At 43.6% G+C, this 115,343-nt stretch carries 102 protein-coding genes, 2 tRNA genes and 1 pseudogene (1 of these 105 running past the window's edge); 39 read left to right on the top strand and 66 right to left on the bottom strand.

Annotation, left to right across the window (positions count from 1 at the left end; all coding sequences use genetic code 11):
• The 14 genes from KUA49_RS02320 to KUA49_RS02255 form a co-directional block, all read left to right on the top strand.
• A protein-coding gene (locus tag KUA49_RS02320) for a fimbrillin family protein (RefSeq protein WP_218411985.1) crosses the window boundary here: on the top strand, positions 1-309 show its 3' end. The gene continues 603 nt to the left of window position 1, outside the view; the window shows 309 of its 912 coding nt (coding positions 604-912); its start codon lies beyond the left edge, outside the window; it ends in the stop codon at positions 307-309.
• Positions 310-336: 27 nt separating this feature from the next.
• The gene (locus tag KUA49_RS02315; protein WP_218411984.1) at positions 337-3,873 is read left to right on the top strand and encodes a fimbrillin family protein; all 3,537 of its coding nucleotides are present in this window, start codon (positions 337-339) and stop codon (positions 3,871-3,873) included.
• 51 nt (positions 3,874-3,924) lie between these two features.
• Positions 3,925-4,821: a fimbrillin family protein gene (locus tag KUA49_RS02310; RefSeq protein ID WP_218411983.1), complete on the top strand. Its 897-nt coding sequence runs from the start codon at positions 3,925-3,927 to the stop codon at positions 4,819-4,821.
• Positions 4,822-4,833: 12 nt separating this feature from the next.
• Complete coding sequence (locus KUA49_RS02305) at positions 4,834-5,919, top strand: hypothetical protein (protein WP_218411982.1); 1,086 nt, start codon at positions 4,834-4,836, stop codon at positions 5,917-5,919.
• Positions 5,920-5,928: 9 nt separating this feature from the next.
• Positions 5,929-6,957, top strand: coding sequence for a hypothetical protein (locus KUA49_RS02300; protein ID WP_218411981.1), 1,029 nt, complete (start codon positions 5,929-5,931; stop codon positions 6,955-6,957).
• A 15-nt stretch (positions 6,958-6,972) separates the two neighbouring features.
• On the top strand, positions 6,973-8,688 hold the full coding sequence (locus KUA49_RS02295; RefSeq protein WP_218411980.1) for a leucine-rich repeat domain-containing protein: 1,716 nt from the start codon (positions 6,973-6,975) through the stop codon (positions 8,686-8,688).
• Between the two features lie 22 nt (positions 8,689-8,710).
• A complete protein-coding gene (locus tag KUA49_RS02290) occupies positions 8,711-9,280 on the top strand; it encodes a hypothetical protein (RefSeq protein ID WP_203051565.1) in 570 nt (189 codons plus the stop codon).
• Between the two features lie 44 nt (positions 9,281-9,324).
• On the top strand, positions 9,325-10,281 hold the full coding sequence (locus KUA49_RS02285; RefSeq protein ID WP_218411979.1) for a serine/threonine protein kinase: 957 nt from the start codon (positions 9,325-9,327) through the stop codon (positions 10,279-10,281).
• An 82-nt stretch (positions 10,282-10,363) separates the two neighbouring features.
• The gene (locus KUA49_RS02280) at positions 10,364-12,274 is read left to right on the top strand and encodes an AAA domain-containing protein (protein WP_218411978.1); all 1,911 of its coding nucleotides are present in this window, start codon (positions 10,364-10,366) and stop codon (positions 12,272-12,274) included.
• A 15-nt stretch (positions 12,275-12,289) separates the two neighbouring features.
• Entirely contained in the window at positions 12,290-12,691 is a 402-nt protein-coding gene (locus KUA49_RS02275; protein ID WP_218411977.1) for a hypothetical protein, read from the top strand.
• 60 nt (positions 12,692-12,751) lie between these two features.
• Positions 12,752-14,116 carry an MATE family efflux transporter gene (locus KUA49_RS02270; RefSeq protein ID WP_256624772.1) on the top strand — a complete coding sequence of 455 codons (1,365 nt, stop codon included), beginning with the start codon at positions 12,752-12,754 and terminating at the stop codon, positions 14,114-14,116.
• Between the two features lie 103 nt (positions 14,117-14,219).
• Entirely contained in the window at positions 14,220-14,786 is a 567-nt protein-coding gene (locus tag KUA49_RS02265) for a sigma-70 family RNA polymerase sigma factor (protein WP_218411976.1), read from the top strand.
• Between the two features lie 10 nt (positions 14,787-14,796).
• Complete coding sequence (locus tag KUA49_RS02260; protein ID WP_218411975.1) at positions 14,797-15,447, top strand: DUF4974 domain-containing protein; 651 nt, start codon at positions 14,797-14,799, stop codon at positions 15,445-15,447.
• Between the two features lie 96 nt (positions 15,448-15,543).
• Positions 15,544-18,114 carry a TonB-dependent receptor gene (locus KUA49_RS02255; protein ID WP_218411974.1) on the top strand — a complete coding sequence of 857 codons (2,571 nt, stop codon included), beginning with the start codon at positions 15,544-15,546 and terminating at the stop codon, positions 18,112-18,114.
• A gap of 81 nt (positions 18,115-18,195) precedes the next feature.
• Here KUA49_RS02255 and KUA49_RS02250 read toward each other — a convergent pair whose 3' ends face one another.
• Positions 18,196-19,452 carry an ATP-binding protein gene (locus tag KUA49_RS02250; protein WP_218411973.1) on the bottom strand — a complete coding sequence of 419 codons (1,257 nt, stop codon included), beginning with the start codon at positions 19,450-19,452 and terminating at the stop codon, positions 18,196-18,198.
• A 298-nt stretch (positions 19,453-19,750) separates the two neighbouring features.
• Positions 19,751-20,623, bottom strand: a complete 873-nt coding sequence (locus KUA49_RS02245) for a tetratricopeptide repeat protein (protein ID WP_218411972.1) — start codon at positions 20,621-20,623, stop codon at positions 19,751-19,753.
• 490 nt (positions 20,624-21,113) lie between these two features.
• On the opposite strand from KUA49_RS02245, the gene KUA49_RS02240 reads away from it, so the two are divergent.
• The 3 genes from KUA49_RS02240 (at position 21,114) to KUA49_RS02230 (ending at position 25,154) form a co-directional block, all read left to right on the top strand.
• Entirely contained in the window at positions 21,114-22,439 is a 1,326-nt protein-coding gene (locus tag KUA49_RS02240; RefSeq protein WP_218411971.1) for an ATP-binding protein, read from the top strand.
• Between the two features lie 84 nt (positions 22,440-22,523).
• The gene (locus tag KUA49_RS02235; protein ID WP_218411970.1) at positions 22,524-22,889 is read left to right on the top strand and encodes a hypothetical protein; all 366 of its coding nucleotides are present in this window, start codon (positions 22,524-22,526) and stop codon (positions 22,887-22,889) included.
• Between the two features lie 39 nt (positions 22,890-22,928).
• Entirely contained in the window at positions 22,929-25,154 is a 2,226-nt protein-coding gene (locus KUA49_RS02230) for a TonB-dependent receptor (protein ID WP_218411969.1), read from the top strand.
• Positions 25,155-25,200: 46 nt separating this feature from the next.
• Here the strand turns inward: KUA49_RS02230 and KUA49_RS02225 are convergent, their stop codons facing one another.
• Genes KUA49_RS02225 through KUA49_RS02215 form a run of 3 tightly spaced genes read right to left on the bottom strand, consistent with a single transcriptional unit; the run spans position 25,201 to position 29,184 of the window.
• On the bottom strand, positions 25,201-26,250 hold the full coding sequence (locus KUA49_RS02225) for a FecR family protein (protein WP_218411968.1): 1,050 nt from the start codon (positions 26,248-26,250) through the stop codon (positions 25,201-25,203).
• Positions 26,251-26,261: 11 nt separating this feature from the next.
• Entirely contained in the window at positions 26,262-26,804 is a 543-nt protein-coding gene (locus KUA49_RS02220) for an RNA polymerase sigma-70 factor (protein WP_218411967.1), read from the bottom strand.
• Positions 26,743-29,184, bottom strand: a complete 2,442-nt coding sequence (locus KUA49_RS02215) for an outer membrane beta-barrel family protein (RefSeq protein ID WP_256624775.1) — start codon at positions 29,182-29,184, stop codon at positions 26,743-26,745. Before KUA49_RS02215 ends, KUA49_RS02220 begins: the two co-directional genes overlap by 62 nt.
• 308 nt (positions 29,185-29,492) lie before the next feature.
• On the opposite strand from KUA49_RS02215, the gene KUA49_RS02210 reads away from it, so the two are divergent.
• Positions 29,493-30,857 carry a sigma-54-dependent transcriptional regulator gene (locus tag KUA49_RS02210; protein WP_218411965.1) on the top strand — a complete coding sequence of 455 codons (1,365 nt, stop codon included), beginning with the start codon at positions 29,493-29,495 and terminating at the stop codon, positions 30,855-30,857.
• Positions 30,858-30,926: 69 nt separating this feature from the next.
• Positions 30,927-32,090 carry a sensor histidine kinase gene (locus tag KUA49_RS02205; protein ID WP_318331688.1) on the top strand — a complete coding sequence of 388 codons (1,164 nt, stop codon included), beginning with the start codon at positions 30,927-30,929 and terminating at the stop codon, positions 32,088-32,090.
• An 8-nt stretch (positions 32,091-32,098) separates the two neighbouring features.
• On the opposite strand, the gene KUA49_RS02200 is transcribed toward KUA49_RS02205, so the two are convergent.
• From KUA49_RS02200 to KUA49_RS02185, 4 genes are all read right to left on the bottom strand, one after another.
• Complete coding sequence (locus tag KUA49_RS02200) at positions 32,099-32,779, bottom strand: ABC transporter ATP-binding protein (RefSeq protein WP_218411963.1); 681 nt, start codon at positions 32,777-32,779, stop codon at positions 32,099-32,101.
• 88 nt (positions 32,780-32,867) lie between these two features.
• Positions 32,868-35,267: an ABC transporter permease gene (locus KUA49_RS02195; RefSeq protein ID WP_218411962.1), complete on the bottom strand. Its 2,400-nt coding sequence runs from the start codon at positions 35,265-35,267 to the stop codon at positions 32,868-32,870.
• A gap of 78 nt (positions 35,268-35,345) precedes the next feature.
• A complete protein-coding gene (locus KUA49_RS02190) occupies positions 35,346-36,599 on the bottom strand; it encodes an efflux RND transporter periplasmic adaptor subunit (protein ID WP_218411961.1) in 1,254 nt (417 codons plus the stop codon).
• A gap of 258 nt (positions 36,600-36,857) precedes the next feature.
• Positions 36,858-38,201, bottom strand: a complete 1,344-nt coding sequence (locus tag KUA49_RS02185; protein WP_256624770.1) for a TolC family protein — start codon at positions 38,199-38,201, stop codon at positions 36,858-36,860.
• 238 nt (positions 38,202-38,439) lie between these two features.
• On the opposite strand from KUA49_RS02185, the gene KUA49_RS02180 reads away from it, so the two are divergent.
• Positions 38,440-38,631, top strand: a complete 192-nt coding sequence (locus tag KUA49_RS02180; RefSeq protein ID WP_217763131.1) for a hypothetical protein — start codon at positions 38,440-38,442, stop codon at positions 38,629-38,631.
• Between the two features lie 203 nt (positions 38,632-38,834).
• Here the strand turns inward: KUA49_RS02180 and KUA49_RS02175 are convergent, their stop codons facing one another.
• Complete coding sequence (locus tag KUA49_RS02175) at positions 38,835-41,453, bottom strand: rhamnogalacturonan lyase (RefSeq protein WP_218411959.1); 2,619 nt, start codon at positions 41,451-41,453, stop codon at positions 38,835-38,837.
• A 350-nt stretch (positions 41,454-41,803) separates the two neighbouring features.
• Between KUA49_RS02175 and argS the strand changes: the two genes are divergently transcribed.
• Both argS and KUA49_RS02165 read left to right on the top strand, forming a co-directional pair.
• Complete coding sequence (gene argS / locus KUA49_RS02170; protein ID WP_218411958.1) at positions 41,804-43,624, top strand: arginine--tRNA ligase; 1,821 nt, start codon at positions 41,804-41,806, stop codon at positions 43,622-43,624.
• A gap of 152 nt (positions 43,625-43,776) precedes the next feature.
• Positions 43,777-44,250, top strand: coding sequence for an RNase H family protein (locus KUA49_RS02165; RefSeq protein ID WP_218411957.1), 474 nt, complete (start codon positions 43,777-43,779; stop codon positions 44,248-44,250).
• Between the two features lie 235 nt (positions 44,251-44,485).
• On the opposite strand, the gene KUA49_RS02160 is transcribed toward KUA49_RS02165, so the two are convergent.
• The 34 genes from KUA49_RS02160 to KUA49_RS01995 all read right to left on the bottom strand — a co-directional run bounded on the left by KUA49_RS02160 (position 44,486) and on the right by KUA49_RS01995 (position 76,911).
• Positions 44,486-44,647: a hypothetical protein gene (locus tag KUA49_RS02160; RefSeq protein ID WP_218411956.1), complete on the bottom strand. Its 162-nt coding sequence runs from the start codon at positions 44,645-44,647 to the stop codon at positions 44,486-44,488.
• Between the two features lie 769 nt (positions 44,648-45,416).
• On the bottom strand, positions 45,417-45,641 hold the full coding sequence (locus KUA49_RS02155) for a hypothetical protein (protein WP_218411954.1): 225 nt from the start codon (positions 45,639-45,641) through the stop codon (positions 45,417-45,419).
• A gap of 712 nt (positions 45,642-46,353) precedes the next feature.
• The gene (locus KUA49_RS02150) at positions 46,354-47,070 is read right to left on the bottom strand and encodes a hypothetical protein (RefSeq protein WP_218411953.1); all 717 of its coding nucleotides are present in this window, start codon (positions 47,068-47,070) and stop codon (positions 46,354-46,356) included.
• 12 nt (positions 47,071-47,082) lie between these two features.
• Complete coding sequence (locus tag KUA49_RS02145) at positions 47,083-47,889, bottom strand: hypothetical protein (RefSeq protein ID WP_218411952.1); 807 nt, start codon at positions 47,887-47,889, stop codon at positions 47,083-47,085.
• 174 nt (positions 47,890-48,063) lie between these two features.
• Complete coding sequence (locus KUA49_RS02140) at positions 48,064-48,297, bottom strand: hypothetical protein (RefSeq protein ID WP_153112956.1); 234 nt, start codon at positions 48,295-48,297, stop codon at positions 48,064-48,066.
• An 18-nt stretch (positions 48,298-48,315) separates the two neighbouring features.
• Positions 48,316-49,431 (bottom strand): DGQHR domain-containing protein, encoded by a 1,116-nt coding sequence (locus tag KUA49_RS02135; RefSeq protein WP_218411951.1) that lies wholly within the window; start codon positions 49,429-49,431, stop codon positions 48,316-48,318.
• A gap of 13 nt (positions 49,432-49,444) precedes the next feature.
• Entirely contained in the window at positions 49,445-50,035 is a 591-nt protein-coding gene (locus tag KUA49_RS02130) for a hypothetical protein (RefSeq protein WP_153112958.1), read from the bottom strand.
• Positions 50,036-50,628: 593 nt separating this feature from the next.
• Positions 50,629-51,165 (bottom strand): UpxY family transcription antiterminator, encoded by a 537-nt coding sequence (locus KUA49_RS02125; RefSeq protein WP_218411950.1) that lies wholly within the window; start codon positions 51,163-51,165, stop codon positions 50,629-50,631.
• Between the two features lie 123 nt (positions 51,166-51,288).
• The gene (locus KUA49_RS02120) at positions 51,289-54,555 is read right to left on the bottom strand and encodes a hypothetical protein (protein ID WP_218411949.1); all 3,267 of its coding nucleotides are present in this window, start codon (positions 54,553-54,555) and stop codon (positions 51,289-51,291) included.
• Between the two features lie 102 nt (positions 54,556-54,657).
• Positions 54,658-54,930, bottom strand: coding sequence for a glycosyltransferase (locus KUA49_RS02115; protein WP_218411948.1), 273 nt, complete (start codon positions 54,928-54,930; stop codon positions 54,658-54,660).
• 54 nt (positions 54,931-54,984) lie between these two features.
• A complete protein-coding gene (locus KUA49_RS02110) occupies positions 54,985-55,962 on the bottom strand; it encodes a leucine-rich repeat domain-containing protein (protein WP_218411947.1) in 978 nt (325 codons plus the stop codon).
• Between the two features lie 579 nt (positions 55,963-56,541).
• Positions 56,542-56,760 carry a hypothetical protein gene (locus KUA49_RS02105; RefSeq protein ID WP_218411946.1) on the bottom strand — a complete coding sequence of 73 codons (219 nt, stop codon included), beginning with the start codon at positions 56,758-56,760 and terminating at the stop codon, positions 56,542-56,544.
• 342 nt (positions 56,761-57,102) lie between these two features.
• The gene (locus tag KUA49_RS02100) at positions 57,103-57,801 is read right to left on the bottom strand and encodes an MFS transporter (RefSeq protein ID WP_318331661.1); all 699 of its coding nucleotides are present in this window, start codon (positions 57,799-57,801) and stop codon (positions 57,103-57,105) included.
• Positions 57,780-58,118: an MFS transporter gene (locus tag KUA49_RS02095; RefSeq protein WP_318331660.1), complete on the bottom strand. Its 339-nt coding sequence runs from the start codon at positions 58,116-58,118 to the stop codon at positions 57,780-57,782. Before KUA49_RS02095 ends, KUA49_RS02100 begins: the two co-directional genes overlap by 22 nt.
• Positions 58,119-58,478: 360 nt before the next feature.
• The gene (locus KUA49_RS17600) at positions 58,479-58,805 is read right to left on the bottom strand and encodes a P-loop NTPase fold protein (protein WP_218411945.1); all 327 of its coding nucleotides are present in this window, start codon (positions 58,803-58,805) and stop codon (positions 58,479-58,481) included.
• Positions 58,806-58,843: 38 nt separating this feature from the next.
• Positions 58,844-59,560 carry a DUF2290 domain-containing protein gene (locus KUA49_RS02085; RefSeq protein WP_218411944.1) on the bottom strand — a complete coding sequence of 239 codons (717 nt, stop codon included), beginning with the start codon at positions 59,558-59,560 and terminating at the stop codon, positions 58,844-58,846.
• Positions 59,544-61,616, bottom strand: coding sequence for a DEAD/DEAH box helicase (locus tag KUA49_RS02080; protein WP_218411943.1), 2,073 nt, complete (start codon positions 61,614-61,616; stop codon positions 59,544-59,546). Before KUA49_RS02080 ends, KUA49_RS02085 begins: the two co-directional genes overlap by 17 nt.
• 178 nt (positions 61,617-61,794) lie before the next feature.
• Entirely contained in the window at positions 61,795-62,637 is an 843-nt protein-coding gene (locus tag KUA49_RS02075; RefSeq protein ID WP_218412012.1) for an Rpn family recombination-promoting nuclease/putative transposase, read from the bottom strand.
• Between the two features lie 260 nt (positions 62,638-62,897).
• On the bottom strand, positions 62,898-63,470 hold the full coding sequence (locus tag KUA49_RS02070; protein ID WP_218412011.1) for an IS66 family transposase: 573 nt from the start codon (positions 63,468-63,470) through the stop codon (positions 62,898-62,900).
• Positions 63,471-63,588: 118 nt separating this feature from the next.
• Positions 63,589-63,978, bottom strand: coding sequence for a hypothetical protein (locus KUA49_RS02065; protein WP_218411942.1), 390 nt, complete (start codon positions 63,976-63,978; stop codon positions 63,589-63,591).
• 39 nt (positions 63,979-64,017) lie between these two features.
• A complete protein-coding gene (locus KUA49_RS02060) occupies positions 64,018-64,275 on the bottom strand; it encodes a hypothetical protein (RefSeq protein ID WP_218411941.1) in 258 nt (85 codons plus the stop codon).
• 399 nt (positions 64,276-64,674) lie between these two features.
• A complete protein-coding gene (locus tag KUA49_RS02055; RefSeq protein ID WP_218411940.1) occupies positions 64,675-65,409 on the bottom strand; it encodes a nucleotidyltransferase family protein in 735 nt (244 codons plus the stop codon).
• Between the two features lie 50 nt (positions 65,410-65,459).
• On the bottom strand, positions 65,460-66,599 hold the full coding sequence (locus tag KUA49_RS02050) for a galactokinase family protein (RefSeq protein WP_218411939.1): 1,140 nt from the start codon (positions 66,597-66,599) through the stop codon (positions 65,460-65,462).
• A gap of 58 nt (positions 66,600-66,657) precedes the next feature.
• Complete coding sequence (locus tag KUA49_RS02045) at positions 66,658-67,881, bottom strand: transposase (protein ID WP_153093847.1); 1,224 nt, start codon at positions 67,879-67,881, stop codon at positions 66,658-66,660.
• A gap of 122 nt (positions 67,882-68,003) precedes the next feature.
• Positions 68,004-70,454 (bottom strand): NACHT domain-containing protein, encoded by a 2,451-nt coding sequence (locus KUA49_RS02040; RefSeq protein WP_218413347.1) that lies wholly within the window; start codon positions 70,452-70,454, stop codon positions 68,004-68,006.
• Positions 70,455-70,478: 24 nt separating this feature from the next.
• Entirely contained in the window at positions 70,479-70,901 is a 423-nt protein-coding gene (locus tag KUA49_RS02035) for a DUF4231 domain-containing protein (RefSeq protein ID WP_218413346.1), read from the bottom strand.
• Between the two features lie 4 nt (positions 70,902-70,905).
• Positions 70,906-72,129 (bottom strand): tetratricopeptide repeat-containing protein, encoded by a 1,224-nt coding sequence (locus tag KUA49_RS02030; RefSeq protein ID WP_218413345.1) that lies wholly within the window; start codon positions 72,127-72,129, stop codon positions 70,906-70,908.
• A gap of 6 nt (positions 72,130-72,135) precedes the next feature.
• Positions 72,136-72,735 carry a TIR domain-containing protein gene (locus tag KUA49_RS02025; RefSeq protein WP_218413344.1) on the bottom strand — a complete coding sequence of 200 codons (600 nt, stop codon included), beginning with the start codon at positions 72,733-72,735 and terminating at the stop codon, positions 72,136-72,138.
• A gap of 345 nt (positions 72,736-73,080) precedes the next feature.
• The gene (locus tag KUA49_RS02020; RefSeq protein ID WP_218413343.1) at positions 73,081-73,239 is read right to left on the bottom strand and encodes a hypothetical protein; all 159 of its coding nucleotides are present in this window, start codon (positions 73,237-73,239) and stop codon (positions 73,081-73,083) included.
• A gap of 80 nt (positions 73,240-73,319) precedes the next feature.
• Positions 73,320-73,907 (bottom strand): dTDP-4-dehydrorhamnose 3,5-epimerase, encoded by a 588-nt coding sequence (rfbC, locus tag KUA49_RS02015; RefSeq protein ID WP_218413342.1) that lies wholly within the window; start codon positions 73,905-73,907, stop codon positions 73,320-73,322.
• Positions 73,908-74,189: 282 nt separating this feature from the next.
• Positions 74,190-74,999 carry a hypothetical protein gene (locus KUA49_RS02010; RefSeq protein WP_218413341.1) on the bottom strand — a complete coding sequence of 270 codons (810 nt, stop codon included), beginning with the start codon at positions 74,997-74,999 and terminating at the stop codon, positions 74,190-74,192.
• Between the two features lie 265 nt (positions 75,000-75,264).
• The gene (locus tag KUA49_RS02005; RefSeq protein ID WP_218413340.1) at positions 75,265-75,858 is read right to left on the bottom strand and encodes a Panacea domain-containing protein; all 594 of its coding nucleotides are present in this window, start codon (positions 75,856-75,858) and stop codon (positions 75,265-75,267) included.
• A gap of 568 nt (positions 75,859-76,426) precedes the next feature.
• Positions 76,427-76,708 (bottom strand): type II toxin-antitoxin system YafQ family toxin, encoded by a 282-nt coding sequence (locus KUA49_RS02000; RefSeq protein ID WP_117695740.1) that lies wholly within the window; start codon positions 76,706-76,708, stop codon positions 76,427-76,429.
• Positions 76,708-76,911, bottom strand: a complete 204-nt coding sequence (locus KUA49_RS01995) for a hypothetical protein (RefSeq protein ID WP_117695734.1) — start codon at positions 76,909-76,911, stop codon at positions 76,708-76,710. The genes KUA49_RS02000 and KUA49_RS01995 overlap by 1 nt, the downstream gene beginning before the upstream one ends.
• Positions 76,912-77,963: 1,052 nt before the next feature.
• Between KUA49_RS01995 and KUA49_RS01990 the strand changes: the two genes are divergently transcribed.
• From KUA49_RS01990 to KUA49_RS01980, 3 genes are all read left to right on the top strand, one after another.
• Positions 77,964-78,203 (top strand): hypothetical protein, encoded by a 240-nt coding sequence (locus KUA49_RS01990; protein WP_256624911.1) that lies wholly within the window; start codon positions 77,964-77,966, stop codon positions 78,201-78,203.
• A gap of 110 nt (positions 78,204-78,313) precedes the next feature.
• A complete protein-coding gene (locus tag KUA49_RS01985) occupies positions 78,314-78,436 on the top strand; it encodes a smalltalk protein (protein ID WP_218413349.1) in 123 nt (40 codons plus the stop codon).
• A 32-nt stretch (positions 78,437-78,468) separates the two neighbouring features.
• On the top strand, positions 78,469-78,993 hold the full coding sequence (locus tag KUA49_RS01980; RefSeq protein ID WP_218413339.1) for an N-acetylmuramoyl-L-alanine amidase: 525 nt from the start codon (positions 78,469-78,471) through the stop codon (positions 78,991-78,993).
• Between the two features lie 529 nt (positions 78,994-79,522).
• Here the strand turns inward: KUA49_RS01980 and KUA49_RS01975 are convergent.
• The 16 genes and pseudogenes from KUA49_RS01975 to KUA49_RS01900 all read right to left on the bottom strand — a co-directional run bounded on the left by KUA49_RS01975 (position 79,523) and on the right by KUA49_RS01900 (position 96,291).
• On the bottom strand, positions 79,523-79,999 hold the full coding sequence (locus KUA49_RS01975) for a hypothetical protein (protein WP_256624910.1): 477 nt from the start codon (positions 79,997-79,999) through the stop codon (positions 79,523-79,525).
• A gap of 12 nt (positions 80,000-80,011) precedes the next feature.
• Entirely contained in the window at positions 80,012-82,150 is a 2,139-nt protein-coding gene (locus KUA49_RS01970; RefSeq protein WP_412178592.1) for a peptidase domain-containing ABC transporter, read from the bottom strand.
• Positions 82,151-82,225: 75 nt separating this feature from the next.
• Positions 82,226-84,553 carry an outer membrane beta-barrel protein gene (locus KUA49_RS01965; protein ID WP_218413337.1) on the bottom strand — a complete coding sequence of 776 codons (2,328 nt, stop codon included), beginning with the start codon at positions 84,551-84,553 and terminating at the stop codon, positions 82,226-82,228.
• A 98-nt stretch (positions 84,554-84,651) separates the two neighbouring features.
• Entirely contained in the window at positions 84,652-84,822 is a 171-nt protein-coding gene (locus KUA49_RS01960; RefSeq protein WP_218413336.1) for a hypothetical protein, read from the bottom strand.
• 728 nt (positions 84,823-85,550) lie between these two features.
• Complete coding sequence (locus tag KUA49_RS01955; protein ID WP_218413335.1) at positions 85,551-87,860, bottom strand: outer membrane beta-barrel family protein; 2,310 nt, start codon at positions 87,858-87,860, stop codon at positions 85,551-85,553.
• Positions 87,861-87,862: 2 nt separating this feature from the next.
• On the bottom strand, positions 87,863-88,693 hold the full coding sequence (locus tag KUA49_RS01950; protein ID WP_218413334.1) for a hypothetical protein: 831 nt from the start codon (positions 88,691-88,693) through the stop codon (positions 87,863-87,865).
• Positions 88,680-88,892, bottom strand: a complete 213-nt coding sequence (locus KUA49_RS01945; RefSeq protein WP_218413333.1) for a hypothetical protein — start codon at positions 88,890-88,892, stop codon at positions 88,680-88,682. The genes KUA49_RS01950 and KUA49_RS01945 overlap by 14 nt, the downstream gene beginning before the upstream one ends.
• A 4-nt stretch (positions 88,893-88,896) precedes the next feature.
• Positions 88,897-89,823, bottom strand: coding sequence for a grasp-with-spasm system ATP-grasp peptide maturase (gwsG, locus tag KUA49_RS01940; RefSeq protein ID WP_218413332.1), 927 nt, complete (start codon positions 89,821-89,823; stop codon positions 88,897-88,899).
• Positions 89,824-90,083: 260 nt separating this feature from the next.
• Entirely contained in the window at positions 90,084-91,991 is a 1,908-nt protein-coding gene (gene tnpC, locus KUA49_RS01935; RefSeq protein WP_318331659.1) for an IS66 family transposase, read from the bottom strand.
• A 64-nt stretch (positions 91,992-92,055) separates the two neighbouring features.
• Positions 92,056-92,391 carry a hypothetical protein gene (locus KUA49_RS01930; RefSeq protein WP_203041573.1) on the bottom strand — a complete coding sequence of 112 codons (336 nt, stop codon included), beginning with the start codon at positions 92,389-92,391 and terminating at the stop codon, positions 92,056-92,058.
• Positions 92,388-92,720: an IS66 family insertion sequence element accessory protein TnpB gene (tnpB, locus tag KUA49_RS01925; protein ID WP_218413610.1), complete on the bottom strand. Its 333-nt coding sequence runs from the start codon at positions 92,718-92,720 to the stop codon at positions 92,388-92,390. The genes KUA49_RS01930 and tnpB overlap by 4 nt, the downstream gene beginning before the upstream one ends.
• A 2-nt stretch (positions 92,721-92,722) precedes the next feature.
• Positions 92,723-93,067 (bottom strand): hypothetical protein, encoded by a 345-nt coding sequence (locus KUA49_RS01920; RefSeq protein ID WP_218413609.1) that lies wholly within the window; start codon positions 93,065-93,067, stop codon positions 92,723-92,725.
• Positions 93,068-93,466: 399 nt separating this feature from the next.
• Positions 93,467-94,231, bottom strand: a pseudogene (locus KUA49_RS01915) (hypothetical protein).
• Positions 94,232-94,263: 32 nt separating this feature from the next.
• The gene (locus tag KUA49_RS01910) at positions 94,264-95,214 is read right to left on the bottom strand and encodes a relaxase/mobilization nuclease domain-containing protein (protein ID WP_218413630.1); all 951 of its coding nucleotides are present in this window, start codon (positions 95,212-95,214) and stop codon (positions 94,264-94,266) included.
• Positions 95,211-95,624 (bottom strand): plasmid mobilization protein, encoded by a 414-nt coding sequence (locus KUA49_RS01905; RefSeq protein WP_218413631.1) that lies wholly within the window; start codon positions 95,622-95,624, stop codon positions 95,211-95,213. Before KUA49_RS01905 ends, KUA49_RS01910 begins: the two co-directional genes overlap by 4 nt.
• Before the next feature lie 184 nt (positions 95,625-95,808).
• Positions 95,809-96,291 (bottom strand): DUF3408 domain-containing protein, encoded by a 483-nt coding sequence (locus KUA49_RS01900; RefSeq protein WP_117829707.1) that lies wholly within the window; start codon positions 96,289-96,291, stop codon positions 95,809-95,811.
• A gap of 397 nt (positions 96,292-96,688) precedes the next feature.
• Here KUA49_RS01900 and KUA49_RS01895 point away from each other — a divergent pair, with 397 nt between their 5' ends.
• Together KUA49_RS01895 and KUA49_RS01890 are read left to right on the top strand one after the other, a co-directional pair.
• Positions 96,689-97,000, top strand: coding sequence for a helix-turn-helix domain-containing protein (locus KUA49_RS01895; protein WP_008656559.1), 312 nt, complete (start codon positions 96,689-96,691; stop codon positions 96,998-97,000).
• 85 nt (positions 97,001-97,085) lie between these two features.
• Entirely contained in the window at positions 97,086-97,394 is a 309-nt protein-coding gene (locus KUA49_RS01890) for a helix-turn-helix domain-containing protein (protein ID WP_318331658.1), read from the top strand.
• Between the two features lie 239 nt (positions 97,395-97,633).
• Here the strand turns inward: KUA49_RS01890 and KUA49_RS01885 are convergent, their stop codons facing one another.
• From KUA49_RS01885 to KUA49_RS01870, 4 genes are all read right to left on the bottom strand, one after another.
• A complete protein-coding gene (locus tag KUA49_RS01885; protein ID WP_005942354.1) occupies positions 97,634-97,996 on the bottom strand; it encodes a hypothetical protein in 363 nt (120 codons plus the stop codon).
• Positions 97,993-99,204 carry a site-specific integrase gene (locus tag KUA49_RS01880; protein WP_318331657.1) on the bottom strand — a complete coding sequence of 404 codons (1,212 nt, stop codon included), beginning with the start codon at positions 99,202-99,204 and terminating at the stop codon, positions 97,993-97,995. The genes KUA49_RS01885 and KUA49_RS01880 overlap by 4 nt, the downstream gene beginning before the upstream one ends.
• A gap of 64 nt (positions 99,205-99,268) precedes the next feature.
• Positions 99,269-100,501: a site-specific integrase gene (locus KUA49_RS01875; protein WP_318331656.1), complete on the bottom strand. Its 1,233-nt coding sequence runs from the start codon at positions 100,499-100,501 to the stop codon at positions 99,269-99,271.
• Positions 100,502-100,838: 337 nt separating this feature from the next.
• A complete protein-coding gene (locus KUA49_RS01870; protein WP_218412663.1) occupies positions 100,839-101,510 on the bottom strand; it encodes a transcription termination/antitermination NusG family protein in 672 nt (223 codons plus the stop codon).
• 600 nt (positions 101,511-102,110) lie between these two features.
• Between KUA49_RS01870 and KUA49_RS01865 the strand changes: the two genes are divergently transcribed.
• Positions 102,111-105,404: a glycoside hydrolase family 2 TIM barrel-domain containing protein gene (locus KUA49_RS01865; RefSeq protein ID WP_218412664.1), complete on the top strand. Its 3,294-nt coding sequence runs from the start codon at positions 102,111-102,113 to the stop codon at positions 105,402-105,404.
• Positions 105,405-105,495: 91 nt separating this feature from the next.
• Here the strand turns inward: KUA49_RS01865 and KUA49_RS01860 are convergent, their stop codons facing one another.
• Positions 105,496-105,654 carry a hypothetical protein gene (locus tag KUA49_RS01860; RefSeq protein ID WP_187360455.1) on the bottom strand — a complete coding sequence of 53 codons (159 nt, stop codon included), beginning with the start codon at positions 105,652-105,654 and terminating at the stop codon, positions 105,496-105,498.
• Positions 105,651-106,688 (bottom strand): bifunctional diaminohydroxyphosphoribosylaminopyrimidine deaminase/5-amino-6-(5-phosphoribosylamino)uracil reductase RibD, encoded by a 1,038-nt coding sequence (gene ribD, locus KUA49_RS01855; protein ID WP_218412665.1) that lies wholly within the window; start codon positions 106,686-106,688, stop codon positions 105,651-105,653. The genes KUA49_RS01860 and ribD overlap by 4 nt, the downstream gene beginning before the upstream one ends.
• 87 nt (positions 106,689-106,775) lie before the next feature.
• On the opposite strand from ribD, the gene prmC reads away from it, so the two are divergent.
• From prmC to KUA49_RS01800, 11 genes are all read left to right on the top strand, one after another.
• Positions 106,776-107,624: a peptide chain release factor N(5)-glutamine methyltransferase gene (gene prmC / locus KUA49_RS01850; protein ID WP_218412666.1), complete on the top strand. Its 849-nt coding sequence runs from the start codon at positions 106,776-106,778 to the stop codon at positions 107,622-107,624.
• 18 nt (positions 107,625-107,642) lie between these two features.
• Positions 107,643-108,170, top strand: coding sequence for a regulatory protein RecX (locus KUA49_RS01845; protein WP_238405139.1), 528 nt, complete (start codon positions 107,643-107,645; stop codon positions 108,168-108,170).
• Positions 108,152-108,880, top strand: coding sequence for a ComF family protein (locus tag KUA49_RS01840; RefSeq protein ID WP_218412667.1), 729 nt, complete (start codon positions 108,152-108,154; stop codon positions 108,878-108,880). The genes KUA49_RS01845 and KUA49_RS01840 overlap by 19 nt, the downstream gene beginning before the upstream one ends.
• A 94-nt stretch (positions 108,881-108,974) precedes the next feature.
• Positions 108,975-109,607, top strand: coding sequence for an orotate phosphoribosyltransferase (pyrE, locus tag KUA49_RS01835; RefSeq protein WP_218412668.1), 633 nt, complete (start codon positions 108,975-108,977; stop codon positions 109,605-109,607).
• 17 nt (positions 109,608-109,624) lie between these two features.
• Positions 109,625-110,086 carry a polyketide cyclase gene (locus KUA49_RS01830; RefSeq protein ID WP_089543321.1) on the top strand — a complete coding sequence of 154 codons (462 nt, stop codon included), beginning with the start codon at positions 109,625-109,627 and terminating at the stop codon, positions 110,084-110,086.
• Positions 110,087-110,101: 15 nt separating this feature from the next.
• Positions 110,102-111,439, top strand: coding sequence for an argininosuccinate lyase (gene argH / locus KUA49_RS01825; protein WP_218412669.1), 1,338 nt, complete (start codon positions 110,102-110,104; stop codon positions 111,437-111,439).
• A gap of 49 nt (positions 111,440-111,488) precedes the next feature.
• A complete protein-coding gene (locus tag KUA49_RS01820) occupies positions 111,489-112,160 on the top strand; it encodes a hypothetical protein (RefSeq protein WP_218412670.1) in 672 nt (223 codons plus the stop codon).
• Positions 112,161-112,291: 131 nt separating this feature from the next.
• A tRNA-Gly gene (locus KUA49_RS01815) sits at positions 112,292-112,364 on the top strand.
• Positions 112,365-112,384: 20 nt separating this feature from the next.
• Positions 112,385-112,470 (top strand) — tRNA-Leu (locus KUA49_RS01810).
• A gap of 26 nt (positions 112,471-112,496) precedes the next feature.
• Positions 112,497-113,504 carry a DUF4369 domain-containing protein gene (locus KUA49_RS01805; RefSeq protein ID WP_218412671.1) on the top strand — a complete coding sequence of 336 codons (1,008 nt, stop codon included), beginning with the start codon at positions 112,497-112,499 and terminating at the stop codon, positions 113,502-113,504.
• A 42-nt stretch (positions 113,505-113,546) separates the two neighbouring features.
• Positions 113,547-115,097 carry a YifB family Mg chelatase-like AAA ATPase gene (locus KUA49_RS01800; RefSeq protein WP_218412672.1) on the top strand — a complete coding sequence of 517 codons (1,551 nt, stop codon included), beginning with the start codon at positions 113,547-113,549 and terminating at the stop codon, positions 115,095-115,097.
• Positions 115,098-115,343: the final 246 nt, after the last annotated feature.

Genomic DNA, 115,343 nt, shown 5'->3' with positions numbered 1-115,343 from the left:
GCTACCGCCAATCTCGTAACTGGCGAATTGACTGCCAAGGGCGATGCTGCCGACCTTACTCCGCTGAAGGAAGAGGGCAACAACTATAAGGCTCTCATCATTCCGCAAGCTGCAGGCGAAGGCGTACTCATCACCGTGAACGTGGATGGCAGAAACTACCAACTGAAGAAGGCTGCCAACTTCACCGCCTTCGAAGCAGGAAAGAAGCATAAGTTTACCGTAACCCTGAGCAAGACCAGCAATGGTGTGAATGTGAACATCACCAAGTGGGAAGACGACGGAATCGACTACGGAGGCACAGCAGAATAAAAAGATTCACTCTTAAACAAAGACGATATGAGAACAATTCATATTTCCAAGCACACCTTATTATATTATATGGTGGCTTTGGTAGCCATGCTCTTCACAGGCTGTAGCGATGATTTCTTCGGCAGCAGCGAACAGCATGACAGCAACCGCATCCAGCTATCGGGCGACATCGACCAGATTGCCGTGACCCGCGTCAACGACAACGGTTTCTGCAATGGCGACGTGATGGGTGTTTACATCGTAGATTACGATGGCAATACTCCTGGAACCCTGAAGGTTAGCGGCAACCGTGGCGATAATGTGCGCCACACCTTTGATGAGCCTAACTATAAATGGAGTTCTGCCTACGATCTTTTTTGGAAAGACAAGCATACTCATATTGATGTGTATGGCTACTATCCTTTTGCCAACCCTGAGAGCATCGAGGACTATCAGTTTGAAGTGCAGAAGGACCAGAGCACCACAACGTCAGAGGGTGAGATGGGTGGTTACGAAGCGAGCGATTTCCTCTGGGGGAAGGTGTCCGATGTGGCTCCTACCACCAGCGTTATCCGTTTGCCTCTGGCTCATCGCATGTCTAATGCCCGTGTTACCCTGATTCAGGGTTCCGGTTTTGCCGAGGGCGAATGGGCGAATACCAAGAAGATAGTCCTGACAGCCAATGTGGCTCGCAAGGCAAGCATCAACCTTTCTACCGGCGAAATCAAGACAGCCGGAAGTGCAGAGAGCACTATGACCATTCCATCTCGTGTCAACGACGAGTGGCGCACCATCGTGGTTCCTCAAACCGTGGCAGCCGGCACTACCCTCTTCAGCATCACCATCGGTGGTGTGCCTTATAAGTTCACTAAGAACGAGGCACTTACCTACGTGGCAGGCAAGATGATGAACTTCGGTATCAAGGTGGATAAGCAGGCAGGAAGCGGCACTTATAAGCTTACTTTGGTTAGCGAAAGCATCACTCCTTGGGAGAATGATCTGGTAAGCCATGATGCTACGGCGAAGGAGTATATTGTCATCAACTCTACTCCTGGAGGTTTGAAGAATGCCATTACTGCGGCTAATAAGGACTATACTCAGGTTCGAAATCTCAAGATTACAGGACAGATTAATGCAAAGGATTTCTACTTCATGAGAGATTCTATGCTCCGTTTGTCAGCATTGAATTTGAAAGAAGTTCGAATCAAAGGATGGGGAAAGAACGAAGAGAATGAAGAGAATATGGATGATCAAATTCCAAATAGTGCTTTCTATTTCATTCAGACTGTGGGAGGAAGTAATAGTCTCAATAGAATAGTTCTTCCTGACACTTTAAAATCTATTGGTTCAAATGCGTTCTACGGCTGCAAATATCTGTCAGGTTCTCTTATAATCCCTGAAGGTGTGACAGAAATTAAACGTGGAGCTTTCAACGGATGCATCGGTCTAAATGGAATCTTATCTCTCCCATCTACTCTAAAAAAATTAGGAAATAGAGGCGAAGATGACATGGGTGATGAAGGAACTGACTATTATGGAGGCGTATTTCAAAATTGTAGAAATCTTACAGGAAATTTAATTTTGCCAGATAATTTGGAATTAATTAGAGGATATTGCTTCTCTGGGTGTAGTGGATTATATGGTGAATTAAGATTACCTGCAAAACTTAAGAGAATGGGTAATTGTGCGTTTAGTTACTGTTCTGGATTCTCAGGCTCATTATCAATACCACAAGGTATTACAGCCCTACCATCTGAAGCATTTCATAACTGTGGTTTTAACGGAACATTAACTTTACATGATGGTATAACAAATATTGCAAACGATGCTTTTGCTGACTGTCATTTCAAAGGCGAATTACACTTGCCCAAAAGTCTAAAAGTCATTTCGGAAAACGTCTTCTGTAATAATGATTTTTCTGGAACCTTAACATTACCATCTACCCTTACCCATATCGGTAGCAATGCTTTTGCCAACAATTGGCGATTGATGGGAGTTCTTGATATTCCTAATGAAGTAGAAAGTATCGGTGAAAGTGCATTTTCAAACTGTAAAATGTTGGAAGGTATTATCTTCCCAGAATCTATGGAGACAATACGTCAAGGCGCATTCTCGGATTGTTTCGGGATTACATCTATACGATGCAAAGGAACGATGCCTGCCCATATTGAGAGCGGAGCTTTCAATGGCGTAGCCAAGGACAACTTCACCCTTGAAGTCCCAGAATCAGCCATCGCTCAGTATCAAGCAGCCAGCGGCTGGTGCGACTTCAAGCGCATCGCTGCCCACCACGAGCTCGTTTGCCGACCATCTGTTGCCTGCGCCTTGAGCACGGAGCATAAGCAGAAACTGGTGGTTAACGCCGAAGGCGAATGGGAAGTAGCCAGCAAGCCAGACTGGTGCGAGGTTTCTCCAACCAGCGGAAACAAGAAGACAGAAGTAACCTTGACCATCAAGGGAATGTCTAAAAATGCCGACAGCCGTGATGGAAAGGTGGTGTTCCGACTGAAAGACAAAGACTATACCCACGAATGCAGCGTTTCTCAGTATGGCTATGAATATGGCGAGGACGAATGGATTACCCTGCAGAAGGCTACCAAGGGCAACAAGGGTGGAATCAACATCGTTCTGCTCGGCGATGGCTTTAACGCAAAGGATATTGCCAGCGGCGAATATCTGAAGAATATCAAGCAGGAAGTAGAGTATTTCTTCGGTATTGAACCTTACAAGACTTACCGTGATTACTTCAACGTCTATACAGCCATTCCGCTTTCTACAGAATCGGGCGTGGGAACCGTGAATACCATCCGCTACAACAGATTCAACACCACCTTTACCGGTGGCGTAGGATTGAAGGCTGACTATGACGAAGTATTCAGTTATGCTTTGGGTGCTCCAACCGTGAACAAGGGCAATCTGAATCAGACGCTGATCATCATCGTTCCTAATTCTACCGATTACGGCGGCATCTGCCAGATGTGGGAAGACGGTTCGGCAATAGCCTTCTGTCCTCAGAGTACCTACGGTTATCCGCTCGATACCCGTGGTGTCATCCAGCATGAGGCAGGCGGTCACGGATTCGGAAAGTTGGGCGATGAGTACATTTATCACAATGCCTTCATTGATTTCTGCGATTGTACCTGCTGTGGTCACGTTCTTGAATTCAACGGAGCCAAGTCGCTCGGCTGGTACGACAATCTTGAACTTACCGGCAAGATGCACAGCGTGGGCTGGAGCCATCTGATCTTCGACGACCGCTATAGCGACATCGTGGATATTTACGAGGGAGGCTACATGCACAACCGAGGCGTCTTCCGTTCGGAGCCGAACTCCTGCATGAACAATGATATTCCTTATTACAGCACCATCAGCCGTGAGAGTATCGTGAAGCGCATCAAGGCGTATGCAGGAGAAACCTACAGTTTCGAAGACTTCGTGAAGAACGACAAGCGAGATGCAGGAATCGTGGAGAGCCGTACCTTCGGCGGAAATGGCGACCAGCGCACCGCTGGAACCTATCAGCATGCTCCTATGATTCACAAGAGCAGTCCGCTGAAGATGGCAAAGGTGAGAAGGCATCGCTAATGGCGAGTGCCAGGTTCATCATAGTACAGACCATTAAAATATAGAAAAAATATGAAGAAACATATAATAAGATACGCAGGTTTTGCGTTGGCTATATTAGGAATGGTATCTTGCAGCGAAGAGCAGGAAACGGCTCTTCGCTCGCAAGATGCGAAATCCACACCGATGACCTTCCTGGTGAGCCATCCGGGACAAGCAACCCGTGCCACAGAGACCAGCTTTGAGCAAAACGACAAGATTGGACTTTACGTGGCAGATGCAAAGGCACAACTGGAAATAGGAGGCAACCTGGTGAACAACGAAGCGCTGACCTACGATGGAAGCAAATGGGCGGCAGCCCGAACCCTCTACTGGGACAAGGGCACCTATACTGCCTATGCTTACTATCCCTACATGGAAGATGTAAGCAGCATTACAGACCAGCCCTTCAGCGTAGTCCTGGATCAAAGCACCGCCAAAAGCAAGGAAGCCCTGGGCGGCTATGAGGCAAGCGACCTGCTCTTTGCCAGCAGCAAGAACATTTCGGCATCAGCCTCACCCATCCCTCTCAACTTCAAGCACATCATGAGCAAGCTCAAGATTCGCCTGATAAAAGGAGAGGATTTCGAGGGCGATATGCCTACTACGGCTCAGGTAACCATCCACAACACGGTGCCCACTGCCACCATCGACCTGCAAGCAGGTGTGGCAACCCGCTATGTAAAGGGAACCCGAAAGAGTATCATCGCACATCAGGACGATGCAACCAGCTATTCGGCCATCATCGTGCCTCAGCGCATCGAAAACCGAATGCCGCTCATCGAGGTGGTGATGAAAGGCGTGAGCTATCTCTTCGAGAGCAAGTTCCAGTTTAAACCTGGAACTGAACATCTCGTCAACCTCATCATCTCCGACAATCCAGACCAGGTGAAGATTGAAGTCGGTGGAGAAATTAAAAACTGGCAATAAGAATAAAAAATAATGAAGAAGACGGTAAGTATTTTATCCCTTCTGGTTCTCCTTCTTGGAGGTTGGGCGGCAGCATTATGGCTGTCGCCCTTCGCTGATTATAAAGAAAACAGCAAGGAAACCCGATACGGAGTACACGAAGGACTGGAACTGGTAGAACAAGACAACGGTAAAGAAGGCAAGCAATACGTGGTGGAGAATGAAGACGGCAAAGAACTGTTTGCCATCCCCTTACGTGATTGTCTGCTTGATACCCGCTATCGAAACGGGCAACTCCGATTCCGAGAAAAGAACACGAAAAGAGAAGGATACATAGACCGTCAAGGCAGTATTTTCCTGAATGAAGATGCTGCTGAATACAAATCGGCTGAAGCACAGAAAGGCATCGCTAATCTGACAGAAAAAACGAAAGGAGAAACGATTTCAGAAGATTATTCCGGAGATTATTCCGGGAGAAATCCTGGGGATCATTCCAGAGAAAAGAAGGGCTCTGTCGATGGACAATCAGGCAGAAAGACGAGTGCCCTCTCGCAGATAGATCTCAAGACGATGGCGCAGAGCAATCCTTTCTATAAGGAAGCCTCAAAAATCATGCAGGGCAAACTGGCTGAAACCGATGCCAAGCGCCGCCACACCATTCTGAACTACTGTGAGCACTTCCGCACAGCCTACACCACCAAGGACATCGATTTCCTGCGGCAGGTGTTCAGCGACAAGGCGCTCATCATCGTGGGAAATGTGGTAAAGCCCATCGCCAACGATGGCAAATGCCAGGCAGAAAACCGGGTAACCTTTGCCATCCATTCCAAGCGCGACTACCTGAACCGTCTTACCAAGGTATTTGCTGCCAATCAGAAAATCGATGTCAGATTCTCGGGATTCCGCATCATGCGCCATCCTACGATGGACGGCATCTACGGTGTAACGCTCAGACAACAATACAAGAGCGACAGGTATAGTGACGACGGCTATCTCTTCCTGCTCTGGGATTTCAGAGACAAGTCGATGCCACTCATCCATGTTCGCACCTGGCAGCCAGCCGGAACCGTCCATACAGGCGATGATGTGATTAATATTCAAGACTTTAATTTAGAATAAAAGAAAATTATGATGGGAGAAGTTAGAGAAGCTTTCGCTTCGCAGAAAATGAAAGAGCAACTTCTGAAGGTGCTGCAACTAGCCATGATTCTCTGGCTAGCCATTCCTTCTGTCCTCCGGGCACAGGAGTTTTCGGTGGCAAGTTTCCGCCAGCTGCCTAACGACGTGAGCGCCTTTATCAACAATGTGCGTGACCTGAACGATGAAGCCTGCGCCCTGATCAAGGTGGTGGCTCCAGCCGACTTTGCCTTCTCCTCCCCGCTCGGCATCGTGAAGAGGAAGGACGAAGTGGGGGAAATATGGCTTTATCTGCCGAAAGGCACCAAGACCCTCACCCTGAAACATCCTGAATGGGGCGTACTGCGTGATTACCGACTGGGTAAACCGCTGGAGAGCAGAATGACTTACGAGATGAAGCTCAACCTGCCGAAACCAGCCATCACGGAACTCCACGATACGATAGTAGAGATAAAGACCATCACCGACACCATCGCCATCGAGAAGGTGCGCCCTAAGATGCCGCTTGCCTTCTATAGTCTGGCCACGGTTTCCCTGCACAAAGACGGTCCGTCGTATGGTATCTTCCTTGCCCTGATGCGCCGCCATGGTTTCTTTCTCCATGCCAGCAGTAACCTGAAGAGCATAGGAAACACGGAGGGCAACTGCGACAAGGAAGGCTTTACTGGCAGCAGTAATATCAAACCCTACTATTCGGGCGAAACCCGCCACACCAACTATACGCTCACGGCAGGAGCCATCCATCACATCACGCATGGCGTCTGCCTTTTCGAAGGCGTAGGATACGGTAAGTCGGCCACAGCCTGGCAACTGAGCGAGAGCGAAGGAAAAGGTTATCTGATCAACGACGGACTTTCTGATAAAGGAGTAACCGCAGAACTGGGAGCCCTGGCTTCCTTCGGAAAACTCAGTATTTCAGCCTCAGCCATTACTATCGCCGGAAAGCAATGGCAGGGCAGCATCGGAATAGGAATCAAACTGGGAAAATCAAAATCCGGGAAATCAAGCCGAGAAAAATAATCCAGGAAAATAAGAATGAACATCAAGATGAAAAGTAAACTGATTATATATTTAGGAATAATGCTGGCTATTCTCACGGCATGCAGCAGCGAGAAACCCACCCATCTGGAGCCACATCTTGCCACTCTCCCTGCTTCCGGCATTACCCGAAACGAGGCCACTCTGCACGGTTCGGTTTCGCTGGAGGGAGAGACCACCCTGCCTACCCTTTCCTTCAGATACGGAGAGACGGCTGAAATGGCGCTCACTTCAAATCCTATCAGCCTTTCAGATGAAGACAGCAACCCTTCGGGGAATGGCCAGTCCACCAAGGAAGTGGCACTCTGCATGATGGGTCTGAAGGCAGGTACCACCTATTATTATATGCTGCAAGGAAGCAACGGCAGAACCACGCTCAGCAGTAACCCGATGAGCTTCACCACCCTGCCCAACGAAAAGCCAGCCCTTAACAATCCGCAGGTTCTGAGCTATGGTCCCTGTAGCATCATCGTGGGCTTCGACATTACGGCAAATGGCGGTGAAGAGATTACGGAAGCTGGATGTTATTATACAGAGGATGCAGTAGATGGAGAAAATGCAGAGGAAAGCGGAGAAGGCGATGCAACCCCTACGCAGCAAAAGGCGAAGATAGAAAACTACCAGGGAGCCATCGGAGCGCAGCAGGTGAAACTCAACGACCTGAAATTCAACACCACCTACAGAATCTGGGCTTACGCCCAAAACCGGGTAGGCGAAACCAAGAGCCAAGCCATCACCTTCAGAACTTCAGACGCCGTAAAGCTGCAGGAAGCAGGAAAACTGAGTGAACTGATGGGCAATCATCTCAACGAATACACCCAGCTCACGATAGCCGGCGACCTGAATGGAGACGACCTGAGATGCCTGAGAACGATGGCAGGAAGAGACATCAACAATGAAACCACGGAAGGAAAACTTGCCGACATCAACCTGGCTGATGCCCACATCGTAGCAGGAGGAGGCGACTTCGGACCTTATCATCGCCACACCGAAAATCAGGTGGTGGGTCAGGGATTCCTTGCCCAATGCAATCAGCTCAGCCACATCCTCCTTCCATCGGATGTCACCAAGATAGAGAAAGATGCGTTTGCCGGCTGCACATCGCTGAAGGAAATAGAGATTCCAGCCTCTGTAAGCCAGCTGCTTCCATCAGCCGGTTGCACCGCACTGGAAAGCATCCAGGTTTCGAAAGCCAACACCCACTACAGCAGTCTGGATGGAGTACTGTTTAATGCAGCCGGAACCGAAATTCTCTGGTTCCCGATGGGTAAACAGGGCGACTACACCCTGCCTTCCTCTCTTTCTGGCATCGGCGATTATGCTTTCAAGGAATGCAGCATCACCCGCTTCATCTTTCCGGATAGTTTTTCGGAAATAGGACAGGGAGCGCTGATGAACAGCCTGGTGGAAGAGGTTTCTCTGCCAGCCCAACTCAAGCTGATTCCTACGGGCACCTTCCAGGGATGCACCCGCCTGAAGGTGGTAAGATTGGGCGAGAAGACAGAGCTCGTCTCTGATTACGTGTTCGACGGCTGTCCGCTCACCGACCTCTACGTCGATGCCCCCTATCCACCCGTATGCAATACGAATGCCTTCACCACCAAGGGCACCCCATTCCTCCCAACCTGCGTGCTTCACGTACCGGCAGGCAAGAAGAAGCTCTATCAGAACAACAAAAGCTGGAGCAAGTTTGAACACATTGTTGAGCAATAAAAACAAAAAAAACACTTAGAATATGACAACACCTGAAATAGAAGAATTAAAGTCTCTCGTGGAGCAGGAATACGGCAAAATACTAGCCACCACCACCGACTTTGAGGAATTCTCGTTCTTCCTCGAAAAGCATACAGGCGGCAAGGTTTCACCCTCAACCCTGAAGCGACTCTACGGTTATGTGAGCGACAACCACAAGCCACGCATGGTGACGCTCGATATTCTTGCGCAATATATTGGGCACAAGAACTACATGGAGTTCAAGCAATGGCTGAAGACCAGTACCCGCTACAACTCCTCGTTCTTCAAGGCAAGCCAGCTGGTAAGTAGCGACCTGAAGAAGGGTACGGAGATAGCCATCGGATGGAGCCCCAACCGCATTCTACGCCTACGCTATCTGGGCGAGAGTACCTACGAAATACTTGCCTCAGAAAACAGCAAGCTTGAAGCAGGCGATCATTTCGTTACCGGATGCTTCATCAAGGAGCAGCCGCTCTATCTGCCTTACATCGAGCGAAACGGCGAGCGTACCGCATCGTTCGTAGCAGGAAGAAACGGAGGTCTCACCCTTATCAGCATCATCAGCCAATGAAAACAACGTCAGATAAGTCAATAAACACAGCATCAGATAAGCCGATGAAGACAACATCAGGATTCACGGAAGATATCAACAAGGAGATGAACGTTGCCGAACCCCAGCCGGTGGAGTCTAAGTTCAGCAACCTCAGCCAATGCTACGTCTCCATCTCTGGGCACACCCGCATCTTCACAGCCACAAGATACGGCAAGCGCTACATGCTGAAATGCCTGAAGAACGACTTCCTCTATACGCCCATCTACCGACAGGCTTTGACCAAGGAATTCGAGATAGGTCTGCAGTTGGAGCACCCCAACATCTGCCATACCATAGGCATGGAAGAAGTGGAGAACCTGGGTACCACCATCGTGATGGAATACATAGATGGCGACACGCTGCAATATCTGATAGACCAGCAACTGCTCACGGCGGAAATGGCGCACAAGATAGCCCACGAACTGATGGACGCCCTGGAATACATGCACAACAAGCAGATGATTCATCGCGACCTGAAACCCGCCAACATCATGGTAACCCACAATGGCAAGAACGTGAAGCTCATCGATTTCGGACTTTCCGACAGCGATTCCTTCACCATTCTTAAACTGCCGGCAGGAACCTCGGGCTACATCGCCCCGGAACAACTCCTGCAGGGAGCCAAATCAGACCCTCAGGCAGACATTTATTCGCTGGGCATGGTGCTTCTCGACATGGCGAAGGCCACCCACGACAGGCACCTCAGGAAGACGGCAGAAGTATGCATAAACCGCGACCTGAGCATCCGTCCCAAGAGCATCCGCGAGGTAAGAGAACACAAACATGAATCGCCCCTGCTGAAGGCAGGCGGCATCGTTCTCGGCATCATCGCCCTGCTGCTCATCAGCCTCATCGCCTTCACCTATTATCATAGGGCGCAGTCAAAAGAGAAGCAGAATGTGCCGACAGAAAACGGCAAGAATGCTTCGCCGGATGATAACGCCAACGAGATTCAGGACTATCAACTCTGGCAGAGATGATGAGAAAAGTGATAGTTTTTAAACATAATTATCCTATTATCTTCTTATTTTTGCCTGAATTGGTGTAACTTTGCAACCAATTATGGAACAGATTTCACCAATTCAGGCATTGTTGCAGCAACGCACCCTGCTCCAGCTGGAGTATTACACCGAGAAGGAAGCCTTCCGCAAGCTCACCGAACAGATGGGCATGAAGCGAAAGGTGAAACGAGGTGATGCCTGGTTCCCGCTACAGGTGGGAAAGAGCTTTTATAATTCGCTGAACCAAACAGCCATCGAGGTATTCCGTACCTCGGATCAGGATATCGAGCACAATTTTGAGTTCGGTCGCCCCGTCATGTTCTTCAGAAGTGAAGAACAGATCAAATATTTCTCCTTTACAGGCACCGTGAGCTATGTGGATGGTGACAGAATGGTGATTACCGTTCCCGATTCTGCCCCACTGCTCGATTTGCAGCAGTCTACGGAGCCTATCGGCGTACAGTTGTCCTTCGACGAAACCAGCTACAAGCTGATGTTCGAGGCTTTGGATAGAGTGATGAAGGCGAAGAACAACCGTCTGGCTTATCTCCGCGATTTATTCTATTCGCATCAGAAGGCGGGCAGATTCTCGTTTGCCCCGATGAAGTTTCCTTGGCTCAATCCTACCCAGGAAAGAGCTGTAAATGAGGTGCTTTGGGCGAAGGATGTTGCCATCGTTCACGGACCTCCGGGAACCGGAAAGACCACTACCCTGGTGGAAGCCATCAACGAAACCCTGATGAGGGAGAGCCAGGTGCTGGTGTGTGCACAGAGCAACATGGCGGTGGATTGGATTTCAGAAAAACTGGTAGATAGAGGCATCAACGTGCTCAGAATAGGAAACCCTACCCGTGTGAACGACAAGATGCTGGGCTTCACCTACGAGCGCCGCTTCGAGAGTCATCCCGACTATCCGCAACTCTGGGCTATCCGCAAGGCAATCAGAGAATTAAGAAAGAACAGGAAGAAGGGTAGCGAGAACTATCATCAGAAGATGGATAGGCTGAAGAGCCGTGCTGCCGAAATAGAACTCCGCATCAACGCAGAACTCTTTGGCGAGGCGCGTGTCATCGCCTGTACCCTGGTAGGCTCAGCCCATCATCTGCTGGAAGGCATGAAGTTTGGCACCCTCTTTATCGACGAGGCTGCCCAGGCTCTGGAAGCCGCCTGCTGGATTCCGATGCGAAGAGCCAGCCGGGTGATTCTGGCAGGCGACCATTGTCAGCTGCCACCTACCGTGAAGAGTATCGCAGCCCTGAGAGCCGGACTGGGCAAGACGCTGATGGAGCGCATCGCCGAAAACAAGCCCGAGGTAGTGACCCTGCTGAAAATCCAATACCGCATGAACGATGAAATCATGCGATTCTCCAGCGACTGGTTCTACGGGGGCAAGGTGGAGAGTGCGCCACAGATCAAATACCGCAGCGTATTGGATTACGACCATCCGATTACGTGGATTGACACTTCCGACAAGGAACCGGCAGATACGATAGAAGAAGGCGAAGATCTGAACTTCAAGGAGCAGTTTGTAGGCGAGAGTTTCGGAAGAATCAACAAGGCAGAAGCCGAGCTTACCCTGCTCACCCTGGCGGAATACTTCACCAAGATAGGCAAGCAGCGGGTATTGAGCGAGAGCATCGACGTAGGCATCATTTCGCCTTACCGTGCCCAGGTGCAGTATCTGAAGAAGCTCATCAAGAAGTATGAGTTCTTTAAGCCTTACCGCCGCCTCATCAGCGTCAACACGGTGGATGGTTTCCAGGGGCAGGAAAGAGACGTGATCCTCATCTCCCTGGTACGTTCCAACGATGAAGGCCAGATAGGATTCCTGAAAGACCTCCGCCGCATGAACGTGGCGATGACGAGAGCCCGCATGAAGCTCATCATCCTGGGCAACAAGGACACGATGACGAAGCATCCTTTCTACAAGAAACTGTGGGAGTATGTGGAGGCAATCAATAACAACGAATAAAATAAAGACTATTTTATGCTACAACGAGACTACATACAGCGACTGATTCGCGAGTTTATGGCGGCACTCGAAAGAATGCTCGAAAAGAAAGAGGTGGAGGTGAGACGTGAGAAGATTAAGGAACTCTACGACCAATACGTGGGCCCTTATGCCTTCTACAGCATCGCCACCATTGAGGATGTGATGAAAGCAATGGCAGGTATCGACGACGAGGAGAAGCGACTCTCCAAGATGGATATGCTTGCCGAACTCTACTATCACGAGGCTGACATGGTGGGGCAGCCCGCAAGAGATGAACTGCTGAACAAGGCGTTCATGCTCTTCGATTACGTGGAAGCACACGGAGATACGTTCTCCATCGAGCGCCGCAACAAAATGGCACAAATCAAACAGAAGATAGGAGATGCGCTCAAATAAAGAGTGCATCCTCCTCCTTTTTTATATTTCTAGGATAACAAAAACTAATCATAAAGTTCAATGTTCAAAGCTCAAAGTTCAAAGTCAACAAACGACATGACTGTAGGTTCGCCCTTGCGAGCCATCATCAAATTTGCGATTCCACTAATCCTAGGTTACATCCTTCAGCAGATGTATCTCATCATCGATGCCGCCATCGTGGGAAGATGGATTGGCGTGGGAGCTCTTGCGGCTGTTGGCGCATCCAGCTCCATCATGTTCCTCATCATGGGCTTCTGCAACGGTTCCTGTGCCGGTTTTGCCATCCCTATCGCCCAGGCTTTCGGCGCCAGGGATTACGCCAAGATGCGGACTTACGTGAGCAACAGCATCCGCATTGCCGTGGTATTTGCCGTGGTCATCACCTTTCTTTCCTGCATCTTCTGCGGAAAGATTCTGCACCTGGTGAATACGCCGAAGGAGGTGTTCGATGATGCCTACATCTTCCTGATGCTGCAGTTTGCGGCGATTCCTTTCACCATTGGCTACAATCTGCTCTCCGGTCAGATCCGTGCCCTGGGCAACTCGAAACAGCCTTTCTATTTCCTCATCACAGCTTCCGTTATCAACATCATTCTCGATGGCATTCTGATCCTCGGCATGGGACTGGGCGTAGAGGGTGCAGGCATTGCCACCTGGCTCTCGCAGGGCATTTCCGTGCTGCTCTGTATCTGGTTTATCAAAAAGAAGATGCAGATTCTGATTCCGAAGGGTGAGGAAAGGAAATTCGACAACAAGAAGGTAAGCATTCTGCTGAACAACGGCGTTCCGATGGGTCTGCAGTTCTCCATTACCGCCATCGGCCTCATCATGCTCCAGAGTGCGAACAACGCTCTGGGAACGGTTTATGTGGCGGCATTTACTGCCTCTATGCGCATCAAATATCTCTTTACCTGCGTTTTCGAGAACCTCGGCGTGGCGATGGCTACCTATTGCGGTCAGAACCTGGGTGCCCGGAAACTGGAGCGTATCGGTCAGGGCGTAAGGGCTTCCATCAGGATGATGCTGGTTTATTTCGTCTTCACCTTCTTGCTCATCTATCCGTTTGCCGACGAGATGATGATGCTCTTCGTGGATAAGGGCGAGGCGGAGGTGGTGACTTATGCTGCCCAGTTTATGCGCATAGCCAACTATTTCTATCCTTGTCTGGGCTTGCTCACCATCCTGCGCTACAGCATCCAGGGCTTGGGTTACAGCAATCTCTCGATGCTGAGTGGCGTGATGGAAATGATAGCGAGATGCGGTGTGAGTCTCTGGCTGGTACCTGCCCTGGCGTGGACGGGTGTCTGCTTCGGCGACCCTGTGGCGTGGGTCATGGCAGATCTCTTCCTCATTCCCGCCTTCCTGTGGCTTTACAAGCATCTGAAGAAGGAGCAAGTCCGATAGGGTATTTTTGACGTTTTAATAATTTGCATTAAAAAATATTCTGCTAAGGGTTAGGAAAATGAAAATTCGATTGTAATATAGGCAAAAGAAAAGAAATAAAGTAATGCAAATAAACAAAGAAACGATAGAACAGCTCTTCCGGCAGCATTATCTGAGGATGTACCAATTGGCCAGGGTACTTCTGAAGGATGATGCAGCCAGCAAGGATGTGGTGAGCGAAGTCTTTGCCGATGTGCTCGACGGAAAGACTCAACTGGGTCTTGATAACGAGACGGCTAACGACAAGACAATAGCCAGCGAACCGCCCCTGCCTTCCGCCAACGCCGGGAGCTACCTTCTGGTGTGTGTGCGCCATAAATGCCTCAACCTGTTGAGCCGACAGAAGATGAAAGACCGGGTTCATCATCTCCTGAAAGCCGATACTTCGCCTTCGATAGCTCCCCTGGAAGCGACGATTGCCGAAATAGACAGGGAGACCGAAAAGTACGAGGCAATTCTGGCTTATATGAATGCTGAACTCACGCCACAAACCCGCAAGGTACTCGATCTCCGTTTTCGGCAGAAACTGAAATATCGGGAGATTGCTACGGAATTGGGCATCAGCGAAGTGGCAGTTTATAAGCATCTGGCGCAAGGCATCAGAAAATTAAAGCAAAAGTTTAACCCTTAGCAGATTTATTATGGACAAGTTTGAAAAAATACTGGATATCATCGACCATCAGGAGAAGTATTCTGATGAGGAGATTCGTGAAATATTGCAGGATGAGGAATGCCGAAAACTCTATCAGACGATGGTAGAAGTGGATTCTGCACTTGAAAGCCCCTCTCCTATTATTAATGTAGATGAGGAATGGGAGAAATTCAACCAGGAGCATCAACTTCAGGAAGAAGCAACTCATCCTATAACTTCCTGGCGTAAACTGGCAGCATCCATCGCCGGCTTTGTCTTGATTTCGGGTATTGCCTTTGCCGCAATCCATACTTACATCAAGCGCAGCCAGGAACCAACCCAGGTAACCGCAGACACTCATCCGGAAGCCATAAAATCAGATTCCGCAAAGCAGGTAGCAGCAAAGGATTCCCTGACTCATCCGAAACCAGAAAAGCCAGCCATTCACAAGACTTTCGAGAATGTGGCTTTCGAGCAGATGATTTCAGAGATTGCTTCTTATTATGATTTACAAGTGAAGTTTGAGAATAACGAGGACAAGACCCTCCGCCTCTATTACGAATGGAACAGTCATTCGAGCATCGAGAACATCGTAAAAGAACTGAACCAATTCGAGAACGTAAACATCGAATTGCAACAAAACAAGCTGATTGTAAAATAACAAGCTTATCAAAAGTAAGCATAATATTATCGACTCTCAAAGTAATCATAAAGTTCAATGTTCAAAGCTCAAAGTTCAAAGTTAAAAAGTATCATTATGAGAAGATTTTCAGCCATCATATTCCTGCTGTGCACGTTCGCCCTGGCGATGAGCGCACAGCACATCCAGCGCAACTATCACAACCGCAGCATGTCGGACGTCCTCATCGACCTCGACAAGGCTTCCAAGCGCTACAAAATCAGCTTCATCTACAACGAACTGGAGGATTTCACGGTTACCCAGAACGTGAAGACAGCCAATATTCCCGATGCCATCCACAAGGTAATCGGTTTCTATCCGATGCAGATGACCGTGGGCGACAGCCTCATCACCGTGGAGTGCATACGCAAGAGCGAGCGCAAGCTGATAGGCAGACTGATAGACAATCACAATCTTCCTGTAGAATTCGCCAACATCCAGCTGCTCAACCCGAAGGATTCCTCCTTTCTCTGTGGAGGCGTGAGCAACGCCAATGGCGATTTCGTCATCCCCTGCCAGCAGAAGCAGGTCCTCATGAAGGTTTCTTTTGTAGGCTATAAGACCATTTGCAAGCTGGTACCTATTGCCCGTATCGGAAATGTGAGGATGCAGGCGAATTCATACCTGTTGAAAGGTGTGACCGTTGAAGCCGCAAGGGTTGTAGAAAAAGTAGATAGACAAATCATCTTCCCTACAAAAGAGCAGGTGAAAACGGCTTCCAATGGTTATGATCTGTTGGACAACTTGTCTTTGCCTACCATTATCGTAAATCGAGCAGAACGCAAAGTTCTGTCATTAAAGGGCGGAGATGTGCAAATACGCATCAACGATGTCAAGGCTAGCATGCAAGATGTATTGGCTTTACAGCCGGATGAAGTTACAAAGGTGGAATTCATCAATGTTCCAGGACTCAAATATGGAGACAGCAATCTGGATGCAGTCATCAACTACCAGGTCCGCCGACGCTATGCCGGTTATGTGGGTGGAGTTTCTACGATGCAAGGCACCAAGGCAGGTTTCAATAATAGCGACGGTTATTTCAAATACAATGTGAAGAAATCGGAATTCAGCATCAACTACAGTTTCTCCTATCGCTCGGTAGAGGAACGAAGCTATGAGAGTCTCGGTACTTATCATCTGCCCACAGGAGAAACTCTACATCGCAATTATTTAGGTTATGATTCTCCGTTCCTATACACCACTAATAATGTACAATTGGGTTATAATCTTAGTGAGCCAGACAAATATACATTGAATGTACGGTTGAATTTCTACAATCACAACAGTCCTGTGAGAGGCATGAACCAGCTTTATCAGGAAAGCGGCAAGGCAAATCAATATCTGCAAAACAACAGAAAAATGCTGGAGCAGATTCCATCTCTGGACATTTATTATTCGCTCAACATGCCCCATGACCAGAACCTGGCTCTGAACCTGGTGGGTACTTACATCGGCACAGATTACCAATATCGTATGAGGGAATATACGTTCAACAAATCGCCGGATGAATCTGTAAAGAACGCTCCGCTGACCGATTACAGTTATGATGCAACTGGTAGAAAGCGCTCTCTTATTGGTGAAGGAACATACAGCAAGAACTGGAAACAGATGGCTTTATCGGTAGGTGGACAATATAATATCAGCCACACAGATAACATCTATGTGGGAAGCAGTAATGCTGATACGGAATTGAAGTACAGCAATCTCTATCTTTTCACCCAGCTACAGGGACAGCAGAAGTGGTTCAGTTATCAGGTGGGAGTTGGCGCAACCAGGTCTTCCATCCATCAGGGGGAGAACGGATACAGCAAATGGCTGTTTCGACCACAGGTAACATTACAGGCAAAGGCTAGCGACCATCTGAGTTTTAAATGGAGCAGCAAAATCACGTCAGACATCCCAAGCCTTTCCGACTTGAGCGAGTTGCGCCAATATTCCAACAGCTTTGAGGCGCGTGACGGCAATAGCGGTCTGAAGCCATTTACCGGCTACAACAATACCTTGTCGGCTTCCTGGAACATTCCGCTGATGTCTGTGTACCTGGAGGGAAACTGGACGTATTACGACAAGCCTATAGCCACTTCTATCTTGCCCGAAAAGCGGGAGGATGGCTCTTATCTCTTTGTGAGCAAACCGGAGAATCAGAAGAGTCATGATTACAAGCACCTGCTGTTGACTCCAGAAGTTCACCTCATCAAGGATCATCTGGATTTGAACCTTATGTGCGAGTATCAGAATGTCAAGACAAAGGGTTTGGATTATTCCCACGAGTTCAAATACTTCAGTTATGGAGCAGAAATTCGGTACATGACGGGCAATTGGAACATTGGCTATGGTGCCTATAAGGTGGAAAAGAGTTTTTGGGGAGAAAAGACAAATGGCGGAGAGCCTACCTCCAATCTTGCCGTAACCTACAGTTATAAGAACTGGCAGTTTGGCATTCTCGGATTATTCGTATTCTATCCTCATGGCTGCGTGTATAAGGATGAACTTTTCAACAAGTATGTGCAGCAGAAGAACAAGGTACGCCTTGCTGACCAGGGCAACATGCTTGTCTTTACTGCCAGCTTCAACTTCAGCCATGGCCGCAGATACCATACAGGCAGCCGTAAGCTGAACAATAGCGATAGAGATAATGGTATCAGATAGAATAGTTTTATATTTTCCTGAAATCACAAATAAGCAAAAGGCTGAACTTCCTAACCCGAAGTTCAGCCTTTTTGTCTGTTATCAGAATTCCAGCAGCCATTTCCATAGAGGGATTATCTCTATGCGGCAACCATCCTTCTCTACAATATCCTCCTCGTCCTTTGTCACAACAATCATCCGCTTGACATTCTGGACAGAAGAAAGCCTGATCAGCCCATCTGTCTCCCGCCGAAAAGTATCGGGATCTGACATAGAGTAGGAAACCTGTATGGCCAATTCTTCTTCCGGAATCACAAAATCCACCTCGGCATTCCTGCTGTTCCAGAAATAGCTGCCGTCACCATATTTCCGCCTGAGCATGACGGCAACTATGTTTTCCAGCAACGAAGTGTCTGCATCTACAAGAAAAAGATGAAGCAAACCATTGTCCGTAAAATAATACTTGCGGTTGGATTCCTTGTCCTGCAACTTTCCGAACAAATTCTCATACGGCAAAATGAGCCAGGTGTCAGCCATGTAGCCAACATAATCTATCGTGGCATCCGTACTGAGTTTTTTTCCTGTACTGCTCACGATACTGGCTATTCTGCTGTAAGATAATGGCTGCTTCACGCTTTCTGCCATCTTGCGAATCATTACCCGCAGGGCATAGTCGTTACGAATCTTATATCGAGCCACCAAATCACCGAAGAAGATTTTACTGAAGAGATTGCTCATCCACGACCTTGGTTCCTTCATCCCTACAGTCTCTGGCAAACCTCCATGCTGGAAATAGATATTAGAGAGTCTTACAATATCCTTAGCGTAAGTATAGAGGGCATTCTTTGCCTTTACATCAATACCGCTCGCCTTCAGATATTCGGCAAAGGAGTAGGGATACACCTCATGTATCATGTACCTGCCACCGAGTGTTGTCGCGATCTCGCTGCTCAACATCTTGGCATTACTACCCGTGATGTAAACCTGATATTTCTGATCTGCTAACCTGCGGGCAAACTTTTCCCATCTATCTACCAGCTGAACCTCGTCGAGAAAGAAGATAGGACGACTGTCATACATTTCTTCATAACAGGTTTTTATCAGGTCAAGGTCGGTCACATCCAAGGAGTCAATACGGTCATCCTCGAAGTTGAAGTACAGGATTTCCTCCCGCTTATGCCCCTGTTCCAGCAGCTGTGCTATGCGCTGATACATCAGATACGATTTTCCTGCGTGTCTCAATCCTACAAACACGTAATTCAGTCCATCCATGAGCTCTACGTCACGATGAACCAGTTCTACTTGAGTAACATAAGCCTGATACTCAATTATCAGTAATTTAATCAAATCCTTCGTCATAATTCCCTTTCTTTTTACTGAATCCGGTGCAAAGATACACATTTTATCGTTTATAGACGACAAAAACAACAACTTTTTATCGTTTATAGACGATAAAAACGCATCAATTCTATCGTTTATAGACGACAAGCATCATTTTTCAACGCAATCTACGTGTCTTATACGTGAAAAAGTTGCTTTGGGCTTTCCGTTTTGACCGATGACGATTGGTTCTGTCCGTTATAGAACTACTTGCAAAAAATAATCTTTCCAACTGGGAAAATATTTTTTTCCAGTTAGAAAGATGAAATTCTATTATTCAGTATTCGTTATGGAAAACCTTGTAGGGGTCCATCTGCTGCATTTTCTCCTTGATTTTCTGCTCTATTCCCTCTGATGGTTCCGGAATTTCGGCACCCATTTCCTTGGCAGCAGCCTCATCCTCGGCAGCACCGGCACTATCACCCAGACTTCTGCGAACCTCGCTGCGCTCGCGATACGCATCAATAGAGAAAGGATTTACCTCCATCACCTTACCGTAGGTCTGTTCAGCCTCCTCCATCTTTCCCTGCGCCTTCTCTACACGAGCCTTCAGTAACAGCACATCCTCGTTGCCCGGAATATGCTCATAGAGGAAAGTTGCATCGAGTTCTGCCTCGGAAAGCTGAGCCTGATCCAACAGGATGCTGCCACGAAGCAATCGGGCGGCATAGAAATCCTCACGCTTGCCTATCGCCTCAGTCAGCATCGACACGGCACGGATGGGTTCGCCCAATCCCCGGCAAGCCTTGGCATAACAGAGATAGGTCTGCAGATTCGATGTGTCCAGGTGAAGTGCCTTATCGCATACCTCCGACATAGCAGTATAGTTCTCCATCATATACGCCACATCCGCCATACGCAGCAACACCGCCACGTTGTCGGTCTGGGCTTCCGAGAGAATCTGCAACTGCTCGTAGGCTTTCTGCAGGTCGCCCATAGAGATGTAAGCCTGCGAGAGATAGTCGCGGCATTCCAAATCTTCGGCATTCAACTGCAGAGCGTGTTCCAAAGACTTGGCTGCAAGGTCAAATTGATGCATGCGGAGAGCACGAACACCATCATATTTCACCATGTCGAAGTCTTTTTCCTTCTCCTGTTTCACTTCCTCAGTAGTCTTTTGGCCACCAAATAGCTTTTTAAATATGTTCATAATCCCACTATTTTTTTAGGTTTTGAATTGTTTATTGTTGAAATCGTATCAAACGACAGGGCAAAGATACAAATAAAATCCAAAAAACGCCCCTTTTTTGGAAGAAATATTTTCTTTTTTTCTGATTTCGGAAAGTAGAAAACTTATTTAACTGTTTGATTATTAATATTTTAGACAGAAGCAAGCTAATTGGAACGCAGCCCCAGGGAAATCCCCCTTTTCTCTAGAAGGCAAGCCCAATCCATTTGCTTTTCACCTTAGGAACAGAAAATGATAGGAAAAACATTAATTTTCCTTAAATAAGCCGCTTTCTTGGATTATTTCAAAGTATAGTTAGAAATATTTTCGTATCTTTGCAACTGAAAGTCCCTTGAAAAAGTGGCAGAACAGAGCAAAAAGTCCCTTGAAAAACGTGCGTGAATTCAAGAAAAGTCCCTTGGAAAACGTGCACAGCATCAAGAGTAGCACATTATAAATCATTAGAAGACAGATGTTTAAACGAAAAATCGAGAAATATCTCAAAGAATGGAAAAGTGATGAGCATAAAATGCCTCTCATCATCAAAGGATGTCGCCAATGCGGAAAGACATTCTCTGTACTCGATTTTGCCCATAAGAATTATGAGCATGTTGTGTATATTGACTTTTTCCAGCACCCAGAATACAAGTCGGTATTTGATGGTGGCCTGGACATCGATATTCTCTGCATGACACTTTCTACCTTAATACCTGATGCCAATTTCGTATCGGGCAAAACCTGCATCATCTTTGACGAGATACAGGAATGCCCACGTGCTCGCACAGCCTTGAAATTCTTCAAGACTGATGGCAGATACGATGTCATCGGTACGGGTTCCCTGCTGGGAGTCAGCGGTTACCATACCAATGCTTCGTCAGAGGCTCCAATTCCTGTTGGTTACGAGACTATCATAGACATGTATCCAATGGATTTTGAGGAATGGCTTTGGGCAAATGGCATTAAGAAAATGACCATCGACTACCTGCATCGCTGCCTGGAAGAAAAGACTCCAGTACAAGAAGCCATCCACGAAAGAATGCGCCAACTGCTGCTGCAATATTGCATTGTTGGCGGAATGCCAAGAGCCGTGAGCGTATTTATGGAAACTCATAATATGCAAAACGTGCTACGGATGCAGCAAGCCATCATCGAAGAATACAAAGTAGATATGCTGAAATATGCTCCACAAGCAGACAAGTCGAGAATCAGAGAATGCTTCGAGTCAATTCCACGTCAACTGAGTAAGGAAAACAAGAAATTCGCATACGCCACAGTACGCCCCAACGGCAGAGGACGTGACTATCAAGGCAGTTTGCAATGGATAGAAGATGCTGGCATTATCCGCCGTTGCTACAACCTGTCTGCGCCCGAACTTCCACTTGATGGCAACTCCATTCCCGACCAGTTTAAAGTTTACATGGCAGATACAGGGCTTTTCATCAGTATGCTCGAACCAGGAACGGCAGCTGACATTCTGCAAGGCAATCTCTATGGATACAAGGGCGCCATCTTTGAAAATCTGGTGGCCGACATTTTTGGCAAGATGAATCGCAAGCTCTATTATTTCCGCAAGGATTCGGGTTTGGAAATCGATTTTGTTACAAGATACGAAGGCAAATGCATATTGGTAGAAGTAAAGGCAAGCAACGGAAACATTAAAAGTGCCAAGACCATCCTTTCGAACCCCGAAAAGTATCACGTATCTCAAGCCATCAAACTGGGAGATGTAAATGTGGGAACAGCCCCACAAACACTCATTCTTCCCCTCTACATGGCTTTTCTGCTGAAAAACAAATAATCTTCGTTAAAAGATCGGAATTCTAAGAATAATCCCGACAGAAATGATTAATTTTGCAAATAAAAACAGAATGACTGTAGATAAATGCAGAGGATAACGCATAAGAGAATCAGAATTTCCTGGCTGCTGCTATTGGTTTACCTGCCGATGCTGCTGGCCGTTACGTTTCACCATCATGGTGAAGCGCAGGGAACTCATGCTGATTTCTATTGTGCCGATTGTGCCCATCATGTTCATCACGACGGGCATCTGATAGCCCTGCAGAATACCATGCACGACTGTGTGCTTTGCCAATTGCAAAGCACTCCTTATCTGGCTCCAGCCCTCGTGGTTTGGGTTGCCATCGCCGTGCTCCATCTCTCCCCTCGCCGTGCCTTCTGCTCTCCTTGCTTGTGCAGGGCGAAGGGGGTAAAATCTACCCGTGCTCCACCTTATTCTCTGTTTTTATAAATAATTGAATATTAACAGAATAAGGTAACAAATAACATAATGAGAACAATATTGAAATCAATATTGCTGATGAGCCTATGCTCGTCGGCAACAGCCCCTGCTATGGCTATAAACGGAGCAAATCATGATAAGAAGGAAGCAAACATTCATGAAGAAGAGGCAAACATTCATGAAGAAGAGGCAAACGATTCTACCAGACACCAGCCACTGACGGAATCGAGCGTGAAACTGAACGAAGTGGTGGTAACAGGCTTGACGGGCAGCCAGAAACTCAAGCAGTCGCCTGCACCCATCTCTTTCGTTTCTGCCCGCCAACTCGAAATGCAGCCTTCTACCAACATCATCGACGCCATCGCCCACCAGCCAGGCGTTTCGCAGATTACCACGGGAAGCGGAATTTCAAAACCCGTGATCCGTGGCCTGGGCTATAACCGCGTGGTAGTAGTGAACGATGGAATCAGACAGGAAGGACAGCAATGGGGTGATGAACACGGAATAGAAATCGACCCCGCTTCGGTTCATTCCGTAGAGATTCTGAAAGGTCCGGCAAGTCTTATGTATGGCTCGGATGCGATGGCAGGCGTCCTCATCTTCCACTCCGCTCCTACCCTTGCCAAGGGCGACATGAGAGCGAATTTCTCTACAGGTTATCAAACCAACAACGGACTTTTTGATTATTCGCTCAACTTTGCCGGCAACCAGGGCGGATTCGTCTGGAACACCCGCTACAGCGGAAAGATGGCGCATGCCTACAAGAATAAATACGATGGTTACGTCTTCGGTTCTTCACTCCGAGAACAGGCCCTTTCGCAGCTCCTCGGCTGGAATTATCGCCAGGGGCATTCGCATCTCACACTCGATTATTATCATCTCACTCCGGGCATCGTAGAGGGAGAAAGAGATGAGAAAACGGGCGAACTAGAAATTCCGGAAGGCTACGATGCCAAGAGTTACGGCAAGCCGATGCCTTATCAGCAGATTCATCATTACAAGGCTGTACTTGATAATTCCTGGTTCCTGGGCGACGGCAATCTGAAGTTCCTCCTGGGTTATCAGCAGAACCGCCGTCAGGAGTTTGAGGAGGAAGAGAATCCAAAGGAATGCGGACTCGACTTCATGCTCCATACCGTGAATTACGACCTGCATTATCTTTCGCCGGAAATGAATGGATGGAAGTTCTCTACGGGCATCAACGGCATGTGGCAGCAGTCGATTAATAAAGGTTCTGAATTTCTGATTCCAGCCTATCATCTCTTCGATTATGGTGTATTTGCCACGGTGAGCAAAGAGATAGACAAACTGAACTTGAGCGGAGGCATCAGATACGATCATCGCCACCTGCACAGCGAGGCTTTGAGAGAAGAGGATGATGCTGAATCGAATGATTCATTCCGTTTTCAAGCCTTTAAGCGCAACTTTGAGGGAGTGACCGGAAGCATCGGATTGGCTTATGAAATCCTGCCCGATTTCAATCTGAAGCTGAACCTAGCAAGAGGATTCCGTGCTCCAAACATCAGCGAATTATCATCGAAAGGTGTGCACGAGGGAACCCAGCGATACGAATTGGGAAATACCAGTCTGAAGCCGGAAAACAGCTGGCAATTCGACCTTGGTCTGGATTATTCTTCGCCTATCATTTCGGCAGAGCTCTCGCTGTTTGCCAATCGCATCAACCATTACATCTATAGCGAGAAGTTGGCAGATGAGAACAATCAGCCTGTCCTCATCGACGACACGCCAGCCTATCAGTTTACTTCGGGCGACGCCCGCATTCTGGGTGGTGAGGCGAGTATCGACATCCACCCTGTGGAGCATCTGCATATCGGCAACACCTTCTCGTATGTCAACTCGATTCAGTTGCATCAGCCATCCGAATCAAAGTATCTGCCATTCACCCCAGCCCCTCGCTGGGTTTCGGATGTAAGGTATGAGTTTGTCTGCGACGGCAAGACTTTCGACCATCTCTTCGTAAAGCTACAGATGGATTGCAATCTCCGCCAGAACCATTATTTCGCATCCAACGATACGGAGACCGCTACGCCATCGTACACCTTATTAAATATGTATGCCGGTACCGACGTGAAGCTCCATGGCAAGCGCCTTCTCTCGCTCTATCTTTCGGGCGAGAACCTTACCAACCGTGCTTACCAGAACCACCTGAGCCGTCTGAAGTATCTTGACGTAAACCAGGTTACAGGCAGAAGAGGCGTTTACAATATGGGCCGCAACTTCAGCATAAAGATAGTGGTTCCGATAGAGCTGTAACTCCCCTTTTGGACTTTGATGGAATAGGAATAGGCAAGACCATGGCTTAAAGCACCATGATCTTGCCTTTTTCCATTCTGATTCTTGCCACACCCATCTCGTTCAATGCCGTGATGATTTCCTGCAGGCTTGCCCTGCGGGAGAAGCGGAAGTGGATGAGCTTATCCATATTCGCCTGGGACTGGAAGACTACGGTCTTGTTGTACCAGGCTCCGATGTCGCTCATCGCCTCTGCCAGCGTAACCTGATCCATATCGAAATCGCCTTCCAGCCAATCGGAGGCTGAAGGGGAAGCCTTAGACACTACTATCTTATCCGACTGGAGCGTAGCGGTCTGCCCCGGGCGCATTTCCACCTCAGTATCGGCATTGCTCACCTTCACCTTGCCCTGCATCAGGGTTACCTTAGGGGCATCCTTGCGATAGGCTTTCACGTCGAATATGGTACCTAATACCTGCGTCTGCATCTCTCCTGCCTTTACCACGAAAGGCCGATGAGGATTCTTGGTTACTTCGAAATGAGCCTCGCCCTTCAGACGGACTTCCCGGACTTCTGCATCATCGAAAGATGCAGGATATTCGAGCGTAGAATTGGCGTTGAGCATCACCTTGGTGCCATCGCTCAGCGTTACCAAGGTGGTGGTTGCTGCCGGGGTAGAAACCACGCAATAGCCATCGCTCAGGGTCTGCTCCACCTGCTTGGGAGAAGTGACCTCCGAGAAAAGCTCCATGGAGAACTCCGTAGGCTGAGAAATCTCCTGGGATGAACGGAAAATAAAAAGGAAGAGGCTTGCCGCTACTGCAACAGATGCCGTAATCCAAGTCAGGATTCGGGCTTTATCTATCCTTTTCTCAGACAATTCATTTTCTGCCTTCTGTAGATGTTCCTCCTCAGAAGAAATATGCTTCTTCTCGAAAGCTTCCCAAGCCGCCAGCGTTTCTTCCTTCGAAGGCTCATCGCCCAGGGCTTCCCCGAATATCTGGGAAAGCCGGGTATCAGAAACATTTTCTGAAGCTTTCTCAAAAACATTCTCAGAAACATTCTCTGATACAGAATCCATTCTATAATCCAGTTCTTGATCTTGATTCTTATTCATGATTTTTCCTCCTAATTCTCTAAGTTTGTATGCTTCATTCGCTCGCGCAAGATAGCGAGTGCCTTGGAAATATGCTTCTTCACGGTGTTGGGACTGATGCCCAGCCTGTCGGCTGCCTGCTGATAGGTGAGATGCTCGAAATAGCAGAGGCGGAGTATCGTGCAGGTGGGTTCCTTCAGCTCCCTCGCTATCTGCTCCGCCTGTTGCAGCAGGCGCTCGTGCTCCTCATACTGGGAACTCATATCATACCGGGTGGCCTCTATCAGCGCCTCTACGTTGGTCTGTTCCACCTGCTGGTGCTTGAGCCAGTTGAGACAGGAATTTCTCACCGATGCATAGAGCCAGCTCCTCCTTGTTTCCATCTGCAAGGAGGAGAATTGGTTCCACGCCTTCTCGAAAACATCTCCCACAACGTCACGGGCCTCGTTGCCGTCTCCCAAAAGGGACACGGCATAACGCACCAGTCGAGGATACATTTCCAGGAATAGCTGCTTAAAGTCGTTGTTTTTCGCTCTGTCCTGCGCCACTACCTTTATATTTATTTCTCGTTGCATTGAATGTGTATCTCACATTGATGGCAACTTTCTGATTATCTGCGTATCGGGTAAACGTGCGATGCGACTGCGTGCCGTTTGCCTCGAAATAATAATATCCTGTATGCAAGAGGTCTCGCAATACAAACATCACCTTGAGGGCATCATCCTTCATGAAGTTCTTGGAAACCCGGAACTGCATGTTGCCCATACATTTTTTGATTCCGATTCCCATCTCCGCCCTCGTGCTGACATTGCCCGAAAGATTCATGAACCACCGGTGGGGAAGCCTCAGATTGTTGTTCATGCTGAATGTAAACTGAGGTTGGCTGCCAAACTCGGGAATATTGAGATGATCTACATTCTGATGATTGTAGAAGACACTCGCCGTGAGGTCAGGATACCAGATTCCAAACGAAGGCGCCACACGGATGTTGGCTCCATAATAGCAGGAATGGGGCACCGTGGCCATCGTCTGCAAAAGCACACTCGGATGGTTCACCTCGTCGTAAGGCTTGTACCAGGTCATGTACATGTCGAGCACATAATTGTAGTAAGCCATGAACGACAGCCACTTGTAATTGCCCGACAGGTTGAAGCTGTGCTGCTTCTGAGGCTTGAGATGAGGGTCACCGGACTTGTACTCGTACTTGCTGTCGTAGTCGATGCTGCTCTGAAGCATGGAGTAGATAGGACTGTACTTGTTCAGACGATAGGAGAAGGCAAGATTCAGATTATCCTTGCTGTAGCCGATGGATAGGAAGGGAATCCAATCCCTGTAGCTGGGACTCTGTTCCGCCTGCAGCACATCCTTCTCGTAATAATCGGTCTTCTGATATTCGTATCGCAAACCGGCACCATAATTCATGCGCCCTATGTTCAGATAATACTGCAGGAATCCAGCATAGATAGACTGGCGGATGTGGTTGAAGGCATCGGCAGAAAAGCCGCTCTGGGTGAAGTCGTTGCGGCGGTTGGTAAACATCTCTTCCGTTCCGAAGGAAAGCCTACCCTTCCACAATGGTCCCGACACCACCAGCTTAGCAGCATAGAGATTACTCCTCACCTTGCTTTCTGATTCCGCATCCAGCTGTCCGTCGTTTATAGCCGTCTGGGTGCTCTGGCTCACCTTATTATAGAAATCACCATTGAAATTGATGTTCCATTTGCCGAAATCGCCATTATAATAGGCGTTCACGCTATGCGACCAATGGGGCTTTCTCTTCGAAAACAGATCTACGCTCATGCTTTCCGTCAGTTTGCCATCCTCCCACACATCGGTTGCTCCCCAGCTGTGGGTGTAGTTGTTGCCTATCATATTGGTTGTTTCATAGCGCATACCCAGCGATTGCTGCTCGGAAATCTCATAGTTGAAACCTGCGTTCAGGAGAATATCTCCACTATTGGCATTCGTGGTTCTGCGGCTGTTGAATTCCCACTCGCTGGTGGTATGGAGCTGGGTTTCTGAATGGGCGGTGGTGCGCGAGCGATCCAATCCCACTCCCACTTCGCCGAAGATATCGAGTCCGCCCGTGCGATAGTTCAACTGCACATCATCATAAGTATGAGGCGAATAACGGCCCTGGGAATATTCAGAATAAAGGCTTCCGCTCAAGCCCTGTCCGCGCTTGCGAACGGCACGCAGACGGATTACGGCATTGGTCTTGGAACTATACTGCGCTCCGGGAACGGTAACGATTTCTGCCTTCAGAATATCCTTGGCGCTCAATCGCTTGAGTTCGTTCAGATTCTCCAGTTTCCTGCCGTTGAGATAAATCTCGGGCGCTCCACGACCGATGATTTCCCAACTGCCCGCTTCGCCCGAGACAAAGGGCAACTGGCTGATCATATCTTCTGCGGAGCCCAGTTCGCCCAGGATGGTACCTGATACCAGGGTAGAGAAGGCTCCGTCCTTATACACCACATTGGGGCGGGTACTCTTGATGGTTACCGCCTTCAGCTGCTGGGTGTCGGGATGCAGACCGATGTGCATGGTAGGCTTGCAGGCCAAGGTCTGCGACTTATAGCCCACAAACGAAACCTTCAGCATCACATCCTTATCGGCATAAGGGAGCACGAAACTTCCATCCTCCGCCGTTACGCAACCTGCCACATAAGCCTTGCTGACGGAGGAAATCAACACCACGTTGGCAAAAGGCAGAGGCTGCTGGTGCTCATCCACTACCCTGCCTTTGATCTGTTCCACCCGGGTTGTTTTGCCCGTGTATTGAACGGCAAAATAGGTATTGTGTTCTACAAAGGAGAAAGGTTTCCCCTGCAGCACCATCTCCAGGGCTTCCTTCTGTCGCTTAGCCTGGATATTGGCAGTAACGCGATATTGGTCGGTAGCCTGATAGGCAAAGAGGATATTCTTCTCGCCCGCCTTTTCAATCTTCTTCAACACAGAAGTAAGCGTTTCGTTATGCACCTGAAAGGTCACACCTCTGCTTTGAGCAAATAGGGAAATGCTCAAGACAAGACACAGTATAAGGGAAGTCGTTCTTTTCATCATTTTTCTTGTTTTTATGATTCTACTTTGTTCATAATACAACATCCCCCTGGAATCGGGTACGCTTATTTTTAAAATAATGTTGCAAAAGTACAAAGAAAATTGCAGAAATGAAGAAAAATATCAAACTATTGTTCATTTTCCGTCTAATTATTAGACAATCATTACCCATTTCCGATGATATTTCGTAACTTTGCACCATGATAAAGAAACAAGGAACGATATTGATTGTTGATGACAACCGCAACATTCTTACTACGGTAAGGATGCTGCTGGAACCCATATTCGATGGCATCATCACCATCGCCAACCCTAACTCCATCCCAACCAAGCTGAGAGAGGAGCATCCCGACGTGGTGCTGCTCGACATGAACTTTTCCAGCGGAATCAATTCGGGAAACGAGGGATTGTACTGGCTCAGGGAAATCAAGAGCCTCAGCCCGAAAACCGAGGTGGTGCTCTTTACCGCCTATGCCGACATCCAACTTGCCGTAACAGGCATCAAGGAAGGTGCCGCCGACTTCATCGTGAAGCCTTTTGAAAACGAGAAGATGATCCGTACGCTGGTAGAGGCTAGGGATAAGAACAAGGCTGTGGATAACGCTATTGGCAAAAAAGGTGGAAAACTTTGTGGAAAAGATGCACAAAGTGCTATGTATTGGGGAGATAGCGATGTTATGAACAATTTGAGAAGCATTGTGAAAAAAGTTGCCGCAACCGATGCAAATATCCTCATTACGGGCGAAAACGGAACAGGTAAAGAGGTGTTAGCCAACGAAATACACCGTTTATCCACAAGATGTGGGAAAAAGATGCTGCCTGTGGATATGGGAGCCATTACGGAAACCCTTTTCGAGAGCGAACTCTTCGGTCATGTGAAAGGCGCTTTTACCGATGCCAAAGTGGATAAACCGGGCAAGTTTGAGCTTGCCGACGGCAGCACCATCTTCCTGGATGAGATAGGAAACCTATCCTATGGTCTTCAGGCAAAACTCCTTACCGCCCTGCAACGCAGAAGCATCGTAAGAGTGGGCGGAAGTACGCAGATTCCCATCAACGTACGACTGGTTTGCGCCACCAACCGCAATCTGCAGCAGATGGTAAACGATGGCGAATTCAGAGAGGATCTGCTCTATCGCATCAACACCATCCATCTGGAATTGCCTGCCCTGAGACAGAGAAAATCAGACATTGTTCCATTGGCAGAAAGATTTCTCCGTCAATATGGCGATTTATATAATAAGGTGAATCTCCGTCTTTCGGAAGAAGCAGAGAAAAAACTTACCAGTTTGCCTTGGTACGGAAACATCCGTGAACTTCAGCACGCCATCGAGAAAGCCGTGATTCTATCTGACGGCGGAATGATTTCTGCCGAAGATATTGACGGCGGAAACCAGCAGAAAAGAGAGAAGCCCCTGGAAGAGGTTCAGACGCTCGACGAGATGGAGAGTCGAATGATAGAGAAAACCATCAGGGAATGTGAAGGAAACCTGTCGGTGGTAGCCGCAAGACTGGGCATTTCCCGCCAGACGCTTTATAATAAGATTAAGCGATATGGGTTATGAATTTAGGCACGGATTACACGGATTTTTAGTTATCAGATGAATAATCAGTTAGCAATCATCGTTTTATTGGTGATTTTGGTAGTTCTAGTAGCAGTCAACATCTGGCTCTACCGCCACTATCGCCGGAACATCAAGAAGGTAACCTTCCTTTTTGATGCGATAGATAATGGGGATTTCTCCTTCAGTTTTCCTACGGAGAAGAGGTTTAAGGAAGATAAGATTCTGCATCAATCCCTCAACCGAATCAAGTTCTTCCTGCAACATACGAGAGAGGAGCAGATGGATCGGGAGAAATATTACGAGCAGATTCTGAATGCGGTGGATACGGGCATTCTGGTGGTGGATAGCCACGACAACATCCTGCAGCACAATCAGGCAGCCCTCAGGTTGCTCGATACGGATGTGCTTACCCACATGAACCAGGTAAAAGGGAAACTGAAGGATGAACACCTGGCAAAGCATGAGACGCAAGCCATGCTGAAAGACAAGCACGTGCGTATCATCGCCCTGAGCGACGTGAGCCACGAGCTGAGCAATCAGGAAGTGGATTCTTGGATCAAACTGATTCGTGTGCTGACCCATGAAATCATGAATACCATCACGCCGGTTACTTCCTTGAGCGAGACTCTGCTTACCCGAGTTACAGAGGATAAAGACTTGAAGCAAGGCTTGGAAACCATCCACAAAACAGGAACCGAGCTGTTGGCTTTCGTCAACAACTATCGCCGCTTCACCCATGTTCCCCAGCCTCAGCCTGCTCTCTTCTATGTGGAACCATTCCTGGAAAGAATGGCGTTGCTCTGCAACCACGAAGTAGAGATAGAAGTTTCTCCCAAGGATTTGCTGGCTTACGCCGATGAGAGTCTCCTCTCTCACGTTGTAACAAATCTTCTAAAGAATGCCGTAGAAGCTTTCAGGGAAAAGGAAAGAGAAGACAAGCAGGAATGCCGCTCCGCGGATTTGCAATCCGCGGCAAGCAAGAAGGCATTTATCCATCTCCATGCCTATGCCAACGTCCAGGAATCCATCATCATCGACGTGAGCAACAACGCCGGTCTCATCCCCGAAGATGTAGCCTCTCATATTTTCATCCCGTTCTTCACCACGAAGCCGGAAGGAAGCGGAATCGGTCTCTCCCTCTCCCGCCAAATCATGCGAGTAAGCGGCGGCAGCCTCTCGCTCCATCAGGACAAGGCACAGGGAATCACCACCTTCCGCATCATCATTCCATAACAGAAGCACTAAAGCTGATTGCCCTCCGTTTCCACAATCTGTCCATCAAACAGGCGGATGGTGCGATGGGCTATCTTGGCATCATGCTCATTATGCGTCACCATGACGATGGTGGTGCCCTCGTGGTTCAGCTCGGTAAGCAGATGCATCACCTCGGCTCCATTCTTGGAATCGAGGTTACCCGTAGGCTCATCGGCTAGGATGAGCTTCGGACCGAAGACCACGGCACGGGCGATGGCTACTCGCTGCTGCTGACCACCTGACAGTTGGTGAGGGAAATGCTTGGCACGATGACTGATGGCCATTCGCTTCATAATCGCCTGCACCTTTGCCTTGCGCTCCGCCTTCGGAATATTAAGGTAGGTAAGAGGAAGCTCGATGTTCTCCTCTACATTCAATTCATCTATCAGATTGAAGCTCTGGAACACAAAACCGATTTCTCCCTTTCTCACATCCGTACGCTCCTTTTCCTTCAGGTTTGCCACCTCATGATTACCCAGGAAATATTTTCCCGATGTAGGATTATCCAATAATCCAAGGATATTGAGCAAGGTGGATTTGCCGCAACCGGATGGTCCCATAATGGCGACAAACTCGCCGTCTTCTACTGTGAAAGATACGTTATTTAAAGCAATCGTCTCCACATCTTCTGTGCGGAATGACTTGCAAAGATTCTCTATTTTTATCATTTTGTTCAATGTTAAGTGTTAAATGTTGAATGTTAAATTAGGGTATACGCCCTTAAATCTGTGTCATCTGTGAAAATCTGTGGGAGACTTATTCATCCTTGAGATACTTCACAGGATTACTATTCGCCACCTTGTAGCAGTTGATGATGACGGAAAGCCCGATGATGACGAGCAAGATGATGGTAACGCCGATAAACAGCAAAGGCGTCATCGTAATCTTCTCGCTGAACGACATGAGCCATTGTCTGGCTATCAGCCAAGCCCCCAAATCTCCCACGATGATGCAAGGCAAGGCAATCTTCATAATGTCCTTCAGAAAGATGCGAAGAATATCCTTCACTTTCGCCCCGTTCACCTTTCTGATTGCAATCTCCTTGCGGCGGCGGTTCACCTCATCACTCGTATAACCCACCAATCCGAAGAGGGCGATGATCATCGTTACGATGCCGGCAACCAAGATTCCGTTGCGGAAATTGAGCTGGGAAGCATACTGTGCCTTGAACTCGGATTCATAGTCGAGTACCGTCACCTTGTTGTTAGGATACATCGACTGCACCTTATTTCTCAACTCAGTTAAGGCGTCTTCCGTCAGATTATTGAACTTGACAAGCATATAGGGAGCCGTCCAAGGAGCATAGAAGTAAACGAAAGACATATTCTTGAACTCCGCATCCTCAGAAGTAACTGCTCCGTATTTGATATTCTTGACAACACCACAAATCGTCATCGTTTCATCCTCATTACAATGTGAAGAAATGTAAACTCGCTTGCCTACAGCCCCATCTTTCCAATGTCCTAGTGTAGTTAATCTCTTAGCCAAAGCCTCATCAATAATCACTTGACGAGAACTGTCATTGCGTTCTGTAAAGAACGAACCTTGCACAAAGTCGATTCCCATCATTCTGAAATAGTTGTCATCCACTCCCCATGCATCATGGACAATCTGTAACGACTTTCTATCATCTGGCAACGACAAATTATTTCCATTTACCGCATAGCTTTCCAACGGAACAGAACAAGTAGAAGCAACCTCCTTTACATCCGGCATACGCTTGATTTCGGACAAACATCGACTGCGTTGATCGCCATTAATAGCATCCACATGTACGATAGCCACATTCTCATAATTGTAACCAGGATTCATATTCACCATCAAGCTATACTGACGATTGACAACAAACAACAAACTAAAGAGTAAGCCCGAAATAACGAACTGCACACCTAAAAGAGCTAACTTCCAACGGTTACGGTTTTCATTATATCCTCGGAATGCAATGGCAACGGGAATCTTATTGTAGAGCCAACCTGGAACCAATCCACCCACCAACAATACCAATAAACAGATGGAAACCAATATCCAACTGCCACGATTGAACACCAACGTACTTATTGGAGCAGAGAGGAAATTCTCGATGGTTCCCTTGCAAAGAAACACGAGAACTGCAGCAAGGATTACCGCCAACCCCACATGCACCAAAGCCTCGGAAAAGATGATGGCATGAATATTCTTTGGTTCTGCACCATAACATTTTCGGACAGCCATCTCACGAGAGCGAGTCACGAGATTTCCTACGATGATAAGCAGATAGTTCATCACGGAAGTGAAGAGCAACACGAAAGCTATAATGCCTAAAATCCATCCCATCATCTTGATATAAGAATTCTGGGTAAACACCTCGCTGAGTATAGTAAATTCATAGTCAAGGGTGAATCCTGGCGTTTGAGTCGCCTCTGCTGTAAAATGGTCTTTCTTCATTTTTTTGATGTAAGGACGAAGTTCACTTATCTCATGTCCTTTCGCCAAACGGATGTAAGAGAAATAGTTGTCATTTCCCACCCATTGATTTCTGCCATCATAGCCCCAAAGGTCTCCTATACTGCATAAAGACACCAGAATTTGTCTGTTATGTAGAGATGCGCCCCAAGGAAAGCTCTCGAAGATGCCACCTATAGTGAATGTTTTGCCTGGATATTCAGGAATAGTAAAATGCTTGCCTACCACATTTCCTCCTATTTGCTCTGCCAATTTGGAATCAATCATGCAATATAGCGGACGAGATAAAGTTTCCTTTGCCTTTCCCATCAATATCTTTTGCGGGAAAATATCAAAGAAACAACTGTCTGCCATCAAAACGTTAGCCTCCATGCTGTTTTGATTTTCCAACTTACATTGTTCTTTATCCATATCAACAAATCTTGTTGCAGCCTCTACCATTGAAGCATAATCTTTCACACCAGGGGCAATCGCTCCAGATGTTTGGTTAAAACTAAAAGGTTTACTACCATTGAAGCTTGGCATACTGCCCACTTCTGAAATCTGATACGTCCTCTCCCATCCTGGAAAGTACGTATCGTAAGTCTGCTCGAAATAAATCTCGGCAATAATTACCGAACTGATTGCCAAGCCGAGCGCCAGACACAATATCTTCACGAAATTGTGCTGGCCCCTTCGAGGCAGATTCTTGAATGCGTTAATAATATGATTCATATCAAATATCCTGTTTCAAGGGCGTTAGCCCAATTTATCACTAATCACTACTAATTAATCATTACTAACTAATTACTACTAATTAAAAACTAATACATCATTATCCTTATAGGCTTCATAGCCGCTAACGATAACCTGCTCACCCGGCTCCAAGCCCTCAATCACCTCATAATACTGAGGATTCTGGCGACCGATGGTGATCTTTCGGCGATAAGCCTTCTTGCCACTCTTGTCTAATACAAAGATCCATTGACCACCCGTTACACTATAGAACGTGCCTTTAGGGATAATTATTGCCTGCTTCGACTGACCGAGCTGCAAATCTACATAATAGGTCTGACCGGTTCGGATATTGCCAGGGCGAACACCTTTGAAGATGAAGTCGATGCGGAACCTGCCATCTCTTACCTCGGGATAAACCTTGCGAACCTGCAGGAGATAATGCTTGCCGTTCTGGTCAAAAGTGGCAGTAAGTCCCGGTTTTACCCGGTCGATGTAATGCTCGTCCACCTGCGCCTGCACCTTGAAATCGCTGAGGTCGTTGATGACGCCTATCTTCTGTCCGGCAGAAATGCTCTGTCCCAGTTCCACATCGAGCAAGCCGATTTCGCCCGAAATAGTGCTGCGGATGTTCAGCTTCTCCTTGCGCTGGCGAACCAGCTGCACATTCTTCTGCATGGCTTCCAGATTATCGCCCATCTGCTCCATCTGTGAACGGCGAAGCTGCGCATCCTTCTTCAATCGCTTGCTGATGAGCGCATGCTTCTTGACGGCAAGGTCGTAATCTTCCTTTGCCTTGAGATACTCCTCGCGCGAATTGAGCTCTTCCTTGTGCAGCGCCTCCTGATGCTGATAGGAACGGCGCTTGGTGATGACATCCTGCGAAAGCGACAGTTCCTCGTTGCTATTGTTCAGGCGGTCCTGCTCCATCGAAATCTGGGTATTGCGAAGCATGTCCTGCTTTTCGGCAAGTTCGCTTTCGGCATTCAGAATCTCCAGGTCGAGATTCGAATTGCTCAGTTTCACGATTACATCGCCCTTATTCACGTGGGCACCTTCATCCACCACTTTCTCCAGAACGATACCGCCTTCCTCAGAACTGATCTGTACCACGGAGATAGGAACCACCTGTCCATCCACCGAAACATAATCGTTGAACTGCGCCTTCTCCACGGTTCCGATGCTCAATCCCATCCTGTCCACCTTCAGGGTGGAAGAGAAATTGCTCAATCCCAACCAAATGAGGACTGCGATCAAAACCACTCCTCCGCCAATCCATGCCCAATACTTGCGAGGCACGAGATATTTTTTCTTTTCTATCTTTATATCCATAATTTTATGTATTCAAGTTTGCAAGAGCACTCCACACGCCCTGAAAGGGCAGAAGCTCCTAGCCCAGGGTAACACCCTGGGTTATCATGGCCGCAAGCCTGTCGCCCTGTAAGGGCAAAAGCTTTAAAATTCCAGGCAATATACAAAGCTTTTGCCCTTTCAGGGCGCCTTGCTGATTGCTATTATACCCAGGGTGTTACCCTGGGCTAGGAGCTTTTGGGCCTTCAGCCCGTACCTGAACCACTTGCGAAAGTTCTGTTATTTAATTAAATTTTCTCCCTGATAATAAGCAACTAACCTTTGTTTGATAATGAGCAGCATCTGCATCTGGAGTTCCTTGATCCTGCTTTCCAGAAGCGTCTGGGCTGCGGTATGAAGATCGAAGGTGGAAAGCATTCCTTCTTCAAACTTCCGGCTCGACATGTGATAGGCGAGCGAATCAGAGGCTACCTTCTTCTGCATCTGATGCAACTCCTTGGCATAACCCTCTGCATCCATTACCGCCTGGGCTATCTGGTCGTGAAGCTTGCGACGGATTTCTTCCAGGTTCACCTGTGCCAGTTGCCAGTCGTTGCGTGCCTTCTTCACGCTGTGCCAATGGTCGCTATTATAAATAGGTATGGAAAGGGTCAATGCGAGGTATTCGCCCTGGTTGTTGCGAAACTGCGAGGCAAACCCATCGTATTGCCCTTTCTGAGAGAGATTCTTATAATAGTTGGTAGAAATGCCGCCACCGAGAGAGAGTGATGGCAGCAATCTGCCTTTTGCTATCTTGTAATCATACCGTGCCCGCTCCACTTCGTATTCTGCCGACTTCAAATCGGGAGAAATATGCTGGAAGCCCTGGTAAACGGTTTCGTAGTTTACTCCAGATTCAGAAACCTCTTTATTATCAGACGTTAACTTCAAATTCTGTTCCTCTTTAATCTGGATTTTCAGCTCTTCATTCACCGGAAAATTCATCGCCGATTTCAAGGCAAGCAGACTCTGTTTTGCCACATTCTCCTGATGCGTAAGATTGTATTCATCTTCTGCCACCTGCGATTCCATCTGCACCACATCCGGGCGTCCCTTCTCACCCAGTTCATACAGACGCTTCATCTTAGCCAGCATCCGCTTGCTTTCGTTCAGTTTCTCGCTTGCTATCTGAATGCTTGCCTCAGCATAGGCAGCATCCACATATTTCTGCATCACGTCGATGGCACGGTCGTCCTGAATCTTCTGCATCGCCGTGGCTGAATAATCCCGGCTCAGCTTAGCCTGCTTCAAGGCGTTGATGGTGGCGAAACCGTCGAATACATTCAGTTCGGCATAAAGCTGATAGTAGTTGTTGAATGTCGTTACATTATTATAAGTATTGGTTTCCGGGTCGATATTTCGTCCCCAGGCGTACTGTCCCTGCACGCCGCCCGTAACGGTAGGCAGGAATCCTGCCACAGCATGCTGGTAATCCTGCTTGCGCTGGCGGGCGTTTACCACCTCCCGCTTCACCTCCGTGGCGTGCTCCACGGCGTATTTCATGCAGTCGTCAAGGCTCCAGCTCTGTGCCGAGACTCCAGCCGCCCAGACCAACCATCCTATCAATATTCCTATTCTTTTCATAATCTTCTTCATTTTGGCATAATAAGGACAAGAGCCGTGCCAAAACAGCATTTCTCCTGATAATCAAACCATTAAATAAAAACTCTCATTAAACAAACTGTCCAACAATTAGACACCGCCGTCTAATTGTTGGACAGAATTTCTATTTTCACAAGAAAAATGACAAAAAAGTTTGGTGCTTTCAAAAAAATGCAGTACCTTTGCCATCATAAAATAAACAACGTAACAACATTAATACATGATGAGAATCGAAGACTACAGAGCGGCTATCTTACAATGCCTGCTCGACGCAAAGAATGAGGACGGCACTCCTGCCATCACTCCTAAGGAAGCCCAAGAGGCACTCAACGGTTTTACCGATGACGAACTGCAGGATGGAATCCTTTGGAATTCACCAGAAGACGTGGCTGAAATCATACTCGAAGGATAAATTACATGCCAAGGATTGTAAATTACAAAAGTAATATCCATCTATAAACAAGGGTAATATCCATCTTTAAGTATAGAAAAAGGAGCAAAGACTTACCGGTTTTACCGATTCGTCTTTGCTCCTTTTTGTATAGAGAATCCTGCTTGGATATTGGATCATATTTCGATACTGGATCCTATTTATGCAGAATCCTTTTATCGTGTTTATCTGGCGATAAACTTCTTGCCATTACAGATATACATCTGACCTGCCTTCATCTGCTCCACCTGCTGACCCAGCATGTTGTAAATCTTGCCATCCTTCACCACGGCTGTGTGAACCACCCTGATTCCGTTGGTTATCTGCTCGTAGGTAAAGGTTACTCTGGCAAATATCTGCTTGTTCTTACCCTTGGCATCCACATCGCCGCTCGTGATGTTAGAGTTGTCGAACGCTAACTTGATGCTCTGGGTTGCAGCAAAATCCTTAAGGTCGATGGTTACAGGGCTCTGGCCGGCGGTACCACCAGGCAAAGTTACCTGATTTGCCAAGATAGAGCTTTCGCTTCCATCCACATAAACGCCCGTAAGATAGATAGAGCGGTCGGCTGTGGTAGAGGTATTGTTGCTGTAACCCTCCACATTGATGCCCGTGATGCGATAACCGGCATTTACGGAGAAGGTGATGGTTTCACCATTGTTGTTGGTTCTCATCTTGATGTAACCATTAGATGAAGAGGCAGTTATCTCACCCTTCTCGCCTGCCGTATAGCAGGTACCCTTGATGATTGCCTTGTCTTCGGCTGGAGCCTTCATCTCTTCCATACCATTGGTAGGCTTCTCTACAGCCACCTTTTCAGGAGCATGGCTCACGGTCTGGGTAACGTAGGTTTTTCCATCTACCCCCAGGTAATCCGGCAGATAAAAACCCAGATGAGGCGGCTGGTTGTAAGATGAGTTCTGCCATACTACGCCCATACGATAAACATGGTCTTCCATCAGGCAAGGCACCTTATATTTAGTAGGCTCCGGAGTAGAGAAAATCATGATCTTGCAAGTTGGCGAAGTATAATCGTCCTCATGCTGGAACATAATCAGCTCCTCGCGCCAGTCGCCCAGCAGGTCAGCCTGCAGGCATGGAGTAGCCTTGGTAGAATTGCATGCCGATGGATTTCCATATTCATAGAAGTTCTGGAAGGTGACGATGCTCTTTCTTGCCGTATTATAGTTTTGGATGCGTGGAGAATAACCACCCGTTGTGGTACTGTATCGGCCATCGAAAGTCTGGTCGTACGGATCGCCCGTCCAATAGATTCTGAAATTGGCATCAGGTTTTTTGCTGGCAATCACCGTATTGCCGGTGGCACAATCGCGCACATCAGCATCCGTGCTCGACCAGAACTCGAATCCTCTGTTGGCAGGCACGAAATCTGCCGCCAGTCCGCGTCCGTTGTCTCTATCGCCCGTAGCAACGCAAAGGAATTCTCCGGTGGTGGCATCGTGTACATCCCAGCCATAACCGCCCGCTTTTTCCTCGTGAGGCATCATCACCTCCAGACCAGGACGGTCGGGACAAAGATCGGTCAGATGGATGGCATCGCCATGACCCTTTCCCGTGGCACAGAGCAACTTACCATCATGCCCGATGGTAGCCGCACCAATACAGATATCATCAAAGCCATCGTTGTTCACATCGCCCACGGAAATGCCGTGTACCCCCTGTCCGAAACTGGAATTTCCCGTTCCCGAACTGAGCACCTGCCCCTTGGCATCCACCACTTCCCACTTATTGCTCAGGCCCTTATGAAGCCAGCGGGTAGAAAGTTCCTTTCCGTTCCAATCCACAGCCCACAGGAAGCAGTTCTTGTAATATCCACGCTGGAACACAGCCGATGGCAACTTGTCCATGCCGTCCAGATAAGCGGCACAGGCATTGAAACGCTCCGAACGATTGCAGTTGCTATCGCCGAAGAAACTGGAATTGTCTGTAGCCGAAGAAGGGAAGTCTTCTCCCGAACGGCTTGGCGAATACCAGATGGTGTGCATCGCCTCGCCCGTTTCACCCTTGAATACGGTAAGGAATTCCTCGCCGCCGGTTACTCTACCCTTGCTGTTAAGATAGGTCTTGGCATTATCCACCGCCTGGATATTGGCATCGCCAGCCTCGGTTACAAACCTGCCCTTGCCATCGGTAGAACCATTGGCCGTCTTGCAGATCAGCTCAGCCTTTCCGTCGCCATCGAAATCATAGACCACCATCTGCGTGGTATGGTTGCCCGAACGGACGTTGAGTCCCAGGTTGATGTTCTTCTCCCACAGCGGAGTGCCATCCATGCGATAGGCGCTGATGATGACCGGTGAAGCATAGCCGTCCTTTCCGCTGTCACGCTGGTTGTCAGGCATCCATTTCAGAATCAGTTCATAGTTGCCGTCGCCATCCAGGTCGCCCACCGCCATGTCGTCCGGGCGGTATCTTCCGGTGGTGTTTCCACTCTTGATGCTGGCAGGGCGCTTCACATCGAAGGTGGTAAACATGCTGTTCCAGGCAATGGCCTCGCTCGTTTCACCTGCCGAAGACACGATGCGATACGTATCGCCCGGCTTGCCGTTGGCATCCAGATAGCTGGTTACATCCGAAACGGCAGAAGCCACCTTCTTGCCATTGCGATACACATCGAAGGCCAGATTCTTGGCATCAGAGGTAAGCGAACGCCAGGAAACCAGAATACCCTGGCTGGTCTTGACAGCCACGGGTGCACGATTCAACTTTTCCTTTACCTGCTGAGCTGAAGCAGAGAAGGAATTTGCCACTAATAAAGCAGCCAACAAAAAATGCAATTTCATGTTCTTTAGTTTATTTGTTCCTAAGTTTATTGTTTCTGAGTTTAATTGTTCTTAAGATTATTCTCTCTTTGTTTAATTGAATCCGCCACAGATTTCTCTATTCTGGGTGGAAAACAAGATAAAAGAGGCTTTAGTCTTCATTTTTGTTGCAAAAGTAATAAAAAAAACAAGAATATGCAAACTTTTCTTTGCCTAATTCAATTTTTATTTGTAAATTTGCAACCGCAAAGAGGAGGAGGGAACTTGCAAATCCCTCTTTCGCAAAGCTTCAGCAGAATAAAAAGTTTGCAAAGCTTCAGCAAAATAGAGACAAAAAGGAATTTTTACCGGTAAAAATAGATATTTAAATAATGAAGATAGAAAACGAAATCATCAGCTCAGTCATCGCGGCGGTGAAGGAGCTTTATGGTCAGGACGTATCTGAAAAGATGGTAGCCCTGCAGAAGACCAAGAGTAATTTCGAAGGTAACCTTACCCTCGTCGTATTCCCATTCCTCAAGATGTCAAAGAAAAAGCCTGAGGATACTGCTCAGGAAATCGGTGAGTACTTGAAGAAGAACTGCGCCAACGTCATCGCAGACTTCAATGTGGTGAAGGGTTTCCTCAACCTTTCTATCGCTCCTGCCGCTTGGGTAGGACTCCTGAACACCATCAACGCTGACCCTAAGTTCGGTGAGAAGCCTGTTACTGAGAATAGTCCACTCGTCATGATCGAGTACTCTTCTCCTAACACCAACAAGCCTCTCCACCTCGGTCACGTGCGCAACAACCTGCTCGGTTGGTCATTGGCCCAGATTATGGAGGCCAACGGCAACAAGGTAATCAAGACAAACATCGTTAACGACCGTGGTATCCACATCTGTAAGTCAATGCTCGCTTGGCTCAAGTGGGGCAATGGTGAAACTCCTGAAACTTCCGGCAAGAAGGGCGACCACCTCATCGGCGACTACTATGTAGCCTTCGACAAGCACTATCGTGAGGAAATCGCAGAGCTCAAGGCGCAGTACATGAAGGAGGGCATGGAAGAAGAAGCTGCCACAGAGAAAGCAAAGGCAGAGGCTCCATTGATCAAGGAGGCTCACGAAATGCTCGTGAAGTGGGAGAACAACGACCCTGAGGTTCGTGCTCTCTGGCAGAAGATGAACAGCTGGGTTTACGCAGGCTTCGACGAGACCTACAAGATGATGGGTGTAGGTTTCGACAAGATATATTATGAGTCAAACACTTACCTCGAAGGTAAGAAGAAGGTAGAAGAAGGATTGGAAAAAGGTCTCTTCTTCCGCAAGGACGACAACTCTGTATGGGCAGACCTCACCAACGAGGGTCTCGACCAGAAGCTTCTGCTCCGTTCTGACGGCACCTCTGTCTATATGACTCAGGACATCGGTACTGCCGACCTCCGCTTCAAGGACTTCCCTATCGACAAGATGATTTACGTAGTAGGTAACGAGCAGAACTACCACTTCCAGGTGCTCTCTATCCTGCTCGACCGCCTCGGCTTCAAGTGGGGTAAGGACTTGGTTCACTTCTCTTACGGAATGGTAGAGCTGCCTAACGGTAAGATGAAGAGCCGCGAGGGAACCGTAGTAGATGCAGATGACCTGATGGCAGAGATGATCAAGGATGCCCGACAGACAAGCGATGAGCTTGGCAAGTTCAAGGACATGAGCGAGGAAGAGCGCCAGGAGATTTCACGCATCGTGGGTCTCGGAGCGTTGAAGTACTTCATCCTCAAGGTAGATGCCCGCAAGAATATGCTCTTCAACCCAGAGGAGAGTATCGACTTCAACGGCAACACAGGTCCTTTCATCCAATACACCTACGCTCGTATCCGCAGCATCATGCGCAAGGCAGCAGCCGAGGGCATCGAGATTCCTGCAGAGTTGGGCGCAGATGCTCCTATCAACGAGAAGGAGATCGACCTCATCCAGAAGATGAACGACTTCGCAGTAGCCGTAGCCGATGCCGGCAACAACTACAACCCAGGCGGCATTGCCAACTACTGCTACGAGCTGACCAAGGAGTTCAACCAGTTCTACCACGACTACAGCATTCTGAATGCTGAGAGCGAGGCAGAGAAGACCACCCGTCTGGTTCTGGCAGCCAATGTTGCCAAGATTCTGAAGAACGGTATGGCTCTGCTCGGCATCGAGGTTCCAGAAAGAATGTAATATTTACATAAGATATAATAACCTACAATTGAATATTGACTATTGACAAATAATGAGCACCCCCAGAGCCAGACTCTGGGGATTGCTCATTTCGTTTTTATAGAGGATAGGATTCTAAAACAATAATCAACAGGAAATAAAAGAATAAAAAAATGAATAAGATGCCCGTAAATCCTCCTTCATGGAGAAACGATACCGTGTTGCCTTTGCCCAACGAGGTAAAGGCGAATGCCTGGGCTGTGGATGCTGCTTGTTCCGGCAATCCGGGTCCGATGGAATACCAATGCATTGATCTCCAGACTGGTGAGCAGGTTTTCCACTATGGTCCCATTCACGGCACCAACAACATCGGCGAGTTCCTTGCCATCGTCCACGCCCTAGCCCTGATGGCCCAACGAGGCATCACCGACAAGGTAATCTATAGCGACAGCGTGAATGCCCAGCTCTGGGTAAACAAGAAGCAATGCAAGACCAAGCTGGAACGCACTCCTCAAACCGAGCAGCTCTATCAGGTCATCGCCCGTGCCGAGAATTGGCTCCGCACCCACCCCGTCACCGTGCCTATCTTTAAATGGGATACGAAGAAATGGGGCGAGATTCCAGCCGACTTCGGAAGAAAAGGATAGGCGAGGAAAACGCAAGAGACTGGATCCAACAGGTTTCTTGCGTTTCATCTTTATATTTTCATAGCCGTTACAATTCTATGGTTCAGCAGTAACCATCATTACCTTTTACTTCAACCCACATTGTCGATAATCATGCACACCTTATCCTTGTTCTCATGGTTGATGCGCAACCCACGCCCCACCATCTGCAGATACTTGGCTAGCGACAGCGTAGGACGGGCCATCTTGATAAACTCTACGTCAGGACAGTCGTCGGCATCTGCACCATCACCGAACTGCCTACCCTCTCCTTCTTACCATTCTCATTATAGAATGTACTGGTAGCATCGGAAGTCAGCACGTTGATAATGTCTTCCAGCATCTTCTGCTGGTAGTCATAAAGCTTGATTTTCTTCATCAAAAGAAATTATAAGAGAAGACAATAGCCAACAAGATGAGCCGAGCTTTTATTCAAAGCTCAGCCCATCTTATCGTATATAATAAAAATCTAAATTCTAATCCTTTTGTGTTTCTCTGATATTATTTATATAACTTTCCCAAAGTACGACTTTTTCATAACCACCAAGAAAATCACAAGAAATCTGCAAGTTATCAGCCAATTACCACGAAATCAACCGTAAACTATAAACTATTAACTGTAAACTGCTATTCCCAGGCGGTCCCATCCCGCAAAATATGGCGAGGGCTTTGATGCCCCGCCAACCTTATAGCAAAGCGGTTCCGAGCACCGGAGGGCGGTTACATCCTTCCCTTTTCGAGAAGGGTTTCTGTCTCCCTGTGAGGGGAACCGAAAGGGTCGCAAAGCCTATAGTGGCTTGGTTAGGATGTGGAGCTCTCCTTGCAGGAGAGACGGAGAGGTAGAAAAACGCCCATACTATTTCACACTACACTATTTAGGAAAATTATGTGTTCAGTTATTTTTATTCCAATCAGTAAGTCAATCAACTCACGGATTGTGATTATTCTTTAGGTGAGCCAGATATACTTTGCAGTATCTTCATTTGTCAGAAAGTTGAGAATTTCCTCGTATTCATTCAGTATGGAAGTTGTAACACACAAGAGATTAGTACCATCAAAGAAACTGTCCCAAATTTTACGATAAGGACTCCTTGACGATATACACTGTATGAGACTATTAGTATCAAGTACTATTTTTTCCATACCCATTATTTTTTCAACATAGCATGCAAATCCTGATGACGTAACTCATCCAATTTTGCTTGATTTAATACTCCAGAATCCCAAAGAGAATCTAAGCATTCATCTGCCTTTTTACGAAAATAGTTAGCTAACACTGTCTTCACCTCCAAAAGCCTTGCTTCTGAACCATCAAAGGCAAACATCTTCAACAAATGCTGCTGTACTGGATTAAATAATGCTGTCTGTTCCATAATCTACTTCCTTTTAAACGTTTAATTCTGCCGCCAAAGTTACGCTTTTTTCTTGAAACCACCAAGAAAACCACAAGAATTCTGCAAGTTATCAGCAAATAACCACGAAATCAACCGTAAACAATAAACTATTAACTGTAAACTGCTATTCCCAGGCGGTCCCATCCCGCACAATATGGCGCAGGGCTTTGATGCCCCGCCAACCTTAAAGCGTAGCGGTTCCGAGCACCGGAGGGCGGTTACATCCCTTGCCCTTTTGGAAAGGGCGAGGGCTTGGGAGTGGGTTAAGGACCCTCCCCCAGGGGAGGGACAGGTGGGGCATCCACAGCACTGTAGGGCGGTTTTCCTCTTCTTCCCTGAGGGGAGAAGACCGAGAAGAGAGGTGGAGCCTTCTTTAATGGTAAGGAAGGACGGGTAGGTTTTCGAAAAAGATACCATTTTACCGTTTCTTCAATCCCCTCCTCAAACAGGAGAGATGACTCCCAACCTATTAGAGGTAAAATCCATATTCTCTCATCTCCTTCGCCTCATTGTCGCCGATTACAACCTCAGCGAACTTTGGCTTACTGTTTAATTGTTTCTTGCCTTGTACCATAATTTGAATATTTTAAAATCACGGTGCAAAGGTACAAAACTTTATCTAGGCGCACAATACGGCTTTCACCGAATACTTACCTACCATTTATTATGGTTCACAAAAGAAATGGTATGATTATACACAAGCCATTTGTGACTTTGAGACTTTTCCAAAAGCACGTTCCTTCACAATCTGAGGCATATAAGAGTTTTTCTGTATGACACCACCAAGCCCAAGCTTGTCATACACCATACCACCAACACCAGGGATAACAGCACCGGTGCTTTCATCCCTCTCATCATCAATGGCAAAAGCGCAATAAGAGAATTTGGAAGTTATCTCTTCTGGAAATTCTGCTTCAAGATTGCTCTTGGCATCCTTATACATGACAGGGGCTACAATGATAATCCTCTCAGGATTTGTCTTATCCACAAGATAATTGATTTGAGTCTTCACCACGCAAGAAGTGCTAATGATCGACTTAACAATAATCATTGTATCGCAAGAAAAAGCATCAGGATCAATATATGACTTGACGATAGGTGATAATTCAACCTTCGGGTTATCACATATACGAAGACGCTTCGACCAAAATACAGCCAAAGCCATTTTCTCAGGAAAGGCAGCCAATACACCCTTCGCAAGCCAATCAGCATCCTCAGAGGCACACACCAGCAAAACCTTCCCTAAAGAATCGAATCTATCACGTATTACATCACCCAAACTATGTCCTAATGTAAAAAACGCACCACGATAAGCTGCTGAAGAAACTCCATCAGTCACCAATGTACGCAAGGCAGTCTTCACCTCCACCTCATTGGCTCTATTTATATTTTCATATATTCTTCCCATGACATATCCATTTTAATATAGAACATTAATCATACTCTCTACATCTGTGGAAGCAAGGATTTCCTCTATCTTGCTTTCCGTAAGTTCAGTATCTCCTTCAAATCCTCGATACTTCCAATGCAACATGGAAGACTCTACTTCTATGGCAAATCCCATTTTACCAAGCAGTTTCAAGATATCATCAAGAATCTTCTCATCTATCTCGGTACCAAACAAAGTTCGTTTTACATCTAAGAAGATAGACTTAACCGTCTTACCTTCACACAAACCTCCACACCATTTGCCAAAAAGCATCGTAACAAAAGTACTAACATCATAATGTTGTTTGTCTCCCACTCCTATAGCTTTAGCTGCAACAGAATAGACTTGAGCATCATAGGCATACATGTTGATATTAGCGTATGCAGGAAACTCCTCTACATCTGTAACATCTTTTATATCTGCAGGCTTACTTTCCTTCATCTTTTCATATCCAGAAGAGACAATAAGCTTCAACAAGAATTTCACCTCTCGAAACAGACATAACTCAGCTTGGTGGTAAAAGTCATAAGCCAAAGTATTCTTTGTCTCAATATTGCCCCATGAAAGAGACTTAACATCCTTTATTTGATGATAAACAGAACTATCATCTTGCAGAATCAGCAAGTCATCCACATAAGCATTTTCTACCTGAGAGAACAAGGTCGCATCAAGCTTTCCTTCCGACATCAAAAGCAATATTTGATATACGGAAAAATATGCTTCAAACATATTTCCTTTTTTGCTATTTTCGCCACCTCGATGCTTACGGGTGAGGTATTCTTTGTCTATTTCTACCATAACATTTATTTTTATGTTCGCACTTTTGCTAACAATTTGCCAAAGATACGATTTTTATAAACACGCTCCAAGAAAAACACCTAATATTTAGGAAAAATTATATTTTTCACAGGAAACAAAAAGCGATAACATACAAGGAGTTTTGCCCATATCGTTTTTGTGGAGATGCAAAAATTAACACCCAACCTTTTTTTCTCTCAAAGAAGCATCTATATCTATATCAAGAAACTCCTTACACCTTCTCACAGACATTTGCTGAATAGCTATTGGAACAGGATAGCTTTCCATGAACTTCTTCAAAAAGTATGATTTACCATCACCAAACTTTGCAGAAAATATAATTCTACTTTCTGCCTCAAAGACTTTTTTGAAGACTTGAATATTTCTATCGATGCTGATTGTTTCCATTATTAATAACGAGAATAGCTAACATAATTTATTTGACTCTTCGATATACGATTGAAGTTTTGCTTGCAACTGTTCACCACCTCCAGAAAAATATTTATTAGAAAAATCCTCTTTACGCATTTCCATATAAACTTTTAAGTTTTGGAAACACTGATGGAAAAATCCTTCCGTTAAATTTCTTTCTGTAGCACCTTTTTTATATAACTTAGGAAATGCTTTAATCACGCCACCAAATCCCGTTGTTTTCCACAAGACGTTATTATCAGGATAATCCCATTCCTTTGGAAACACATCTTTCAGAGCATTAAAACAATTCAATAGCACTTTCAGCATAACACCATCTTGCTCTGTAATAAAGTATTCTCTAAAAGGTAATTTTCTATCTGAAGCTAGCGAATCTCCACGTTTTAACCTATAACTATCAGCATCAGGATTATTTGAAATCAAAGTCAAAAGTTTCGTAACAAAAGTTCCTTGAGATAAAACTGCAAAACTTTGTCCCTGCTCTTTTTTCCCAAGCATCTTCAAACGATTAAAGAAAGGTGACTCTTCCATTTTATTCATTGCCCTGGCAATTTCATGAGCAACTTTTTGCGGACTACGCTTTGTTGATAAATCAAACAAATCGTAGATCAAACTCATGCTAACCTTCGTTTGAGTACTATTGATAATAGAAAAGACGTAAGCCTTCTCTTCTGTATTCAAATTAAACATCAAAACCACAGGTAAGTTAAACTCACCACTCAAACCTGAAGAGCTAATTCCCAACAGTCGATGTTGACCATCAATTACATCCCCTATTTTTTTATTATCGTCAACCTCAAAAACAAAAGTATTATTCTTATCTATATAACTTACATCAGAATATATACTTATAATAATAGGAGTAGGAAAAGTAGCATCTGGATCAGAACAATAGTCCTTAATTTTATTGACACGCTCTTTTGATTGTGCTCTTTGAATCCCTTGCTCCTGAGTATTCGTATATCTTTTAAACAAAGACAATTCGAAAACATTATCGGAATTTCTTCGTCTAATTTCAACTATATCTACAAGAGTCTTTGCATTAATAGCTGATAAATAGAAGGTTCCAATAGGCTGTTCTACTTCTATATATGGAATTTCTAGTTTCATAAATCAACACATTTTACAGTTGTACACCATTAGAATCCTTTTTAATGTTTTCAGATTCTTCACTCATCTTCTTTATATTTTTGCTCTCCTTTAATTCATATTTATCACTCAACATACTAAATTCATTGTTTTGCGGATCCATCAATAGCAAGCAATATGAATATATTCCTAATATGGTTCCAGCTACAAAAAATAGAATTTGCCAAATGTCAAAGGATTTATTAGCTTCATCACTCTGCATAATAGAGCTTGTATATGCCGAATAAAAGATTCCGATAAAACAACATAAGAAGAATGTAATAATAAGCCAAATCATTTTTGGCTGCTTAAAATCATTATTCTCCTTTGTCCAGAAATCTATCAACAATGTTCCAAAAGATGAAGCTAACATAGCAATAACAAAAACATATAATGTACCAGACTCCAAATCATAAGTTATCGAATCTGAAATACTAATCTTGTAGAAATAATGACGCACTATAAAATTTATCAGCATCCCAATATTTCCACCTAAGAATGTTGATAAAGCCCATATAAAGAATGATGTCTTATTGTATTTTATCACCCTAAAAGGACGGAAAAGATATAATTTAAGTCGTTCCATATCTCATTAGAGATTAAGTCCATAATTTTTCCCAATACTCACCCTCAAATAGATTAAAGCCTGGTTCTAATGCCATATTATAATTCTCTATAGATTTTCTCTGAAACTCATAGAATCGTTCAATATTCTCTTCATCCATAGATTGGTATAATTTCTCAGACATACCAAAACCTTCTATCCTTTGAGAAAAAAGATCTGTCAACAATAAATTGAAATTCCATGTGGCTCCCCTTCCGTCTTGTAGCGGAACCAGAATGTCTGAAAGTCTTTGTCGCTGTACATTTTACTTACGTTTAAAATTACTGGCGACAAAGTTACATCTTCTTTCTCAAATCACCAAATCCGTTTTTGGACGCTTACTAAAGATAATTGTTGAGTCATAGTATAAATATTACTGAATATGCATTCCTTAGGTTCCTCAAATCTCAGTTTTACCACTGTGATTCAAGTACTTAGAGAATTCCGCATTACAATATTTCATTTTTTTTATCCTCATCTCTAACAAAAGAGTGAGATTCATGATGCAAAAATAGATATAAATTATGGATTTCGCAAGTTTTTTATATCTTTTAACAGTAAGTTGAATTTCATACCTACTTTACTTTCACAAACTTACACTCCACGCTGCATGCCATTGCTATCAAACCTTCTATCAACACTATGAAGCGCTTGTCCTTCGCCCCCTTCACTCGCTGGTAATAACCAGAGATGCCAGCAAGTGGCCCATCCCCGATGACCACCCTTGCATTCTTCCGAAGCTGCCCCATCGTCTGGGGAGTGAGAAACTCGGGCTCGTCATAATCGACCGATTCGTAAAGACGGATGAAGTCATCCATCTGCCTCTGCGGCACAACTATCGGAGACAGGGGATTTAGAATGAACTGCAGAATCTCCAGCCCCTTCTTCACCTTCATGATGCCATTGTAGCTATCATGCACGAAGACGAAGTTGTGGATAGCCGGTTCCTCCCGCGTTACAATTTCACCATTCCGAATCTCCTGCATTTTCTTCATCGGGATAAAATTCTCTATATGGTGAGCATCCAAGAGTGCCTTGGCCTTCATCTCCCGACGAAAAGGAGAACTCATCGCATACCACAAGATTTCATTGGGATCACAAGATAACCTCATATTGTCTTTTGATTGTTTTCCAACTGCTTCATTCTCTTCAATAGCAGAGAGTTAAGTAAGGACTTTATTTTTCTTGCCAACCTATCGTTATCTATTTTGACGATAGCAGCAAAATACAGTTAACTATAAAACACAATTTCTCCTACCCTCTATAGTATCATCATAGCGTTTTATATACTTATCTACGATTTGGATAGATAAGTCATCAAGATGAGAGCATCTATTATAAATATCTCTCAATTGCATATTCCGAAGTTTTTCCAAATCTTCAATAGTGTCAACTAAAGCTTGAGACGGATTATCAACAACCTCATCGTTGACTTCAAATCTTTGAGTAGCCGTCAGTTTCTTTGGTTTTATCTGCTTTAATAACTGCCTGCAAGACATATAAGGCTGGTTTTGAGCTAACCAATTATAAACTGCAATAAGGCACGTCATCTGCTGTTTTTCTTTCTCATCAAGTTGCTTGATCTCAACGACATCAACATAACCATCAAAAACCTGATGAAATAAGCTTTGCAATTTTTTCAACTTATCCTGTGCATCCAGCAATATCATCGTCATTCTTTGAACATCATTGATGAAGCCACCTGAAAGCTGGTAACACTGTCTGAAGAAGATTGTCAAATCAGTAGAATAATGAGAATACAAGGAGTTTAATTTCTTCAAATTATCTTTTGCACTTTGGTCTTCATTCTTCTCTTTGTTAATTTCATAACCTAATCCGAATCTATTTATTTCAGTTGCAGGCAACTCTATGTGAGTATTTAAAATCTTATCACACACATCATAAGAAACTTGATCCATTTTGGCATTGTACGCCTTTCCTACTCGATGAATGTCATCAACACCTTGCCAATATTCTTTTATTACATCAACAAATAGCTTACGCAAAGTTATCAATTGATCACAATAAGCTTTTCTGGAAGGAAGGACATAGCTTTTCTCATACAAATGCACCATCATTGTGCGCGGCTCTTGCATATCGTCAAGCGGTAACATTTCTCTACTTATATGCTTTTCAAAAGTCAAATCTAAATCTTCAAAAATCACATCTTTTATGATCTCTGAATGATATACATCTGCATTTGGAAATGCTTTTCTCAGCAAATCAATATGATGCAGATTAATGCGATGCATTATATCTCCATCTCCATTTTCAAATTGTTTCCCTGCAGTAAAATAGTCTAAGAAAGTAAGACATTTGACCTCATTTTCACAAATTTCAAACTCCAAGATATTATTTTGGATGCGAAATTGTTTAACGAAGTTTTCTTCCAGCTGATTAAATGTGGCAGAATCATAACCAGCCAGTTTCAGACCAAGAAGAACATCTGCCATCTCTTCTAAATTATTAGGAACCTTAGCATCCATCTTAAAATCAGCAAATTCTGGCTTATAAGAAAGCTGCAAATTACATATCGTTAAGAATTTTGCCAACCAAAAATAGTCTCGCCACTCTTTAGGCTTTTCCAAAGAGATAGAACTATCAAGCCATTTACATAAATAGAAATAAACCTCAGTCTGCAAAGAAAATCTTTTTCTTACATCATCCATCGTAAGACCTATTTGGCTTCCAAACAATTTATCAACAGATTCCTCAAGTTCGGTTTCCGTAAAGTTAACAGGCACTAAGTATTGCCAACAAAGAGGCGCAGTTTGCCTTAACCAATCAAACGCTGCTTGATTATTATCAATATAATGTTTAACTCCACACCACACCAATGTTCTTGCCACAATATACGCTTGCATAGAGTTTATCTTCTTACCCTCCAATTCACGTAAAAGAGAATCAGGCGTATATTTTCCTTCATCTATAAGGGCCATAAGAAACAAAGGACTTGTGTTTTCATTAATATGCTCGAATAATTCCATACCAATTTCTTCTAAACCATTTCTATAATTCCTAAATATCTCTTCAATTATGATATGAGTCCTAATGGGGTGAACATCAGAAAATCCTTCACCATTATACTCAAAGAATTCACCTTTCATTTGGTCTATACATCGAGACAGGTCCATTGGAGAAAGATGACACAAGTTCCGAATGGCATTCACAGAGATATTTCCCTGCAAGACATTCGAGACAGATATATACTGAAGAAAGGAGGCATTTACATGATCAAGTCTTCCTATCTGTTCAGAGATTCTTGCCCTTAGAGGAACACCATGTGTCAAGAAATACACATATTCAAGCAATGTTTGAGGATGTCCAGAATTATTCCAAGCCTCTTCAAAGATATCAATATGGCACAATCCTCTTTCGCATAGATGATCAAATATATCCTTTGCCTCAGATTCGGTTAAATCTAAGGCAAGAGTAGAATAATGAAGTTTCTCATTAACCTTGTTTTTACACCGATTCCAATCATCCTGCCGGATTGTTACTAAGCATTTAACAAAAGGAGTATCCTCTATTTCATTTACCACTTGAATCCATGAAGTATCGTATGGCAGCACATCTAAATAAACAAAAGCTTCACTCTTCAAGCCTTTCGAAATATCTTTGATGGTGGCAATAATCTGCGATATGTTATTTCGATTTACATATTTAATCTCGTATCGTAAAGGAGTACCACAAATCTTCAAATAACGATATGCTAAACTACTTTTGCCAGAACCTGAGACACCCGTTATGAAAACAAGATTATTGTCTTTCAGCTTCTCATAGAGTTGTTGCAACTTTTCTTCTCTGACAACATCATAATTTTTGGCAATATGTATTTCCTTAGCAGATATACCTTGATAATAAGATATTTCAGAATTAACATCTTCCTGACAAACTGACTGAAAAAGTGGAATTACTGTTAGTCCAAATTGAGTAAAGAATTCCTTTTGACGCACAGAAAACGCTATAATCTGTCCTACCTGACAACATAAATCATCATAAGTAGCAGACTTTTCATTTATCACAAGATAACAAATCCACTGAATCAAATAATCCTTTACTATTAAAGGATCAATAGATGGAAATCGATTTTTTAAAACGGATTCAACATAATTTTCCAACTCTCCTTGCGATTTAGACTGCCATAATATTTTTGCAGCAAGCTCCTTGGAAGAAGCATAATCCAAATGAAGAGTTTCCTCTTTTTTGAGCGACTTTACAAGAGAGGACACCTTCGTCAATCTATCAGAAATCACTCCTTTATCATTGCCATGTCCAACCGCCACGAATGATATTTTTACATTTGAATTTTTATCTAAACTATCCTTACCACGAGAAAACAAAGAAGTAGATTTACCCTTGGAAAACAGATCAGAATACACGATTGTCCCAGAATAACACTTCACCTGTATGGTTTCGATAATTTGGTCATTCAAATATATGTCTAAATCTTCTCTTCCTTCGGGCACGAATACTTCTTTAGAATCAGCAGACTCTATCATTCTATACAACGTATAGAGATATTGAACATGATAACCAAAAACTGTTGATGAAACGGACATAACTATAACCTTTGTCTCAAATCTGATACTTAAAAATCAAGATTAAGCTTTAAATATTTCCTCATATAATTTCTCAATGCTCTCATTCACCATAACAGGAGCGAACACCCTCTCTCCGAAGCTTTTAGAATATTCAGCCATATTCCTGAGAAGATCAGGAGATTCCATCAGTTTTCGAAGCTGCATGGTAAGCGCATCCACATCATCAAATGGGAAAGTGAGGCAGTTCTTTCCTTCTTCAATAACATCAGGCAGACCACCTACAGGAGTAACCACACAAGGTATGCCATAGGCCCATGCGTCAAGTACACCCATTGGGAAGCCCTCACCATCGCTGGCAAGACATCAGCTCCTCTATGCTCCATGTAATCATGACTTTACTAAATCTTTAATCTCTGACATCAACTTTAGATAAGTTTTTTCCTGTTCCGTTTCGCTCATATCAGATAATGTTTTTTGTGTATCATTTACAGCCTGAAACTCTGCCAAATCAGAATCCAAGAACATACTTGGTTTAATCAATATACTCATTATTTTCGTATTAGCCGACGCAGCCTTATGTAATATTGGTGGTAATTCGTTATTTCGGATGAAATCAGAGGCAAGAAAATCTGTAGAAACTAAAAGAATAGCAATATCTGCCTCTCTTAAAGCTCTCTCTATTTCTTCTTTCCATCGCTGACCAGTTTTTATTCTTTGGTCAGACCAATCATCAATCCCACCTACATAGTTTTTCAACACTTTCAAATGAATCATCAATCTGTCGCAATACACCTTGTCAGTATGTGCATAACTAATAAATATTTTATGTTTTTTCATTTCCATCTTCTTCTCTTCTGTTTCCTTTTCCATAAAATTTATATTTAAGTTTGCCAATGGAGCGTTATGTGATACTTTCGCTTTTTCATCTATTTTCACTTCTGCTACATTTTGAGTTATAGGATTATCAGTAAGATCAACTCTTTTAAACTTTGCCATTAAATTATCATCCACATTCACGATATTGTTCTTACTCAATATAAGAGTTTCAATATGTGATGTTGCAATTTGTTTAGGCAATTTTTTGATTTGATTACCATGAAGATTTAAAATTCTAAGCTTAGGCAATTGAAATACTGCACTTTGCAAATTCTTGATTTGATTAAATGCCAAGTCCAGGGTTCTAAGCTTACGTAATTTTAATATTTCTTTCGGAATTATCTCTATTCTATTCTTACTCAAATCCAACTTTTCTAAATTAGTATATTGAAACACATTATCTGGTATAAACTTAAGATTTTTACCTGATAAGTTTAATTTGCGTACCTGTTTTATCGTTTTTCCTTTTATTTCTATTGGATATTCCATTTTTTTTTTGTAATTTTGCAGTCATAGTCGGACTATGGGGGTAGCGACTTAAAAAAAGTGATGTTCAGTTTGAATCCCTGCGGGGAGGCAAACTGATTAATACCTTAAGGGGAGGCAAAACGAATGGGAAGAACACGCAAGAATCTGGGAAGAGGTACTTCCTATGTTCTTGTTATGTTTTGAATCCGCTTTAATTCATCACAGCTTCGGCATCCCATGATTTATTCACTAGTGAATCTGTGCCCTGCAAATATAAGGACACGCCAACATTTAAAGGTCGCTTCGTGCGACCTTTTCTTGTTATTGATAAGCAATTATCTGGAATACTTGAATTCTTTGATGGATAATGAAGTTGAGTATATCACCATTATAGCGTAAGTATCCGCTTTTTTGTCTACATCAGACTCACGCATCTCCTTCGCCTCATTATCACCGATTACAACCTCGGCGAACTTTGGCTTACTGCTTAATTGTTTCTTACCTTGTACCATAATTAGAATATTTAAAATCACGGTGCAAAGGTACAAAACTTTATCTAGGCGCACAATACGGCATTCACCGAATACTTACCTATCTTTCTCATTTGCCAGAAGTACGTAAATGCTCATTACCCCAACTCTCGATGGTATCAAGAGTTATACTTCCATTATCGCACAACTCATCGATCCCCTCATCAACCTTCTTTGCAAAGTATTGAGAGAGAACATTTTCAAGATTATCCAATTCCTGTGGAGTCTTGATATATGCCATCATCTGCAGAATCTTCATCTGAGCAGGGTTAAAAACTGTCTGTTCCATCCTATTTTCAATTAAAAGTTCAACTTTGCCGCAAAAGTACACTTTTTCCTCGAAACCACCAAGAAAATCACAAGAAATCTGCAAGTGATCTGCAAATTACTAAAAAATCAACTGTAAACTATAAACTATTAACTGTAAACTATAAACTGCTATTCCCCAGGCGGTCCCAGCCCGCACAACCTGGCGAGACCTTTGATGGTCCGCCAACCTTATAGCGAAGCGGTTCCGAGCACCGGAGGGCGGTTTTCTCCCTCGCTCCTGAGGAGAGAGGGCAGGGGTGAGAGGTGGAGCCCTCTTTAAGGGTAAAGAGGGACGGGGTGATTTTCGAAAAACCTCCTTTTGCTAAAGGGAGCCAGAGGGTTTCAAAAGTGCATACCCTCCAATCACCCCATAACATACCAACGGTATGAGAAAGGCAATCGCCATACTCCCCGTAGTATCCGCAATATACCCCATGATTACAGGAGCAATCGCACCACCCACTATCGTCATGATAAGCAACGAAGAAGCAAGCTTGGTCTTTGTACCAGCATCCCTCAATGCCAGCGAGAAGATAGTCGGAAACATGATGCTCTCTCCTAGATACAGGGCGAAGAACGCAATGAGCGATAAGGTTCCGCTACATACCACCACAATCAATGTGGCAACAAAGGTGAGGATGGCACAGACCAACAGCACCAGCCTTGGCTGGACATAATTCATGATGACACCACCAGCCAATCTGCCGATAAAGAACAGACCCATTCCGCCAAAGGCGAGATACAGACTGGCAGCCTGCTTCTCTATATGAATGCTCTCCTCAGCATAGTTGATGAAGAAACTGTTCACACCCGTCTGGGCAGCCACATAAAGAAACAAGGTCAGCATACCGAAACCGAATGCCATCACTCGCATCGGCTTCTCCTCCACCTTCTCGTTCGTATCCGCCTCATGCGCTCTCCTTGGGTCCGGCAACTTAATCCTTGACAGAACCAGTGCCACAGCAAGCACGAAGATACCCACCAGAACATAAGGAATGGCTATGTTGACACCCGAGAACAACTGTTGATCCTGCTTCCCGGTATGAACATCAGAGCACCGATACCGAAGAGAACCAGTCCTGTTATCACTCCCCTCCTGTAGCCCCACTTCCGGATAATCCATCCGGCAGGCAGCGCCATCAGAAAGTAGGCACCATAGACAGCAGCCTGCGTCAGGGCCGACATCGCCTTGCTGATATGGAACGACTCCTGGAAATGCGGATTCAGCACCTCGAGGATGCCATGGGCAAATCCCCACATAAAGAAGAGACTGCTGATGATGAGGAAGGGCACCAGATAGTTATGCCCTTCGTATCTGAAGATGGATGGCTTCGTCATGATTCTCTGCAAATTTGTGACTGTCCTTTGTGAATGAGGAGTTTCCTCTAAGTTGTTTATTCTTTCTTTCCTTTTTTCCATTAGTAATAGTTTGTGTTATAAATATGTGATTTTAAATACTACACTACACTCCACTACACTGCTTTTTTGATTTATACGAGGTATAAATACGAATCCGTTTCCGCTTCATTAGAAGAACAGAAAGAAATCGAACTGAGCCTCATTTGAATCCGAAGTGAATCTCACGTAAACCTTAATAGAGCCCCACGTAAACTTTATCTGAGCCCCAAACCAATTCGAAATGAAACTTACTTCAAAAGCAAGTGAAGCCAGTTTCAATCGCAAAAAAGCCTTTTTGCTTTACAGCATAAGCAAAATCGTGAGGGATAAAGCCAAAATCGTGACTGATGCGTGAGGGATAAAGCCCCATTTTAGCCCATCAGTCACGCATACGAATCCTTTAGCAATCAGCATCTTATCAAATTTATATCTGAAAATCGTGATGGGTGATAGATGAGATGCAAAAAAATCTGCGTCATCTGCGAAATCTTTTACCTCAAATTTATTGAGCCAACCTTTGATGAAATGAGTTTTACCACATCCCCATTTACCCCTCAACATAATAGCATACTGAGGATTTGGAGTAGAAGCATAAATATTGAGATAATCAAAAATCTTAGTATTCATAATTTATCCTCAAATATAATATTCTATACATTTTGAATTCATACTAATGCTAGTTCCTGCCTTTCCATCTCATCCCATTTGTCTTCACCAAGCAAACATTTATCCTTTGCAAGTTTCAAGATTTTACTTCTACTATCTTTTTCTGCCATACATCTTTCCCAATTAACCTTATAAACTTGCTTTATCACAAAAACAACGAATGCAGCAGGTGTTAACAACGAGGCACAAGGAATTCTAATATCATTACTAATGCCTATATGCAAATGTGCATATGAATGAATATTAGGCATATATCTTACAGAATCTACATCATACCGAAAATACACTACCTTACTATTTATTCCTTGTTCAGATAACATCTGCTCATAGTCATTTTCAAATGTACATTTCAATTCCATCATATCTGACGAATCTTTAGGAATATCTTCAGCATTCATAAATGTCAATAGAAAATCCTCAAAAGGTACATAATTATAAGGAGCTTGAATATACGCATAACGCAAATCTGAATTTTCAAATTCTTCAAATTGGAAAATAGAACCATCTACTAATATTAAATTATAATCATAATGATTTATAGCAGTATCATACATCTGTTTATAATCATCTTGCTTTGATACTTTGAGGAAATCATCTGAAGGTGTTTGCCAAGTTAGGTTAGCATTCCTAAGAAGTTCGAAATCCTTCAAAATTGCACTAGCATCAGAAACAGAAGCTACAAACTTACCTGATCTTGTATTACTTTGCCTTGACATGATTCATAATATCCTCAAAGGACATTCCCTCATTTTGTAGTTCTTGAATAATACGTTGAATGTCATTAAATTGATTTTGCCGTTTAGTACTACCACCAAAAATTGTCTTAGTACTTTCTTCACTAGGCTGAATAAAATGCAATTTCAATCCTTCGCTTTGAAGTTTTTCCATCTCTTCAGAACAATATTCTATCGATTTTTCACCAGAAAGAACAACCCATCCTTTTGTTCGTGTAATTGCCGTGAAAAGGCGATTTCTTAATATAACGTTATTTCGATCGTTGAAGATTTTATCTACTCCCATAATATAAACCATACCAGCCTCATTACCTTTAGCCTTATTTAAAGTCCCTAAAGTAACATGACCTTCTTGATAAAATGTTGTTGTCGTGTATGCAGCATGAAGCAAATCATATACCCTTATGCCCTTTGACAATAGCAATTGCCCCAAATAGGTATAATATGATTGAATATTTCTGTCGTCCAAACAAATCACACAAATATCCTCTGGATTCAACCCTTCCTCTTGTATATCTTTTGTTATCAAAGAAGATATCTTTTCACATTCTGCAGCTAAAGATTCACACTTTATAATCCCCACAGAGAATCCATATTCTTCATTAAGGTAACTTGGAGAATTTTCTTGTGGTCTTGAAATCACCATTTCACACCCAACAGAGGAGTCTCCTTGCTCCACGACAAAACCTAAGCTCTTCCAATGTTCGTTATCTGTAAGTCTCTGAAGAACCCTTTCATTATAAATTCCCAAACCTAAGCTGAATGCAAAAATTAGAGCTGTGCGTGGGTTTCGATAACAAACATGAAGTATTATATCCCTATAAGGATTTGTCATCTTATTAAAATCCACATAATAATTACCATTCTCATCCTTACCAAAAGTTTCCTTTTCATCTTGAAGATTAACATCAAAAATATTTTGAAAGTCATCATAAGCCCACACTATTTTTTTATTAACAGAAAGCTTATAGCACAAGCGATAAAAAGAATTTGGAAAATCTTGTCCCTCATCAATTAATGTCAAATCATATTTGGGCTTTAAGTTGTTCTTTAACATTTCAGAACAGACAAATTCAAAAGGAGTTACCCCATGTCCAACAGCATTACTATAGGTTAAAGCAGAAATTCCGTTATCTAAACAAGCTTGATAATATACTCCATTGACTCCTGCTCCTCCCCAACCATGCAGAATATGAATCTTATTCCAATTAGGCTCTTTATTATCAGAAAAATCTCGATAATATCTATCTATCAATCCATGTATTAAGCCATACAATGATTTAGTATAATATGTATATAAGATTTCCTCATCTGGGTTTTGTAGATGATACAGGGCAGCCTTCATCGTCAAAACAATAGTCTTACCGGAGCCAGCCAATCCCCTAATTCGCTGCGGTCCCTCAATTGTCACTAATGCCGTTTTCTTTTGTTCAACATCAAAAGTTGCTTCTTGTTCTTGAATATCATTCAATATTTCGGATTTTGTTCTTTTCCCATGGATACCTTTAATTACTTTTCTATTGCGTTTTTGCACAACTTTGCGAGTACCTTCAACACAAGTAATCAAATGCTTAAAAACAGCATCAGGGATAACAGCCTGAGCTACATCTGCAAAAAGTTCATTCAGCTTTGATAAAGAAACATAGAAAAAATCAGGGTCTGAATTATCATACCTAGAAGAACTATCGCATATAACCACAGCAGAGGTTATACCAACATTCAACTCTTTTCTGTTTTTTCTAAACAATGAATCTTTACTTAATCTACTATATATGTTTTCATACAAATCATTGACATAATCCTTTTCTTTATCATTCAACTTACGATAGGAATTTATGCACTTAAAGTATACAATGCCATAATGACAAGACACCATCATGATTTCCACCTGACGTAATTCCTCTTGCAAATCCCCCCTATAAAGAGGAAAATTATAATAGACTATCGTTTCGTCATCGACCAGCTTTCCTAATGCTGAAACCAAAAGATTTGCAGGCTTATTCTGATTAAGCTTTTCAATATCCGCTATAAGTTTCATATTACAAGTTTTATCATAAAAGACCTTCACATAGCTAAAACGTGAAAGTAAAAATTATACTAATATCATTTTAAAGATTTAGCAAGGACTTTCCCTCTGAAAGTCCTTACCAATCGATTTTGCTAAATATATAAAATCTTACTATTCGTATTTTTCAAAGTAAAAGTAAAAGCCAATGCTACTCCGCCAATTTTTCTATTTCCTCCTTCGACAAGCCAGTAGCAGCAATGATGGTTTCAAAAGGAACATGGAGCGAAAGCAAATTCTTCGCTATTATTATTGCCTTTTTTCTTTCACCTTCTAGCACACCATCATCAAAGCTACCCTCCAGCAAGGTTTTCTCGCTGCTCACTACATCCCAAAACTTATCGTAGGCACGCAGTTCTGCATCAGTAAAGGCTGAAATCTTCACCTCCTCTAGAGCCTTATTAATCTCAGGATTTTCTAGAAGCTCAGCAGGAGCCTCCTTGGTTTTATCATTAATCTCTGTCAAGAATCGCAGCCAAAGAATCGTCATGCGCTTTTCCTTCATCGTATGAGGCTCAAACTTTGGCAGCTCAATAAAGGTAAAGCACAAGCCCTCTATTACCTTATTCGTATCCTTGTCATGCACGATGCGATAGTTATGGATACAATCCTCCATACCCCTCTCAAAGATATCGTTTACCAAGTTAAGGGAATATACAGGCTGCAAGTCCTTGTATCTAGTACCCATTTCAGCTTGGCTCACGTATGCCTTGGAAGCATTAAACAGCACACGCTGCTTAAACGCATCCGTCCATGCCATTTGCATTTCCACCACAAACTGTCTGCCCAGAATATCCTTGCATCTCACATCCACGATAGTATCCTTATGGATAGGATCCACAGGTATCATTTCTGTAGGCAGATACTCGATGCTCTCAATCTCCTGATCCTTCTTCAAAGGCAACAAGGCATTGAGAAGACTGATCAGCAAATCAGGATGATTGCCAAAAATCTTCTTAAATGTCAAGTCCGCCTTCGGATCCAAATATTTAATGTTTGCTGCCATATTCTCACGATTAAACGTTTAACTGGTTGCAAAAATACGTTTTTATTTTGAAATCACCAAATATTTTATAACATATTTCTTTGCAGGAAGCAATATAGCCTCTACCACCTTATCCTCTTAACCACCTGGTGATACCCCACAGCCGCTACATACGATAGGTAAGCATCCAACCCCTATAACAATACAACTCCATCCCCAGTGTTTACTGGGGATACAGAGTATTTTAAGAATTTGAACTTTTTCGATTTTTAAACAGGTTTAACTAAAAGTGCCTCTGTCATCAAGGCATAATCCCTTCTTCCAGCTACAATCATGTCAAAGAATCCCCTGAAGAAATCCAGTGGAGCCATTGCCATTAGCTTGCAGGTTTCAACGAAAGTAAGGTAGGTCGCTGTAACTCTGGCACCCTGCTCGCTGCTAAATCCGCCGAAGTTCTTTCGGAGATTTGTGAATGGGCGGACTGCGCGTTCACAACAGTTGTTGTCTATCAAGACGCTGCCTATCTTCGTATATACCATCAGCTCTTCCCAATGCTTGGTCATATATGTCAAGGCTTGTTGCAACTTAGCAGAGAGCTTTATCTCGTTTTTCTCAAACTGTTTCAACAGTGCTGTCGCTTGCAGATAGAGGTCGTGTAAAACTGGTAGGGATTCATCACCTCGATGCTTGACTATCTCTTTATCTGTGCGACCCAATACTTGATTTTCAACTTCGACCTTATATAATATACAGATCAAGTCTATGAATGCCTGTGCCAAGGTATCCTTGTAGTCACGATTCGCCGAGACAAACAGTCTTCTAACGTGCGACCAGCAACATATCTATATATATTTATATATCCGCAGTAGAACCACCTATATCAGAAGGCAGTTTATTCAATATTTCATCAAATGCATCCATATCAACTTTCAGTGTTAAGAATTATACATAAACTCCATTTCAATTCACCGAATACATATAATACTGCGCCATCTGGTAATCGAAGATGGTTACATTACCGGCATTTACAGTAACAGAGAAATAGGTGGCGGTATGATAGTCAAAGCCATTGATGGTATTGCCAGACATCATCATGTTTACATATGAGGCAGTAGAGTAATCAAAGAGGTTAGGGAGATAACCAGAAAGATAATTACTCCTCTGATAATCATATACTGACAAGAAATTGCCAGTATGCGAAACACTCATCAGATGATAACCACCATTGGTAAAATCAAACACACTTGAAGCCACCCTGTTTGTCACCATAACATAAGAAGCTACGGCAACAGCTCTTCTAACATCAGCTATCATCTCTTTCTCCTCCCATATCATTAGAATGTACGTCATCCGTTTGAGGCGCAAGAGGAGGAACTGGTGATGGTGGTCTCACCCCATGTCCCTTTTGTTGCGCCCGATATTCTCAGAACTCTTACTCTTCACATTCTTACTGCTGTTTAAGACCTGCTCAAACACCCAAGCATCCTTCCGTTGCAAAGCCACAATATCATTTTGCGCCTGCTTATAACAACAGGAAAGATAAGCAAATGTTGCACAAGACACAAGAATCACAAGAATGACGCAAGCCACGAACCTATGCCTACCGCTGATCGTGAAGACTGATTTTGTTTGACTATTCTTTTCCATACAACTCCCTTATTATATTCTTTGGCACTTTGAAAATTCTCATTACTTTTGCGCCCTTTCACTGGGCTTACAAGACTATCCGAAGATTCTTTCTGCGATAAACTTGGCTGGGAAAAGCAAGCCATCCATGAGGTAACCACTTGACAATCCCAGTTCTATTACCATCCGTTGCCACCATGCCTTTCTACAAGGCAATACCCAGCCTATCCCCCACCTTTCCCCATGCGGTCCCATCCCGCACAACTTGGCGAGACCTTTGATGGTCCGCCAACCTTAGAGCGAAGCGGTTCCGAGCACCGAGTAGGGCGGTTTTTTCCCTCGCTCCTGAGGAGAGAGGGCAGGGGTGAGAGGTGGAGCCCTCTTTAAGGGTAAAGAGGGACGGGGTGATTTTCGAAAAAACTACTTCCCGAACTTCTCGCAAGCTTCCTTATACGTATCGAGACTTCCAATATCAAATCTTCCAGCCGTCATTTTCCAGGCATGCATCTCTACCTGTTCCACCATATAATGAGCAAGATTGCCAGGGGCATCCTTGCCACAACCATTCTCTACGGAATGTCTTACCTTATCCAAATCCTTCTTCAGGTAAATATAGAATGGTGGCACAGCCCAATGGCTCTTTGGCTCCTGAGGCTTCTCCTCCATATTCAATACCTTGTCGTTATCATCCAGAACAATCACACCTGTGCGCTGCAACTTCTCTATGCTCGGCTGCTCATGACACATGATACATGAAGTACCCTTCACCTTGGCAAAATCCACAAACTCCAGGAAACTGAAAAAGAGGATGTTATCAGCTGCTACCACCAACATATCATCATCAATCTTCAACTTGTCCATCGCAAACAGCAAATCACACACAGCACCCAGTCTTGTGTCATTCGTCTCCGTACCGTCATCCACTATCGTAACAGGCTTCGTATAACTCTGTTTTGATGCCCACTCCTCAAAGATACCGGCAAACTTATGGTTCGTGATGATGATATGCTCATCTATCTCCGGAATCTTATCAATATCATCGAGCATTCTTCCCAATATCGTATTCTCACCGATCTTCAACAATGGCTTCGGAAAGTTCTTGGTCAACTCACCCAATCTTGTGGCATATCCTGCCGCTATCACAATATTCTTCATAATATACACAAAACAAATTAATTCTTCACTCTTCGTTCTTCACTCTTCACTTAAACGAATCTCGCTCCGTCATCCGGCTTCACCCAGAATACCTTAAATGTCTTCTCATATTCAGGGAATTTTTCCAGATATTGACGGGTCAACTCCTTCTCCACGTTCTCCTTACAAGCAGGATCCACTAAGGCGATGCAAGCACCCTTGAATCCTGCACCCGAGAATCTTCCGCCATATACGCCCTCCAAACTGCGCATAATCTCATAGATGGCTATCAACTCAGGCGAACCACACTCATAGTTATGGATAGAAGACTCGCAAGAGTCAAAGCACAATTTTCCGAATAGTTCCAGATTACCTGTCTCCCAAGCCGTCACACCCTGTCTTACCCTGCGATACTCCGAATAGAAATGCTCGGCTCTGCGGGCAAAGCGGGCAGGCATCCTGTCTTTACATGCCTCATACGACTCCTTAGGAATATCTCTCAGGAAAGTCTTGTTAAACTCCTTCAATGGCTGGTTCTGATACGCCAGCACATTCCAGGCAGCCGTCTTGCACTCATAAACCCTCAGGTTGTAGTCACTGTTCACCAGACTTCTCGTCAATCCCGAGAAGAAGATACCAATCTCGAAATCTTTCATCTCCGGATTTCTTCTGATGATGCGATAATCGTCCGAATCACAATCCAAAAACAGAAGACCATCCTTCTTTCCCAAAGCGATGCATGCCTGGTCGAGCAGACCGTTGTTCAGTCCGATATACTCTCGCTCCGCCTCCGAAGCAATCTTCACCACCTCGAAAGGTTGGAGCATGATATCATTAGCCTTGGCAAAAGCCATTACGTAGGCGATGAGTACGGCAGCACTGGATGATAATCCTCCCACAGGCAGCGACCCCTGCACCACACCATTGATACCCTTCTTCAAGTCAAAGCGTTTCTTCAGTGCGTATTTGGCACCTCTGGCATAGTCGCCCCAGTGCATTTCTCTTACCAGCGTTCCTTTAGTAATGTCAAAATCAACAACACCATCAAAGGTGCGTGATTCCAGATGCACCTCACCATCCTCATTCGGTGTAAACCACAGATCCACACCCTTGTTGATAGCAAAACCTGTCACGATACCATGCTGATGATCCACATGTGCGCCCAACGGACAAACCCGATAAGGCGAAAAAATATGATATTGAAATTCCATACAATATTTATTTAATAGATTAGCTTTAACAATAGTTCGTTAATAATTCAATAATGTGCTAAGCAGCTATACGCTGTAAGCACGAGAGATCTTTGAAAATCTTGCTAATTAAAGTTCGGTTCGGGGTGTACCCGCTTGCTTTAAAAATTCGTTTCACCAGATAAATATTGGTCATCAGTGACTTGAATGAAGACATAGAATATTCCATTCCCATCTCCTTCATAGTTACCTTGGCAACATTTAGTGATGTGAACGAAGCATTGAAAGCAAAATCGAGTTTCCACTTATCGCGAGCCTGGCAGTCCATAAGACCAGTATAGCCTTTGGCGTCACGAAAGCAAAATTCGATCTGGAACCTGGTTCTATAATAAAGAAGTACTTCTTCACCCGAAAGTGAGGTGTCTGTAGAGAAGAATAGTTTCTTCTTGCCATTCGGCATCTGCCAGATGACAAGTCTAACTTTACACCTGAGTGCCTTGGAATAGGCTATCAAAGTATAAGCTGTTCCTTCTATATCTTTCATCTCCATCTTCTCCATTCGAGTGAGGTCAAGATTCTTCATATCAATCTTGCCATCCTTGGTCTTGGGGCGACCACGTTTTCCAGTACGTGGACCAGCATAGACATAAAAGAGACAAGCATTGTCACGAAAGCGGCTTATCAAAGAGAACCCTTCTTTCTTTATCCCATTAACAAATGTACTTGTAGAGAAGTAAGCATCTGCAACTATGAGGGTTGAGAGTTTAAGAAGTTCCTTGCGGTAACGCTTAATGACGCTGATATAGAAATCTACCATAGTCTTGTTTCTAAGACTCAGTTCTTTATTACTTAGCGACTGGTGTGCTTTTAACATCATGCAGTCTTTGGCATCAATATCAATGAGGCCAATACCCATGATTTCGAGACCATGTTTAACAGACTGTGCACATCCCGACCAAAAACGACCGATATGTGGAGTCTTCTTGCCAGCTTTGCTGATGTAGCTGGGATCAATGGCAATAGCCCATCTTCCCTGTTTACCAAAGAAGCGCTTGGCAAGTGAGACATTAAGTTTGAGCCAGTCAATGCTTTTCGACTTTTTTAAGCCGAATGCGTTGCGATAGGTTTGCTCAACATGCGAGCCATACCTCCCCATTTGGGTGAAATTTATCTTTCTTGGTATTACCATGAACAAAATTATCACCTCGATGAGTATTTTCTCGAAACTTTTTGTTAACTTTGCAGCCGAATCTTCAACTGCATCTTTAAAGATATCCATATATTGGTCAAGTCCTGTATTCATATAATTTTGCGTTTGTCGTGATTTGCAAAGTTACTGAAAATCAGCGACTTGACCAACTTTCTATAGTTAAGTTTTCATAAGCATTTCTTAATATAAGTTATTGATTTACAGACGATTAAATATTAATTTAACGCAGTATTGATATAACATAGATACACATATTTAGCTTTTCCTTCCGTAACCGCTGCCACATAAGCAAAAAATTCAAATATAAATTGTGCGTCTTCTGAATCGAATAAGTGCTCATCGCCTAGTATCTCTTCATTTAGAGAAACAAAACTCTCCCTCTCTGAAGTTTGCTTGCTTACCCAATATTTTTCAGAAACAGACGGCCATATTTTATTGATCCAATCATAAAGTTCAGCATCATCCATTTGCGAAACTATCTTCAGTAAAATCAAGATATTCAACTTTGGATGTAACTTAGTATTCCATCTTCCCCTAAACAACAATTGCTTTGCTAACTTTTCTGGATTTTTCAAAACTAGTGATTTCAAAAGTGCAATATCATCTTCTGTTACCTTAGATTCATCTACATCCCAAATATATTTTTTAAAGGCAGGTATATACCAAGGCTGAGATTTCTCAAAATCCAAAATTTCTCTATTTTCTTCATTCTTGGCATGGACTAAAAGATACGGTATAATTCCTTCTTTCAATTGATGCCCATCATGAGTATACTTATGAATCAACGTTTTCTGTTCTTCTACATTTTCTGACAGAGTATCCAAAATATAGTGAGCTAAGAGATAGTCACGGAAGGTATCGTAAGTAAAATTAACAATTTCAGTCTTTCTTACTAAAGAATCCTTTTTCTCAGATAAATCTTTCCTAAGTAATATATTCTCATCCAAGAATCTTAAAAGCATATTCTCATCCTCTTCTTCCATCTCTTCGAACAAATCTTCTATCGGCACATTGAAGAAGGTATCATTTTGTATCATATACTTAAGAATCAAAGAAAAGAATTTTTTGATCTTTCTTTTTCGTAAAACTTTACGTCCCACCCAATCATGCGTTTCCGCTAGCCTAGACAGCATTTTATCAAAGTAGACTGTAAATAATTCATCACGCTTAATATGGCTAACCAAACCTAATTGTTTATCCCTATTGGCTTCACAAAAAATGCGAAGGAGTAAAAGATTGTTTGTCAAACATGATTTCACACCTTCATCTAATGTAATGACGATATTGAAATATCTAAAATATTTCTTCAACAACAAATCCTCATCTCCATCATGAATATGCTGATAAATATCCCTTTCGATAATCATATCGTCACTAAAAGCATTCAACAAGTCACTAAAATTTTCGTCAAAATATTCACTTCTGCATGTCATTATTATTTTTACAAAGTCAAAAGCCATAAATCTCTTCAGAAATTTTTCCAACGAGACTGCAAAGCGCTCAGGGTATGGGTTTTCATTAAGTCCATCAATGATAAAAACTATAGGCTTACGTATGGCATAACAATACTTTGCTACTTCATCCATCATTTTAGAAAAAGAAATATCTAGTGATGGACAAATTGTTTTTACAAAAAGATTCTCAACATCGGTAGCGTCTACTTCATATCCATTGACATAAGCAAATGGTATATGGCGTTTCAAGAGTACATTTTCCGTAAAATCACATAGGAAATTGGTTTTTCCCTGCCCAGCGTTGCCTGTTAACAAACAGAGTTTTGATGTCAAGTAAGTTAAATCTGTTACTTTCTTCCCACATTTTGTAGAGCTAAAATAATCTTCATTGCTATTTTGAGAAGACAAACTCATACCTTTCTCTTTGATGTACTCTCTCATTTTTAAAAGAGGTTCATAAAGATGAGAAAAAGATGAAAAAGATTTATCGACTTTGAACTGGGTAACATTGAAATTAAATTTTGGCTTATTCCATAACCTTCTTCCTCTGTTAAGACGGTCAAAATTCAAACGGTATATCTTATCCGCGACATATGGTGTAAAAAGGTATGGATCCACAAAATATCTCAAGTGTTCCTTCAAATCTCTTTTCTCCAGAAATGTATCAGGAAGATACTTGCCTGATTTTATATTCTTTTGAATTTGGAAATCAGAATACAACGTTTCATCATTCTTCGAAAACATGTTCTGAGGGCAATCATAAGCATACTTCACTTCCCGCTTTATGAGATGATAAAAGACCTCCTTATCCGTAATATCTATTGGTAAAATAGAGGAATGATTGATGTCAAAAGGCAATTTATTGGCATCAAAATTATCCTTGTTTGCCAATTTCACAATCTGCTCGTGGCCATGAGACTCTTCTGCTCGACCCAATTCATACATTACGTTAGAGTTAGGCAACCTCTTTTCATAGAGTTCTGCTACTGGTGTCAAATCCGCAACAAAAACATCACAATCATGAATCTTTTTTACTACCACTCCCTCTATTTGAGGAGAGCCTAATTCTCCTCGTAAGGACTCATCATAGATAACTTCACAATCCAATTCCTGGCTAAGTTTTTTACAAGCCTTCTCCAATCCACTTTTGATTGTAGAATGGTTATCAGGAATATCAGACTGCCAAGAGAAAAATACAACTAACCGACGCATAAGTAAAAAAATACACACAAGAAACTAGTTTGCTCCTACAGAAGTTTGTTGATCTTCATTAAACATGAGCTGCCAATCTGCATTAGTTTTCTTTAATATTTTCATGACTGAATCAACAAAGGCTTTCTCTTTGTCTGAACCATTATAAAGTCCTCCTCCAACTTTATAATGAATTTTCTCTATTCGCAAAGATTCTGCTGTTAACCTATATAGTTTCCACTTGGTCTGAAACTTAAATAGAGAATTTATGCCTACAGCTATTGCTACAATAGCAGAAAGAATAGTTCCACACAATGAACTATATTGTATAACGGCTGCAGATATAATAGAGCCGGCTATTGATATGATGGAACAGATGATATATCCCCATTTATTCAAGCAACTTTTTGAATCATGCCACTTGATTTGAGGGTCGACGAACTCAGTAATATATTTACTAACATCCATAAGCTTAAAGTAATTTTTGTAATTTTTTCTTCTGCTTCATATAAGTATTCTTTTGCCTTTGAGAACAATGCTCTAAAAAATATTTTTCATATATAGCATGCCGTTCATCATTTAAAGCAAAAAGACAGGAACTCACGGTAGCAATTACCCAGATTCCATCCTCTTTTTTAAGCAAGTCTGTAACGTCATCTTCTAAAGGTAGATAACGCTTGATTATATCTTTCCAAACTTTTTTTGCTTCAAAACGAGAATAAATCCTTTCTTCATCCTCTAAGTCTATGAAATCAGCTTTAGATTTCAAATATAAGCAATATGCATAGTTTTCTCCAGTATAATAATCTCCACAGATTTTGTAACCCTTACCATAACAATCAATAGCCCTATTTAAAGTTGCTAAATCATCCGTATGCAACTCGTACATCCGCTTATAAACAGCTCCCAAAAGACCTAAAGTTTCAGAATTGTTATTTTGAGGAAGATTTCCTAATATTATTAAAGCATCGTTATACGCTATTTCAGGAGAGGGCAATTTAGCCATATATGTACAATATGCTTTTTGCTGTAAATAATATTCTTCTTTTGGCTTTATTTCTACGGCTTTTGACCAAAACATTAGAGCTTCCTCCCATTTTTCCTCCTCACGTAATCTTTGGGCTTTTTCAACAATAGCATAAAGGCATACTTCCTCTTTTGCAAGATCTGTTATTATTGCATCGAACTCTGCTTGGGGTAATTGGGGACAATCGACCCCGTTTATATAAGTATAAAGAGGACTATCTGTGTGAGGATTAGCTAAGATGTCGTTAATCATACTGCTTAATTTTGTCTTAACCCTCTCAACCTCATCTACATCCATAAATAACCCCTCATTTTTATATTGAATAATTCGACAATGGTTTATATCAAACGGAATCGTTGATGCAGAATCCATCATGATGATAGTTGAATAAGGTTTCACTGCATGCCGAACCCCCAACTCATAAACAGCATTAGGATTAAATGTTGTAACATCGGCTATAACCAATTCTGCATGCATGAGCAAAGCATACATGCTCCTATCTATTAAAGAAGGGTCTTTAACCTCATCACCTCTCACGCATCTATACCCAGAAGATACTACAACAGGCTGGATAATAGTCTTATAGACTTTATCTAAATCAACCGTCTTTCCTGTGGCATAATCCATTTTCTTGCCGTACCCCATGACAACAAAACAAGTCTGTTTCATAATTTTCTATTTTGGATAAACAATAACCTTATTGGCTATATCTTGACTGCGTTTATCAAATGCCATATCTATGTATTTATTTGGTGCTTTTTTAAAATCTTCCCACTTGACAAGCACACAATATCTATCCTCTTCCGTATAATGGCATTTATCTTTATGATCCAAGTAATAATTACACCAAAACTCCTTAATGATAGTAGAATCGTTAAGATCTATCCAACGATGGCTCTTGCCACATATATCGCATGTATAGTTTCCCTTATAAATTTTATCTATCATATCAGGTAAAACTACGCCCAAAATACCATTTCGAGTATTATTCTTGCCATTGTATAATGAAGCCTGTAACTCTCGCTTAATATATTTCTGCTCTTCTTCTCCTTGATTTTCTGCACTATGTACACCTATAAGAACAATAGTCACCGTAGAATCTGCCAAATAATCTTCACGAATTTTACGCATGATATAATCTTCATCTTCCGAATCGATAGGTTCATTTAATGATTTATCAATCATGTCGACTTTATTATTATCACTCCATTTCTGAATTTCAGTTTTGTAATTTTCATCTTCCGTTTTGAAAGATATAAAACATTTATGTCCCATAATCACCTCCTATAGTTTTGTAATTATAAACACTAAAATATATTCTAATACAGCGTCTCCACTATATTACAAGTAGTTACGCCCATCAGTTTTTAGAAAAAAGTTATATTGTATCGTTTTGCAGAAGATAAGCTGCACTCGGCAATTTGAAAGCCAGTTTTCATTTCGCTCGTTAGCATTATCTTTTAGGATGAAGGATTGCTAAGCAAACTCCTTTACCTCTGCTATTTTTCATCATCGCTACATCGAGGAGAACCTTATAATCACTGAATGAAGTTTAGATTACTTTCAAAAGAATCTTAGACTACTTACCTTGTATCTTAAGATATTATTTGTAAGCAGTCACTATTCTTCTGCATCAGCGTTCAGTTCGTCACAAAAGGCCTGTGCTTCTTTTTTGCTACTAAAAATATCCTTAAGATACACCTCACGTTCTGTTACCAAATTAACAAAATAGACTCTATAAGTCCCATCCATTTGTTCTTCTACACAGTATCTTTTCATAATAAATAATAATTAAAAAAATTGATTTCAATAAATATAGGATAAATATTAACTATTATATCAGTATCCTTAATATATCCTTATTTGTATAAATCTACGTTGATATCGAAAGGACTATCAAAATCTTTCAGCATTGCATGCTTCGTATCTTTTTCTGAGAGATTAGCATGCTCGGTTGGGATTTTCCAATCAATACCGAGAGTGTCATCAAGGATGCTGATACCTCCATCAGCCTCTGGATGATAGAAGTTATCACACTTGTACTGGAAGACTGCTGTTTCTGAGAGAACGGCGAAACCATGAGCAAAGCCCTTTGGAATGAAGAACTGGACATGATTGTCTTCGGTTAACTCTACGGCAACATGCTTGCCATAGGTTGGTGAACCCTTGCGGATATCTACTGCTACATCGAGCACTCTACCCTTTACGCAGCGTACCAACTTACTCTGGGTATATGGTGGGCACTGGAAGTGCAAGCCTCGCATTACGCCATAGCTGCTCATAGACTCATTATCTTGGCAGAAGTGAACACTGTGTCCCAGGATTGGGGCTACCTTCTCTTCAAACTCTCGTTCACTGAAGCTCTCGAAGAAGTAGCCACGAGAGTCGCGGAAGAGGCGTGGCTCTATAATGAGGACGCCTTCAATATCTGTTTTGATTATATTCATTGTTCTAACTTAAATTCTTACATAAGATTTTTTCGAATCACCCCGTCCCTCTTTAGCCAAAGAGGGCTCCACTTTCTCCCCAAGCCCCTCTTCAATAGTCTTTACGACTCCTTCGGTTCCCCTTGTAGGGGACAGAAACCTCAGGAAGCGGGGATGTAACCGCCCTCCGGTGCTCAGAACCGCTACGCTATAAGGTTGGCGGACCATCAAAGGTCTCGCCAGGTTGTGCGGGATGGAACCGCTTTGCTATAGCTTACACAATTATACAATTCGATATCAACTTCACTTAAATATAACTTTATTATGAAAGGCGCTTTCTTTGATAATAGCTTTAGGAGCATATTGTTGAACCAAGTTATCAACAAGTTTTCTACTTTCCTCAGATATATTTGGACTCAGTGTTATTTCAAGCTGATCAAATATATCGTCCTTTAAGTGAAGAAAATAACTTGAAAATGATAAATCCTTCATTTGAGCGCATTCGTTTGCAAATTTTTCTAAACCATCAGTTTTACCTGCATAATTATAAGGATTAAAAGGGAATATCGTTAATGCAAAACGAACTTCTTGTTGAAATTCCCAGCTTTTATGTTTAAACCTGCCAAGTCTATCGATATCCAGCACATTATACAGTTTCCCATTGCTACATACCAAATTTTTAATCTTACCTACTGCTATTTTGGGATTTAAAACATATTCAACGTGTCGAAAGAATATTTCATTCTCTTTATCCCTGCTTAAATCTATGGGCATAACCATATAGTCAGAGTTGAGGATTTCATCAACAGGAACTAAGCTTTCACTTATTTGATTTTTTACATAACGACCATTTGGTATAGGAGAATATGTTTTAAACATTTCCTGTGGAAGTGAAATTCTAATTCCTTTAGTTATATCAGTAGTATACATCTTCCAAAGAGGAATATTTTCCTCTTTGCTTTCCGTCCAACAAGATATGAACATATACTTAGCAAATTCACTTACTGTATATTCCATCACATCGTCTACACAATCAAGACGCCTAAATAGGATAGACTTACCTGAAAGTATTTTTTCCAATGTATCAACTGAAGTATAATGATAAATTCTCATAATTATATCACAACTATTAAATGACCACAATGATAGAGGCAATCACTGTAACTTCTAATTTGCTAACATCTAACACTCTTAAGGTTGCTCCTGGCTTTATGGAGAAATAAGATTTCATGATTTTATATATTGTTCCTCATTGCAGTATCGCTCTGCACTTGTCGTCGCTCGAATGAGGAATATTATTTTTATTCTACTTTTGATAGGATTACCTCTAGAGAAGTTGCCATCAGAGGCAGTATGTTCCAAAATAGAACTAACTCCCTTAAATCCATGACAATGCTTTTTGAAAAGATTGACGGTCACGAATAATACATAGCATGTCTTTGCTTGCTCCTGCCGCAGCTGCCATATCATACATGGTTATCTTGGAGTCCTCACCTGTTTTGTCTGCCTGACGTTTTGCACGTTTCCAAGCTCTGTCTTCATGTGACTTATCAGATAGGTCAAAGGATTCTACATCCTTGCACTTTTCAATCCATTTATCCAACATCTTCACATCAGCTACAGACAGTTCATCCATATCGCATTCCGCATTCTTGGAAGCTAGAACAAGTTGATGACCATCCTGAGAGATGGCTATATTCAATGAATCTGCAAAATCCTTCAATTCTGGCGAAGAAAGGTCTGCCTTGCCTTCAATACCACGCAACACCTTATAGGTTAAAGCTGGTACAGGACCATGCTTTCTTGCAACAAAGGTATCGTACATGATTGGCAATCCATACTCTTTCAACTGATCTTGCTGCGCAAAATACATTACCTTAAAGAGATGAATATAATCAACTCCTTCAGGGAATGCTTTCAGTATATAAAGCACTACTGCCTTTATTTTCAAAATCTGATCTATTGTCTTCATTATTGTATCTCCTTTTTTCCTGCAAATATAAGGGTTTTCTTTGAAACCACCAAATTTTTGGAGGAGTTTTTGCTTTGTGCTCTAATGTCCCACAGATTTCACAGATTAACACAGATTCCTTAGACCTATTCGTAAATCACCGTTAGAACGTAACTACTGATTTTCAGCAGTTAGCACATCCAACATTTTTCAAAAAAAGCATATTATTAATTGGTATTGCCAGAGCTGCCAATTAGGCAGTCTTGACATTCACCTTTTTGTTCGAGTTATAATTACATGGGATTAGGGACATGATAAGATTTTCGAAAGCCTACCCGTCCTTCCTTACCGTTAAGGAAGGCTCCACCTTTCTCACCAAGCCTCTCTTCAATAGTCTTTACGACCCCTTCGGTTCCCCTTCTAGGGGACAGAAACCTCAGGGACGAGAGGATGTAACCGCCCTCCGGTGCTCGGAACCGCTATGCTTTATGGTTGGCGGGGCATCAAAGCCCTCGCCAGGTTGTGCGGGATGGGACCGCTTTGCTATAACTTACTATAACATTTTACTCAGATAACTCATATTAGTGTGCTACCAGCCAAAAATGTCACTATGTGTACCTGTATCGGTTAAAATCAGAATCAATTCTTTATCATTTTGTTTCCAAACTAAAAGCCAATCGGAAGTAATATGACATTCCATACACCCTTTATAGTTTGACTTTAAAGGATGTGGTTTATATTCTGGTGGTAAAGTTCCTGTTTCTGCCAAAATAGAAATGACTTTACGAAATTTACCCTCAGAGCAACCTCGTTTCATACATTTTTTAAATGACTTTTTAAACAAAGTTGAATACTTAACTGTATATTTCATCATTCAGCAAGACTCTTCATTAATTCATCCAAATCATTAGTAGCAAAGAGTTTTTCATTCTTTGCTGCTTCTAATGCCTTGTCTAATCTACAAGCCTTAGGGGCTTTTTGCTTTTTGGCAACCCACCCGAATTTCTTAATCAATGATTTGAAAAGAGAAATATCGGTTGCAGGGACATCTAATGTATATGTAGCTGTATTCATAATTGTATCTCCTTTTTTAGGTGCAAAAATAAGGGTTTTTGATGAAACTACCAAATTTTTGGAGGAGATTTTGCTTCTTGCCCTAATCTCATGCAGATTTTCCAAATCTCATCCAGCACCTTCTTCACCACTTTCTTGTTCTCTATTATATAATCCAAGTCGTAGGGATAGAGCATATAATCCCAAAGAACTTGGTAGATGGAGAGGAAAATTGAATCGATGCCTTGACGAATCTTAGCATCTAAGCTGTTTTTGGCTTCAGAAATATGATGGTGTTAAATATGTTTCTGAATTATCGCGATTTCCACATTTCCAATCTAGATGGCTGCGATGACCTAATTCTATCGAGTTTATATCACATTTCATGCTCTTTGCAGAACGAATGACCTGTAGTTGTACAACTGCAGAATTTTGATTTTTTGAAGAAATTCAAAAATCAGAATAACCTACTGATTTACTGATAATTACATTCTTCTTTCATACTTTCAATATTCTTGCCGAAATATTTTCGAATCAGAAATACTGGAATTTTAAAGAGTTTTCATCAGAAATTTGTAAGAAATAATCCTTTTGAGTTTCAGTAACCACCTTATTTGCCAACAAACCTTAAAAATATCCTAAAAAGTGCAAACAGTGCTGCACTCTATAGAGTACATCACAGGAATTCAAAGATTATGTAATTTTGTAAGCGAAATCAGAAATGATTTTTAATTCATATATATAATAATGTATAAAACTACCAGAAAATGAAAGCAATGTATAAAAGCGAACTGGCTGCTTATGCCGGAGTGTCGACTGGAACACTGAGGAGATGGCTGATGCCGTACCGACAGCAACTGAATGAAATGGGTGTGAAACCAAAAGACCAGTTGTTGAGTCCGAAAGCAGTTAAGTTCATATGTGATCAGCTGTCTATCGATATATGACAATGTCAAACAGCACGCTTTTGAAAAGTCGTACCTTTGCAGCGTCAATCAGAACAAACGGGATTGCTAATCTCTTTGAACTGACGATGACATAACATTAGTATTAACATTTTAATTTTTTCAATTATGAGTAAGAGTTACAAAGTTTCAAAGAAGACCATGAACATGGGTCCTAAGATGGGTAAGACCGTCTATAGCGTTCGCCCTTACAGTTACGGTACCTTGACTACCAAGGACATTGCGAACCAAATCGCAATGGAGTCTACGGCAACTCCTGCCGACGTGATGGCGGTACTACCGATGAGGAGAAGAAGCCTACTACAGGAGACTCAACGAATGGCGGTGAGAACGCCGGCGGTAGTGTGAATACCGGTGGTAGTGAGAACGCCGGTGGCGGTACAGGGTCTGAGAACGGAGACAACACTGATGTTACAATCTAAACCGTATTGTTAAACCCTTTCAATTGATTCCTCATGATGAATGATTCTAATGGTTCCAAGAAAATTTCTTGGGTGCAAGTTGTGAATGCCATCGTGCAAGCTCTGATTGCTGCACTCACGGCATTGGGAGTAAGCTCCTGTGCAAACTATGTCAGTTAATAGTTAACAGTTTATAGTTTAAAGAGCCTATTATGATTAAAGATACATTTCCTATGAACATCGGGGAGGAGAAGGTACGCTCTGAGCGTACACTCCTCGCCGGAGTTGAAGACGGCAAGAACATGATGTCTGCCGACTCTGTGAGATTTTTGGTGCTGCATTGCTCGGCTACCCGACGCAATCAGGACTATAGTGTGGAACAACTTCGACGTGACCATAAAGCCCGTGGCTTTTATGACATCGGCTACCACTTCTATATCCGAAAGGATGGTACGATGACGCAGCATCGCAAGCTGCTGGAAGTGGGAGCCCATGCTAGACCTTATAATAGATGCTCTATCGGCATCTGCTATGAAGGAGGGCTTGATGAGCAAGGCAAGCCTTGCAATACCATGACGGCAGAACAGGAAACGAGACTCGTTGATCTGTTCAAGAATCTGAAGACTCTCTTTCCGAAAGCGAAGATCGTGGGGCATCGGGATTTGCCTGGGACTACTCCCAAAGAGTGTCCGTGTCTGGATGCTGGCAGCTGGGCTACTCATCACCACCTTGATTAACTCTTTTTCGAAAATCACCCCGTCCCTCTTTAGCCTTAAAGAGGGCTCCACTTTCTCCCCAAGCCCCTCTTCAATAGTCTTTACGACCCCTTCGGTTCCCCTTCTAGGGGACAGAAACCTCAGGAGCGAGGGAGAAAACCGCCCTCCGGTGCTCGGAACCGCTACGCTATAGGGTTGGCGGACCATCAAAGGTCTCGCCAGGGTGTGCGGGATGGGACCGCTTTGCTATAACTTAGCTATAACATTTTATAAAAATAACTCGCTCTAAATTGGGCTTTGATTGAAAATCAAGAAGTTGGGCGTTTGCCTATATTATACAGGTAACAATATGGAAACGAGCGGACTTCTGCTTGTTTCTGTATTTTGCAATATGCAAAGAACGCCTCAATTCGAGGGCAAAGATACGACATTTTTCTAAATATCCCATAACTATCAAGGAGAAATTTACGGAATTTAGAACTTTTTGAGTTAAATCAGATGCTTACCAACAATATGTATCCAAAAACAAACAGCAGTATTCGGATATAGCTTATCCGAATACCTGCTGCCATAACGTTTTGTTGCTGACGATGATTCTGACATCAGCTTTCATGTACTTTTGCAACACAGGGGACTTTTGTCTCTGTGTGTTCACTGTGGCTATTGCCATAAAATAGTTGCCATCTTTTCTATGTATGAGTTTGGCATTATGGCTTATGATGTCGCAGTGATAAGATGCATTGTCGTTGCCCTCAAAAGAAACGTGAGCAGTTCTTGGCTCATCAAAAAGATACAAATACTTGTATGGCACAAACACCTGTATTGTTCTTTGGTTTATAACCTCACCATTAGCCTCTATGGATATAGGATAAGGTGTCTTGTAGAAAGCAACTGCGAGGGCGAGGACTATGATCGTAATGACAACCGTTCCCAAGCTGACGAGGCGAGGAGGAACCTTGCCTATCACGTTCCTCACCTTCTCGCTTCTCAACTCGATATTATCTGATTCTTTTTCTTTCTGTTCCATATCAAAAACATTTTAGTTTCCCAATTCCAACTGATTCTTCACAAGATTATAGTATGCCCCTCGTTTGGCGGTCAAAGACTCATGGTTGCCTTCCTCAACCACTTTGCCATGGTCGATGACCACGATTTGGTCGGCATTCTTCACAGTGCTTAAGCGATGCGCAACAATCACCACAGTTTTCCCTTTATAGAATTTGTCCAAGTTCTCCACAATACTTCTCTCGTTGTTAGCATCGAGCGAGTTGGTTGCCTCGTCAAGGAAGATGTAGTCAGGATTCTTATACACCGCCCTCGCTATCAAGATGCGTTGTTTCTGTCCCTGGCTCAGTCCCACGCCATCACGCCCAATCTTGGTGTTGAACTTCAGAGGCAAAGCCATCACGTAATCCTTGATGCAAGCTATCTCGGCAGCTTTCAATAACCTTTCCTTGTCTATATCGCCATCATCAACAGCAATATTTCTTGCGATACTCTCCGAGAAGATAACACCATCCTGCATGACAACACCACATTGTCTGCGCCACCACTTTTTGTTGAGTTTGTTGATGTCAGTATTTCCAATGTTGATTTTTCCCTCCAAGACAGGATAATAACCAAGTATCAAGCGGATGAGGGTGGTCTTTCCACTGCCAGATGCGCCAACGATGGCTGTTACCTTACCGTGCGGAATGTGAATGCTCACATCGTCTATGGTTTTGCGCAAAGCATGTGGGTCGTACTTGAACATGATGTTCTTGATATCAATGCCCTCATTCTTATCTTCAATAGAAGTTAGCAAGCCTTCCTTTCCATTCTCATCATCCATCTGGTGAATCTCGTTGATACGTTCCAAACTAATCTTCACATCTTGCAGAGAATAGAAGAAGTTCATCAGTTGCTCCACAGGCGAGTTGAGCTGTCCGATGATGTATTGCACGGCAAGCATCATACCGAGTGTCATTTGACCATGGATTACGGCGGTGGCTGCAACTACCGTGATGATGATGTTCTTCACCTCGTTGATGAAGATACTTCCAGCCTCCTGTGTCTGTTGGAGTTTGAGTGATTTCATCTGCACCCCGAACAAGTCTGCTTGCGTGTCCTCCCATTCCCATCTTCTGCGTTGCTCACAATCCTGCAACTTGATTTCCTGCATGGAGGTGATAAACTCGTAGGTCTTATTGTTGTTAATAGCTTGCTGCTCAAACAATTCATAGTCGAGCACCTTTCTCCGTTTCAAGAACAAGGTCATCCATGCGCCATAGAGGATGCTTCCCAACAAGAAGATGGCAAACACAAACTTGTTATAGAAGAACAACACCACCGAGAAGACCACGAAGGTGAGCATGGCAAAGGTAATATTGAGCGTTTGCTGAGTGAGGAAGTTGTTCACACGGCTATGGTCGTTCATTCTCTGCATCAAGTCGCCCATGAGCTTCGTGTCAAAGAAAGACATCGGCAACTTCAAGAGCTTGATGAAGAAGTCGCTCACCAATGAAATATTGATGCGCAAGGATATATGAAGCAATAGCCATCTGCGTATAAAGTCGATTACAGTTCTGCTGATGGTAAGCATCAACTGTCCCAACAGTATAAGCCAAACGAATCCTATATCTTGGTTCTTGATACCGACATCCACGATGGATTGTGTAAGGAATGGCAGGACAAGTTGTAAGAGGCTCCCGACTATCAAACCCAAGATGATTTGTCCGAAATACTTGCGGTATTTCTTCACATATCCAAAGAGAAATCGGAAAGACCTCTTTTCTTTTAAGTTCGCTTCACCCTCCATCTTATAAGTGAAGAAAGCAGGGGTGGTTTCCAAGAACATAGCAATGCCCTTGGCCTCTCCATTAGATTTCGTGCTTACCCAATGCTTTTTGAACTCATCTAAGCCATAAGTTACCAATCCTTTTCCTGGGTCAGCGACATAGAACTTCTTTCCATTCTTAACCTTATATAAGACTATAAAATGATTTTGATTCCAATGGAGAATACATGGAAGAGGAACTTTTTCCAAATCTTTTGTTGCTATTTTTACACAAAGAGTATGGAATCCTAATGTATTTGCCGCATCATTGATACCTAACATAGATACGCCTTCCGTTGTTGCGAAGCAAAGTTTTGACAGATACTCTGATGAATATTTCTTACCATAATATCCACAAATCATCTGTAAACATGCTATACCGCATTGCATGGAATCGTGTTGATAAATTATTCTTATTTGTCTTTTCATAATGCTTTTTTATTTACTGATTCTACTCTCTTCTTCTCCATTAGAGTTATTTTTCTTGAAAGACATTTTGAATTTGTTAATATTGTATCGTAAAGTAATACTAACATTGCGACTATCAGGTGAGAGCGTACGACAAGATTCTATATTATATAAATAAGTGTTGTTGTTCGGCGTGGATTTGCGTAATAAATCATTGCCTGATATGATTAATGTTAATCTCTTGTTTTTACAGAAAGTCATATATGTACCCACAGTAAGACCATAAGCTGCCTGGAAAGAAGAGCCTAATGATTTGTAGGCAGAAGCAATATTTATGTTACAAAACAGCATCACATGATTTGTTATATCAAACTGATTGACAAAATTACCTGCAAATAAAGCCTTATTTTTATTCTTTTCTCCTAAAAAAGGAAGTTTTGTTATATCATAGTGGAAATTACCATTATATGCAAAACGAAATAGACCAAATTTATCTGAATAACTTGCACGCAAATCAAAATAGTCTACATTTGTATTAATAGGCTTGTTAACGATTATATTATCCCCCATTGAAGAAGTTTGAAATACATACAAGGGATAATCATGCTTATGGTAGTAATTCAAGTCTACACTAATTTTGTTTTTATAAACAAAAGACAAATATAGATTGTTTGAAATCATATGAGTTAAAGATACATTTCCTTGTTCATAAAGGTGTGCATTAATATAGCGCATCAAAGGTGATATATCTTGAAATTTGGGGCGATAACCTTTTGTTTCATATCCCATAGATACAATAAAAGATGGAGAGATTTGATACTCAACTTCTAAAGCAGGGAACACATTCAAACACTTCTTTTGCAAAATATTACTATCATATTCTTTGTAGCGATTGGAAGAATATTCAAACCTTACACCACCATTAAAATATAAATGCTTGAACTGGCTAGACAAATTGGCATATAAAGCTCCAACATAGTCCTTTAACTTCGTTTTGTTATTATAATCATATTTTTCTTCTTCATTGTTGGATATAGAATACCCATTGTTTATAATATAAGAGTGTTTCATACCAGTCTGTAATTGTAAAATATGACATAATGTTTGATTATAATCTAATTTTAAAGTATAAACTTCATATCTATTTCGACCATAAATATCAGTATAGGGTGAAGTTGTTAGCTTTACAGAATTATCATCTTTTGCTAAAGAGTTAATATAACCTAAATTGATATCCAAATTGGATTTTTGCATAGTATGCAAATACTTTGCCTCAACATTATGCGTAATATTTTTATCTTTATCATCTTGGACTGTAACTATTTCGGTTGTCTGATGTTTGACGGTAGAAGACTCTATGTCATTAGAAATATTTGAAGTTTTATTTACTTCTAGCATGTACTGAATATCAAATACATTATTTTGGGTAGGCGCAAAGGATGTATTGAAAATAATTCCATGTTGTGCAAAGTGCCCAATTTCATTATTTTCAGATACATTATTAGTAGTTACCTCTTTTGAATTTTGCTGATATATGTTATACTTGTTTGTTGCTGATTCTTTTGAACGTGAGTCTTTGAAAGTATATGATATGTAGCTTTTCCATTTTCCATTTTTTATATTGACATCAGCCGTTTGAGAATCACTATATCTCCTTGCAAATATAGACTTATGCTTTATCTGTGAAGAAACATAATCTTTTAATTCTTTTACAGTTTTAATTTTTATAACAGCATCATATTCTGAGCCGTAAGCAGAAGAAGCATGTGGCTCTACGCTAATGTCTTTAATTTGGGAAGGTTTTAATGAATTTAACTCTAAAGAGTTGCTTACTTCTCGTCCATTTATCAAGATAAGGATTTTACCTTTTCCTATCATTGAGATTCTATCTTCATTAACTGTGACAAATGGCAAAAATGATAAAACGGAATATACGTCAGGTTGTTTTTCTAAAGACGAACCAGAAACAGTTATTTTATATTCTCCATTTTTATATACAACTCTTCTCTTCCCTGTAACAACAACCTCCTTTAACATCTTTTCGTTTGGCTCTAGTATAATAGTACCAAGATTTACAGAATCACTTTGTTGTTTTTCCAAGGAAATTTTATAATTATTATAGCCAATACCAGAAAGTAATAAATAACACTTATGATGTGGAGATTTTATCATGAAGTGACCATTTTCATCAGATACGGTTCCTGACACAAAAGAGGAGTCTTTACAACTTTTCAAGACAACACTTATATAAGACAAGTTTTCTCCCTGCTTATTCTTCAATAAACCATAATAGTTTTGCCCCATAGATATAACACTTCCAAGTGTATAGAAAACAAAGAATAAAATATACCGTTTCATAAATGTTCATTAAAAATATCCTAATAAAGCAAAAGAGTATGTGCCAATCAAAGTCAGCACATACTCTTCACATTTTTACTGCAACTCAACCACAAACGTTAGTCATCTGTTATTGTAGTTGTTGTGGTGGTAGTGGTGGTGGTATGAGAGTGTCCCTCGCCATCTGTAGTAGTTGTAGTGGTAGTTGTCGTTGTAGTAGACACCTTGCCACCGCAAATTGTCACAAGTTCACTTTGGGACAACTTGTCAAAATTTGCAAATGTTTCCATTTTTAATTCCTTTCTTATTTACATTAATATTACTCCTGGATCTGCGTTCCTGGATGTACGCCTTTTAATCAGACGGGGCTGATTCATATCCATAGTGCTTATTGGGCAGAAAGGGTATTGGAATAATTGCACCAAAACGAAAGCAAACTGCAATTATTTGCTTCATTTTGTATTCCAGGTGCAAAGGTATAAAGACTTTTTGAAACAAAGTAATTTTAGGAGAATATTTAAACTATATTAAACTAAGTTGTACATGGTTATACTTTGCATAATGACAAGCAAAGTGCAACAATAATTACTTTACGTCTAGTTTACAGCATTTTTATTCTAGAGTTCTTCTCCATACCTCATTCAATCTTATCGCATCCATAGGTTTTGTCCTATAGTTATATCAGTGTCAGCAAACACTTATATCAGCATCACCTTATGTTTATACCGATACGAGCCAGTGCCTATATCGACATCGACTTACGTTTATACCGGCATGAGGCAACCCTTATATCGGTGTTGTTCAATGCCTCTATAAGTTTCGTGCATTGTTGCCTAATATACCGATTCCGCCACTTCCCATAACGTGACTTTTAGCTGGAAACCACCTTCGGCATAGTAAAACAAAGTTTCGGCAGAGAGGTCATCCTACACTCTCTGCCGAAACACTTACAAATTCCGTTTTCAGGCAAATTATTCCGTATGTATAGAAACATGCAGATGTATTACAAGGAAATGTTTTACAATCTTTCTTTTTCATCTGCTCCCGCATCTGTCATCACCTGATGCTTCAACTTATTGTGAGGATGTAAATTGAAAATAACAGATAGCTGTACTGAGCGAGTTTTATAACTTCTATCTTGGCTCATGATATTTATAGGCGAATATAATGTACACCTATTGTGGTTGTCATCTAAGATGTCATTGAATTTGAGCTGAACTTGCAAATTGTTCTTTAGAAGTTTTTTCTTCACATACATATCTAACAAATTCGTACTCTTGGATTTTATGAAACCATCAGCCATGCTAGATGTATAGCAATAAGAAACTCCAAATTGCCAAGTTTTCAATACAAATTGATTATTAAAAAGCCCAACAAATCCCAAAGTCTTAAAATTTTCATTCACACTATATTTTGAAGCATCCAAAAATTGCTTGTTCAAATCCAATTCAATAATAGGATGCCAAACTCCAACAACAGGTTCTCCTGTCAATGAAGCTGACACCAAATCTATACCGCTAATATTTGCACTTGTCAACTTGATGATGTTTCTGTCATAGTCATACCACTCAAACCAATTGTAAATCGGATTGGAATCGTGCTCATACTCTATGGAAAGATTCAACCAAGAGTAGGATATAGAAGCATCTAGTATATGCTCTATAGTACTCTTTAAATATGGATTTCCTCCTTCGTAAATGTATCTAGTATCATAAGTTACATTGTTTGACAGCTGTGAATATGTTGGTCTTGAAATTTTTGAAGAATATCCCAATGACATTTCAAAATCTCCATGAGAATAGCCTAATTGGACATTAGGAAACCAATTGTTATTATTATACGACAAATCATCTTCTGTACTATTGCCTATGGTTGTATTTGACAAATGCTCATAACGAACACCTCCACCAAACGTAAAATCAGCAGTTTTAAATATTGCATTCAAGAATCCTGCAACTCTCTTTTCAGAAACGTCAGCCATAGATGATTCTATCAAATTGCTTTGGCTATTATACTTTTGCTTACTTCTGGTAGATGTAATCTCTGTTCCCACTTCTGCATTGAGATTCTTAAGCAGCGGATATGACAACGTTATCTTGTTAGCAATAATCCTACCATTGGATGTATTGGAAGTTGGAATAACTTTAGTCTCGGTCGCCATCTGTTCAGTTTGTATTTTTTCTGTATATTTTTTTGTCCAATACAGCATTGAATTTGCATCAATCTTCATTTTTCCAACCAGTCCAGAATAATATAAGTTCAAATGAGAATTAGGACCACCTTTGTTCGTTCCGTCTTGGTATATAGCATCATAGCTATTTGACTTTCCATTGACACAGACGCTCTCTTCTCGATTCCAAATATAATACCGTGTAGGGAAGTCTCTCTGCAACTCATAGAATCCACCAATATGATGCTTCTTGCTTAAGTCCAGGTCAAATCCCATTTTGTTGACAATTCCCCAAAAGCGATTGGCATGTTTTAAATCTATGGTGTGGAGCTCTATGTTGTCTTTCCCAAGTATGTTGTTTCTTACATCTTGGGATATATCAGTAGCTTGATTCTTGACTTGAATGTTGTCGTAAACATTGATGTTGCTTTTATGATAATAGAGATTCAAGTCATTTTTTGTTGAGAATTTTGTGGCTCTTTTGTTTGAGCTAATGAAGTCCAACCCAAATCCGTTATTGTTGTCATCAAGAGTCTTGATGACAATAACGCTTTTCTTGTCTGCTGCATATTTTGCCCCTGGAGTAGTCAAGACCTCAATACTTTTTACCTTTTGAGAACTAAGTCTTTCTAGTTCTGCAGGGTCTGTAATCTCTCGATTGTCAATATAGATGGCAGATTGTCCCTTGCCTAAAACCGATATTCCTTCGTCGCTGACTTTTACTCTAGGCAATTGAGAAAGAATATCTGTTGCACTTCCCGCATCAGCTAAGAATGAGCCAGAAATCAAGGTGCGAGTACCACCTGGCACCAAATGTAGCTTAGGCATTTGACCTTTGATTACCACTCCTTGAAGTTCTGTAGTTTGCTCCTCCAGTGAAATATGCATACCATCACTAATTTTTGCAGTGTAGGATGTCTTGTAGCCAATAGAGGATACACTTAAAAGGCAGTTTGTGACATCTTTATGATTTATTGAAAAAAGTCCATCCTTATCAGAAAGTTCCCCTTCTACAAAAGAAGAGTCTACCTTGTTTAACAAAGAAATTGTTGCAAATGGTACAGGTGCATCATTCTTGTCGCAAACAACTCCATGAATCAACTGTGCATTAACCTTAAGGCTTATGACACATAAAAATATAAATAACAAATTCTTCATAATTATTCCTCCCACTTCTGTTTATAAGGATTATACTTACATTTTAATGGCTTGTCGTAAATGTCAGTTACAAAAGCTCTACAATCATTGCAAATGTATCTATATTCACAATCTTTACATACACGAATTTCATCCTTTGTTATGTCCCAATATTTTTGAAATTCTATACCGCAATCAGTCGTAGCCTCTATCTTTTGCTTCAAATAACAAACAAAGCCGATGCCATGATAAGTTGTGTCGATGAGACTCTTATGATAAGTGTCTGATGGAGCCTCATAGACAAATATTGACAACGGTGGGTATTGGGCAGCAAGTTGGAGATAATCAGGCGGATTTATTCCTTCCTTATATTTTACAATGATGTCAACACTTTTAAAATCAGCCTTATAAAAATGCCTAGCTATATTTGATAATTTTTGAATATCAGCGTCATAGAATATGCGAATTTCCAAATGTGCGCAATGAAGAGCTTGCAACTCTTCTGATATTTTTTTATAATTATGATTACTTGTAGAATCTATGTCAATAATAGCATTCTCCATTTCATTTGGGGAGAACCAAACTTTCTTAAGCGTAGGAAACAGAGAAATGTCATTAACCAAGCTTGCAAAGTTGTTGCTCACAAGAAATTCTGCAAAACCGAGCACATCTACATTTGCATATTTGTTTATAATACTATCTATTTTGTGTTTTCTAAACTCATCTAGAAGAGCATAAAATGCATTCTCAAAGAACAGAGTTCTCTGAGTGCAACAATCATATACCATTGTTCGTGTATATCCTTTTGTAAAAAAGATATTTGAGTACACATACAAATATTTATTTCTGTCCATAATCGTCTATTTTTGAAAAATCGATGATACATGAAATACGCTTTGACGGACGCTCGATAATAGCATAACTTTCCGTTTGGTCGGACAACAGCAAGTCGTTGCTGTCTTTTTCAGGCAACATTAACTCCTTTTCTATAATGCCATTAAAAAATAAAGGCAAATGTGCCATTTGTTCTTTACTGAAAATTTTATTTCCCATCACTTTATAATTTTTCAGCTACAAGCCTGTCTAAATACGAGTTACAAAGTTGTCCGTAAGCAACAAATTGCCCTACAGGATTCACCTCCAAGAATACATATTCCCCCTTGGGAGTTACCACCATATCGATAGAGCCTGTGTTCAAATGCAATAATGCCACTAGCTTTTCTAACTTCAGCTTAATAGAATTGGGAAGCTTGTATGGAACATACCTTAAGACTTCTCCCTTCCTGCTGTCAACTGTTGTGTCTGCATCTTGCTGTGAGAAAATAGCATAAGGAAAGTACATGCCCTTCAAAAAGAATATCCTTAACTCGTATTCTTTATCCAACCTCGTTTGTAAACATGATGCCATAAAGGTAGGAGGTATTGGAGCTAAATCGTTAAGGTCGTTTGTATATGAATAGAGAAAATGATGATTGTCAATTTCATAGAAACCCTCATAAATTGGCTTTGTTATGGTAGGTTCGCTCATCATGATTTCGTCTTTTTTGCATACTACATATGTAAATGGCACATTCAATCCTACATGGGAAGCCAAGTCTAACACATGTAATTTGTTTACAGAATGAGTAAAATAACTGCCTATTGTTCTGGACTCTCCAATTTTTCCCTCTATAGTCATATACACATATTCTTTCAAGGTTTGGTATTCCTTTCTGATATGTGATAATTTAACCTTTGAAAGTTCTGTTTTCTTGTAATTAAAATGTTTTGGAGCGATTCCATCCCTTCTATACCAATAAGAATCGCAAGATAACAAATTGTATTGCTTTTTGTTTCTTTCTACTATAATTTTCTCACTTGATATATAAGTGAAAACATAATCGTCTTCCATATTTAGACGGATAAAGCCTTTCTTCATAGCCTGTAGCCACATACAAACTTGTGAGGTCGCATAATCACTTCGTTGAGAAAATATAAGTATCATAAACCTTAATTTTAAAAGGAGGTTGCAGGGAATGTTGTCTCTGCAACCTCTAATGTTAGAATTCTACGCTTGAGTCTAAGTCACTATCATGATCTTTGTTGGAAACCTTTTCGCACGTATCAGCACTAGCTTTTGCTGACCAAGTCATACTAAAGTTGGTAAATCACCGTTAGAACGTAACTACTGATTTTCAGCAGTTAGCACATCCAACAATTTTTCAAAAAAAGCATATTATTAATTGGTATTGCCAGAGCTGCCAATTAGGCAGCCTTGACATTCACCTTTTTGTTCGAGTTATAATTACATGGGATTAGGGACATGAAGTCTTGCTCCCCCTCCATAAGTCGGGTGAGTATATCTTCTATATAATCGCCAAAATTAATGTCATTCAACTTGCAGCTCTCAAAAAGTGAGAACATAAAAGCTATGTTTTCCGCACCTAAATGGCTACCGGTATGCATCCAGTTTCGCCTACCCATAGCCAAGTGGCGGAACATTCGTTCGACCGCATTGTTATGCATCTCGACACGACCATCCTGCAAGAACACCTTGAAGGCCTTCTCGTCATCAAGTACATAGTTGACTGCTCGCTGAACCATTGCACCATAAGAAGAATCAAGCTTGATCTTCTTCAACAACTTCATCAACTTGCCAACGATCGATGCACTGTACTTAAGTCTAAATCGGCGTCGCTGCTTTGCAGTATGTTTGCGTATCTTCGACTCTCGCTCTATCTGGAAGAGGTAGTTCATCATCAAGATGATTACACGCACTCGATGGTCAGAGATATAAGCATCCACGAAGCGATGGCGGGCATGGAACCAGCAAGCTGTACGCACCAGTCCCATTTCCTCCAAATCCTTCTCAATTGTCTCATACAAGACTGCTCTGTCTGCAGTAAACACCCTTATACAAGAGTCCTTGAAGATGGCATCTTCCTGCACACTGTGACTACGGCTACCCTCCTTATATTCCATCACACAAAGCTTGGCTTCCATGGAGAGGGCAGCATGGATGTACTCCACATTGTACTTAAACTTGTCTTCCTTACTCTCACGACTGCGAACCACGATTCTTGACTCGTCATTCTGGGTATAGACACACTGACGGATACGCTCAAGCATCACAGGTCCCAGGCGTTCACGAAGATAAGTCATGATTTGCTGCATCCAACCGTTCAGGGTTGACTGAGCTACCTTCATACCCATCTGTGACAACATATCCAACAAGCGGTTTTCGGAGAGATGATAAGCGAACTTCGACTCCAGATAGAACCTACAGAAGGATGGCATCAAAGGATTACCCTTGATGATACTCTGAGGATACTTGCTGCTCTGAGGATCAGAGCCAGGTACATTAAAGCGTGCTATCTTGTATTCCTTACAATAAACCTCTTGTTTCTGATAGAAGAACAGACGGACTACCCACATGTCCTTCTTACCCTTACGTATGATAACCTTTGCATTCTCAGGAAGATCAGATTTATCTATGCCGAAGGACTTCAAGACTCTAGCAGTTGTTGTATAACGCTTGCGAGGGAGTTGACTATCTGATTCCTGCTTTTCTTTTTCTGTTTTCTTGGGCAGTTTTACAGCTGGTTGCTCTGGAGCTGAAGATGCCTTAGACTCTTCATCCTTATGCTTTTCATCCAACGCCTCGTCAGCAGCATCACTGATTTTCTTTTTCAATCCATCAAGCCCCATCTCATTGACCTCTGCGTCGGATGTATCCAACACACCATTCAAGAGATTGGTCATATCTGAGTTATGAGCAAACTTCCTATGAAGGAGAACCTCGATGATAGTTTTATAATCAACCTGAGCCTTGTCTGCTATATCCAACAAGGCATTTGCCTTTTCATAATCATCTGCCTTGGAATGAAGTCGAGATACCTCTGCTCGTAATTCCGAGTTATCAGATTCCGCTTGGGTCAAAGCCACCTCCAACACATAGATACGAGCATTTGCATCTGATAAATCTTCGCTTAACATAGAGATACGCTCGTTTGCCTTGTCAAGTTCCTCCGACAACTCTGTATCACCTTGCTCAATCTGCTGTTTGAGCAAGCCAACAAGCTGTTTGGACTTGGCAAGGTCATTGCTAGCTTTAGTCAACATTGACTTATACGTAGCAAGCTGCATCTCTATATTACTCTTGTTATTTATCATGTGTACAAAGATACTAAATTTCTGCGACATATACAACTATTTCTTGTTAAGAAAAGTTATATAACTACTTGTTTTTCAGAAGCTTATAAGATTTCAAAAACAACTTTTCCTCGTATTCCTTGTTTTTCTTTTCCAAAGCTTCTTTTGCTGTCAGAAGAGATTTGCGCTCTCTCAATAGAGCAAGCAGTGCTTCCTGCTTGCCCAAAATATACTCTTGTATCTCTACCATCGCATCCATGATTTCAACCTGACGCAGATTCATTCGAGAAATTTCCTCTCGAATCGCCTTTTCATCAGATGAACCTTGCTGTAATGAGACTTGAAGCTCTGCAACACGAGATTGCATACGCTTCAGTTCTGCATGCATGGATGGTATCAAACTCTTAATATCAGTATTCATAATATGATTTCCGTTTGTACAGATGTTGATAGCAACAGTATCAATGTCTCACGGTTTATCTTATGACAGCGAGCTGCCTCCAAGAAGCGAGGCTTGAGAAACTTACCATCATCAAACCACTTCTGGTATAAGACAAAACCATTGATATCATAATGTAATATTTTAACCTTGCGGTAATCCTTGGAATAGAAGATGAAGGCTTCATCATAACTATAAGGATCATGCTGCATTTTTTCACGGATGATTCCTGCCAACCCCTCACGACCATTGCGCATATCAGTGGGTGTGGAACTCAAATAATAAGTTGTTCGAGAAGTGAAGTTCAGCATGGCTATGACATTTTATGCAGCAGTTCTGCAACTGCAAACAGGTTAGTACACTTGATTTCCATCTCATCACCAGTCGGAGACTTCAAAATCAGTCTCTCAACTTGCCAACCTGCAGGAGTTTGTTGCTCGGGAACAAAATTCTCCTCAACTGTCAAAGCGATAAACTCACCTTCGCCTAGCTTCTTGTTTTCATCTGGTTGAAGCTTATTTGAACGATATGATTTCTTAAACTCAATGAGCCAGTCATAATCCACTGCCTCATCCTTACAATACTTGCGCAAGCTACGACCTTTACGGTTTTGGTTGTAGTCCTGCATCACTTTTTCGAAATATTCCCTTGTTTCCATTATCAAACTGTTTTGATTACGGATGCAAAGGTAATATATTATATAGGTACCGCCATACGGGTTAACGGTGATTTACCTAAAGTTGTCCACGTTACCTCCGACCACATTCTGAAGTGCCTCAGAAGCAAACTCTTCGTTACAGTTGAATTTTTTCATTTTCGTCTGTATTAAAAAGCATTTCTACTATAGCGTTAGAAACATTGCTGCTATTGAGTTGTAGTGAGCTTAAATCAATATAGCTATCTGATTTCGTTTGCAAAGGTATTGCAACTTTTCTTATAAACCAAATAAATTAAACTACATTAAACTATTTGACTATGTTTTTAAACTTATTTTATCATTTTGATAAAAAATTACATAAATAGTCAACACATTGTTTTATCAAAGGCAAAAACATAGTCATTTATGATAGTTGCTTCGTCCGACATTAAACTTACGCTTAATTTCATTTGATTCACGAAGTAATCTACTTGCTACACTATCTTTACAAGCTGCCATTTCTATCATTTCATAATGATAGCGAACAGAATCCTCATAAGCAGTAACACGATTTCTTACATTGTTGATAATATCTTCATCTCGTTGCACATTGAAATGCTTTTCGATGTAGCGAATATTCGGGTCATCAGATGGAAGAACCATTTTCAATGCCCTATATTTCAAGTCTGCCTCCTCCCAATCTTGATGCTCTCGTCATTGAGTGAGATTGCCCCAAATGGAAATGACAAGAGATAGAGCCAAGCCACCTATGAAAAGAAGAACATTCTTTGAGGTTGGCTCGAAGCGATGGGTTACAACCTTCTTTTGAGGTGATTTGTTCATTACTTCAAGTTTTTCCTGCAATGCCTTCGAGGTGACAGTATGCTCTTGTTTCATCTGCTTGACAGCATCTACCAAGAGCTTGTTTCGCTGCTCTTTTTTGCCAAGTTCAACCTTAATAAGGTCAGCAAAAACAACAATGGCATCTCTTAATTTGGATATTTTACCTCTGACTTCCTCTTCCTTGGTAAACATCGCATTGATTGACTTATCCAACTTGGTTATGTCATTACTTGCAGGAACGTTTTCTGCTCCTGCGTTCTTTGTGGAGACAGAAAGTTCATCGACTTTCTGCTCCAATCTCTCAACTGTGCCGTAGATGGCTTCCAATAGTTCTTCTTTCATGTTCGATTCTAATTTTAAGTTTGTAACTTGCATCAAAGGCTGAAGCCCTTTCTGCGTTTCCTCTTTTTCTTCTTGGCGGATTCATCCTCTGGGAATGACTCATAAGTTTGGGCATTAGACGGAGCGAACAAGCCGATGGAAGAAATGCCGTCCCAAGGGTCTTGGCTGCTATCCGACATGGATGGCTCATGGTTGCTCTTGTGATAGCCTTGCTCGTATTGCAGAGTAGAGTTGGATTTTGGTGATACATGGTTCTCCATTCCCTCAAATCTCGCATTCAGTTTGCCAAAGCTATAGTCTCGGCTAATCTGCATACCCTTGAAGCTATATCCATCCTTACAAAAACGGATGCCTTGAACCTTGCTCCGCTCCTTGTCTTTATAGACAAGCTCCAGGTGAACACCTCGTTTTTCAAGCTCACTCTTGAACTTTTGCCAGCTATCTGCGACTTTCAAAGCATCATTGACGGCATTGTAAATCTCGTATTTGGCACGCTCCGCATTGCGTAATTTGCGAGTGTTAGTCTTGCTCTTGTCCGTTCCATAAGTCAGTCCATACTTGGATTTTAGAGCCTTGGTCACTTGCTCATTATGCCTGTAATCATTCCTGTCTGATATGAGTTTGCCCTCGTTATTGATGCGGTTGTACACGATATGACAATGTGGATTGTCCGTGTTGTGATGCCTTACGATGATGAATTGGGTATCAGTGATGTCCATCATCTGCATATATTCAAGGGCAATCTTAGCCATGAATTCATCCGTCAAACGTGGCTTGTCCTCGGGCTTGAAGCTCAAAGCTATGTGCCCCACAGGCTTCTTAATCCTTGGATTTAGTTGCCTTTGCAGCTCGAAACTTTGCGTTATCTCGGCATTCGTGCCGAGCAGAACACCATCGGAAGCAAGGATTTTCGCCTCGTCCTTGCCTGTCACATAGCGGATGCAACCACCAAAGGATGCCCCTTTCTTTAGCTTTCCTATCATGTGGTATCCTCCTTTCTGTTCATTCCGCTTGGCTTCGGTTTAGAACTTGCTTGGCGATACTCACCAAGGATGGATTTCAATCTTCTCAACAAGTCCACCACATATACATGGGTTTCATGGAAACCTCTCTGATGCGACAGCTTGGTAAGTTGGTTGAGGTTGTTCGCCATACCAATGAGATTCTTGGCAATGGCTACCGTCTCTGCATTGTGTCCGCTGACCACCTCGCCATTCAAGGCTGACTCACGGATATACTCCGCCAACTTGCGGTTGACTTTTCTTGCCCTCAGTCTCAAAGCCTCGTAGCTTGGCTTCGAGAACTTCACCGTGACAGACTTCGACAGCTTGCGAACCCTGCCTGTGGGCGGTCTTCCGCCCTTTTTCCTATTCTGTTCCTGTATGCTTGTCATTCGATATACTGTTTACAGTTGGTACACTCACTTTCTGCGACCGTCGGGAGCAAAATTCCTCCGCCATCATGGTGGAGCGAGGCGTTTTGGGGTTCCCAAAACATAACCTCGCTCCCTCTCAGAACACGTTAGTTGGAACTACAGCCTTTCAGCTATCCACGTCCAAGGTCGCAGACCTTAATTCTCACAATTTGCGCCAAGCCTCGAAGTCCTCTTCATAAAGGCTTAGGTGGTGGCGCACGATGTTCTCGATGATGCCCGATACGCTCATGCGTCTCCCTCCGAGGATGCGGACGACACGATCAAGACGGTCTCGTACATCGGAACTGACGAAGACTGGCTTGCGGTCGTCAATCCTTGGAACCTGGAGGAAGGTCTGCTGATACTCCTCCAATGTCGCCTTGCGCTGCTTGCCACTGATGCGCTTCTGCGGATTCGGTGGCGATTGAGCCTCGTTCGTTGATGTTTCCTCTCTATAGGGAGTTGTTGCAGCAACTTTCTCTACAATTGCTCTCAACTCTGGGTTCTCTACATCATCATAGAGAGAATCACAACTACTTGGATTGGCTTTGTTGCCATACGTAGATGGTTTAACAAAATCCAAATACTCTTTTTCCATCAGCTCCTTTTGCTCAGGAGCCAAGACTACATCTTTTGTTCTTGCCATAGCTTATGCTGTTTTATTTGTTAGTATAGTGGTCACGGTTTGCACCATTGACCGATTGTCGGGTGCAAAGTAAGTGTACTGAGTGCAGCCATGCAACTGATTGGGTGTAACGTGGCAATTTAGTTGTGGCTTGCTTATTTGCATACCGAGATAGTTGTGAGAACTTCAACGTATTTCTCAACTCATCATTGTTCATGTATTCGTTGCAGTCGTGCAAGTTTTTCTTGTTGTTTTTGGCGTTGAAGTCGGCAAACCCCGGCAACATACTGCCACAGAAATTGAAAACGCTTGTTTTTAGATTGCCGTGCCTTATCTTTGCACTCACAAACGTGGAGCACAGCATATGCGTGGAGCTTTGCGACATATAACATAGTATTAACTTAGAAAAAAGAAAAGTATGGGATTCATCGTATTCGAGGAAGAGGCATTCAACTATCTTGATGCCCAGTTGGAGAACTTCGTGAAGCGCATGGACAGAATCCGTGAGCGCAGTGAGGACAAGACCATGAACAAGTGGCTCGACACGCAGGACGTGTGTCAGACGCTCAACATCTGCCCACGGACAGTGCAGACGCTTCGGGACAACGGAACATTGGCTTATACGCAAATCAGCCACAAGACCTACTACAAGCCGGAGGACGTGATGGCTATCGTAGCAGTAGTGGAGGACAAGAAAAAGGACATGCGCTTTCGCAAGCGCACAGGTTAGGAGGCTGTCAATATACAACAGCCACTTTATCCAATGCAGCAAGTAAACCGAGTAACGTAAGTATTAACAATAAAACGAGACAACTATGAACAATGAAGTAATGACAAGAAACAGCGAGTGGATGAACCACATCGTGAACCACCTCAACCGAATGGTTGACAATTTTGAACGTGCCGTGATGAACTACCGCCCCATGCTTGGCGGTGAGCGCTTCATGACGGACAAGGAGCTTTGCGCCAGGCTGCAACTGAGCCGAAGAACCCTGCAGGACTACCGAAACAACGGTGTCATCCCGTATATCCAGCTTGGCGGAAAGATACTCTACCGCGAGTCCGACATTCAGAAGATTCTGATGGCTAACTATCGTGAGGCGTACAGAATGAAGGGCTTGTAGGAGAAATACATGTCCTTGATGAGTGGGGTGAAATGAACAAGGCGACAACGTATAACTTACCGAGCGTGGTTGTTATAGGTTGTCGCCTCGTTTTATTGGCTATACCGAGTTGGTCGTGTTTGCCGGGTGTTCTCCGTATGGTCTGTATAAAATCTAATACCATGCTAAAACACACTGCGGTGGTTCGCCCAAGTGGCTGGAGGCGCAAAGCCTCCAAGGAACGTTGCTTTATGGCAGGTCTATGCCATTGCATTCTCTGTAAAGATACAGACCAGTTTAGTACGGCTTGTCTGTCTGCCGATGACGGACTGCATGATGAACTCCCGAAAGGCTCTGCTCTCAATGCTGTCAATACGGAAGGCTACCGCAATGACGAGTTCAAGACTATACACATCATAGCTGATGCGGTCGTTCTTCCTGACATGACGGCGTACACCCTGCTCTTTCAGAATGCCATCCTTGAATATAGCCTTGACAGCCTTGCGCACATAGCAGCCGAACACATTATACATGTCGGCAATCTCCTGCATGGTCATCCATACAGTATCGGTCGGCATGGATACCGTTCCGCTCTCGCTGATTGTTATAACTCCTCTGTTCATTTTCCAATAGTTTTTTCGTTCGATAATCTGTTCCTTTCCCGCTTGGCAATAAGCTTATCCATGTCATTTGAAATCTTCTGCTCCGTCACCTGCGCATAGACCTGTGTGCTTGTAATGTCTGCGTGTCCCATCATCTTGGCTATGCTGCCGATGGGAATGTCCTCGTTGAGCATCAAGACTCCGAATGTATGGCGGCTGGCGTGGAATCCCAACTTATTACTTATGCCAAGCACCATTCCAAGGGTATGCACATCAAGATAGATGTCTTTCTTCTCACCCAGTGGAAAAACAGGCTTGCTGTCGTCCGTGGTATTGTAGAGCGAAAGAATCTTCTCGGCTATCGGATGGAGTGGCACGAAGAACTCCACGCCTGTCTTCTCTCTTTCCTTGCGGATGAACTTCCTACCCTCGGAGTTCTCACTGATATGGTGAGGGTACAGTTTCTTTACATCTATATAGGATAAGGAGGTGAGCGAGGCAAAAATGAAACATCTGCGTGCAAGCTCCGTTCGCTCGTCAGCCATCGGGGTAGAGAGCATCTTGATGAAGTCTGCCTTGCTGATATGGGTCATCTTCGGGGCTGCCTTCTTCTCATACCCTATCTTGGCTATGGGATTGAAGCGGATAATTCTCCTGTCCACTGCCTTGTACATCAACATGTTCAGCCAGAGAAGGCAATGGTTCACGTAGCTGTCGATACGTCCCTGGTCTCGTTTCAGGAATAGCTTGTATTCCTCCCCGAAATTCTCGTCTATGTCCTCAAAGGCGATGTCGTCCTTATCCAACGAATGGACAAAGGCTCTCAGGTTCTTCTGCCATGTTCGCTTGTGCAGAAAGGTTTGCCTAGCTCTTGCCGTTCTGTACCATTCCACGATGGTATCGCCAAAACTCAGCAAGTATTTTCCTGTCGTGTCCTTGTCCTTCAACACAGCCTTCAGCATTTCCACGGTGATGATGCCATTGGTGGTAAGAAGTGAGTTGTATTTATCCTTGACCTCAGCAAGGAAACTTGCCAATCGTCCGTTGTCCCTTGCGTTCCGTACCTCTCCCTTCTTGGCGTTCCACTCCTGTGGGGTACAGGATATGCCTGTGGAAATGGCTGCGCTTTTGCCGTCAACGGTGATGCGGCAAAGTATGTTGGCTGTTCCGTCTGCCTTCACCTTCTGTCTGTTGATGTAAGGCAAAATTGAAAATGTACTTCTGCTCATAGTTGTTGTCCTTATAATATAATAATGTAGTTGAAACTGTAAAAAGAAAAGTTGAAAGCCTTGTTCATAATGCGAGAACGAAGTCCTTCTCGGTTGCAGCGATGAACTTGTCCATGTCCTCAAACAGCTTCTTTTGGGTTACTCTCGCATACCGCTGCGTCATCTTCACATCCTTGTGACCGAGCATCTTGCAGATGGTCTCCATCGGCACACCAGCCTCCAGCGTAATGAGGCTGGCGAACGAGTGTCGTCCCGAATGGTAGGAATAGGTCTTGCTCGTTTCCGCCAACTTGCAGATGGTTATGAGATCGATACGAACACGATTCGTGCTCAGCAATGGGAAAAGGGTATCTCTTGCCCCGTCCTCGTATCTCGCCATCAGCTCCAACGCCTCGGGCAGGAGTTTCACCCTGGCAAGTGTTCCGGTCTTCTTGCGGTTATAGACGAGCCATTTGTCACCATCCTCCAACACCTTGACATTGGCTTTCGTGATGGAAACGGTGTCTATGAAGGCTGTTCCTGCATAGCAGGCGAAAAGAAACAGGTCACGGCTAACGGATAGTCTCGGTTTGTCTTCGGGTAGTTCCGCATCACGGATTTTTATGAAATCAGACATGCTGAGAGCCTTGGGTGTCGTAACCTTTGGAGTGCCAACCCGATAATGGGCGAACAGCAGGTTCTTGCACAAGCCTCGCTCAAAGGCGATGCGGCACATCTTCTTGAAGAGCGACACATAGATGGTGATGGTTCCTGATGAAAAGCCTTTCTCGTCAAGCAGGTAATGGTGAAAGTCACTGATGAAAGGCTCGGTCAGCTGTCCGAAAGCCAAATCAGTCAACCTATACTTCTCCCCGATGAACTCAGCGAGATTCTTGCGAATCTTTCTGTAAGTCCAGACACTGCTCTTCGACATATCGATGCCCTCATGGGTGCTGAGTTCGCTGATATGCTCGTCCACGAAGGAGAGAAGGGTGGTCTGTGTCTTGACGCTGCCCTGCAAGGCCTCCTTGACATCCTTAGCCTCGAAGTCCGTTCTCTTTTCCACAAGCACATCGAAAGCCTTTTGGATGGAAAGCAACAACTGCTCGATGTCCTTGTTGGTCTCCACGGCTTCCTTGCTCTTGCCCTCCAATCGGCTGGCACGAGGATTCCAAAGCGATGGAGTGCAAGACAACTTGCAGGAGAACTGCGCCATAGTCCTGTTCACCGTGATGCGTCCCATGATGGGAGCTTTTCCATTCTTGTCCATTCCGCTCTTTTTTAGGTAGAGCAACACCTTGAATTTTTCGATTTTCATAACGCTTACATTTTGAGTGTGCAAATATAATCATTTTGTAAGCGTTCCTTGATACGTAAAACATTGAGAATCAGCGCAATAAAATCCGTTGATGCACAAAGTTGCCTTTCCGCATTGTTACCTGCTTTGCATAGGTAACTGTGGCTCACGATTTAGTAACTGAACTACTTCAATATTCCTCACTCGCTTGCTTTATGCCGATTTGGCAATTTTGTGCAAATCTACTCATTCCCAACTGTTTACGTTCCAACCTCTCTTATTCTCCTTTGGCTGCTTTAGAGCTTTATGTTAACTCAGATAACTCATAGTTTTTAATGCAACAAGTTCATTCTACAACTCAACTTTCTTCAACGATTTCTAGTAAATTTCTACTTATCGTAAGCGTTGCACCACTGATATACTTAATCTCACTGCCGATGACGGCTTTCTTGCCATTATAGCTCTGTACGTATGCTTCCACACCTTTCATGCTACCAGATACCACTCGCACTTTGATACCTTTCTTCAAAGGAGCAGGGGCAGCAGTGACAGGTTCTTCATCATTCTCTACAAAATATCGATAGTTGGCAATAACCTGGTCGGGAATTTGGTATATTTTCCTTTGACCTGGCATCGTCAGCATCTTATACACATCCGAACGGAAGCGGATTTTGTCAAGTTGTCTCGAAGAGACGTTACAAAAGATGAAGGTGGAAAGAAATAGCTTTTCTTTCACTTTTCGCTTATTGGAACGCTTGTCTAAATAAACTACTTTTACCTTGGGAATCCAGTAATCAAACCAAACATGATTGTGATTAAGATTGATTCGTATTGAATCAGCTATTCTCGTTTCACAGTTCACTCTCACTACAGCCACATACCATCCTGCATCAGCTGGTTTTTCAAGCCCTTCATTAGGCGTTTGGGGAGCCTTTTTCTTAGCGTTTTCTTCACTTTTCGCCACGGCTTCGCCGTCGTCCCCTGCAATAGTGGACGTAACCTGTGCTTGTATATTTGTCTCTTTTATCATGCGAATCAAGTTCGTTTTTTGATGTCGATCATCTGAATCTCTACATAAGAGACACAGGATCTCCCTGCAAAAATACGAAAATTGTTGGAAACTAGCAAATTATGCGTGTTAAAAAATAATATCATTCAGCGAAATTCAACATTTTTTTAGCATTCTTTTCGTGCGCATTTTTCTAAGTAGTTGATTGAACGAATGTTTTCGACATTTCTGTGTCTCTTATGTAAAGATTCAGAAAAATTGGTTCATTTTGGTTCATTTTTCGAAATCCCTCTTTTTATTCTTTTTTGTAGCTTATAAGGCTGCCAGTATTTTGGCGTTGGCATCATCCACTTCTGAGCTTTTAATGGAATTGAGATAGATCTGTGTGGTGGCTTCGGAATGATGCCCCTATATATAGTAAGACAGAATATTAACAACATATTTACCCTGTTTTGCACAGAATAGCGCATCACTATTTTGCGCGAAACCGCTTTTTTATCCCATTTCGCGCAAAATAGCGCACTTTTATTTTGCGCGAAACGATATTTTTTGTATCTTTGCACCAAATCTAAACAGATTCATAACTAGCTAACTTGTAATTATTAATAATTCAACCAGACAATGAAACAAAAACATTTATTTTGGGGAGCTGCGGTTGTACTGACCTTCCTCTTCAGCGCATCAGCTGTTGCACAGCCTAGACATACCAAGAAAAAGGTGAAGAAGGTGGTGGAGACCAAAGTTGACGTTTGTCCGTTTACAGACAAATGGGTAGAAGACGAGACTAAGTTTGAGGATCGCAAAGAAAAAGCCCATGCTACTTTCGTGCCATATTCTTCTACTGCCACCATGCAGAAGGACGATTACTACAAATTCCCATGGCTCACCCCTAAGCGTGCCAATTATCTGTTGCTCAACGGCAAGTGGAAGTTCCACTATACTGCCGACTGGAAACAGGGCAAGCCTGAGAAGGATGATTTCTGGGCAGACAACGCCGATGTTTCTTCATGGAAGGAACTCCAGGTGCCTCTCAACTGGGAAATGGCTGGATATGATGTGCCTGTATATAATAATGTGGGCTATCCTTTCGAGAACAAACCGCCATTCATCACAGCCTTCAAGGACAATTTCGACAAGAATCCGGTAGGTTCCTATCGCCGTAACTTCAACCTGCCAGAGGGTTGGGAAACTGGCAAGCGCGTGTTCCTGCACTTCGACGGTGCCTGCAGCGCCATCGTGGTTTGGGTAAACGGTAAGTATGCCGGCTATTCACAGGGTGCCAATACAGATGCTGAATTCGATGTCACCAACCTGGTTCGCAAGGGCAACAACAACGTATCGGTTCGCGTTTACCGCTGGAGCGATGGCTCTTATCTGGAGGGTCAGGATATGTGGCACCTGGGTGGAATCCACCGCGATGTTTATCTCGTAGCTACTCCAAAGACCTTCGTAGCAGATCATTACATCACTTCAGCCCTGAACAGCGATTATGCATCGGGCAAACTGAATGTTGACCTGACTATCAATAACGCTGCCAAGGAGAAATCTGAGAAGACGCTGGAGATTGAGCTCCTCGACCCTCAGGGAAAATCTGTTGGCAAGCAGTCGGCACAGGTTGCCATGACTGCCAAGGACGGCGAGAAGAGCTGCCGCCTTACCATCGACAACCTGACTGGTCTGAAGGCTTGGACCTCAGAGCAGCCTAACCTCTATACCGTTATCGTCCGACAGAAGGCAGGCGACAAGGAAGAGATGGTATTCTCTACCAAATACGGTTTCAGAGATGTTGCCATCAAGGGCAAACTGGTTTATGTAAACGGCAAGCGAGTATTCTTCAAGGGTGTCAACACCCAGGATATTCATCCACTCTATGGTCACGCCATCGACGTGGAAACCATGCTTCGCGACGTAATCCTGATGAAGCAGGCCAATGTGAACACCGTTCGTACCAGTCACTATCCTCGTCAGGCTAAGATGTATGCCATGTTCGACTACTACGGATTGTACTGCATGAACGAGGCCGATGTGGAGTGCCACAACAACCACTCACTCTCTAACAATCCTTCCTGGCGCGCTACCTACGTGGACCGCACAGAGCGCATGGTATTGAGAGACCGCAACCATCCTAGCGTGGTATTCTGGTCGCTCGGTAACGAGTCGGGCGGTGGCGACAACTTCCAGGCTACCTACGATAAGGTGAAGGAGCTTTTGCCTGGTCGCGACGCTTGGGTTCACTACGAGGGCTACAATCACGGTGCCAAGTACTCAGACTTCGGTTCAGACATGTATCCAAGAATCGAGGTTGTGAAGAAGCAGATGAACGGCCTCAACAACAAGCCTTACTTCATCTGTGAGTATGCTCATGCCATGGGTCAGGCTGTGGGTAACCTGCAGGAATACTGGGATCTCATCGAGGCTAGTACCGGTATCACCGGTGGCTGCATCTGGGACTGGGTTGACCAGGGTATCTACGATACACGCCGCATCCGCAAGGGACTTCCTCTGAAGGATCCTAAAACCGGACTCCACTACTACACATCCGGTTACGACTATACCAAGATGAACAACGGTTACAGAGGATTCCAGGGCGACTTCATGAGCAACGGTATCATTACTCCAGGCAGAGAATGGACAGCCAAGCTCACCGAGGTGAAGTATGTTTACAGAGATGTGAACTTCGAGTCTTTCTACAGTCGCGTGCTCACCCTGAAGAACAAGTGCGCATTCACCAACCTGGCTGATATCTATAATCTCAACTACGAAGTGCTCCGCAATGGCGTATCTGTAGAGAAGAATCAGGTGGCTATCCCATCTGTATTGCCAGGCAAGACCTGCGATATCAACATCCCATACACCACCGCTGTAGATGATAAGGCAGAGTATGTCATCACCTTCAGCCTCATCCTGAAGAAGGCTACTTCCTGGAGCAAGCAGGGTTATATGATGGCTCAGCAGCAGTTCAAGCTTTCTGCAGAGAACGCAGGCAGCACATCTGTAGCCGACCCTACCTTCGTACAGAAAGACCATGGCAAGTTGCCAGCTATCCAGGAGAAGGGCAAGCTGAAGGTGAAGGATAACACCATCACCGGCAAGGACTTCAGCATCACATTCGCAGAGGATGGTACCATCGCCAACTGGACTTATCGCAATACTCAGCTCGTTCAGCCTAACGCTGGTCCTGACTTCAACGGCTTCCGCCGCATCGCCAACGACAACGTGAACCTGGGTGCTACAGGTGGTGTTGCCAAGAACGAGAACAAGGAAGAGGGTGCACTCACCGGTAAGAAGATGATGGTGAAGGCTCCTAAGAAGCAGGGCAAGAACGTGGTTGTGGAAACTGCCGTTACCAATGGTAAGGATACTCACCAGATTGCTTACATCATCTATCCTAACGGAACCGTGGATATGAAGGTGACTACCAACAATTCTTCTGAGGAAACCCGAAGAATCGGTATTACCATGCAGTTTGCTCCTGGTTTCGAGAACGTGGAGTATTATGCCAAGGGTCCTTGGAGCAACTACATCGACCGCCAGAGAGGTTCGCTGTTAGGTTTGTACAAGACCACCGTGGATGGCATGTTCGAAGAGCAGAGTGCTCCTCAGACCATGGGCGACCGCCAGGGCTTGCGCCAGTTGACATTGGACAACAACAGCACAAAGTTGCAGATTACCACCGAGGGCATGGTAGCCTTCTCGTTGTCTCACTTCGATGATGCCCAGTTCAACTACGACGTATTCTATGGTGGCAAGCATCCTTACGACCTGGTACGCTCTAACCAGATTTTCGCTCACTTCGATTTCTGGCAGCGTGGCATCGGTAACCGCAGTTGTGGTGGCGACTCTTGTCTGCCACAGTACATGACTCCAACAGGAGCTCATGAGTTCACCTTGCGCTTCACTCCAATGGTGAAATAAAGGAAATAAAGAATAAGATATAAAAAAGGTGGGTGCTACACGAATTGCTGCAGCACCCACCTTTTTTATATCTTGTCTTATGCCTGAATGTTTAGTAATCCTGGATGTAGCCCTTGGTAAACATGTCATACGACAGGGCTTCCAGCTCAGCGAGCGTCATGTGCTCCACGGCATGCTCTATCTTGCGAATCAACTCGTCTCGCTTGAAATCGTCGTTATCGCTCAGGCGCGATGTAAATCTATTGCTCATACTCGTTCGTAATTATTTATAATATTATTATCATACGCCTCATGGTTGATTAACCGGATGTTATGAGGAAGCTTTGGTGCTGCTGTTCCGGCAGTTACCACGTTTTCCACAGATGTGGATAAAGATGTTTCTACCCTGATTTCATCCCATAATCCGGCATCGAGGAAAGCCTGATGGGTGATGGTGCCACCTTCTACTATCAGCGACTGCACCTTATTATTATATAAGTACTGCATCATCTGCTTCAAAACCTCTTCCTTACCCTTGGAGAAATCCAAGCCCTCGAAACAAGGATGACGGCGGTCGATGACCAGTCGCATCGGATCCTTGCCGCTCCAGTCTCTTACGTTGAGCTGGCTGTGGTCACGCTCATCGGTGATTCTACCTACCAGGATGGCATCGTTCTCGGCACGGAGCTTATGCGAAAGCATCTTGGTGAATGGCGTAGAAATCGCCATGCCCTGAAAATTATTATCCAGAAAGCCATTCGCCGTCTGCGCCCATTTCAGGATGATGTATGGTCGTTGATGGGTATTGAAAGTGATGAAACGCTTGTTCAGTTCGAGGCATTCCGCCTCCAGAACACCCACCGTTACCTCGATTCCTGCCTCACGAATCTTCTGGATGCCACGTCCCTGCACCTTGGCAAAAGGATCCACGCAGCCACAGACGCATCTCTTCACACCTTTTCTTACGATAAGGTCGGCGCAAGGAGGCGTCTTGCCATAATGCGAACAGGGTTCGAGACTTACATAGATGGTGGCATCCTTTAAAAGATGCTCATCCTCAGGCTTAACCGATGCAAAGGCATTCACCTCGGCATGGCCCTCGCCACAACGCACATGATAGCCTTCGCCTATGATTCTGCCCTCGCTGCTCACGATGACGGCGCCCACCATAGGATTAGGCTTCGCATTCTGTCTGCCGTTCTTCGCCAACTGCAGGCAGCGGCGCATGAACATTTCATCAATCTCCTGCTGAGAGAGCGGCTCTCCCGTCTTCGGATCCAGAAAAGATACTTTATTTTGTTCCATAATCAACTTTTCTTCTGTTTTTTTACTCACTTTCGATAAAATGTCGTATCTTTGCTCTCAAATCAAATAGCAATAAGCAATATCAAGATGAAAACGTACCAACAGTTTTGGCAATCCCTCACCCCACTCTATGATGCTGGCGAAGCGCAGGCTATCGTCCGCACCGTGCTTGATGTGGAGTACGGAATGACTCTGACCGACATAATCTGCGGCAAAGTTAATGAATTATCTTCAGACGAAGAAAGAAATCTGGAAGAAATTATCGCAAGACTGCAAAATGGCGAGCCGGTGCAGTATGTTTTGGGCAAAGCCGACTTTGCGGGAAGAACCTTCCATGTGGAGCCGGGCGTACTGATTCCAAGACCTGAAACGGCAGAACTCTGCCAGTGGATAGAGGAGGAAGTTTCATCTCTGAAGGCAGATGAAAGGAAGCAAATTCTTGATATTTGCACGGGATCCGGCTGCATCGCCATCACATTAGGACTCAACATTCCTAATTCTGAGGTTACAGGATGGGATATTTCGGAAGATGCCCTCCGAATAGCACAGGGGAATGTGGAAATGCTGAAGACCGGAAATGTTAGAATAGAGTATCAGGATGCCTTGATGTTGCCGAAAGCTGCAGAAACAGCAGACATCATCGTGAGCAATCCTCCTTATATCTGCGAAAAGGAGAAAGCAGATATGGAAAAGAATGTGCTGGAGCACGAACCGAGCATCGCCCTCTTCGTTCCTGATGAAGATCCGCTGAAGTTCTATCGTGCCATCGCAGAATATGCATCATCTGCTCTCAAACCCGAAGGAGCATTATACTTCGAAATCAATCCTATCTACGAAAAGGAGACCAGGGAAATGCTGGAAGAACTTGGTTTCAAGGATATTGAAACCAAGGAAGATGCTTTCGGAAAGAAGAGAATGATGAAAGCAAAGAAATAAAATAAAATTAAATGCATTATGGAATATTACAACAAGCCCAAGCGCCCCAAGAAGCCGATGACAGAGCAGCAGGCTCTGCTGAAGCTCACTACCCTCTGCACGCAAGCCGAACATTGCTCGCAGGAAATGCTCGACAAGATGAAGAAGTGGGAACTGCCCGAGGATGCCATCGCCCGAAACATGGAATTCCTGACCCAGAAAAAGTTCATCGACGATGAACGCTTTGCCCGATTCTTCATCAACGACAAGATAAAGTACAACAAATGGGGCCGCCGCAAGGTGGAGCAGGCCCTCTGGATGAAGCATATCCCGAAGGAAATCTCCGACCCCATCTTCGAGGAAATCGAGGACGACATGTATATGGAAACCCTCCTCCCCCTCTTGAAAAGCAAATACAAGAGCATCAAGGCGAAGAACGACTACGAGCGTTCGATGAAACTCATCCGCTTTGCCCTGGGAAGAGGCTACAGCATGGACGTTATCCACAAGTGCATCGACAAAATGAAAGAAGAAGATCTGATAGAAGGATGCGACTCAGTATTTTAGGGAAAATCATCAACCTGCTCCTGCCCCGCTATTGTCCCGTATGCGACAACAGACTGCTGGGTTCGGAAGAGATGCTTTGCATTAACTGCCTCAAGCACCTCCCCCTCACCATGACCTGGAGCGACCCCTACGAAAACGAGATGGCAAAGATGTTCTGGGGACGCATCCCCATCGAGCGATGCGCCGCACTCATCTACTACGGCAGCCACTCCAAGACCAGCAATGCCATCTACCAGCTGAAATACCATCATCGCCCCGATATCGGCACCTATCTGGGCAGACTCATCGGAAGCAAGGGACTGGAAGTCAACTTCTTTGAAGGCATCGACGCCATCATCCCCATTCCCATTACCAGGAAAAGACAACAGGAGCGAGGCTACAACCAGAGCGAGGAGATAGCCAGGGGAATACAGGAAAAAACGGGACTCCCCATCATCACGGATGCCATCAGACGAACTGTGTTTACAGAAAGTCAGACCCACAAAAGCAGATCGGAAAGACAGGAAAACGTAAAGCACGTGTTCCAGGCATCAGCATTCTATCACGACGCCCAAGGCAGGCACCCCATCGCCAACCTTGCCGGAAAGCATCTACTCATCATCGACGACGTCTGCACCACAGGCGCCACCCTCGTATCCTGCTGCGAAGAACTGCTCAAGGCGGGCAAGATGAAATTCAGCATCACCACCATCGGATGGACACACGATTAAAAATCTATAATTAATAAGCCATTTATGATGATTAATCATTTTTTTGTCGTACCTTTGCAGATATAAATTATAATTATTTAATCCTTTTAGAATTATGGACAAACTGAAGAAAGAATTCGCATCTAAGTTATTGAAGGTTAAGGCTATCAAATTGCAGCCTAACGATCCATTCACATGGGCTTCTGGTTGGAAGTCACCATTCTATTGCGACAACCGCAAGACATTGTCTTTCCCAGAACTCCGCAACTATGTGAAGCTCGAACTCGTACACGCCATCCTGGAACAGTTCCCAGAGGCTGACGCTGTAGCTGGTGTTGCTACAGGTGCCATCGCACAGGGTGCATTGGTAGCCGACGAGTTGCACCTGCCTTTCGTTTACGTTCGTTCTAAACCAAAGGATCACGGTATGCAGAACCTCATCGAAGGAGAGCTCGACCCTAAGGCTAAGGTTGTTGTAGTAGAAGACTTGATTTCTACCGGCGGCAGCTCACTCAAGGCAGTAGAGGCACTCCGCAAGAACGGCAACGAGATTGTAGGTATGGTAGCTAGCTACACATACGGTTTCCCTGTAGCAGAGAAGGCTTTTGCAGACGCTAACGTAAAGTTGGTTACCCTGACAGACTACGAGCACGTAGTGGCAGAGGCTTTGGAGACAGGCTACATCAAGCAGGAAGACGTAGAGTTGCTCCACGAGTGGCGCAAGGACCCAGCTAACTGGAAGAAGTAATTTTTGACCCATCAATAATGAGTACAAGTACATTCGAAAGTAATATCAAACAGATTCCTCACAAGCAGGAATCTGTTTTTAACACTTTGAGCGACCTCAACAACCTGCAGGTGCTCAAGGACCGCTTCGAGCAGGTGAAAGACCAGATTCCTGAGGACAAGAGAAAGGAAATGGAGAAACTCAAGGACCTGAGATTCGACAGCGACAGCATCACGATCAACGCCCCAATGGTGGGCGACCTGAAGATGCGCATCATCGACAGAGATTTTCCCAAGACCATCAAATTCGAGACAGAGAACAGCCCTATCCCGTTCAACTTCTGGATTCAGCTGCTCCCTACAGGAGAATTCTCATGCAAGATGAAGCTCACCATCAAGGCTGAGCTCAACATGTTTATCAAGGGTATGGTGAAGAAGCCATTGCAGGAAGGCATCGAGAAGATTGCAGACGCCCTGGCGATGATTCCATATCAGGATTAATAAAAAGATACAATTATGGCACATAAACTTTGGGAAAAGAACTTTGAAGTAAACAAGGAAATAGAACGATTCACCGTAGGCCACGACCGTGAGCTCGACCTCTATCTCGCCAAGTACGACGTGCTGGGAAGTATGGCACACATCACCATGCTCGAAAGCATCGGACTCCTGGAGAAGGATGAGCTTACCCAGCTCCTCGCAGAATTGAAGAATATCTACGCCATCGCCGACAAGGGCGAGTTCGTTATCGAAGACGGCGTGGAGGATGTTCATTCCCAAGTAGAACTGATGCTCACCCAGAAACTGGGCGACATGGGTAAAAAGATTCATTCGGGAAGATCTCGCAACGACCAGGTGCTGGTAGATCTCAAACTCTTCACCCGTCATGAGTTGAAGGAGATTGTGGATGCCGTGAAGATTCTCTTCGACGAGCTGATTCAGAAGAGCAACCAGTACAAGGATGTATTGATGCCGGGCTACACCCACCTGCAGGTAGCAATGCCTTCATCTTTCGGACTCTGGTTTGGCGCTTATGCTGAGGGACTTGCCGACGACATGCTTTTCCTCCAGGCAGCTTACCGCATGACCAACCGCAACCCATTGGGTAGCGCAGCCGGTTATGGAAGTTCCTTCCCACTGAACCGCACCATGACCACCGAGCTTCTCGGCTTCGACAGCATGGACTATAATGTGGTCTATGCACAGATGGGCAGAGGAAAGATGGAGCGCAACGTGGCTTTTGCCATGGCTACCGTGGCAGGAACACTGGCAAAGATGGCTTTCGATGCCTGCATGTTCAACTGCCAGAACTTCGGCTTCGTGAAGTTGCCTAAGGAGTGCACCACCGGTTCCAGCATCATGCCTCACAAGAAGAACCCAGACGTATTCGAGCTGATTCGCGCCAAGAGCAACAAGCTGCAGAGCTTGCCTCAGCAGGTGATGCTCATCATGAACAACCTGCCTGTGGGTTACTTCCGCGACCTTCAGATTATCAAGGAAGTGTTCCTTCCTGCCTTCGATGAGTTGAAAGACTGCCTGCAGATGGCGGCATACATCATCAACAAGATGGAGGTGAACGAGCACATTCTCGATGATCCTCGCTACGACCCAATGTTCTCCGTAGAAGAGGTGAACCAGCTTGCCGCCAACGGCATGCCTTTCCGTGATGCCTATAAGAAGGTGGGACTGGAAATCGAAGCGGGCGAATTCAAGCCAAACAAGGATATTCACCATACGCACGAGGGAAGCATCGGCAATCTCTGCAACGACAAGATTCAGGAACTGATGGAGAAAACCCTCTCAGAGTTCCACTTCGAGCGCATGGAGAATGCCGAGAAAGACTTGCTGAAGTAAGCAGGCGTGTGTCATCTGATGCCATCAAAGTAATCAAACTGAAGAAGAAATGTATATAATAAATAAGGTACATATATATAATAAGGTGAAGAGCATAGTCAACCAAGCTATGCTCTTGCTTTGTTTGTGCCTTCCGGCAGCAGCTATTCTGCTGGGCGGAAGCATCCTGACATCATGCAATGCCGACAACAGCATCAGCACACGCTATCCCTGCCAATTCATCTTCAGAACCATCTATCACCCCGGCAGCACCATCGAGAATGCACTTCAGGGAGCAGGAACCTATACGATGGTAAGCGCCAAGAAGGTGAACGGAGCATGGAACCTCTACTCCACCCCCAACGACGGAAAGAACAAGACCGAGACCATCGTTCTCTCTACAGCCAAGGAAAATTATGCCAACTACAGCTATCTTGGAGCGGGAAACGACCTGAAGGATGCCACGAAAAACGGCTTCATCATGGGCCTATCCAATTTTAACGGATACGTGGCTTGGGACAGACAATGCCTCAACTGCATCCTGCAATATGGCGGAACCAACTATCCGCTGGAATGGACAGGAAACAGACAGTCGGTCATCTGCAACAAATGCAAAAGAGTGTATAGTTTGGAGAACGGAACCGTGACAAGTGGAGGAAAAACCAAGGAAGACAAGCCGCTGATGCAATACCGAGTAACTTACTCCGGCGTCATCGGAAGTGTGATTACAGTAGGAAATTAAAGGATTTTCATGCGATATTCCTAGAAAATCCGCCCATTACAAAGAAAAAATGCGGCATTTTTCTTAAAATATGTAAACACATTTGGTGGATTCAAGAAATTATACTACCTTTGCACTCGCAATTAAGAAATGCGGAAATAGCTCAGTTGGTAGAGCACAACCTTGCCAAGGTTGGGGTCGCGGGTCCGAGTCCCGTTTTCCGCTCTAGCTCTTACGTTTACCATGCCGCAATGGTGGAATTGGTAGACACGAGGGACTTAAAATCCCTTGACCAGAAATGGTTGTGCGGGTTCGAGTCCCGCTCGCGGCACTCACCCTCCCTTAAAATTTTTCATTATGAAAAAATTTGCTTATATCATATCTCTTATTTTCATTATCTCGCTTACATCATGTGGTGTCAGCAGTGGTCACTTTAAACTTGAGGGCAAATTTTTAAACATGAATCAAGGCGAATTTTACGTTTACAGCACAGATGGTGGCATCGACGGCGTCGATACTATCAAGGTTGTTGGTGGCCGTTTCAGTTATGAAATGCCTTGCACGGAAAGCCATACCCTCATGATTGTATTCCCAAACTTCTCGGAGCAGCCTATCTTTGCAGAATCAGGAGAATCTGTAGAGCTGAAAGGCGACGCTTCTCACCTGAAGGAAATGGAAATTAATGGCACCAAAGCCAATGAATTGATGACCAAATTCCGCAAATCAATCCTTGGCAATACGCCTCCACAGGAAAGTGCACAGGCTGAAACATTCATCAAAGACAATGCCAGCTCGGTGGTCTGCCTGTATCTGATCAAGAAATACTTCATCACAAACATCAAGCCTGACTACAAGAAGGCACTCTCCCTCCTGTCTATCTGCGAGAAAGAGCAGCCTAAGAACACACAGTTGGCAAGGCTGAAGCAGCAGGTGAATATGATGAAAGATGCCGGCGTAGGCACCAAGCTCCCCGTTTTCACGGCTTATGACCTCAACGGCAAACTGGTTTCCAGCACAGAGATGAGCAGTGCTCCGGTGGCAGTCATCTACACTTGGTCTACATTTAACTATGATAGTCAAAGCATGCAGAGAGACCTGAAAAGTCGCCAGCGTCAATCGCAAGGAAAGCTCAAACTGATGGGATTCTGCCTGGATGGTGCGAAAAGCTACTGCCAGAGCACCCTGAAGAACGACTCCATCACATGGCCTGTCGTATGCAATGGCGAAATGCTTGAAGACAAGAACCTGAAGAAGTTGGGATTGACTTCACTTCCCGACAACATCATCATACAAAACGGAAAAATCATCGCCCGAGGCCTAAAAAAGCAAGAACTCTACAATAAGTTAGACCAACTGCTCAAATAACACCGCGAGCCATATGTCTAACTTATAAAAGAGGAGGCGTATATGCTAGTAAAAACTTATTGCGCAGCAGTCAACGGCCTGGAAGTCACGACTGTCACAGTAGAAGTAAGCCTCAACCGAGGCGTTCAATACCACCTTACGGGCTTAGGCGACGAGGCGGTCAGGGAAAGCCGTGACCGCATCGCAGCAGCCCTTCTTTACAGCGGCTTCAAATTTCCGATAGCCGACATCACCATCAATCTTGCTCCAGCCAATCTCCGAAAGGAAGGCAGCAGCTTTGACCTCCCATTAGCCATCGGCATTATGGGAGCCAATGGCAATATCCCAGAGGATCACCTCAAGGAATACATGATGGTGGGCGAACTGAGCCTGGACGGCACGCTGCAGCCCATCAAGGGAGCCCTCCCCATCGCCATCAGAGCCCGGGCAGAACATTATAAAGGATTGATTGTACCCGAACAGAACGCCAGAGAAGCAGCCGTGGTCAATAACCTGGAAGTGTATGGCATGAAAACACTCTTCGATGTCATCCAATTCCTAAGCGACCGTTCTGCCCCTGAGCCTACATTCGTAGATACGAGAAAGGAATTCTACGAAAACCAGATTCATTGTGACTATGACTATGCTGACGTAAGAGGCCAGGAAAACGTGAAGCGTGCCCTGGAAGTGGCTGCCGCAGGCGGACACAACCTCATCATGGTAGGTCCTCCGGGATCAGGCAAATCCATGATGGCAAAGAGATTGCCATCCATCCTTCCCCCACTCACCCTTTCAGAGAGTCTTGAAACAACGCAGATACACTCCATAGCGGGCAAGCTGAGCAAGAATGTATCTCTCATTGCCCAGCGCCCGTTCAGAGCCCCCCACCACACCATCTCACAAGTAGCTCTGGTGGGAGGTGGCACCTCTCCACAGCCTGGCGAAATATCGCTCGCCCACAATGGCGTGCTCTTCTGTGACGAACTCCCGGAATTCAACAAGACTACGCTGGAAGTGTTGCGCCAACCGCTGGAAGACCGACACATCAGCATCAGCAGAGCCAAATACACCATCGACTACCCTTGCTCCTTTATGTTTGTAGCAAGCATGAACCCATGTCCATGCGGTTACTATGGTGACCCGACCCACCGCTGTGTCTGCACGCCGGGGCAGATTCAAAGATACATGAACAAGATATCGGGTCCGTTGCTCGACCGAATAGATATCCAATGCGAAATAAGTCCTGTTCCTTTCAAGGACATCTCAACCGCCGCTCCTGGTGAGCCTAGTGCCAAAATTCGCGAACGCGTCATCAAGGCAAGGGAAATTCAGGCAGCCAGATTCCAGGATTTCAAAGGCATCCACTGCAATGCGCAGATGACAGAGCGAATGATTCACCAGTTTGCTGAACCCGACGAAGAAGGCATCAACCTCCTGCGTATGGCGATGGAGAAGCTGTCCCTGTCGGCACGTGCCTACAACCGCATTCTGAAAGTGGCACGTACCATTGCCGACCTTGCCGGAAGCGAGCATGTAGAACCTTTTCATCTTGCAGAAGCCATCGGCTACCGTACACTCGACAGAGGCGACTGGGCAGAAAGGGGACATCTGTAGAGACAAAACAGAAAATCTTCTGTTTTTTTACTGATAATCCACCTTTTCTCACAAAAAAATGCAATTCCAACAAAAAAGACAAAGGTACAGACGGCAACAATATCATACAGCAAAATGGTACATTTTGGGGCATAAGGGGTAAAATCTGTTTTTTATCCACCTAAAAAACAGCATTCGTCCCCTAAATCAACAAAATATCCCCCAAAAGTCGACAAAATAGTGCTACCTTTGCATCAGAGTTAGAAA

This window comes from Segatella copri, assembly GCF_019249655.2.
Taxonomy (GTDB): Bacteria; Bacteroidota; Bacteroidia; order Bacteroidales; family Bacteroidaceae; genus Prevotella.
This window is presented reverse-complemented; position numbering and strand designations above follow the sequence as displayed.

Bases quoted from the DNA above. Each gene is read 5' to 3' on its own strand.
- KUA49_RS02315 (WP_218411984.1), top strand. From the start codon at position 337: ATGAGAACAATTCATATTTCCAAGCACACCTTATTATATTATATGGTG.
- KUA49_RS02310 (WP_218411983.1), top strand. From the start codon at position 3,925: ATGAAGAAACATATAATAAGATACGCAGGTTTTGCGTTGGCTATATTA.
- KUA49_RS02305 (WP_218411982.1), top strand. From the start codon at position 4,834: ATGAAGAAGACGGTAAGTATTTTATCCCTTCTGGTTCTCCTTCTTGGA.
- KUA49_RS02300 (WP_218411981.1), top strand. From the start codon at position 5,929: ATGATGGGAGAAGTTAGAGAAGCTTTCGCTTCGCAGAAAATGAAAGAG.
- KUA49_RS02295 (WP_218411980.1), top strand. From the start codon at position 6,973: ATGAACATCAAGATGAAAAGTAAACTGATTATATATTTAGGAATAATG.
- KUA49_RS02290 (WP_203051565.1), top strand. From the start codon at position 8,711: ATGACAACACCTGAAATAGAAGAATTAAAGTCTCTCGTGGAGCAGGAA.
- KUA49_RS02285 (WP_218411979.1), top strand. From the start codon at position 9,325: ATGAAGACAACATCAGGATTCACGGAAGATATCAACAAGGAGATGAAC.
- KUA49_RS02280 (WP_218411978.1), top strand. From the start codon at position 10,364: ATGGAACAGATTTCACCAATTCAGGCATTGTTGCAGCAACGCACCCTG.
- KUA49_RS02275 (WP_218411977.1), top strand. From the start codon at position 12,290: ATGCTACAACGAGACTACATACAGCGACTGATTCGCGAGTTTATGGCG.
- KUA49_RS02270 (WP_256624772.1), top strand. From the start codon at position 12,752: ATGTTCAAAGCTCAAAGTTCAAAGTCAACAAACGACATGACTGTAGGT.
- KUA49_RS02265 (WP_218411976.1), top strand. From the start codon at position 14,220: ATGCAAATAAACAAAGAAACGATAGAACAGCTCTTCCGGCAGCATTAT.
- KUA49_RS02260 (WP_218411975.1), top strand. From the start codon at position 14,797: ATGGACAAGTTTGAAAAAATACTGGATATCATCGACCATCAGGAGAAG.
- KUA49_RS02255 (WP_218411974.1), top strand. From the start codon at position 15,544: ATGAGAAGATTTTCAGCCATCATATTCCTGCTGTGCACGTTCGCCCTG.
- KUA49_RS02250 (WP_218411973.1), bottom strand. From the start codon at position 19,452: ATGACGAAGGATTTGATTAAATTACTGATAATTGAGTATCAGGCTTAT.
- KUA49_RS02245 (WP_218411972.1), bottom strand. From the start codon at position 20,623: ATGAACATATTTAAAAAGCTATTTGGTGGCCAAAAGACTACTGAGGAA.
- KUA49_RS02240 (WP_218411971.1), top strand. From the start codon at position 21,114: ATGTTTAAACGAAAAATCGAGAAATATCTCAAAGAATGGAAAAGTGAT.
- KUA49_RS02235 (WP_218411970.1), top strand. From the start codon at position 22,524: ATGCAGAGGATAACGCATAAGAGAATCAGAATTTCCTGGCTGCTGCTA.
- KUA49_RS02230 (WP_218411969.1), top strand. From the start codon at position 22,929: ATGAGAACAATATTGAAATCAATATTGCTGATGAGCCTATGCTCGTCG.
- KUA49_RS02225 (WP_218411968.1), bottom strand. From the start codon at position 26,250: ATGAATAAGAATCAAGATCAAGAACTGGATTATAGAATGGATTCTGTA.
- KUA49_RS02220 (WP_218411967.1), bottom strand. From the start codon at position 26,804: ATGCAACGAGAAATAAATATAAAGGTAGTGGCGCAGGACAGAGCGAAA.
- KUA49_RS02210 (WP_218411965.1), top strand. From the start codon at position 29,493: ATGATAAAGAAACAAGGAACGATATTGATTGTTGATGACAACCGCAAC.
- KUA49_RS02200 (WP_218411963.1), bottom strand. From the start codon at position 32,779: ATGATAAAAATAGAGAATCTTTGCAAGTCATTCCGCACAGAAGATGTG.
- KUA49_RS02195 (WP_218411962.1), bottom strand. From the start codon at position 35,267: ATGAATCATATTATTAACGCATTCAAGAATCTGCCTCGAAGGGGCCAG.
- KUA49_RS02190 (WP_218411961.1), bottom strand. From the start codon at position 36,599: ATGGATATAAAGATAGAAAAGAAAAAATATCTCGTGCCTCGCAAGTAT.
- KUA49_RS02185 (WP_256624770.1), bottom strand. From the start codon at position 38,201: ATGAAAAGAATAGGAATATTGATAGGATGGTTGGTCTGGGCGGCTGGA.
- KUA49_RS02180 (WP_217763131.1), top strand. From the start codon at position 38,440: ATGATGAGAATCGAAGACTACAGAGCGGCTATCTTACAATGCCTGCTC.
- KUA49_RS02175 (WP_218411959.1), bottom strand. From the start codon at position 41,453: ATGAAATTGCATTTTTTGTTGGCTGCTTTATTAGTGGCAAATTCCTTC.
- argS (WP_218411958.1), top strand. From the start codon at position 41,804: ATGAAGATAGAAAACGAAATCATCAGCTCAGTCATCGCGGCGGTGAAG.
- KUA49_RS02165 (WP_218411957.1), top strand. From the start codon at position 43,777: ATGAATAAGATGCCCGTAAATCCTCCTTCATGGAGAAACGATACCGTG.
- KUA49_RS02160 (WP_218411956.1), bottom strand. From the start codon at position 44,647: ATGAAGAAAATCAAGCTTTATGACTACCAGCAGAAGATGCTGGAAGAC.
- KUA49_RS02155 (WP_218411954.1), bottom strand. From the start codon at position 45,641: ATGGAACAGACAGCATTATTTAATCCAGTACAGCAGCATTTGTTGAAG.
- KUA49_RS02150 (WP_218411953.1), bottom strand. From the start codon at position 47,070: ATGGGAAGAATATATGAAAATATAAATAGAGCCAATGAGGTGGAGGTG.
- KUA49_RS02145 (WP_218411952.1), bottom strand. From the start codon at position 47,889: ATGGTAGAAATAGACAAAGAATACCTCACCCGTAAGCATCGAGGTGGC.
- KUA49_RS02140 (WP_153112956.1), bottom strand. From the start codon at position 48,297: ATGGAAACAATCAGCATCGATAGAAATATTCAAGTCTTCAAAAAAGTC.
- KUA49_RS02135 (WP_218411951.1), bottom strand. From the start codon at position 49,431: ATGAAACTAGAAATTCCATATATAGAAGTAGAACAGCCTATTGGAACC.
- KUA49_RS02130 (WP_153112958.1), bottom strand. From the start codon at position 50,035: ATGGAACGACTTAAATTATATCTTTTCCGTCCTTTTAGGGTGATAAAA.
- KUA49_RS02125 (WP_218411950.1), bottom strand. From the start codon at position 51,165: ATGAGGTTATCTTGTGATCCCAATGAAATCTTGTGGTATGCGATGAGT.
- KUA49_RS02120 (WP_218411949.1), bottom strand. From the start codon at position 54,555: ATGATAGAGTCTGCTGATTCTAAAGAAGTATTCGTGCCCGAAGGAAGA.
- KUA49_RS02115 (WP_218411948.1), bottom strand. From the start codon at position 54,930: ATGGGTGTACTTGACGCATGGGCCTATGGCATACCTTGTGTGGTTACT.
- KUA49_RS02110 (WP_218411947.1), bottom strand. From the start codon at position 55,962: ATGGAATATCCAATAGAAATAAAAGGAAAAACGATAAAACAGGTACGC.
- KUA49_RS02105 (WP_218411946.1), bottom strand. From the start codon at position 56,760: ATGGAACAGACAGTTTTTAACCCTGCTCAGATGAAGATTCTGCAGATG.
- KUA49_RS02095 (WP_318331660.1), bottom strand. From the start codon at position 58,118: ATGACGAAGCCATCCATCTTCAGATACGAAGGGCATAACTATCTGGTG.
- KUA49_RS17600 (WP_218411945.1), bottom strand. From the start codon at position 58,805: ATGAATACTAAGATTTTTGATTATCTCAATATTTATGCTTCTACTCCA.
- KUA49_RS02085 (WP_218411944.1), bottom strand. From the start codon at position 59,560: ATGTCAAGGCAAAGTAATACAAGATCAGGTAAGTTTGTAGCTTCTGTT.
- KUA49_RS02080 (WP_218411943.1), bottom strand. From the start codon at position 61,616: ATGAAACTTATAGCGGATATTGAAAAGCTTAATCAGAATAAGCCTGCA.
- KUA49_RS02065 (WP_218411942.1), bottom strand. From the start codon at position 63,978: ATGACGTACATTCTAATGATATGGGAGGAGAAAGAGATGATAGCTGAT.
- KUA49_RS02060 (WP_218411941.1), bottom strand. From the start codon at position 64,275: ATGGAAAAGAATAGTCAAACAAAATCAGTCTTCACGATCAGCGGTAGG.
- KUA49_RS02055 (WP_218411940.1), bottom strand. From the start codon at position 65,409: ATGAAGAATATTGTGATAGCGGCAGGATATGCCACAAGATTGGGTGAG.
- KUA49_RS02050 (WP_218411939.1), bottom strand. From the start codon at position 66,599: ATGGAATTTCAATATCATATTTTTTCGCCTTATCGGGTTTGTCCGTTG.
- KUA49_RS02045 (WP_153093847.1), bottom strand. From the start codon at position 67,881: ATGAATACAGGACTTGACCAATATATGGATATCTTTAAAGATGCAGTT.
- KUA49_RS02040 (WP_218413347.1), bottom strand. From the start codon at position 70,454: ATGCGTCGGTTAGTTGTATTTTTCTCTTGGCAGTCTGATATTCCTGAT.
- KUA49_RS02035 (WP_218413346.1), bottom strand. From the start codon at position 70,901: ATGGATGTTAGTAAATATATTACTGAGTTCGTCGACCCTCAAATCAAG.
- KUA49_RS02030 (WP_218413345.1), bottom strand. From the start codon at position 72,129: ATGAAACAGACTTGTTTTGTTGTCATGGGGTACGGCAAGAAAATGGAT.
- KUA49_RS02025 (WP_218413344.1), bottom strand. From the start codon at position 72,735: ATGGGACATAAATGTTTTATATCTTTCAAAACGGAAGATGAAAATTAC.
- KUA49_RS02020 (WP_218413343.1), bottom strand. From the start codon at position 73,239: ATGAAAAGATACTGTGTAGAAGAACAAATGGATGGGACTTATAGAGTC.
- rfbC (WP_218413342.1), bottom strand. From the start codon at position 73,907: ATGAATATAATCAAAACAGATATTGAAGGCGTCCTCATTATAGAGCCA.
- KUA49_RS02010 (WP_218413341.1), bottom strand. From the start codon at position 74,999: ATGAGAATTTATCATTATACTTCAGTTGATACATTGGAAAAAATACTT.
- KUA49_RS02005 (WP_218413340.1), bottom strand. From the start codon at position 75,858: ATGAAGACAATAGATCAGATTTTGAAAATAAAGGCAGTAGTGCTTTAT.
- KUA49_RS02000 (WP_117695740.1), bottom strand. From the start codon at position 76,708: ATGAAATATACAGTTAAGTATTCAACTTTGTTTAAAAAGTCATTTAAA.
- KUA49_RS01995 (WP_117695734.1), bottom strand. From the start codon at position 76,911: ATGAATACAGCTACATATACATTAGATGTCCCTGCAACCGATATTTCT.
- KUA49_RS01990 (WP_256624911.1), top strand. From the start codon at position 77,964: ATGAGTAAGAGTTACAAAGTTTCAAAGAAGACCATGAACATGGGTCCT.
- KUA49_RS01985 (WP_218413349.1), top strand. From the start codon at position 78,314: ATGAATGATTCTAATGGTTCCAAGAAAATTTCTTGGGTGCAAGTTGTG.
- KUA49_RS01980 (WP_218413339.1), top strand. From the start codon at position 78,469: ATGATTAAAGATACATTTCCTATGAACATCGGGGAGGAGAAGGTACGC.
- KUA49_RS01975 (WP_256624910.1), bottom strand. From the start codon at position 79,999: ATGGAACAGAAAGAAAAAGAATCAGATAATATCGAGTTGAGAAGCGAG.
- KUA49_RS01970 (WP_412178592.1), bottom strand. From the start codon at position 82,150: ATGATTTGTGGATATTATGGTAAGAAATATTCATCAGAGTATCTGTCA.
- KUA49_RS01965 (WP_218413337.1), bottom strand. From the start codon at position 84,553: ATGAAACGGTATATTTTATTCTTTGTTTTCTATACACTTGGAAGTGTT.
- KUA49_RS01960 (WP_218413336.1), bottom strand. From the start codon at position 84,822: ATGGAAACATTTGCAAATTTTGACAAGTTGTCCCAAAGTGAACTTGTG.
- KUA49_RS01955 (WP_218413335.1), bottom strand. From the start codon at position 87,860: ATGAAGAATTTGTTATTTATATTTTTATGTGTCATAAGCCTTAAGGTT.
- KUA49_RS01950 (WP_218413334.1), bottom strand. From the start codon at position 88,693: ATGGACAGAAATAAATATTTGTATGTGTACTCAAATATCTTTTTTACA.
- KUA49_RS01945 (WP_218413333.1), bottom strand. From the start codon at position 88,892: ATGGGAAATAAAATTTTCAGTAAAGAACAAATGGCACATTTGCCTTTA.
- gwsG (WP_218413332.1), bottom strand. From the start codon at position 89,823: ATGATACTTATATTTTCTCAACGAAGTGATTATGCGACCTCACAAGTT.
- tnpC (WP_318331659.1), bottom strand. From the start codon at position 91,991: ATGATAAATAACAAGAGTAATATAGAGATGCAGCTTGCTACGTATAAG.
- KUA49_RS01930 (WP_203041573.1), bottom strand. From the start codon at position 92,391: ATGAATACTGATATTAAGAGTTTGATACCATCCATGCATGCAGAACTG.
- tnpB (WP_218413610.1), bottom strand. From the start codon at position 92,720: ATGCTGAACTTCACTTCTCGAACAACTTATTATTTGAGTTCCACACCC.
- KUA49_RS01920 (WP_218413609.1), bottom strand. From the start codon at position 93,067: ATGGAAACAAGGGAATATTTCGAAAAAGTGATGCAGGACTACAACCAA.
- KUA49_RS01910 (WP_218413630.1), bottom strand. From the start codon at position 95,214: ATGATAGGAAAGCTAAAGAAAGGGGCATCCTTTGGTGGTTGCATCCGC.
- KUA49_RS01905 (WP_218413631.1), bottom strand. From the start codon at position 95,624: ATGACAAGCATACAGGAACAGAATAGGAAAAAGGGCGGAAGACCGCCC.
- KUA49_RS01900 (WP_117829707.1), bottom strand. From the start codon at position 96,291: ATGGCAAGAACAAAAGATGTAGTCTTGGCTCCTGAGCAAAAGGAGCTG.
- KUA49_RS01895 (WP_008656559.1), top strand. From the start codon at position 96,689: ATGGGATTCATCGTATTCGAGGAAGAGGCATTCAACTATCTTGATGCC.
- KUA49_RS01890 (WP_318331658.1), top strand. From the start codon at position 97,086: ATGAACAATGAAGTAATGACAAGAAACAGCGAGTGGATGAACCACATC.
- KUA49_RS01885 (WP_005942354.1), bottom strand. From the start codon at position 97,996: ATGAACAGAGGAGTTATAACAATCAGCGAGAGCGGAACGGTATCCATG.
- KUA49_RS01880 (WP_318331657.1), bottom strand. From the start codon at position 99,204: ATGAGCAGAAGTACATTTTCAATTTTGCCTTACATCAACAGACAGAAG.
- KUA49_RS01875 (WP_318331656.1), bottom strand. From the start codon at position 100,501: ATGAAAATCGAAAAATTCAAGGTGTTGCTCTACCTAAAAAAGAGCGGA.
- KUA49_RS01870 (WP_218412663.1), bottom strand. From the start codon at position 101,510: ATGATAAAAGAGACAAATATACAAGCACAGGTTACGTCCACTATTGCA.
- KUA49_RS01865 (WP_218412664.1), top strand. From the start codon at position 102,111: ATGAAACAAAAACATTTATTTTGGGGAGCTGCGGTTGTACTGACCTTC.
- KUA49_RS01860 (WP_187360455.1), bottom strand. From the start codon at position 105,654: ATGAGCAATAGATTTACATCGCGCCTGAGCGATAACGACGATTTCAAG.
- ribD (WP_218412665.1), bottom strand. From the start codon at position 106,688: ATGGAACAAAATAAAGTATCTTTTCTGGATCCGAAGACGGGAGAGCCG.
- prmC (WP_218412666.1), top strand. From the start codon at position 106,776: ATGAAAACGTACCAACAGTTTTGGCAATCCCTCACCCCACTCTATGAT.
- KUA49_RS01845 (WP_238405139.1), top strand. From the start codon at position 107,643: ATGGAATATTACAACAAGCCCAAGCGCCCCAAGAAGCCGATGACAGAG.
- KUA49_RS01840 (WP_218412667.1), top strand. From the start codon at position 108,152: ATGCGACTCAGTATTTTAGGGAAAATCATCAACCTGCTCCTGCCCCGC.
- pyrE (WP_218412668.1), top strand. From the start codon at position 108,975: ATGGACAAACTGAAGAAAGAATTCGCATCTAAGTTATTGAAGGTTAAG.
- KUA49_RS01830 (WP_089543321.1), top strand. From the start codon at position 109,625: ATGAGTACAAGTACATTCGAAAGTAATATCAAACAGATTCCTCACAAG.
- argH (WP_218412669.1), top strand. From the start codon at position 110,102: ATGGCACATAAACTTTGGGAAAAGAACTTTGAAGTAAACAAGGAAATA.
- KUA49_RS01820 (WP_218412670.1), top strand. From the start codon at position 111,489: ATGTATATAATAAATAAGGTACATATATATAATAAGGTGAAGAGCATA.
- KUA49_RS01805 (WP_218412671.1), top strand. From the start codon at position 112,497: ATGAAAAAATTTGCTTATATCATATCTCTTATTTTCATTATCTCGCTT.
- KUA49_RS01800 (WP_218412672.1), top strand. From the start codon at position 113,547: ATGCTAGTAAAAACTTATTGCGCAGCAGTCAACGGCCTGGAAGTCACG.